The sequence below is a fragment of the Sphingomonas sp. Marseille-Q8236 genome, from assembly GCF_965112005.1.
Window position 1 is genome coordinate 114,669 of sequence record NZ_CBCOPO010000002.1, and the last position, 115,343, is coordinate 230,011.

General features: G+C 65.7%; 88 protein-coding genes, 2 tRNA genes and 3 pseudogenes (2 of these 93 cut by a window edge). 43 read left to right on the forward strand and 50 right to left on the reverse strand.

Annotated elements, in window-relative coordinates; genetic code table 11:
* From ACWPWT_RS12985 to ACWPWT_RS13000, 4 genes are all read left to right on the forward strand, one after another.
* A protein-coding gene (locus ACWPWT_RS12985) for a YifB family Mg chelatase-like AAA ATPase (RefSeq protein WP_454280016.1) crosses the window boundary here: on the forward strand, positions 1-972 show its 3' portion. The gene continues 543 nt to the left of window position 1, outside the view; only the last 972 of its 1,515 coding nucleotides appear in the window; the start codon falls outside the window, past its left edge; it ends in the stop codon at positions 970-972.
* Positions 973-993: 21 nt separating this feature from the next.
* On the forward strand, positions 994-1,404 hold the full coding sequence (locus ACWPWT_RS12990) for a hypothetical protein (RefSeq protein WP_454280017.1): 411 nt from the start codon (positions 994-996) through the stop codon (positions 1,402-1,404).
* Positions 1,405-1,451: 47 nt separating this feature from the next.
* Positions 1,452-1,712 (forward strand): hypothetical protein, encoded by a 261-nt coding sequence (locus tag ACWPWT_RS12995; protein WP_454280018.1) that lies wholly within the window; start codon positions 1,452-1,454, stop codon positions 1,710-1,712.
* Positions 1,713-1,770: 58 nt separating this feature from the next.
* Positions 1,771-1,855, forward strand: a tRNA-Leu gene (locus tag ACWPWT_RS13000).
* A 207-nt stretch (positions 1,856-2,062) separates the two neighbouring features.
* Here ACWPWT_RS13000 and katG read toward each other — a convergent pair.
* From katG to ACWPWT_RS13050, 10 genes and pseudogenes are all read right to left on the reverse strand, one after another.
* On the reverse strand, positions 2,063-4,327 hold the full coding sequence (katG, locus tag ACWPWT_RS13005; protein ID WP_454280019.1) for a catalase/peroxidase HPI: 2,265 nt from the start codon (positions 4,325-4,327) through the stop codon (positions 2,063-2,065).
* 127 nt (positions 4,328-4,454) lie between these two features.
* Positions 4,455-4,592, reverse strand: a pseudogene (locus ACWPWT_RS13010) (transposase); the annotation flags it as partial.
* A 76-nt stretch (positions 4,593-4,668) separates the two neighbouring features.
* Positions 4,669-5,454: a uroporphyrinogen-III C-methyltransferase gene (gene cobA / locus ACWPWT_RS13015; protein WP_454280969.1), complete on the reverse strand. Its 786-nt coding sequence runs from the start codon at positions 5,452-5,454 to the stop codon at positions 4,669-4,671.
* On the reverse strand, positions 5,447-8,041 hold the full coding sequence (locus tag ACWPWT_RS13020; protein ID WP_454280020.1) for a molybdopterin-dependent oxidoreductase: 2,595 nt from the start codon (positions 8,039-8,041) through the stop codon (positions 5,447-5,449). The genes cobA and ACWPWT_RS13020 overlap by 8 nt, the downstream gene beginning before the upstream one ends.
* A 137-nt stretch (positions 8,042-8,178) precedes the next feature.
* Positions 8,179-8,511 (reverse strand): annotated as a pseudogene (gene nirD, locus ACWPWT_RS13025) (nitrite reductase small subunit NirD); the annotation flags it as partial.
* Complete coding sequence (gene nirB, locus ACWPWT_RS13030) at positions 8,508-10,985, reverse strand: nitrite reductase large subunit NirB (protein ID WP_454280021.1); 2,478 nt, start codon at positions 10,983-10,985, stop codon at positions 8,508-8,510. The pseudogene nirD and the gene nirB, both read right to left, overlap by 4 nt.
* Positions 10,985-12,196 carry an alginate export family protein gene (locus tag ACWPWT_RS13035; RefSeq protein ID WP_454280022.1) on the reverse strand — a complete coding sequence of 404 codons (1,212 nt, stop codon included), beginning with the start codon at positions 12,194-12,196 and terminating at the stop codon, positions 10,985-10,987. Before ACWPWT_RS13035 ends, nirB begins: the two co-directional genes overlap by 1 nt.
* A gap of 3 nt (positions 12,197-12,199) precedes the next feature.
* Positions 12,200-13,447: a nitrate/nitrite transporter gene (locus ACWPWT_RS13040; protein ID WP_454280023.1), complete on the reverse strand. Its 1,248-nt coding sequence runs from the start codon at positions 13,445-13,447 to the stop codon at positions 12,200-12,202.
* 367 nt (positions 13,448-13,814) lie between these two features.
* Positions 13,815-15,023, reverse strand: coding sequence for a CmpA/NrtA family ABC transporter substrate-binding protein (locus ACWPWT_RS13045; protein ID WP_454280024.1), 1,209 nt, complete (start codon positions 15,021-15,023; stop codon positions 13,815-13,817).
* Positions 15,020-15,601, reverse strand: coding sequence for an ANTAR domain-containing response regulator (locus ACWPWT_RS13050; RefSeq protein WP_454280025.1), 582 nt, complete (start codon positions 15,599-15,601; stop codon positions 15,020-15,022). Before ACWPWT_RS13050 ends, ACWPWT_RS13045 begins: the two co-directional genes overlap by 4 nt.
* Before the next feature lie 190 nt (positions 15,602-15,791).
* Between ACWPWT_RS13050 and ACWPWT_RS13055 the strand changes: the two genes are divergently transcribed.
* The 3 genes from ACWPWT_RS13055 to ACWPWT_RS13065 all read left to right on the forward strand — a co-directional run bounded on the left by ACWPWT_RS13055 (position 15,792) and on the right by ACWPWT_RS13065 (position 21,046).
* Positions 15,792-16,799, forward strand: coding sequence for an arabinan endo-1,5-alpha-L-arabinosidase (locus ACWPWT_RS13055; RefSeq protein ID WP_454280026.1), 1,008 nt, complete (start codon positions 15,792-15,794; stop codon positions 16,797-16,799).
* A complete protein-coding gene (locus ACWPWT_RS13060) occupies positions 16,796-17,839 on the forward strand; it encodes a glycoside hydrolase family 43 protein (RefSeq protein ID WP_454280027.1) in 1,044 nt (347 codons plus the stop codon). The genes ACWPWT_RS13055 and ACWPWT_RS13060 overlap by 4 nt, the downstream gene beginning before the upstream one ends.
* 297 nt (positions 17,840-18,136) lie before the next feature.
* Positions 18,137-21,046, forward strand: coding sequence for a TonB-dependent receptor (locus tag ACWPWT_RS13065; protein WP_454280028.1), 2,910 nt, complete (start codon positions 18,137-18,139; stop codon positions 21,044-21,046).
* A gap of 78 nt (positions 21,047-21,124) precedes the next feature.
* On the opposite strand, the gene ACWPWT_RS13070 is transcribed toward ACWPWT_RS13065, so the two are convergent.
* Genes ACWPWT_RS13070 through ACWPWT_RS13090 form a run of 5 tightly spaced genes read right to left on the reverse strand, consistent with a single transcriptional unit; the run spans position 21,125 to position 29,060 of the window.
* Positions 21,125-22,570 (reverse strand): GH1 family beta-glucosidase, encoded by a 1,446-nt coding sequence (locus tag ACWPWT_RS13070; protein ID WP_454280029.1) that lies wholly within the window; start codon positions 22,568-22,570, stop codon positions 21,125-21,127.
* A gap of 58 nt (positions 22,571-22,628) precedes the next feature.
* Complete coding sequence (locus ACWPWT_RS13075; protein WP_454280030.1) at positions 22,629-24,434, reverse strand: glycoside hydrolase family 9 protein; 1,806 nt, start codon at positions 24,432-24,434, stop codon at positions 22,629-22,631.
* A complete protein-coding gene (locus ACWPWT_RS13080; protein ID WP_454280031.1) occupies positions 24,431-26,056 on the reverse strand; it encodes a tryptophan halogenase family protein in 1,626 nt (541 codons plus the stop codon). The genes ACWPWT_RS13075 and ACWPWT_RS13080 overlap by 4 nt, the downstream gene beginning before the upstream one ends.
* Positions 26,053-27,528: a tryptophan halogenase family protein gene (locus ACWPWT_RS13085; protein ID WP_454280032.1), complete on the reverse strand. Its 1,476-nt coding sequence runs from the start codon at positions 27,526-27,528 to the stop codon at positions 26,053-26,055. The genes ACWPWT_RS13080 and ACWPWT_RS13085 overlap by 4 nt, the downstream gene beginning before the upstream one ends.
* On the reverse strand, positions 27,525-29,060 hold the full coding sequence (locus ACWPWT_RS13090) for a tryptophan halogenase family protein (RefSeq protein WP_454280033.1): 1,536 nt from the start codon (positions 29,058-29,060) through the stop codon (positions 27,525-27,527). Before ACWPWT_RS13090 ends, ACWPWT_RS13085 begins: the two co-directional genes overlap by 4 nt.
* Before the next feature lie 232 nt (positions 29,061-29,292).
* Here ACWPWT_RS13090 and ACWPWT_RS13095 point away from each other — a divergent pair, with 232 nt between their 5' ends.
* Positions 29,293-32,742, forward strand: a complete 3,450-nt coding sequence (locus ACWPWT_RS13095; protein ID WP_454280034.1) for a TonB-dependent receptor — start codon at positions 29,293-29,295, stop codon at positions 32,740-32,742.
* 253 nt (positions 32,743-32,995) lie between these two features.
* Here ACWPWT_RS13095 and ACWPWT_RS13100 read toward each other — a convergent pair whose 3' ends face one another.
* The 3 genes from ACWPWT_RS13100 to ACWPWT_RS13110 form a co-directional block, all read right to left on the reverse strand.
* Positions 32,996-33,574, reverse strand: coding sequence for a hypothetical protein (locus ACWPWT_RS13100; RefSeq protein WP_261270123.1), 579 nt, complete (start codon positions 33,572-33,574; stop codon positions 32,996-32,998).
* A 106-nt stretch (positions 33,575-33,680) separates the two neighbouring features.
* The gene (locus ACWPWT_RS13105; protein WP_454280035.1) at positions 33,681-36,038 is read right to left on the reverse strand and encodes a glycoside hydrolase family 31 protein; all 2,358 of its coding nucleotides are present in this window, start codon (positions 36,036-36,038) and stop codon (positions 33,681-33,683) included.
* An 82-nt stretch (positions 36,039-36,120) separates the two neighbouring features.
* Positions 36,121-38,187 carry a phosphocholine-specific phospholipase C gene (locus ACWPWT_RS13110; protein ID WP_454280036.1) on the reverse strand — a complete coding sequence of 689 codons (2,067 nt, stop codon included), beginning with the start codon at positions 38,185-38,187 and terminating at the stop codon, positions 36,121-36,123.
* Positions 38,188-38,538: 351 nt separating this feature from the next.
* Between ACWPWT_RS13110 and ACWPWT_RS13115 the strand changes: the two genes are divergently transcribed.
* The 7 genes from ACWPWT_RS13115 (at position 38,539) to ACWPWT_RS13145 (ending at position 47,285) form a co-directional block, all read left to right on the forward strand.
* Positions 38,539-39,387 carry a TorF family putative porin gene (locus tag ACWPWT_RS13115; RefSeq protein ID WP_454280038.1) on the forward strand — a complete coding sequence of 283 codons (849 nt, stop codon included), beginning with the start codon at positions 38,539-38,541 and terminating at the stop codon, positions 39,385-39,387.
* Between the two features lie 108 nt (positions 39,388-39,495).
* Positions 39,496-39,585 carry a K(+)-transporting ATPase subunit F gene (gene kdpF, locus ACWPWT_RS13120; RefSeq protein WP_037531783.1) on the forward strand — a complete coding sequence of 30 codons (90 nt, stop codon included), beginning with the start codon at positions 39,496-39,498 and terminating at the stop codon, positions 39,583-39,585.
* Positions 39,586-39,598: 13 nt separating this feature from the next.
* Positions 39,599-41,302, forward strand: coding sequence for a potassium-transporting ATPase subunit KdpA (gene kdpA, locus ACWPWT_RS13125; protein ID WP_454280039.1), 1,704 nt, complete (start codon positions 39,599-39,601; stop codon positions 41,300-41,302).
* A 15-nt stretch (positions 41,303-41,317) separates the two neighbouring features.
* Entirely contained in the window at positions 41,318-43,354 is a 2,037-nt protein-coding gene (kdpB, locus tag ACWPWT_RS13130; protein ID WP_454280040.1) for a potassium-transporting ATPase subunit KdpB, read from the forward strand.
* 12 nt (positions 43,355-43,366) lie between these two features.
* Positions 43,367-43,939, forward strand: coding sequence for a potassium-transporting ATPase subunit KdpC (gene kdpC, locus ACWPWT_RS13135; RefSeq protein ID WP_454280041.1), 573 nt, complete (start codon positions 43,367-43,369; stop codon positions 43,937-43,939).
* Positions 43,936-46,602: a DUF4118 domain-containing protein gene (locus ACWPWT_RS13140; protein ID WP_454280042.1), complete on the forward strand. Its 2,667-nt coding sequence runs from the start codon at positions 43,936-43,938 to the stop codon at positions 46,600-46,602. Before kdpC ends, ACWPWT_RS13140 begins: the two co-directional genes overlap by 4 nt.
* A complete protein-coding gene (locus ACWPWT_RS13145; RefSeq protein WP_454280043.1) occupies positions 46,602-47,285 on the forward strand; it encodes a response regulator transcription factor in 684 nt (227 codons plus the stop codon). Before ACWPWT_RS13140 ends, ACWPWT_RS13145 begins: the two co-directional genes overlap by 1 nt.
* Positions 47,286-47,456: 171 nt before the next feature.
* Here the strand turns inward: ACWPWT_RS13145 and map are convergent, their stop codons facing one another.
* The 6 genes from map to ACWPWT_RS13175 form a co-directional block, all read right to left on the reverse strand.
* Positions 47,457-48,221 carry a type I methionyl aminopeptidase gene (gene map, locus ACWPWT_RS13150; RefSeq protein WP_454280044.1) on the reverse strand — a complete coding sequence of 255 codons (765 nt, stop codon included), beginning with the start codon at positions 48,219-48,221 and terminating at the stop codon, positions 47,457-47,459.
* A 1-nt stretch (position 48,222) separates the two neighbouring features.
* On the reverse strand, positions 48,223-48,429 hold the full coding sequence (locus tag ACWPWT_RS13155) for a ParD-like family protein (RefSeq protein ID WP_454280045.1): 207 nt from the start codon (positions 48,427-48,429) through the stop codon (positions 48,223-48,225).
* Between the two features lie 43 nt (positions 48,430-48,472).
* The gene (locus ACWPWT_RS13160) at positions 48,473-48,838 is read right to left on the reverse strand and encodes a YbaN family protein (RefSeq protein ID WP_454280970.1); all 366 of its coding nucleotides are present in this window, start codon (positions 48,836-48,838) and stop codon (positions 48,473-48,475) included.
* 52 nt (positions 48,839-48,890) lie between these two features.
* Entirely contained in the window at positions 48,891-50,999 is a 2,109-nt protein-coding gene (locus tag ACWPWT_RS13165) for a S9 family peptidase (protein ID WP_454280046.1), read from the reverse strand.
* Positions 51,000-51,061: 62 nt separating this feature from the next.
* Positions 51,062-52,234 (reverse strand): Na+/H+ antiporter NhaA, encoded by a 1,173-nt coding sequence (nhaA, locus tag ACWPWT_RS13170; protein ID WP_454280047.1) that lies wholly within the window; start codon positions 52,232-52,234, stop codon positions 51,062-51,064.
* A gap of 119 nt (positions 52,235-52,353) precedes the next feature.
* On the reverse strand, positions 52,354-53,370 hold the full coding sequence (locus tag ACWPWT_RS13175; RefSeq protein ID WP_454280048.1) for an alpha/beta fold hydrolase: 1,017 nt from the start codon (positions 53,368-53,370) through the stop codon (positions 52,354-52,356).
* A 115-nt stretch (positions 53,371-53,485) separates the two neighbouring features.
* Between ACWPWT_RS13175 and ACWPWT_RS13180 the strand changes: the two genes are divergently transcribed.
* The gene (locus tag ACWPWT_RS13180) at positions 53,486-54,388 is read left to right on the forward strand and encodes a LysR family transcriptional regulator (RefSeq protein WP_261270109.1); all 903 of its coding nucleotides are present in this window, start codon (positions 53,486-53,488) and stop codon (positions 54,386-54,388) included.
* Here ACWPWT_RS13180 and ACWPWT_RS13185 read toward each other — a convergent pair.
* Positions 54,359-55,627, reverse strand: a complete 1,269-nt coding sequence (locus ACWPWT_RS13185; RefSeq protein WP_454280050.1) for a cation:dicarboxylate symporter family transporter — start codon at positions 55,625-55,627, stop codon at positions 54,359-54,361. The genes ACWPWT_RS13180 and ACWPWT_RS13185 overlap by 30 nt on opposite strands.
* Before the next feature lie 190 nt (positions 55,628-55,817).
* Here ACWPWT_RS13185 and ACWPWT_RS13190 point away from each other — a divergent pair, with 190 nt between their 5' ends.
* The 14 genes from ACWPWT_RS13190 to ACWPWT_RS13255 all read left to right on the forward strand — a co-directional run bounded on the left by ACWPWT_RS13190 (position 55,818) and on the right by ACWPWT_RS13255 (position 74,815).
* Positions 55,818-56,612 (forward strand): substrate-binding domain-containing protein, encoded by a 795-nt coding sequence (locus ACWPWT_RS13190; RefSeq protein ID WP_454280052.1) that lies wholly within the window; start codon positions 55,818-55,820, stop codon positions 56,610-56,612.
* Complete coding sequence (gene tcuC, locus ACWPWT_RS13195) at positions 56,609-57,934, forward strand: tricarballylate/proton symporter TcuC (RefSeq protein ID WP_454280053.1); 1,326 nt, start codon at positions 56,609-56,611, stop codon at positions 57,932-57,934. Before ACWPWT_RS13190 ends, tcuC begins: the two co-directional genes overlap by 4 nt.
* A gap of 114 nt (positions 57,935-58,048) precedes the next feature.
* Positions 58,049-59,533, forward strand: coding sequence for a porin (locus ACWPWT_RS13200; RefSeq protein ID WP_454280054.1), 1,485 nt, complete (start codon positions 58,049-58,051; stop codon positions 59,531-59,533).
* A gap of 28 nt (positions 59,534-59,561) precedes the next feature.
* Positions 59,562-61,073, forward strand: a complete 1,512-nt coding sequence (locus ACWPWT_RS13205) for an MFS transporter (RefSeq protein WP_454280055.1) — start codon at positions 59,562-59,564, stop codon at positions 61,071-61,073.
* 76 nt (positions 61,074-61,149) lie between these two features.
* Complete coding sequence (locus ACWPWT_RS13210) at positions 61,150-61,923, forward strand: SDR family oxidoreductase (RefSeq protein WP_454280056.1); 774 nt, start codon at positions 61,150-61,152, stop codon at positions 61,921-61,923.
* The gene (locus ACWPWT_RS13215) at positions 61,920-62,882 is read left to right on the forward strand and encodes a glycosidase (RefSeq protein WP_454280057.1); all 963 of its coding nucleotides are present in this window, start codon (positions 61,920-61,922) and stop codon (positions 62,880-62,882) included. The genes ACWPWT_RS13210 and ACWPWT_RS13215 overlap by 4 nt, the downstream gene beginning before the upstream one ends.
* 176 nt (positions 62,883-63,058) lie before the next feature.
* Positions 63,059-63,727, forward strand: a complete 669-nt coding sequence (locus tag ACWPWT_RS13220; protein WP_454280058.1) for an alpha-L-fucosidase — start codon at positions 63,059-63,061, stop codon at positions 63,725-63,727.
* A gap of 68 nt (positions 63,728-63,795) precedes the next feature.
* Entirely contained in the window at positions 63,796-64,740 is a 945-nt protein-coding gene (locus ACWPWT_RS13225; protein WP_454280059.1) for an alpha-L-fucosidase, read from the forward strand.
* 269 nt (positions 64,741-65,009) lie between these two features.
* Positions 65,010-66,131, forward strand: coding sequence for an ROK family transcriptional regulator (locus ACWPWT_RS13230; RefSeq protein ID WP_454280060.1), 1,122 nt, complete (start codon positions 65,010-65,012; stop codon positions 66,129-66,131).
* Between the two features lie 190 nt (positions 66,132-66,321).
* Positions 66,322-67,284 (forward strand): ROK family protein, encoded by a 963-nt coding sequence (locus ACWPWT_RS13235; RefSeq protein ID WP_454280061.1) that lies wholly within the window; start codon positions 66,322-66,324, stop codon positions 67,282-67,284.
* Positions 67,277-68,653, forward strand: a complete 1,377-nt coding sequence (locus tag ACWPWT_RS13240; protein WP_454280062.1) for a sugar porter family MFS transporter — start codon at positions 67,277-67,279, stop codon at positions 68,651-68,653. The genes ACWPWT_RS13235 and ACWPWT_RS13240 overlap by 8 nt, the downstream gene beginning before the upstream one ends.
* The gene (locus tag ACWPWT_RS13245) at positions 68,650-70,149 is read left to right on the forward strand and encodes a glycoside hydrolase family 32 protein (protein ID WP_454280063.1); all 1,500 of its coding nucleotides are present in this window, start codon (positions 68,650-68,652) and stop codon (positions 70,147-70,149) included. Before ACWPWT_RS13240 ends, ACWPWT_RS13245 begins: the two co-directional genes overlap by 4 nt.
* 106 nt (positions 70,150-70,255) lie before the next feature.
* On the forward strand, positions 70,256-73,060 hold the full coding sequence (locus tag ACWPWT_RS13250; protein WP_454280064.1) for a TonB-dependent receptor: 2,805 nt from the start codon (positions 70,256-70,258) through the stop codon (positions 73,058-73,060).
* A 126-nt stretch (positions 73,061-73,186) separates the two neighbouring features.
* The gene (locus ACWPWT_RS13255) at positions 73,187-74,815 is read left to right on the forward strand and encodes a GH32 C-terminal domain-containing protein (protein WP_454280065.1); all 1,629 of its coding nucleotides are present in this window, start codon (positions 73,187-73,189) and stop codon (positions 74,813-74,815) included.
* A gap of 32 nt (positions 74,816-74,847) precedes the next feature.
* On the opposite strand, the gene ACWPWT_RS13260 is transcribed toward ACWPWT_RS13255, so the two are convergent.
* A complete protein-coding gene (locus tag ACWPWT_RS13260; protein ID WP_454280066.1) occupies positions 74,848-75,147 on the reverse strand; it encodes a putative quinol monooxygenase in 300 nt (99 codons plus the stop codon).
* Between the two features lie 516 nt (positions 75,148-75,663).
* Between ACWPWT_RS13260 and ACWPWT_RS13265 the strand changes: the two genes are divergently transcribed.
* Positions 75,664-77,508: a methyl-accepting chemotaxis protein gene (locus ACWPWT_RS13265; protein ID WP_454280067.1), complete on the forward strand. Its 1,845-nt coding sequence runs from the start codon at positions 75,664-75,666 to the stop codon at positions 77,506-77,508.
* A gap of 360 nt (positions 77,509-77,868) precedes the next feature.
* On the forward strand, positions 77,869-79,971 hold the full coding sequence (locus tag ACWPWT_RS13270) for a TonB-dependent siderophore receptor (RefSeq protein ID WP_454280068.1): 2,103 nt from the start codon (positions 77,869-77,871) through the stop codon (positions 79,969-79,971).
* A 321-nt stretch (positions 79,972-80,292) separates the two neighbouring features.
* Here ACWPWT_RS13270 and ACWPWT_RS13275 read toward each other — a convergent pair whose 3' ends face one another.
* Positions 80,293-81,387, reverse strand: a complete 1,095-nt coding sequence (locus ACWPWT_RS13275; RefSeq protein ID WP_454280069.1) for a Gfo/Idh/MocA family protein — start codon at positions 81,385-81,387, stop codon at positions 80,293-80,295.
* A gap of 31 nt (positions 81,388-81,418) precedes the next feature.
* Between ACWPWT_RS13275 and ACWPWT_RS13280 the strand changes: the two genes are divergently transcribed.
* From ACWPWT_RS13280 to ACWPWT_RS13305, 6 genes and pseudogenes are all read left to right on the forward strand, one after another.
* Positions 81,419-82,312 (forward strand): aldo/keto reductase, encoded by an 894-nt coding sequence (locus tag ACWPWT_RS13280; protein ID WP_454280070.1) that lies wholly within the window; start codon positions 81,419-81,421, stop codon positions 82,310-82,312.
* The gene (locus ACWPWT_RS13285; protein ID WP_454280071.1) at positions 82,309-83,379 is read left to right on the forward strand and encodes an LLM class flavin-dependent oxidoreductase; all 1,071 of its coding nucleotides are present in this window, start codon (positions 82,309-82,311) and stop codon (positions 83,377-83,379) included. The genes ACWPWT_RS13280 and ACWPWT_RS13285 overlap by 4 nt, the downstream gene beginning before the upstream one ends.
* Positions 83,380-83,445: 66 nt before the next feature.
* A complete protein-coding gene (locus ACWPWT_RS13290; protein WP_454280072.1) occupies positions 83,446-84,678 on the forward strand; it encodes an MFS transporter in 1,233 nt (410 codons plus the stop codon).
* An 87-nt stretch (positions 84,679-84,765) separates the two neighbouring features.
* On the forward strand, positions 84,766-87,063 hold the full coding sequence (locus ACWPWT_RS13295) for a TonB-dependent receptor (RefSeq protein ID WP_454280073.1): 2,298 nt from the start codon (positions 84,766-84,768) through the stop codon (positions 87,061-87,063).
* The gene (locus tag ACWPWT_RS13300) at positions 87,063-88,610 is read left to right on the forward strand and encodes a sulfatase family protein (protein WP_454280074.1); all 1,548 of its coding nucleotides are present in this window, start codon (positions 87,063-87,065) and stop codon (positions 88,608-88,610) included. Before ACWPWT_RS13295 ends, ACWPWT_RS13300 begins: the two co-directional genes overlap by 1 nt.
* Before the next feature lie 195 nt (positions 88,611-88,805).
* Positions 88,806-88,973 (forward strand): annotated as a pseudogene (locus tag ACWPWT_RS13305) (IS3 family transposase); the annotation flags it as partial.
* A 23-nt stretch (positions 88,974-88,996) separates the two neighbouring features.
* On the opposite strand, the gene ACWPWT_RS13310 reads toward ACWPWT_RS13305, so the two are convergent.
* From ACWPWT_RS13310 to ACWPWT_RS13340, 7 genes are all read right to left on the reverse strand, one after another.
* Positions 88,997-91,063, reverse strand: a complete 2,067-nt coding sequence (locus ACWPWT_RS13310; RefSeq protein WP_454280075.1) for a TonB-dependent receptor plug domain-containing protein — start codon at positions 91,061-91,063, stop codon at positions 88,997-88,999.
* Entirely contained in the window at positions 91,060-91,872 is an 813-nt protein-coding gene (locus tag ACWPWT_RS13315) for a TonB family protein (protein ID WP_454280076.1), read from the reverse strand. The genes ACWPWT_RS13310 and ACWPWT_RS13315 overlap by 4 nt, the downstream gene beginning before the upstream one ends.
* Before the next feature lie 21 nt (positions 91,873-91,893).
* On the reverse strand, positions 91,894-94,371 hold the full coding sequence (locus ACWPWT_RS13320) for a TonB-dependent siderophore receptor (protein ID WP_454280077.1): 2,478 nt from the start codon (positions 94,369-94,371) through the stop codon (positions 91,894-91,896).
* Between the two features lie 108 nt (positions 94,372-94,479).
* On the reverse strand, positions 94,480-95,457 hold the full coding sequence (locus ACWPWT_RS13325; RefSeq protein WP_454280078.1) for a FecR family protein: 978 nt from the start codon (positions 95,455-95,457) through the stop codon (positions 94,480-94,482).
* A gap of 81 nt (positions 95,458-95,538) precedes the next feature.
* Complete coding sequence (locus tag ACWPWT_RS13330) at positions 95,539-96,054, reverse strand: RNA polymerase sigma factor (protein WP_454280079.1); 516 nt, start codon at positions 96,052-96,054, stop codon at positions 95,539-95,541.
* 421 nt (positions 96,055-96,475) lie between these two features.
* Entirely contained in the window at positions 96,476-97,363 is an 888-nt protein-coding gene (locus ACWPWT_RS13335) for a class I SAM-dependent methyltransferase (protein WP_454280080.1), read from the reverse strand.
* Position 97,364: 1 nt separating this feature from the next.
* Positions 97,365-98,111 carry a MauE/DoxX family redox-associated membrane protein gene (locus ACWPWT_RS13340; RefSeq protein WP_454280081.1) on the reverse strand — a complete coding sequence of 249 codons (747 nt, stop codon included), beginning with the start codon at positions 98,109-98,111 and terminating at the stop codon, positions 97,365-97,367.
* Between the two features lie 61 nt (positions 98,112-98,172).
* Between ACWPWT_RS13340 and ACWPWT_RS13345 the strand changes: the two genes are divergently transcribed.
* The gene (locus ACWPWT_RS13345) at positions 98,173-98,574 is read left to right on the forward strand and encodes a MerR family transcriptional regulator (protein WP_454280082.1); all 402 of its coding nucleotides are present in this window, start codon (positions 98,173-98,175) and stop codon (positions 98,572-98,574) included.
* Positions 98,575-98,607: 33 nt separating this feature from the next.
* Here ACWPWT_RS13345 and ACWPWT_RS13350 read toward each other — a convergent pair whose 3' ends face one another.
* From ACWPWT_RS13350 to ACWPWT_RS13365, 4 genes are all read right to left on the reverse strand, one after another.
* Positions 98,608-98,763 (reverse strand): hypothetical protein, encoded by a 156-nt coding sequence (locus ACWPWT_RS13350; RefSeq protein WP_454280083.1) that lies wholly within the window; start codon positions 98,761-98,763, stop codon positions 98,608-98,610.
* A gap of 18 nt (positions 98,764-98,781) precedes the next feature.
* Positions 98,782-99,192 carry a hypothetical protein gene (locus ACWPWT_RS13355; RefSeq protein ID WP_261270078.1) on the reverse strand — a complete coding sequence of 137 codons (411 nt, stop codon included), beginning with the start codon at positions 99,190-99,192 and terminating at the stop codon, positions 98,782-98,784.
* A 5-nt stretch (positions 99,193-99,197) separates the two neighbouring features.
* Entirely contained in the window at positions 99,198-99,662 is a 465-nt protein-coding gene (locus ACWPWT_RS13360; RefSeq protein WP_454280084.1) for a hypothetical protein, read from the reverse strand.
* A 76-nt stretch (positions 99,663-99,738) separates the two neighbouring features.
* Positions 99,739-100,896, reverse strand: a complete 1,158-nt coding sequence (locus ACWPWT_RS13365; RefSeq protein ID WP_454280085.1) for an MFS transporter — start codon at positions 100,894-100,896, stop codon at positions 99,739-99,741.
* Positions 100,897-101,555: 659 nt separating this feature from the next.
* On the opposite strand from ACWPWT_RS13365, the gene ACWPWT_RS13370 reads away from it, so the two are divergent.
* Positions 101,556-101,891 (forward strand): hypothetical protein, encoded by a 336-nt coding sequence (locus ACWPWT_RS13370; RefSeq protein WP_454280086.1) that lies wholly within the window; start codon positions 101,556-101,558, stop codon positions 101,889-101,891.
* Positions 101,892-101,999: 108 nt separating this feature from the next.
* Here ACWPWT_RS13370 and ACWPWT_RS13375 read toward each other — a convergent pair.
* The 11 genes from ACWPWT_RS13375 to ACWPWT_RS13425 all read right to left on the reverse strand — a co-directional run bounded on the left by ACWPWT_RS13375 (position 102,000) and on the right by ACWPWT_RS13425 (position 112,234).
* Positions 102,000-102,074, reverse strand: a tRNA-Glu gene (locus tag ACWPWT_RS13375).
* Positions 102,075-102,127: 53 nt separating this feature from the next.
* Complete coding sequence (gene recJ / locus ACWPWT_RS13380; RefSeq protein WP_454280087.1) at positions 102,128-103,882, reverse strand: single-stranded-DNA-specific exonuclease RecJ; 1,755 nt, start codon at positions 103,880-103,882, stop codon at positions 102,128-102,130.
* A gap of 87 nt (positions 103,883-103,969) precedes the next feature.
* The gene (locus tag ACWPWT_RS13385; RefSeq protein WP_454280088.1) at positions 103,970-104,662 is read right to left on the reverse strand and encodes a prolyl hydroxylase family protein; all 693 of its coding nucleotides are present in this window, start codon (positions 104,660-104,662) and stop codon (positions 103,970-103,972) included.
* Positions 104,663-104,740: 78 nt separating this feature from the next.
* Positions 104,741-105,643 carry an RcnB family protein gene (locus ACWPWT_RS13390; protein WP_454280089.1) on the reverse strand — a complete coding sequence of 301 codons (903 nt, stop codon included), beginning with the start codon at positions 105,641-105,643 and terminating at the stop codon, positions 104,741-104,743.
* A gap of 117 nt (positions 105,644-105,760) precedes the next feature.
* Positions 105,761-106,318 (reverse strand): (2Fe-2S)-binding protein, encoded by a 558-nt coding sequence (locus ACWPWT_RS13395; RefSeq protein WP_454280090.1) that lies wholly within the window; start codon positions 106,316-106,318, stop codon positions 105,761-105,763.
* Positions 106,319-106,352: 34 nt separating this feature from the next.
* The gene (locus ACWPWT_RS13400; RefSeq protein ID WP_454280091.1) at positions 106,353-107,507 is read right to left on the reverse strand and encodes a CaiB/BaiF CoA transferase family protein; all 1,155 of its coding nucleotides are present in this window, start codon (positions 107,505-107,507) and stop codon (positions 106,353-106,355) included.
* A gap of 48 nt (positions 107,508-107,555) precedes the next feature.
* Entirely contained in the window at positions 107,556-108,740 is a 1,185-nt protein-coding gene (locus tag ACWPWT_RS13405; protein ID WP_454280092.1) for an acyl-CoA dehydrogenase, read from the reverse strand.
* A 65-nt stretch (positions 108,741-108,805) separates the two neighbouring features.
* Positions 108,806-109,357 (reverse strand): YbjN domain-containing protein, encoded by a 552-nt coding sequence (locus ACWPWT_RS13410; RefSeq protein WP_454280093.1) that lies wholly within the window; start codon positions 109,355-109,357, stop codon positions 108,806-108,808.
* Between the two features lie 108 nt (positions 109,358-109,465).
* The gene (locus ACWPWT_RS13415; RefSeq protein ID WP_454280094.1) at positions 109,466-111,595 is read right to left on the reverse strand and encodes a TonB-dependent receptor; all 2,130 of its coding nucleotides are present in this window, start codon (positions 111,593-111,595) and stop codon (positions 109,466-109,468) included.
* Positions 111,596-111,692: 97 nt separating this feature from the next.
* A complete protein-coding gene (locus ACWPWT_RS13420) occupies positions 111,693-112,061 on the reverse strand; it encodes a hypothetical protein (protein ID WP_454280095.1) in 369 nt (122 codons plus the stop codon).
* Positions 112,058-112,234, reverse strand: a complete 177-nt coding sequence (locus ACWPWT_RS13425; RefSeq protein WP_261270065.1) for a hypothetical protein — start codon at positions 112,232-112,234, stop codon at positions 112,058-112,060. Before ACWPWT_RS13425 ends, ACWPWT_RS13420 begins: the two co-directional genes overlap by 4 nt.
* Positions 112,235-112,311: 77 nt before the next feature.
* On the opposite strand from ACWPWT_RS13425, the gene ACWPWT_RS13430 reads away from it, so the two are divergent.
* Entirely contained in the window at positions 112,312-112,947 is a 636-nt protein-coding gene (locus ACWPWT_RS13430; RefSeq protein ID WP_261270064.1) for a S24 family peptidase, read from the forward strand.
* Between the two features lie 24 nt (positions 112,948-112,971).
* Here ACWPWT_RS13430 and ACWPWT_RS13435 read toward each other — a convergent pair whose 3' ends face one another.
* Positions 112,972-113,157 (reverse strand): hypothetical protein, encoded by a 186-nt coding sequence (locus ACWPWT_RS13435; RefSeq protein WP_261270063.1) that lies wholly within the window; start codon positions 113,155-113,157, stop codon positions 112,972-112,974.
* 154 nt (positions 113,158-113,311) lie between these two features.
* On the opposite strand from ACWPWT_RS13435, the gene ACWPWT_RS13440 reads away from it, so the two are divergent.
* Together ACWPWT_RS13440 and ACWPWT_RS13445 are read left to right on the forward strand one after the other, a co-directional pair.
* Complete coding sequence (locus tag ACWPWT_RS13440) at positions 113,312-113,542, forward strand: hypothetical protein (protein ID WP_454280096.1); 231 nt, start codon at positions 113,312-113,314, stop codon at positions 113,540-113,542.
* Positions 113,543-113,659: 117 nt separating this feature from the next.
* A protein-coding gene (locus ACWPWT_RS13445; protein ID WP_454280097.1) for an autotransporter assembly complex protein TamA crosses the window boundary here: on the forward strand, positions 113,660-115,343 show its 5' portion. Its footprint extends 353 nt past the window's final position; only the first 1,684 of its 2,037 coding nucleotides appear in the window; it begins with the start codon at positions 113,660-113,662; its stop codon lies off the right edge, out of view.

Sequence of the window (115,343 nt, forward strand, 5' to 3'; positions counted from 1 at the left end):
GACGCTGTGTCGGGTCCCGATCTGTCCCAGGTAAAAGGGCAGGAGAATGCTCGCCGTGCGCTGGAGATCGCGGCGGCGGGCGGCCATAATCTGCTGATGAGCGGACCGCCCGGATCGGGAAAGTCGCTGATGGCGGCGTGTCTGCCGGGTATTCTTCCGCCGCTCGACGCCGCCGAGGCGCTGGAAGTGTCGATGGTCCAGTCGGTGGCGGGAACGCTGGCCGAGGGGCGGCTGACCCGCACGCGACCGTTCCGGGCCCCGCATCATTCCGCATCCATGGCGGCACTAACCGGCGGCGGGCTCAAGGCCCGGCCCGGTGAAGTCAGCCTCGCGCATCTGGGGGTATTGTTCCTCGACGAGCTACCCGAATTTCAACGCGCGGTGCTCGATTCGCTGCGCCAGCCGCTCGAAACCGGAACGGTCAGCATCGCGCGTGCCAATGCCCATGTGACCTTCCCGGCGCGGGTGCAACTGGTCGCGGCGATGAACCCGTGCCGCTGCGGGCATCTGGGCGATGCGGCACTTGCCTGCGCCCGCGCCCCGCGCTGTGCCGCGGATTATCAGGCGAAGATTTCGGAGCCCTTGCTCGATCGGATCGATTTGGCCGTCGAGGTCCAGCCGGTCCGCGCCGTCGATCTCTTCTCGCCCGCTGCCGCCGAATCGTCGGCGGTGGTCGCCAGGCGCGTGGCGGCGGCACGGGCGCGGCAGACCAAACGCTATGCCGACGCCCCCGTGACGGTTCGCACGAACGCCGAGGCGGACGGCGCGCTGCTGGAACGCTGGGCGACGCCCGACGAGGCGGGCCGCAATTTGCTGGCCGAAGCGGCGGAGCGGATGCGCCTCACGGCGCGCGGCTATACCCGTGTCCTGCGCGTCGCCCGCACCATCGCCGATCTGGCCGGCGCGGATCAGGTCGGGCGTATCCATGTCGCGGAGGCGTTGAGCTATCGCCAGCGACCGCCGGTGAATTGATAGGACAGGGGGCAATTCCCGATGCCGTCCCAAATCTTGTGGTCGTTACCGTATCTCGAGCACACCGACCGGGAATCCGGCTTGATGCTAAAAGGCGTGAAGCCGCCTGCGATGTTCGTCGATGGGCGGGATTGTTTTCCGGCAGGCGTCATCCGATACCTTAGGCTTTTCGACCGTCGTGTCGCGGCTGGTAGGATCATCCGGCGTGACATGGTCACCGAAGCCTCAGCCTATCAAAATCATGCCGTTCACCGAATGCTACTGGTTCTACTAGGCCAAGAATGGCGAATCGACGCCATGATCGCGCTCAAGGGAAGCCCCGAATGGACGCCAGACCATGAGCGTCGCGAAGGTCAGCTCCTTGGCTATGAGGACTGGATGAACGATCACTGGCATGATCTCATAGCCCGTCATGGCCGGGCGGATTCATGAGGGGCCCGGTCAGGCCACGGCATGCCATCTTGTGGCTTGGCGGCATCTTGTTGATGCTTGCCGGTCCGCCGCTGACCTGGCTGGCGATCCTTTGGTCCGATCCGACTTCGTCCGGGCTGCGCGGTCCCGTATTCGTTTATGGGCTGGCCCTGTTGTCGGCCACGCCGGGGGGCATCGGCTTATCGATGTTGCCGCTGAGGTCATCGACCAAATGGCTGATCCTGCCGCTCTATCTCGTCGCGATGGCTTTGGCCTTGTTGACGACATTGGTCTATTTCGTCTGCATCGCCACGCATGATTGTCCGTGACGGGTGACAATCGGCGCTTGCACGGATCATCGCCCTCGTCTAGCAGCGCGTCTTCGCTGCCCCTGTGGCGAAATTGGTAGACGCATTCGACTCAAAATCGAACGCCGCAAGGCATGCTGGTTCGAGTCCGGCCAGGGGCACCACTTCCGGTCAAAACCGGGCACCATGGAAATGGCGGTAACGCCGTCCCGCATCACCGCGCTTTCCAACGCCGCTTTGCTGCCCTGGATGTGGATGGCATGTTTGTCCACGCGGACATTGTCGATCAGCAGCCGGACATAGGCTTTTCGCAGCGCCGGGTTACAGAAATGTGGGGCCGGCAAGACACATCTGCCGGCCCCCGTCTTTGATCAGAAGCGATCCGCGTTCATCACCTTGGTCCACACCGCGGCGAAGTCGTTGACGAACTTCTCCTTGGCGTCGTCGGCAGCGTAGACTTCCGCCACTGCGCGCAATTCGGAATTGGAGCCGAAGATCAGGTCCACCGGCGTCGCGGTCCAGCGGGCCGCCCCCGTCGCGCGGTCCTTGCCCTCGTACAGCCCTGGCGTCGCCGACTTCGTCCAGACCGTGTCCATGGTCAGCAGGTTGACGAAGAAGTCGTTGCTGAGCGTTCCCGGACGGGCCGTCAGCACGCCGTTCTTCGATCCGCCGCTATTGGCGTCGAGCGCGCGCAGGCCACCGACCAGCACGGTCATTTCCGGCACGGTCAGATCGAGCGCGTCGGCCTTGTCGACCAGCGCCTCTGGCGCGCTGACCTCCGCCTTGGGCCCATAATAGTTGCGGAAGCCGTCGGCGACCGGTTCCAGATGGGCAAAGGAGGTGACGTCGGTCTGTGCCTGGGTGGCGTCGACGCGGCCGGGGGTGAAGGGAAGGCTGATCGGCACACCGCCCGCCTGCGCCGCCCGCTCGACCGCCGCGTTGCCCCCCAGCACGATCAGGTCGGCCATCGACACCTGGCGACCGCCGCGAGCGAAGTCCTTCTGGATCGCGGCCAGCTTGGCGAGCACCGTCTTCAGCTCGGCGGGGTCGTTGACCGCCCAGCCCTGTTGCGGGTCGAGCCGCAGCCGCGCGCCGTTCGCCCCGCCGCGCATGTCGGTGCTGCGGAAGGTCGAGGCCGAGGCCCAGGCGGTGCGGACCAGCGCCGGACCCGACAGGCCCGAGGCCAGGATCATCGCCTTCAGCTTGGCCTGATCCTCTGCACCGATGGGTGCGAAGCTGGCGGCCGGGAGCGGGTCCTGCCAGTTATAGGTCTCGCCCGGAATTTCGCTGCCCAGATAGCGGGCACGCGGGCCGAGGTCGCGGTGGGTCAGCTTGAACCACGCACGGGCAAAGGCCTTGCTGAACAGTTCGGGATTCTTCTGCCAGCTTTCCAGGATCTTGCGGAAGGCAGGATCGTCCTTCAGCGCCATGTCGGTGGTGAACATGATCGGCGCATGACGCACATTCGGCAGATGCGCGTCGGGGACGAGCTGCGCCGCCGCCGGATCGGTCGGCACCCACTGGGTGGCACCCGCCGGGCTCTTGGTCTTGACCCAGTCGAAGTTCAGCAGATTGTCGATATATTGGGTGGTGAACTGGGTGGGCGTGGCCGACCAGGCACCTTCGAGACCCGAAGTGATCGTGTCCTCGGCATTGCCCTTGCCGCACTTGTTGGCCCAGCCCATGCCCTGCTGCTCGATCGCACCGGCGGTGGGTTCGACGCCCAGGCACGCCTTTTGAGCGTGCGCGCCATGGGCCTTGCCGAAGGTATGGCCACCCGCGATCAACGCCAGCGTCTCTTCGTCGTTCATTGCCATGTTGCCAAAAGCATGGCGAATGTCGGCGGCTGCGCCGATCGGGTCGTGATTGCCGTTCGGCCCCTCGGGGTTGACGTAGATGAGACCCATGGTGGTCGCCGCGAGCGGACGCTTCAACGTGCCGTCGGGATTGGACCGCTCGGTGCCCATCATCTTCGTCTCGGGACCCCAGAAGACGACGTCGGGCTGCCAGGCGTCGACGCGACCACCGGCAAAGCCGACCGTCTTGAAGCCCATATCCTCCAGCGCGACATTGCCGCTGAGCACCATCAGGTCGCCCCAGCTGAGCTTGCGGCCATATTTCTGCTTGATCGGCCACACCAGGCGGCGGGCCTTGTCCAGGCTGACATTGTCCGGCCAGCTGTTCAGCGGGTCGAAACGCTGCTCGCCGCCGTCCGAACCACCGCGACCGTCACCGGCGCGATACGTGCCCGCGCTATGCCACGCCATGCGGATGAAGAAGGGGCCGTAATTGCCATAGTCGGACGGCCACCAGGGCTGCGACGTGTGAAGCACCTTGCGGATGTCGGCCTTGACCGCCGCCATGTCCAGGGTGTTGAATTCCTTCACATAGTCATAATCGGCGCCATAAGGGTTGGCGCGCGTATCCTCGTGCTGACGCAGCGCAGTCAGGTCGAGGCGGCTGGGCCACCAGTCGCGGTTGGTCATGCCGCCGGGCTTGGCGACGACCGGCGCGGGCGGGTCCTGCGTCACGGTCTTTGCGGCGGTCGGCGCCTTGGGTTGGGGTCGATCAGTTTGCTGCGTCGGGCTGGCAAGCACGGCCACCATCGCAATCAGTGAAACTGGTGTAATCAGCATAAGGCCCCCTTTGGAGTTAGTCTGTCTCGGGTGCCGATTAAGAAGCTGGCCTCGTCGTACAAAGCGACTAAACCCGATCACAGTCATCGATTGCATCCGCCGCCGCGCTGCGCGTGTCTCACGATGTGCGAAGGCCGTTTAACATCTCGGGCCGATCCTGCTCCCGCTGCCCGGCGTCCTTGCGTTGCAGCAGCAGGTACGGCGCGAGCAGCGACCATTCCTCGTCGCTCACGTCTGAGGGATAGGGCTTGCGGCAAATGCTCATCCCATCACGGGTGAATCAGCCAGCTTCTCCTGCCCATGACAGCCTCTAGGCGGTCGGCCAGGGGGGCCATTTCCGGTCAGGACCGGGCACCCAGTTCCTCGACATCACCGATACAGCATGACGCCGGGCCCCGGCGTGCACCAACCGCTTCGCCGATCAACAGCAGCGCAGGGTCCTTCTCGCCGATGGTGCGGGTCAGGAAGCCCAGCGCATCGAGGCGGCCGGTGATGAGCCGCTCGGTGGGCAGCGACACGTTGACCGCGACCATCACCGGGGTTTCGGGCGGCATGCCCGCGATCATGAGTTCGCGCGCGATGGTCGGGGCGGCGGCACGGCCCATATAGACGGCCAGAGTCGCATCCGGCGCCGCCAGCGCCGACCAGTCGAGGTCGAGCGTCTCCCCCTCGCGCCAATGGGCCGTCACCAGCGTCAGTCGCCGGGACAGGCCGCGCAGGGTCAAGGAGATCATGCCCGATGCGGCGGCAGCGCTTGCGGCGGTGATGCCGGGGCAGATGTGCACCACGATCCCGGCGGCGCGGCAGGCGTCGATTTCCTCCGTGGAGCGACCGAAGATCGACGGGTCGCCGCCCTTCAGCCGGACGACGCGCCGGCCGGACAGGGCCGCTGCGACGATCAGGCTGTCGATCGTGCCCTGATCCTTGGAATGACGGCCCGATCGCTTGCCCACGCTCGATCGCTCGGTGCCTTCGGGAATCAGCGCCAGCACGTCCGGTCCGACCAGCGCATCGTAGAAGACGATGTCGGCGGCGCGGATTAGCCGCTCGGCCTTGCGGGTCAGCAGATCGGGGTCGCCGGGGCCCGCGCCGACCAGCCAGACCGAACCGGGCGAGAAATCATCCATGCGCATGAGCAGGCTCCAGGGTTTCGGCGAGCAGCCGGGCGAGGGCGGGGCGGCAGGAGCCGCAATTGGTCCCGGCACCCAGCGCCGCGCCAATCGCGGCTACGTCGGCCAGATGCTGGTCCCGGATCGCGGCGACGATGGTGCGGACGCCAATGTCGAAACAGCTGCAGACGATCGCCCCGCGCTCGACCTGCTGGCCCGGCCCGCGACCGGCAAGCACCGTCGGTGCGACTTCCGCCGCGCTGAGTTGCGCGATCAACCAGTCGCGGCTTGGCAGTTCGCCGCGCTCGGTGACGAACAGGACGGCGGCGAGGCGATCCTGCGCGATCACCGCGACGCGCCGCGAGCCGCGAGCAGGGTCGGTCGCCTCGATCCGCTGGCCTTTGGGAAGGAGCGTCTCCAACGCGACCGGATCGCCATCGCCCGCCATTTCCCACAGCCAGCCGCCGGGCACCGCGATGCGCGTCGCCCATAGGCAGTCGGGCAGATCGGTCGCCTCACCGGCTACGATCGCAAAACCGCGCCAGCGGGTTGCCACGGGCGCGATGCTCGCGGGGGTGCGTTTGAAGCCGGGCTGACCCGAATAGGGGTCGGTCAGCGGTCGAGGGAGCAGGCCGGCGCGGCCGCCGCGCGCGGTCTGATCGGTCCAGTGGATGGGGACGAACAATTCGCCCAGGCGCTGTCCGGCGCTGACCGAAACGCGAAAGAGGCTGTCCCCCTGCGGCGTACCGACGCGGGCGAGGGCTCCATCGATCAGGTTCAGCCGCGCGGCGTCGTCGGGGTGGACTTCGACCAGCGGCTCCTCGCGATGGCGCGCCAGCTTGGGGGCCAGGCCAGTGCGGGTCATCGTGTGCCATTGGTCGCGGTAACGCCCGGTGTTCAGCGTCATCGGCCAATCGCGAAGCGGGGCGGAAACCGGCTTCTGCGCCACGGGCACCAACCGCGCGCGGCCGTCCGGCGTCGGGAAGCGGCCATCGGCGAAGGGCGTGCCGCCCCAGCGGAACGGCTCCATCGCCTCATATTCGGCGTTACCGGCGCTCGACAGGCCGGACAGCGTGAACAGGCGCGCGCCGTCATTCTCATAAGCGGACAGGCGGCAATGCTCGCGCCAGATCTCGGCCGCACGGTCATAGGCGAAGGCGGTCTTCCAGCCCATGCGGCGGCCGACTTCCTTGACGATCCACCAGTCGGGTTTCGCTTCGCCCGGCAGGGGGAACAGCGCGCGTTGTCGGCTGACCGTGCGGTCGCTGTTGGTGACGGTGCCGTCCTTCTCGCCCCATGCGGCGGCGGGCAGGCGGACATGGGCGTGGGTGGAGCTGTCGGTCTGCGCGATCACGTCGCTGACTACGACGAAGGGGCAGGCGGCGAGCGCATCGCGCACCGATCCGGCGTCGGGCATCGAGACGGCGGGGTTGGTCGCCATGATCCATAGCGCCTTGATCCGGCCCTGGCCCAGTTCGCGGAACAGGTCGACGGCCTTCAGCCCCGGCTTGGGCGCGATAGCGGGGGAGGCCCAGAAGCGTTGCACCCGCGCGCGATTCTCCGGCGCGAAGTCCATATGCGCGGCCAGTGTCGATGCCAGCCCGCCGACCTCGCGCCCGCCCATCGCATTGGGCTGTCCAGTGATCGAGAAGGGGGCCGCGCCAGGCTTGCCGATCCGCCCCGTCGCCAGGTGCAGGTTGAGGATCGCGTTCACCTGATCGGTGCCGGTGGTCGACTGGTTGATTCCCTGGCTGAACAGCGTGACGGTGCGCGGGGTGGCGGTGAACCATTCGTAGAAGCGGCGAAGGTCGGCGGGCGCCACGTCGCAGGTCCCGGCGACCGACCACAAGTCGCTGCCATTCTCCAGTGTCGCCCAGAAATCCTCGGGCACCACGACCGAGGCGGCGAGAAACGCCTCGTCCACCGCGCCCGCGGCGCGTGCCCAGGCCAGCGCGCCGTTCATCAGCGCGATGTCGCTGCCCGGTCGGATCGCCAGGTGCAGGTCCGCCTGTTCGGCCGTTTCGGTACGGCGCGGATCGATGACGACAAGCTTCGCGCCGGCATCGCAACGCGCCCGGATGCGCTGATAGACGATCGGGTGGCACCAGGCGGTGTTGCTGCCGACCAGCACGATCAGGTCGGCGGCGTCAATATCGTCATAGGTGGCGGGTACGATATCCTCGCCAAAGGCGCGGGTATGGCCGGCGACCGCGCTCGACATGCACAGGCGCGAATTGGTGTCGATATTGGCCGAGCCGATGAACCCCTTCATCAGCTTGTTGGCGACATAGTAATCCTCGGTCAGCAACTGGCCGGAGACGTAGAAGGCGACGCTGTCGGGCCCATGCTGCGCGATGGTGTCGCGAAAGCGTTTCGCGACGAGGTCGAGCGCCTTGTCCCAGGAGGCGCGGCGCTTGCCGATCATGGGGTGGAGCAGGCGGCCTTCGAGGCCGACCGTTTCGCCCAGATGCGTGCCCTTCGAGCAGAGCTTGCCGCGATTGGCAGGATGGTCGGGATCGCCTTGGATCCGCACCTGCCGTTCGCCGGTGACGGTCGCCGCGATGCCGCAGCCGACGCCGCAATAGGCGCAGGTGGTGCGGATCATAAGCCCTCTCCCCCACGGGGAGAGGGTTGGGTGAGGGGCAGGGGCCTCGCAGAGGGGGCGGTCTCGGTGAGACACCCGCCCCCCCCCCCCCCCCCCCCCCCCCGGGGGGGGGGGGGGGGGGTTTTTCCCTCCCCCCCCGCCGCCTTCAGCGTGCTGGCACGGCAGATCAGTACGCGCCCGCCACTGATCTTCACCGGTACCACCGGCGTGCAGCCCTTGTCCTCGCCCAGCGCCTCGCCGGTGGTCAGGCTGATCCGCCAATTGTGCAGCGGACAGGCCACCGCACCGCCATGGACGATGCCCTGGCTCAACCGGCCATGCTTGTGCGGACAACGGTCGAGCAGCGCGAAGACCTTGTTCTCGCCGGTACGGAAGACGGCGATGTCGTGACCGCCCTCGACCTGGACCGTGCGGGCGCCGCGCACCGGGATTTCGCTCACCCAGCCGATGTCCAGCCATTCGCCAATCATGCCAATTCCTCCTGCGGGGTGAAGCGCGCCATGGGTGCGTGCATTTCGCGATCGGCCCCGGCGGCCCGCGCCGCCCAGGGGTCGTCCTGCATGAATTGCTGCGAATAGAAGAAGCGGCGCGCGAGCTCGGCGCGCTCGTCCGCGTCGGGCAGCAGTCGCGACTGGATATAGGCGAGGCCCACACGCTCGATCCACGGCGCGGTCCGCTCCAGATAGCGGGCTTCCTCGCGGTAGAGCTGGATGAAGGCGGCGCACATCTCCATCGCCTCGGCTTCGGTCGCCACCTTGCAGAGCAGGTCGGTGGCGCGGACCTTGATCCCGCCATTGCCGCCGACATGAAGTTCGTAGCCCGAGTCGACGCAGACCACGCCGAAGTCCTTGATCGTCGCCTCGGCGCAGTTGCGCGGGCAGCCCGACACCGCGATCTTGAACTTGTGCGGCATCCACGAGCCCCAGGTCGCCCGCTCCAGCTTGACGCCCAGCCCGGTCGAATCCTGCGTGCCGAAGCGGCACCATTCGGAGCCGACGCACGTCTTCACGGTGCGCAGCGACTTGCCATAGGCATGGCCGGAGACCATGCCCGCCGCGTTCAGATCGGCCCAGACGGCGGGCAGATCCTCCTTCTTGATGCCGAAAATGTCGAGCCGCTGGCCGCCGGTCACCTTGACCATCGGCGCGTTGAACTTCTCGACCACATCGGCGATCGCGCGCAATTCCGTGGGGCTGGTGATCCCGCCCCACATGCGCGGCACGACCGAATAGGTGCCGTCCTTCTGGATGTTGGCGTGCATCCGTTCGTTGACGAAGCGGCTCTGCTGGTCGTCGACATATTCGCCGGGCAGCGCGCACAGCAGATAATAGTTGAGCGCCGGGCGACACGACGAACAGCCGTCCGGCGTCGACCAGTGCAGCTTCTGCATCACTTCGGGGATCGCGCGCATCCCCTGCGCGACGATCTCGCGACGGACATCGTCATGACCGAAGCTGGTGCATTTGCACATGGTCTTCGGCCCGGCCTCCACCTCGTCGCCGAGGGTGAGTGCGAGCAACGTCTCGACCAGCCCGGTGCACGAGCCGCAGCTTGCCGATGCCTTGCAGGTGGCGCGCACCGCGTCGAGGCTATGTGCCCCCTTGGCGATGCACGACACGACCTGGCCCTTGGTGACGCCGTTGCAGCCGCAAATCTCCGCCGTGTCGGAGAGCGCCGCAACGGCGGCCTTAGGGTCCGCTTGCCCCCCTCCCGAGGCGAAGGTCTGGCCGAAGATCAAGGCGTCGCGAATGTCGCCGACGCTCTCGCCCTTTTTGAGCAGGTCGAAATACCAGTTGCCGTCGGCGGTGTCGCCGTACAGAACCGCGCCGACGATCCGGTCGTCCTTGACCACGACGCGCTTGTAAATGCCGCGGCTCGCGTCGCGCAGCACGATGTCCTCCGCGCCGTCGCCGCCGCTGAAATCACCCGCCGAGAAGACGTCGAGTCCGGCGACCTTCAGCTTGGTCGCAGTCGCGGTGGGGCGATAGCCCGAAGGCGTGCCGGTCAGCGCATCGGCGAGGCTACGGCACATGTCCCAGAGCGGCGCGACCAGGCCGTAGACCTGCCCGTCATGCTCGACGCATTCGCCGACCGCCAGGATGCGCGGATCGGAGGTGACCATATGGTCGTCCACCTTGATCCCGCGCCCGACCTCCAGCCCGGCGGCGCGGGCCAGCGCGACGCAGGGGCGGATGCCGACCGCCATCACCACCAGGTCGGCGGAAATCTCGCGCCCGTCCTTCAGGCGGATTGCCTCGACCTTGCCGTCGCCGACGATCTCGGCGGTATCGGCGCCGCACAACACGGTCTGGCCGCGCGCCTCCAGCGCCTGCTTCAGCAGCCAGCCCGCCGCCTCGTCCAGCTGCCGTTCCATCAGCGTCGGCATCAGATGGAGCACGGTGACCGTCATGCCCCGCAGACTCAGCCCGTGTGCGGCCTCAAGGCCCAGCAGGCCGCCGCCGATCACCACGGCGCTGCCGCCCCGCTCGGCGGCGGCGAGCATGTGCTCGACATCCTTCATGTCGCGGAAGCTGATGACGCCGGGCAGGTCGTGGCCGGGGACGGGGATGATGAACGGATCGGAGCCGGTTGCGATCAGCACCCGGTCATAGTCCAGCACCATGCCGCTCTTCGCGGTCACGGTCCGCGCCTCGCGGTCGATCGCGGTGACGGGATCGCCGCTGACCAGGGTGATGCCGTTATCGGCATACCAGTCGAGCCCGTTGATCACGATCTCGTCGAACGTCTTTTCTCCCGCCAGCACCGGCGACAGCATGATCCGGTTATAGTTCACCAGCGGCTCGGCGCCGAAGATGGTGACGCGATAACGGCTGGGATCACGGGCCAGCAATTCCTCGACCGCACGGCACCCGGCCATGCCGTTGCCGATTACGATGAGGTGCTCGCGGGTATCGGTCGCCGCGACGACGGGGGTGTGTTCCATCAGATGGTCCAGTCCAGTTGGAGCCAGAGTTTGTGGGTATCCGCGCCGAACCGATCCGCCTGATAATCGGCGTAGCGCAGCGAGGCGGTGGTGCGGCCGAGCTTGCCTTGCGCCAGCAGGTCGATCTCGTTGCCGTAATGGCGGACCAGCCGGTCGCTCTCGAACCGGTGCCAGATGGCGGAGAGGCTGACCGCCTTGACCGCGCCGACCTGTTTCCAGCCCCAGCCGGTGCTGGCATAGAGATCGCGGATGCCGTCGGGCGGGGTAGTGGTGAACTTGTCGGCCCAGCCCTGGAACTTGAAGATCGAGGACAAAGGCGTCTGGAAGCTGGTCAGCGCCTGGCCCTTATCGGCACCCAGCACCTCGTAACCGCCGCCCAGGCGCGGGCCGTTCAGATCGAGCGCCACATCGGCCAGCCAGTAATCGGCCGAATAGCTATTGGGATTGCGGTGATAGTCCGACTGGCGCGCCCAGCTGGCCTGATAGGCGAGCGTGGCTTTGCCGATCGGCCGCGTGCCGGCCAGGCGCGTGCCATAGGTCTGGCTGGACAGGCGAAAGCCCTGCACCGCGGCCTCGTCCTCGTCGATCAGATAGGCAAAGCCGGTCAGCGTGCCGATCGGCGAGGCCCAACCGAGATTGGCGAGCACCGTGTTGCCGCCGACCGAGCGGGGACGGATGCCGTTGCCATCGATGCCCCAGACGGTGCGGACGCCCCAGACATAGCTGACATCCGCCTTCACGCCCTTCACCGGGACCAGTTCGGCACGCACCGCGTCGAAGGTCTGACCATTGTTGCGGATCGCAGCCTGACCAACGAAGCGTTCGTCATCCAGTGCGATACGCTGGCGCCCCACGGTCAGGGTCAAGGGCGCCGACTTGTACTGCACCTGTGCGCGGTACAGGCCGATGCTCTGCGGATCGCCGATCAGCGGGCGGTTGGGATTGGGGTGAACGCCATCGAAATAGTCGGGGACGATGGCCAGGTTGCCCTGCGCCTCCGCCAGGGCCGACCATGCGCCGGAGGTCGCGACCACCCCGGTCCGGATGCGGGCGGTGACCGCATCCGATGTCTGGGGAAGACCGTCCTGATCGACCTGCTCCCACCGCAACCGCGCTTCGGCCAGCGGCTTCAGCGTGACCGTCTGCGCGGCGGCGGGCGCCGCCACGAGAATGGAGGCCGACAGCAGGAGAGGGGAGGAAAAGGCGCGCATGGTTCAGATCCGCACCGTTCCGGCGGTCGCCCAATCGCGCCGCCAACGGGCCTTCACCAGCGTCAGTCCAGTGACTGCCAGGATACCGAGCGCCGCGAAGATCAGGAAGCCGGGCGAGAAGCTGCCCGTCCACTGCTTGGCGAAGCCCAGCGAGGAGGCGAGGTAGAAGCCGCCGATGCCGCCCGCCATGCCGACCAGGCCGGTCATCACGCCGATCTCGGCCGCGAAACGCTGCGGCACCAGCTGGAACACCGCGCCGTTGCCGACACCCAGCGCCAGCATCGACAGGACGAACAGCGCCAGCGAGGCGGTGAAGCCGTCGACCAGCGATACGCCGGTCAGGGTTGCGGCGGCGACCAGGAATACCGCGGTCAGCGCCTTCACGCCGCCGATCGCATCGGCGAGCGCGCCGCCCATCGGCCGCACCAGCGAGCCGGCGAAGACGCAGGCGGCGGTGGCGTAACCCGCCTGGATCGGGGTCAGGCCGAACCGGTCGGTGAAATAGATGGGCAGGCTGGCCGCGAGCCCGACGAACCCGCCGAAGGTGACGGCATAGAAGCCCATCAGCCACCAGGCATCGGCCTGCTTCAAGGGCGCGAGATATTCGACGAAACGGCGCGGCGGCGGTGCACCCGGTGCATCCTTTGCCATCACCATATAGGCGATGAAGACAAGGCTCAGCGGGATGCAGGCCAGACCCAGCACCGCGTTCCAGCCGAAGAGCTTGGCGAGCGCGGGAGCGAAGAGCGCGGCGAGCACCGTGCCCGAATTGCCCATGCCCGCCAGACCCATCGCCTTGCCCTGATGCTCGGGCGGATACCAGCGGCTGGCAAGCGGCAGCGCGATGGCGAAGCTGGCGCCCGCAAAGCCGAGGATCACGCCCAGCGCCAGCGTACCGCCGAAGCTGTTCACGCCCAGCACCCAGGCCGAGAACAGCCCCGCGATCACGATGATCTGGCTGATCGCGCCCGCCCGCTTCGGCCCGATACGGTCGACCAGCAGACCGTTGACCACGCGCAGGATCGCACCCGCCAGCGTCGGCACCGCAACCATCACGCCCTTTTGCGCCGGGGTGAGGGCCAAGCTCGTCGCGATCTGCGGCGCGAGCGGCCCGAGCAGCACCCAGACCATGAAGGCCAGATCGAAATAGAGAAACGCCGCGATCAGGGTCGGCGTATGCCCGCTCGACCAGAAGCCACCGTCATCGGCGGCCTTTTCCTTTTTGCTGCCGTCCCAGAATGCTGTCGCCATTGTGCTACCCCCGATCCAAGCCCAAACGGAAAAAGCCGCCAGGACGTGGACCCGTAGGTCACATCCTGGCGGCTTCGTTGCCTCCAAGCGAAACGCGGGATGATCCCGCTTCCGCCAGCGCGCTACCCCGTCGTTGGAGCGGCGATCGCTGCTATCTCGTGCCCGACTCCATTGTCGGACGGATCGGAAATTGCCTGATTCGCCTTATCAACGCAAGAGGCTTTCGCAATCGCAGCAAAAACACTCATTCTTCCCCTGTAAGGCGACGTGGCGCGCGCAGCGCGTCGGAGGGGTGTCACCCTATCGAGAGCGGGACACCCCTCCGTCAGGGCTCCGCCCTGCCACCTCCCCTTACAGGGGAGGAATTTCAAGGCAATTGCGCGAGATACCCTGGAATATCGTCTGGATCGAAGGCCCGCCCGTCGAAGAAGCGGTCGCTTCCCAAGACGAGCCGGCCTTGCGTCGAGCCCGCGCCGATCGGCTCGACCAACGCGCCCTCCAGTTTGGAACTGGCGCCGGGCAACGGCGCGCCCGAGCCCGCCAGCGCGGCGCGGTACAGGTCGGGGCGGAACACTCCCTGCGCAGTCGCGGCGTCTTCGGGTGAGAAGGGCAGGCCCCAGCGCACCATTTGCGCGTAAAGCCAACCTGCTTGGCTGCGCCACGGAAAATTCGCTGCTTCGCGATACTGGAACATGAAGTCGGGATAGTGGATCGGCTCGCCACCGGGGACGAGGCGAATGCGATCGGTGATCGCGCGCAGGATCGCATCGACCGGTGCGTCCAGATATTCCGGCCGCGCGAGGATGGTGGCACTGTCCTCCACGGTCGCCGGATCAACGAAATGCGCCGCCGCCGCATGAAGCGCACGGATCAGCCGCAGCACGCCGTCGCGTCGCTCCTCTGCCCGGTCGCCGCGCAGGGCGAGCACCTTTTCCACCCCGCGCCGCCAGATTTGCGCGGTGGCGAGCGCGATCCGGCCGACGCCGCGATCGACCGCGATCGAGTTCCACGGCTCGCCGACACAGATGCCGTCCACCTCGCCCGCCGCCAGCGCATCGGCGGCGAAGGGAGGGCTGGTGACGATGATCTCGACGTCGCTGTCCGGGCGGATGCCGACTCCGGCCAGCCAATAGCGGAGCATATAGTTATGGCTGGAATGGCGATGCACCACGCCGAACCGCAGCGGCCGGCCTGCCGCACGCCGTTGTTCCGCCACCCGCGCCAGTGCGGCCCCGACCGCGATCGGATCGCCCAGGGCCTCGCCCAGGCCCACCGCCTCGCCCAGCGCGATCGAAAAGGTAATGGCATTGCCGTTCAGTCCCAGCACGAACGGCACCGCCATCGGCACCGCCGGCCGATCGCGGCCCAGTGCGGTCGAAATGGCGAGCGGCGCGACCAGATGCGCGGCATCGGTATGGCCATAGAGCAAACGGTCGCGCACCGCCGCCCAGGTCACGTCGCGGACCAACTGGACCTCGATACCCTCGGCCTCGGCAAAGCCCCGTTCGCGCGCCAGGATGGGAAGGGCGGCATCGACCAGCGGCAGGAAGCCGATGCGGAACATGTCGAGGCTCATGGCAAATCTCCCATCAGCTGCTCGCTGGTCACGATCGCTTCCGCCACGTCGGCGATGCGGCGATTGCTGGTCATGGCATGGCTGCGCAACAACGCATAAGCGGCGGGTTCGGCAAGGCTCCGGCGGCGCATCAGGATCGCCTTGGCCCGGTCGATCACCTGCCGGTCGGCCAGCGCGGTCTTCGCTTCGGCCAACTCGGCCTGAAGCCGGGAAAAGGCCTGGAAACGGCGCACCGCCAGATCGAGGATCGGCTTGATCCGCTGCTTGGCGAGGCCATCGACGACATAGGCGGACACGCCCGCATCGACCGCCGCCATGGTTGCCTCGGCATCGGACTGGTCCACGAACATCGCGATCGGCCGGTCGAGCGCGCGCGACATGGTGAAGAAATCCTCCAGCACGTCGCGACTGGGGTTTTCGAGGTTGATCAGCACGACCTCGGGCGCGGCGCGCTCGACCTGCGCGGCAAGGGCCCCGGCGGGATCGATCACCACCAGATCGGTCAGCCCCGCCTCGCGCAAGCCATCAGAAATGATCGCGGCGCGCGTGCTGCTGGTATCGATGATGGCGATCCGCATGGCCGCTTGATGCCGTGTCATCCCGCGCTCGACAAGAGGATGCCGAACGACAAAGCAGCTTGCCTTGGCATATGTCCGACTATAGTCGGGTAGGGTACCGGATCGACGCCGTGCGATCTCAATGACATGGACATAAGAGAGGACGCCGCCGCGCATGCGCCAATTGGGCCGATCCAGGAGCCTGTGTGTCATGCGCCTGATGCTCTTGACCGGTGCGCTGGTCCTGGCGGGACAGACGCTGCGATCCGCACCGCGCGACCTGACACTGTCGGGCGACATCGTGCCCGCGCACGACCCCGTCCTGATCCGAGAGGGGCGCGTCTATTACTCCTACTCGACCGGGCAGCGCGGTCGCGGGCCGCTGGCGGCGAGGATGTCGCGGGACCTGCGGCGCTGGACGCCATTACCCTCTCCCCTGACCGCTATTCCCGATTGGGCGCTGGCGGCGGTGCCGGGCGCGAAGGATATGTGGGCGCCCGACATCGCGCGGGTCGGCGGGCGCTATCGGCTTTATTACTCGGTCTCCGGCTTCGGCAAGCAGCGTTCGGTGATCGGTCTGGCGACCGCTGCGACCCTCGATCCGGCGCGCCCCGATCATGGCTGGCGTGACGAGGGACCGGTGATCGCCTCGCAGGAGGGGGACGACTATAATGCGATCGACCCCGCCTTTGCCCGCGATCGGCAGGGGGGCGAGTGGCTCGCCTTTGGCAGCTTCTGGAGTGGGATTCAGTTGGTTCGGCTCGATCCGAAGACGGGAAAGCCCGCGCGTGACGCCAAGCCCGCGATGATCGCGCGGCGTATGCCGGGGCAGGGCGTGAATGCGATCGAGGCGCCGTTCATCATCGATCATGGCGGCTGGTACTGGCTGATCGTCTCCTTCGACTTTTGCTGCCGGGGAACGAAGAGCAGTTACCATCTGCGGATCGGTCGCGCGCGATCGATCGAGGGGCCGTATCTCGACCGATCGGGGCGCGCCATGCGGGAGGGCGGCGGCACCGTGTTGCTCCAGGCCGATGCCGAGGGGCGCGACCGGTTTCGCGGGCCGGGCCATGCCGGCGTGCTGCATGACCGGGACGGCCGCGATTACCTGATCCACCATGCCTATGACGCGGCGGCCAAGGGGGCCTCGACGCTGCGGATCGCCCGGCTTCGCTGGGACGAAAGCGGTTGGCCCATCGTAGAGAAGGAGACGCCATGACCAAGATCGAGTTGACCCGTCGTGCCCTGGTGGCGGGTGGTGTGGCGCTGGCCGCGGCGCCCGCATGGAGCCGGAAGTCGAAGAACGGCCTGGCCGAGCGGGTGACGAACCCGCTGGTCCGGCAACGCGCCGATACGCAAATCGCGCTTCAGGCGGACGGGCTCTATACCTTCATGGCCTCGGTCCCCGAATATGACCGGGTGATCCTGCGCCGAGCCAGGACCATCAGCGGTCTGGCCACCGCGCCGGAAACGGTGCTGTGGCGGCGGCCCGCATCGGGCAGGATGGCGGGCCATATCTGGGCACCCGAAATCCACCAGATCGATGGCCGCTGGTATGTTTATGTCGCGGCGGGCAATGGCGGCGATGTCTTTCATATCCGCACCTATGTGCTGCAATGCGACGGGGCCGATCCGGTAACGGGCAAATGGTCGCTGTTGGGTCAGTTGGAGACGCCGTGGGACACGTTCACGCTCGACTCCACGACCTTCGTGCATCGTGGCACCCGGTATCTGGCCTGGGCGCAGAAGGAACCGGGGATCGACACCAACTCCAACCTCTATCTCGCGCCGCTCGCCACCCCGACGACCCCTGCGGCGCGTCCCGTCCGGCTGACCGTGCCGACGCTGCCCTGGGAGGTCCAAGGGTTCAAGGTCGCGGAGGGGCCCGCGCCGCTGATCCGCAACGGCCGCATCTTCATGACCTATTCGGCGAGCGCGACCGATGCGCGTTACTGCATGGGCATGCTGACCGCGCGCGATGATGCCGATCTGATGGACCCCGCCGCCTGGACCAAGTCGCCCGAACCGGTGTTCCGCACCGATGCCGCGCGGCATATTTATGGCCCGGGCCATAACAGCTTCACGGTCGACCGGGCGGGCAGGGACGTGCTGGTCTATCACGCCCGCGATTATGAGCGGATCACCGGCGATCCGCTCTACGATCCCAATCGCGATACGCGGGTTCAGCGATTCGGCTATCGCGCTGATGGCACGCCGGAATTCGGGCGGCCCGTCGCCAATGGCCCCATCTTGATCTAGATCGTCAGGTCCGGGGGCATGGCCCCCGGCCTACCATGTCGCTTTGCTAAAAAGACCGACAAGAGGCGACAAGTGTCGTCGCCGTGGAAGCAGATTCTAAATTCTCCAAATACAATATCTTAGCACATTGATTGCGCTAACATTACTGCAGCTGCGAACTTCATTGGTGTGACCGAAAATCCACGAAGTGAAGTCTGTCTCATTATTTTGTCATGCATGGCTTGACCGAATGAGGGGATAGTCTGACAAATGCCCCCAAGAGGTACCGAAAGTTCGGACCATATGAGGGGAGTTTTGATGAGGCATCACGTCCTGTTGCTGTCGGTTGCGCCGTTGGCGCTGATCGCCGCGCCCGCTTCGGCCCAGACCGGCAACGCTGCCAGCACCACACAGACGGCCGATCCCAATGCGCCGATCGAAGCGCAGACGCAGGTGGGAATCCAGCAGGATGTACAGGAAGTTCCGGATCGTAGCCCGGTCCAGTCCTCGACCACCGGCCTGGATGACGAGCAGGCCGACCCGCGCGACATCGTCGTCACCGGCTACCGCGCCAGCCTGGGCAGCGCGCAGGCGATCAAGCGTAACTCGGATGCGATCCTCGACGCCATCGTTGCGCAGGACATCGGCAAATTGCCCGACAATACGGCGGCGGAGTCGCTCGCGCGCGTGACCGGCATCCAGGTCAACCGGTACAGCGACGAAGTGACTCAGGTGCTAGTGCGCGGTCTGCCGGACGTGGCGACGACCTTCAATGGTCGCGACATCTTCACTGCCGAGAATCGCCGCGCCGCGCTTCAGGATTTCCCGGCGGGCGCACTTGCGGGTCTGGAAGTCAATAAGTCGGGCACCGCCGATCTGCTGGAACCCGGTCTGGCGGGTCTGATCAACGTGCGTTCGCGCCGCCCCTTCGATTTCGAAAAGGGCCTGACCGTCGCGGGCGGTATTCGCGGCACCTATAACGACCAGTCGAAGAAGTTCGACCCGCTGGGCAATCTGCTCATCAGCCAGCGGGCGGATACGGCAATTGGCGAGATCGGCTGGTTGATCAACGCCGCCTATACCCAGGCGCAATATCGCAACGCGGTCCGCTGGGCCGATGGCTATGTGACCAGCCCCAGCGCCAATTCGACGATCAGCCCCGCTTCGGCCGGTCGCGGCTGGCAGATCCCGGTCAATGTGGGCGTCTTTAACGACAGCGGCAAGCGTTGGCGCCCGGCCATCAATGCCAGCGCGCAGTGGCGTCCGGCGCACAATCTCGAAATCTATTATGATTTCCTGTACCAGAGCTATCGCGGCGAGATCGCCAATGACTGGCTGCGCGTGCCGGTCCTCGACGGCGCGCCGAGCTATACCAATGTCGTCCTGCGCGATGGAGAGCCGCGGCAGGTCGATAGCCTGACCAAGACCGGGGGTATCCGGCCCGAGGCGTATCGTAGCACGGCGAGCGCCTATACCAACACGTATCAGGTGGCGGGCGGAGCTAAATGGGATTTGGGCCCGGCCCATTTCTCGACCGACCTGGCTTATACCACGTCGGAATATGGCAGCGACGAATGGAGTTTCGACAGCGCCTTCTCGCGCGCGCCGACGGCCGACGTCCGGTTCTTCGTCGACAACGGATCGTCCTTCTCGCTGCCGGGCTTCGATCCGGCCGACCCGAACAACTATATCTGGCGCGGCTATTATGAGCGCACCTATCGCGTCCAGGGCAAGGGCTGGCAGTGGCGCGGCGATTTGGATTTCGAGACCAACCTGTCGCTGTTCCCCAAGCTTCAGATTGGTGTCCGGTGGACCGATCGCGATGCCTCGCTGCGTCAGGGCAATCGCTATGCCTATACCGAATGGCTGGCGATCCCGCTGAACCAGACGCCGACCGGCGACCTGGCGCTGACGCAGAACGCCTTCCGCGGCAATCAGGGCTTCACCAGCTGGCTGATGCCGACGCGGGAGGGGATTGCGGGGAACGCCGCCCAGCTTCGCCAATTCTCCTATGAAGCGTTGCAGAGGATCGTCGCGGGCAATCCGACCGACCAGGGTTATCGCGATGCGTTGAACCGCTTCGCCTCGCCGACGGTCCAGCTCGATCCGCTTTCTACCTTCCTGGCCCGCGAAAAAACCTATGCCTTTTATGGCCAGACCAAATATGAATTCGATATTGGCACCTTCCGCTTCGACGGACTGATCGGTGCGCGCGTGGTCAACACGGTCGGCCGCTATAGCGGCGTGTCGAACGTCACGTTCAACGGCGTGACCCGCGCCGAGCCGCGTAGCGTGAAGGCCAATTATGTCGACATCCTGCCTAATGTCAGCCTGCGCGTGCGTCCGACGGACAAGTTGCAGGTCCGCTTCGGCTTCACGATCACCCGGACGAAGCCGGAATTCGGCCAGCTGAATCCGGCCATCTATATTTCTCAGAACACCGCGACGCCGGTGGCCGACCCCGTGCCGGACACGCGGTTCGGACCTGGGCTTCAGGGGCGTCCCGATGCCTATGGCAATGGCGGCAACCCGGACCTCCAACCACTGACGTCCAAGAACTTCGACGCGACGGTCGAATATTATTTCTCGCCGACGGCTTCGATTACCGCGGCGGCCTTCTACCGCGATCTGAAGGGCTTCATCAGCAACTATACCAACCGGACGCTTGACCCGGTCTATGGTCTGCTGGAAATCACCCGTCCGGAAAATGCGGGCAAGGGGCGGATCAAGGGTTTCGAACTGGGCGCACAGACCTTTCTCGACTTCCTGCCGGGCCTGTGGAGCGGGATCGGCGTCCAGGCCAACACGACCTTTCTGGTCGGCGAACAGCAATATCCCGCCAACGTCTTCCGCAGCGTAGGTGGGGCCACCGAGCCGCCCTTCGTTCGTATTCCGAATCTGTCGCGCTGGACCTATAACGTCGCGCTGTTCTACGAAAAGGGGGACATCTCGACCCGGCTGTCGTTCAACAATCGTGATGCGTTCCTGAACAGCAACTTCGTCAACCCTCAGGGCGTGTATAACGGTGAGGGCACGACCCGCATCCAGCGGCTGGATTTCTCTTTCAACTACAACATTATGAAGGAAGTCACGATCACGTTCGACGCGGCCAATATTCTGGCGCAGCCATTCAACAACTATGCGCAATATGGCGATGGTCTGTCCTATCCACGCGATATCCGCGACGAGGGCCGCTATTACGGCGTGGGGCTGCGCTTCCGCTTCTGATCCCTTTCCGTAATGGGATAAAGAAAGCCCGCCGGTCACCATGGGACCGGCGGGCTTCTTCGTTTCGCTGAGGAATAATCAAACCAGCGCGTTGCGGCGGATCAGTTCCTTATACCATTGCGCGCTCAGCTTCGGAGTGCGCTTCTGGGTGGCATAGTCGACATGGTGCAGGCCGAAGCGCAGGGCATAGCCATCGGCCCATTCGAAATTGTCCATCAGGCTCCACAGGAAATAGCCCTTGAGCGGGTATCCCTCCGCCGCCGCGCGACGAAACTGGCCCAGATAGTTGCGCAGATACATGATCCGGTCACCGTCATCGACCATCCCCTTGTCGTTCAGCACGTCGTCGGCCGAGGTGCCGTTCTCGGATATGTAGATGGCCTTGGGCTTCCACATCTCGCTGACCGCGCGCACGCCCCAATAGGCGGCTTCGGGACCGACATAGAGCCAGGGCGAGGCCATGCGCGGCGAGTGCGCCAGATGGGGCAGGGGCGTATAGCCGCGCGGATCGTCGGGGTTCGCCTTGACGAAGGTCGGGGTGTAGATGTTGAGCGCGACGAAATCGAGCGGGCTGCCGATCGCGGCCATGTCGCCCGCCTGCACCTTGGGCGCATCGGCCCCCGCCGCCGACAGATAGCTGTCGATATATCGGCCTTCCATGACGGCGGTCAGGAACATGGCGTTTTCGTCGCGCATCGCCTTCTTGGTCGCCTCGATATGCTCGGGCGTCTCGATGACGGGCACGAAGATGCTGGCATTGTCCGCGATGCCCACCTCGGTCCCGGCCTTGGCATGGGCGCGGATCGCCTGGACGCCCAGGCCATGGGCGAGGACGCCGTGATGGCGGACCTGGTTCACCTGGCCCTGCGGCAGTTTCAACCCCGGCGCGTGGATGCCGACCATATGCCCTAGATCGGTGAAGCAGCGCAGTTCGTTGACCGTCATGAAGCGGTGCACTCGATCGGACAGCTTGCCGGCCATGAACCCGGCATAATCGGCGAACGCCTTGGCGGTGTCGCGATTCTGCCACCCGCCGGGCAGCGCCTGGGGCAGATCCCAGTGGAACATGGTGACGTTGGGCTGGATACCCGCCGCCAGCAACCCGTCGATCACGCGGTTATAATAATCCAGGCCCTTCTGATTGGGCTTGCCGCGCCCCTCGGGGAAGATGCGCGACCAGGCGATCGACATGCGATACGCCTTGACGCCCAGATTCTGGAGGAGCGCGATGTCGTCCTTGTACCGGTGATAGCTGTCGCAGGCGACGTCGCCGGTGTCGCCATTGGCGACCTTGCCGGGGGTGTGCGAGAAGACGTCCCAGTTGGTCTGCCCGCGACCGTCCTCCTTTACCGCACCCTCGATCTGGTAGGAGGCGGTGGCGCAACCCCAGAGGAAGTCCTTGGGAAAGCTCAAATCCTGTCCTTGAGCGGCGGCGGCCCGAGCGGCGGCCAGGCTGCCTCCGCCCGTGGCGAGCGCGGCACCGCCCATCGCCATGCCGGTCTTCATGAAATTGCGACGGTCCATCTAAAATCCTCTCTGCAAATGATATGGCTTTGTGATTGGAACAGGGGTGGCGACGGGGTCAGCGCGTAGGGGCCAGCGGGCGGGTCAGGTCGGTCGCGACCCAGACCAGCGGCGCGTTCCAGTTGATCGCGACCTCGTTATGGGCATAGGCGCGCGCATCGTCGATCCAGCAGCGTTGGCCGATGCAATGCCCCTTGAGGGGAGCCGATGCCGGTTCGGGAAAGCTGGTGCTGTTCGCGCCCCCGCTCAACACGCCCGGCGGCGGTCCGGGGGTCTTCGCATCGAACTGATGCGCCCAGAAGCGATGATGGGGGTTGGTCATCGGTTTCCACCCGAAGCCGCTGACATAGCTTTGGTCGAGCGGGTTGCGGCCCAGCACATAGTCCATCGCATCGACGGCGGCGTCGCGATAGCGTTCCTCGCCGGTGAACCGCGCCGCCAGCGACAGGATCATCGCGCGACCCATCAGGACGCTGTTCGAGCCCCAGCTATAGGCGGTCGAGGCGTAGGGGATATGATAGCCCGACCGGGTTTCCTCCTCCACAAACCGGTCGGCGAGCGCGATCAGTTTGGTCCGTGCCGCCGCCCGTTCGGACGGGACGACGCCCGTGGCGGTAGCCAGGGTGATGGTGCCCAGCGCGGCGGTCCCGGCCCAGCTCGGCTCGGCGGTGAGCGGCGCGTCGTGTAGCGGCATTCGCTTCAGCGCCTCGGCCAGCTCGGGCATGCCGGTCGCGGCATAGAGTTCGGCGGTCGCCCAATAGAGTTCGTCCGACAGGTCGCCATCGCCATAACCGCCGCTGCCATTGAATGCCTGCGCGGCATAGATGTCGGGGTTGCGCAACGCGGCCCTATAGGCCTTGCCCGCCGCGACGAGGCAACGCTTGGCAAAGACGTCATCGATCCCCCGCCAGATGCGGGCGCATTGCGCGGCGGTGGCCGCAAGGTTCAGCGTCGCCGCCGTGCTGGGCGGATAGAGCAGCCGCTCTTCCCGGTCGTCGGCGGGCGCGGTGGGCAGCGTGGTCCAATTGCGGTCGGCGATCTTGTGATGCGCCATGCCCCCGGCATCGACGGGCGTCAGCCGGTATGGCCCGCGCCCCTGTCGCCCGACCGGCAATGCCAGCGTCTGCCCATCGGGCACCTGCATGGCGAGCAGGAACCGCATTTCCCACCGTGTTTCGTCGAGCAGGTCGTTGATCCCGTTCCCGGCCTCGGGCAGTGCGGCGCTGCCATCGGGGAAGGGGGGCGATCCCGCGTCGATCTCATAGAGATTTTGCAGCATCCATAGCGAGATGCCGCCATTGACGACATATTTACCCTGGTCGCCCGCATCATACCATCCGCCGGTCACGTCGAGCCTATAGGGGCAGCCCGGCCAGTTCGTGCCCGCCAGATCGGGGCCCTTGAAGCAGGTCACGACCTCGCGCACATGACCCGCCGCACGCGCCCATTGCGGGCCACCGGCAAAGCGTGCCTCGATCGCGACACCGGCGCGCTGCTGATAGAAGAAATTGAGCGCCGCGCGTGCCAGGGGACGGTAAAGCCCCGCCTCGATCGCGAAGGGGTGGCTGACCTGACCATCGACCCGCAGGCGATAGGTGCCGGGCGTGGCAAAGCTGCCGAAGTCGATCCGATGGACCTTGTCGCCCGATGCCGCGTCGGGCCCGAAGGGCGTGGTCCGTCCTTGCGCGACGATATGACCGCCTTCGTCCAGCAACTGCCATGGCAGCGGCGCCGATCCGCTGGCGGCGAGGATCGCGCGCTTGGCCGTGTCGGGGCGGAATCCGATCTGGTTGAGATGCGGGCCAGGGGCGTCGCTGGCGCCGATCCCGATCAGCGCCAGCAGGGGAAGGACGATCCGTTTCATAACAGGGGACCTCGCGCGCCCGTCGCGCCTGGTGCGGTGCGGGTGAAATCGAAACCGCCGCCCGGTGCATCGGACGCTCCGGTCAGGCCGGGGGCCAATGGGGAGGGCGCGGTCATGCGCAGGAAATCGCCATGGCTCGGCAATCGCGCCGCCGTATCGGCATAGCCACCGCGTATCTGCTCCAGCGCCTGCGCGACCAGATCCTCGTCCAGCGCATCGGCGGCAGGCTCCCAGCTTTGCGGGACCAGACCCTGACCCAGGCACACCGCAACCCAACTGGGATTGGCGAACAGGTCATAGCCTTCGCGGAACAGCCGCCCCTTGCCCGCCCACAGCGCCATCTTGCGCGACAGGCTTTCCGGCACCTCCATGGTGCGGACCCGGTTCCAAAAGGGTGTGTCGGTGCGCCGTGTGGCCTTGTAATGCAGGATGATGAAGTCGCGCACATCCTCGTACAGGTCGTGCATCTGGCGATTGAATTCGTCGCGCTCGGTGGGATCGAAGCGCGTGTCGGGGAATAGCGCGATCAGCCGCTGGATCGCCGCCTGCACCAGATGGATGCTGGTCGACTCGAGCGGCTCCAGAAATCCGCTCGACAGGCCAAGCGCCACGACGTTGCGGTTCCAGCTTTTCCGCCTCCGTCCCGCGGTGAAGCGCAACTGGCGCGGTTCGCCCAGCAATTCGCCCTCCAGGCTGTCGACCAGTTGCGCGCGCGCCGCTTCGTCGTCCAGAAATTCGCTGCAATAGACCAGGCCATTGCCCATCCGGTGCTGCAGCGGGATGCGCCATTGCCACCCGGCGTCGCGTGCGGTGGCGCGGGTGAAGGGATCGGGCTCGCGCGGGTCGGGCAGGGCGCACGGCGCCGCGACCGCGCGGTCGCAGGGCAGCCACCGGGCATAGCTTTCATACCCCGTCTCCAGCGCCTCCTCGATCAACAGCCCGCGAAAGCCCGAGCAGTCGATGAACAGGTCGCCCTCGATCCGCCGTCCATCGGCCAGCGTCACCGCCTCGACATGGCCATCCTCGGGACGCAGATTCACCGCGTCGATCCGCCCCTCGATCCGGGTGACGCCGCCGCGCTCGGCATAGCCGCGCAAGTAACGGGCATAGAGCGAGGCGTCGAAGTGGAAGGCATAGAACAGCTCGCGGATCGGCGAGCGGGCATCCGCCTTGGCGCGGCCGAAGCGTCCCTGCCGCGCCGCGACCGCGCTCATCGACCAGTCAGCGATGTCGGGAATCGCCCGTCGGTTGCGCTCGCGCAGCCAGAGCTGGTGGAAATGCACGCCCTGAAGGTCGTGGCCGAACCGACCAAAGGGATGGAAATAGCGCTCGCCCTTGTCGCCCCAGTCGACGAACTCGATCCCCAGCTTGAACGTACCACCGGTCGCGGCGAGAAAGTCGTTCTCGTCCAGCCCCAGCATCTGGTTGAAGGTGATGATCGGCGGGATCGTCGCTTCGCCGACGCCGACCGTACCGATCTCTTCGGATTCGATCAGCGTCACCTGCGTATAGCCGTTGTTCAACAGCCGGGCGAAGGCGGCGGCGGCCATCCAGCCGGCGGTGCCGCCGCCGACGATGACGACGCGGCGGATGCTATGGTCATGGGTGGGCGTCACGCTCATCGGGCAAGGCGTCTCATCTGGGCCGCGCGCCATTCGGCGTGGGCGGGGATTTGGGGCAGGGCGTCGGTAATGGCGTCCGACAGGCGGCTCATGACCGCCTGCACCTCGGTCGCCGACACGCCATGGACGAGCGGATCGATACGGCGTGGCAGGAACCCCTGGCCCAGCAATATCGCGGCCCAGCTGTCCCGCGCGAAGGTTTCTTCCTCGTAAAAGGGCAGGCGGCCCCGCTCGGCGAACTGGCTTAGCGTGTGGGCGAGGCTGGCGGGGGGCTCGGCTCGCGCGACCGCCTGCCACATCGGCTCGGTGCGGCGCGCGGTGCGGTAATGGGCCGCGAGGAAATCGCGCACCCGCTCCGCCTCGGCCAGCGTCTGGCGGTTGAAGTCCGCCGCCTCGACCGGGGCCATGGCACGGTCGGGCAGCATCGTGATCAGCCGGTCGACCGCGCTCAACGCCAGATGGAGATTGCACCATTCCAGCGGCTCGATCTCGGTCGCGGCATCGCCGATCGCGATGCAATTGCCCCGCCAGGCCTGTGGGCGCGTGCCGGGGCGGACCGTGATGGGGGGCGCGACCGACGAGCCATCCTTCGCCAGCATTGCCGTCGCTTCGGCATCGGACAGGTTAGCGCTCGAATAGGCTAGGCCGGTTTGCTTACCGCTCGACCACTGCCAACCCGCCCGATGCGCGGTGACGGTGATCAGCACCGGAGCCCCCTCGCCAGACGGACGCGTGCCGAGCAGCACCCGGTCGCAGGGCAGCCACGCACCCCAATCCTGCCGATCCGCGTCGATCGCGCCGCGCAGCATGGCCGCCGGGCCGCTGGCATCGATGAACAGGTCCGCGGTCAGCGTCCGGCCCTGCTCCGTGGTGACGGAGGCGACATGGCCGCGATCGTCCAGGCGAACCTCCGCGACCGCACCGACCATGTCCCGCACACCGACATGCTGGCCAAAGGCCCGGATCATCGCCGGATGGCGGGTTGGGTCGAGGGTCAGGCCGAAGTCATGCGCGCCGAAGATACCGCCGGGCGCGGGCGCGGCGAAACGGCCATCGCGAGCGATCCGCGCGGCGGGGGAATAGCTATCGAAAGGCTGCGCCATGCCATTGCGTGCGGAACTTACCCAATGAAGATGGAACGCCGCCGGACCAATGGCATGGCCATAGGGGCCATAGGCATGGACATAATCGGGCAGCCCCTCCGCCCAGCCGACGAAGCGCGTGCCGAGGCGATAGCCTGCCCCGGCGCGCGTCACCCCGTCATCCACGCCGATGCCCAGGTCGGCCTGGAACCCCGGAAGCGAGGGTAGGGTGCACATGATGCGGTCCGCCAACGCCGCCGCCGCGACCGGTGTCGCCAGCAGGGTCACGTCGAGAAACGGCGCGCGGCGCTTCAGTGCGGCGGCGGCGCACCAGCCGGTCAGCCCGCCGCCGACGACCAGCACGGTCTGGATCGGTCCCGCCGCTGTCATGCCGCGTCCACCATCGGGCAGTAGCGCGCCAGAAAGCCGCGATGATCGGGCCGCCTGGCGACGTCGCGCGCAATCTCGACGCGAAGATCACCCACGGCACGCAACAGGTCGGCGCTGCCCGCCACATCGGCGCGCGGGTCCCATCCTTCGGGTACGATGCCCTGGCCCAGATAGACCGCGATCCAGCTGGCATCTAGGAACACGCCCTCGCGATACTTCACCACGCGGGCGCGTCGGCGCCAAAGGTCCAGCTTTTCGGCCAGACTATCGGGTATCTCCATCGTCCGGACGTAATTCCAGAACGGCGAATCGTCCCGGTCGGTCGCGTGGTAATGGAGGATCAGGAAGTCGCGAATTCGGTCATATTCCAGATCGATGATCCGGTTGAATTCGTCGCGGTCGGAGGCATTGGCCTGCCGGTCCGGAAACAGTTCGATCAGCGCGGTGATCGCCTGCTGGACGAGATAGATGCTGGTCGATTCGAGCGGTTCGAGGAACCCGCTGGCGAGGCCGATCGCGACACAATTGCCGACCCAGCTCCGGCGACGCCGCCCCGCCTTGAAACGGAGCAGGCGGGGGGCGGCCAGCGGCTCGCCCTCGACCGCCTGTTCCAGCGCGAGGGCGGCGTCCTCATCGGCGATGAAGTCGCTGGCATAGACATAGCCATTGCCGGTCCGATGCTGGAGCGGAATGCGCCAGCGCCATCCGGCGGGCATCGCGATCGCGCTGGTATAGGGCGTGACGGCGGTTTCGGTCCGGCACGGCATCGCCACCGCCCGGTCGGTAGGCAGCCATTTCGACCAGTCCTCGAACGGCTCCGCCAGCGTCTGGCCCAGCAGCAGCGAGCGGAAGCCCGAGCAGTCGATGAACAAGTCGCCCTCGACCCGCTCGCCATCGGCCAGCGTGACCGCGCGGATCAGTCCGCTCTCGCCGTCTCGCTCGACATCGACGACCACCCCCTCGGTCCGTACCGCACCGGCCTCCTCGGCCAGACCGCGCAGATAGGGGGCGAAGAGCAGCGCGTCGAATTGATAGGCATAGCCGAAGGTGGATGGTAACGATCCCTCGCCGCGAACGGGATGGTCGAACCGCGCTTCGCGCGCCAATTTGCAGGCATAGGAGAGTTCATCCAGCGGCGGCAGGTCATGCCCCTCGCGCTGCAGCCGCGTCCAGTAATGATGGAAGTCGATCGCGCCACTGCCGCGCCCGAAGGTGCCGAACGGGTGGATATAGCTATCCCCGATTCGGCCCCAATCGCGAAACTCGATCCCCAGCTTGAAGGTCGCCCGGGTGCGCGCCATGAATTCGGACTCGGGGATGCCAAGCCGTTCGTTGAAAGCGCGAATATGGGGAAGGGTGGCCTCGCCGACACCGACGACGCCGATCGCCTCCGACTCGATCAATCGAACGGTGCACTGTCCCGAAAGGAGACGGGCCAGAGCGGCACCTGCCATCCATCCGGCCGTGCCGCCGCCCACGATGACGACCCGCACCCGTTGTTGCGTCACCTTTCGTTCCCCCTCCAGACCCATGAAAATCGGGCCGTTTCGTCATTTCATGCCGTGCCGCACGCCGCTCCGCAATCCGCCAGGGACCTAGCGTTGCAGGAATGTCGCACCTCCGACCGGATCGGACGTTTATAAGTAAAGCATCTTGTCGAAACATTGCTGGTAGCGCAATCACGAGTCCGAGGATCGCGTCGATGAGCGTGATTTCGACCTAAATAACGACGCCAAGGTGGCGCGTACAAAGGGGGGGATGACCATGATGCGCAACGTTGCGCCCTTCAATGCCAATCGTTTCCATCGGCTTCTCATCGGCGCTTCCGCCGGTGCCTTGTGCGTCGCCGGGTTGAGCATGCCCGCCATGGCGCAGACCGCTGATCCGCAAACGACAGCCGATTCGGACCAAAGCTCGACCTCGCCGACCGGCGCGGTTGCGGGCCAGGGTACTGCCGGTTCGACAACGCCGCGCACCAGCGCGAGCGCCGAGGCCGCCGGCGCACAGCCGCCCGCAGGCGACGATGTCGTCGACGAAAAGGAAGTCGTCGTCACCGGCATCCGCCAGAGCCTGGCCAATGCGCAGTCGATCAAGCGCAACTCCGACACCGTCGTCGACGCGATCACCGCCAGCGACATCGGCGCGCTGCCCGACCGCTCGGTGACCGAGGCGCTCCAGCGCGTTCCCGGCGTGTCGATCAGCCGCTTCGCCGCCGCCAACGACCCCGACCACTTCTCGGTCGAAGGCTCGGGCGTCGCGGTGCGCGGCCTGACCTTCGTCCGTTCGGAGTTCAACGGCCGCGACACCTTCTCGGCCGGCATCGGCGGCCAAGCGATCAACTTCTCCGACGTCCCCGCCGAACTGCTCGGCTCGGTCGAGGTGTACAAGAACGCCACCGCCGAACTGATCGAGGGCGGCCTTGCCGGTACGGTCAATCTGAATACCCGCAAGCCCTTCGACAACAAGGGCTTCCACCTGGGCTTCACCGCCGAGGGAAATTATGGCGACTTCAAGAAGAAGTGGTCGCCGACCGGCTCGCTGCTGGTCAGCAACACCTGGGATACGGGCATCGGCCGCCTCGGCCTGCTCGGCAATATCTCCTATTCGCGCGTCCGCAGCCGCGCGGACAGCATCCGTATCACCAATATCCAGACCCGCGACAACACGCTGGCGCTGGCGGCCAACTCGACCACGGCGCAGAACTGCCGCAATCCGCTGCCCGGCACGGTCGACCAGACCACGCTGCCCGTCGGCGGCACGACCGGTTTCGCATGCGGCGCGGCCAGCACCGCGGGCGCGGACGGCTATCTCGATCCGGCTTCGCTGCGCTACGCCCCGATCGGCGGCCAGTTTGCGACCCAGGAATTCGATCGCAAGCGTGACGGCATCGCACTGGCCGGTCAGTGGCAGAGCCGGGACGAGCGGACGGTCCTGACCGCTCAGTTCCTGCGCACCCACACGATCAACAACACGTCGGAGCGGACGTTCGAGACCGCGCCCGATCTGGCCGAATACAACACCTATCCGGTCGGCTGTCTTCAGAACAATCTGGGACCCGCCAACTCGACGATCGCGCAGTGCCCCACCGGCACGACCAAGAATTATATCTATGACGCCAATGGCCTGTTCCAGTCGGGCTATATCACGGCGCCGGGCAACGGTTATCGTGCATCGTGCAGCGGCAATGCGACCTGCTGGGTCCCGACCGGCGGTACGCAGCAGTCGCTGGCGCGCGGCATGACCCGTGACGAGAACACCGTCACCGACTTCGGCCTGAACCTGAAGACCGAGTTGAATGACCATTGGTCGGTCAACCTGGACGGCGACTATACCCGCGCCAAGAAGACCAGCACCGACCTGCGCGTGTTCGGTTCGACCTTCGCGGACTCGGAACTCGACCTGTCGGGCAACCTGCCGGTCGTGATTCCGCACAAGCCCTCCACGCTGCAGGCGAGCTGGGCGACGCCGAACCCGACGCTGAACCAGCAGAGCGATGCGGATTACTTCGCCAACCGGAACGTCCAGTTCTGGCGCGCGGCGATGGACCATCTTGAGGAGAGCACCGGCCGCGAATATGCGTTCAAGGCCGATGTCGACTATAAGTTCGACGACGGCAGCTTCTTCACCCATGCCAAGTTCGGCGCGCGCTACGCCGATCGTGCGTCGGAAGTGCGCTACACCACCTATAATTGGGGTGCGCTGTCGGAAGTGTGGTCGGGTACCAACCCGGTGTCGTTCGCGCAACAGCCCGGCCAGACCGAGCTCTACACCTTCCCCAACTTCTTCCGTGGTGCGACCAACGGCTCGCCGTCGGCCTATTACTACACCGGCAACATGACGGAGAATTATCAGCAGGCTGCCGCCTATTTCCAGTCGATCGGCAATCTGTGGAAGACGGCCAATGGTTCGACCGCCACGACTTGGTCGCCGCTGGCACAGCGTGCGGGCGTCGTCGCGGGCACGCCGTATCTGCCGTCCGAAATCCAGCTCGTGAACCAGCAGGACAAGAACGCCTATGCGCAGCTGAACTTCGCCACTCCGGGCAATTTGTTCGGCGATGTGCGGATGAGCGGCAATATCGGCGTCCGCTATGTGCTCACCGACGTGACGTCGTCGGGCTCGATCGGCGCGCCGACGCGGGATCAGACCGGCACGACCGATGCGTTCGCCACCCGTTGCGCCATCGTCACCACGACCCGTCCCGACGGTACCACCGTCACGGGCCGTCCGGCCGGCATCTGTCAGCTGGGCGAGGCCGCCTATAACAACATCCAGGCCTTCTCGACCGGCGTCACCCTGCCCGATACGGCGCGGACCCAGTATCACTACTTCCTGCCCAGCGCGAACCTGAAGTTCGGCATCGGGCGCGACGTGGTGCTGCGTCTGGCGGCGTCGAAGGTCATGACCCGTCCGGACTTCGCGAACATCCGCAACTTCCTGCAACTGGGCTTCGATTCGACCAGCGGTCAGATCACGGCGACCGCAGGCAATCCATACCTGAAGCCCGCGACCGCGTGGCAGTTCGACGCGACCGTCGAATGGTATTTCGCCCGCGTGGGCCAGCTGTCGGTCGACGTCTTCTACAAGTCGGTGAAGAACTTCTTCTACCAGTCGGTCACGACTCGCGACATCACCAGCAACGGCATCACCCAGTCGGTGCTCGTCCGTGGTCCGGCCAACTATGAGGGCGCCGGCAAGATCAAGGGTGCCGAGGTTGCCTATCAGCAGACCTTCGACTTCCTGCCGGGTCTGCTCAGCGGTTTCGGCGCCAGCGGCAGCTATACCTATATCGACAGCTCGGGCCTGCCCAACTCGTTCCTGAACGGCGGTGCACCGGCCAACAACTCGAACATCAAGCCGGGCAACCTGCCGCTTGAGGGCCTGTCGAAGCACACGGTGAACGCCGCACTCTTCTACGAAAAGGGTCCGGTCTCGCTGCGTGCGGCGTATAACTGGCGCTCGAAGTATCTGCTGACCCCGGCGGACGTGATCTTCCCCTACACCTCCATCTATCAGGATGCGGGCGGTCAGCTCGACGCGTCGGCGTTCATCAACATCAACAAGTATCTGAAGATCGGCGTGCAGGGCGTGAACCTGGCCAATCAGGTCATCAAGACCCAGCAGGCCTATATCAGCGGTTCGACCGCGACCGCGCCGCGCTCGTACATCGTCAACGACCGCCGCTTCTCGTTCGCGCTTCGCGGCACCTTCTGATCCGCGGTAAGGCCGGGCCCTTCGGAGTCCGGCCGGGATGACGAACAAAACACCGCCCGCTTCCACTTCGGAGGCGGGCGGTTTTCTATGTCAGCAAGATCCCTACCCGCCGTTCTACCCGAGCGAAGTCGAAGGCCAAGGAGCGCCCTCCGCCAAGAGGCGCGTCCGGGGCGTGCACTTCGACTTCGCTCAGTGCGAACGGCTGTTTGGAGTGGGGCGGCCGGGGCAATCACGTACCGCCCCGACCACCGGCTCAGTTACGCGGCAGCTTCGACCGGTCGAAGTTCGGCCCCAGGTCGATCAGGAAGGCCGGGCCGACCTCGATCACCTGCTTGGCTCCAGCGAGCTGGACCGAGATATTGGCCTTGCCCGCTGCAAAGGCCTGGGCCGCGACGCCGGTCACGAAATAGCGTTTCCACGTCGATCCGACCTGAAGCGGTTCGCTGGTGATCGTCGGATAGGGAGGCTCTGCGCCGCCCATGGCGACGGGGATCGTCACCGTCTGTCCCTCGGCCGCATCCGGCGCACGCAGGAAGACCATGGTCATCAGCGTATCGCCCGCCGCGATCGGCTTGATCGTCGGATAGGTCACGCCGCTGTCCCAGGGATTGGCGCCTGCCTTGGTCACTTTGATCTGCACGGCATTGCCGCCGGGAACGTCGGATGCGGGGACCTGCTTGGCGGTCTGGTTGGGGCCGTAAGGGGCCCAGCCGATGCCGGGTGCGTTCACCGCCTTGTCGAAGATGCTGGGCTGGGCCGCCGCGCTGGGGGCTGCCTGGACGGCCGCTCCCGCCGGCAGGGCCGCGATCAGCAGGGCCATAAATCCAATCATGATCCTTCTCCTCCTCTTTCGGCCGGTTTGTCCCGTCCGTCCGCAAAAACGATTGTATTCCGTGGGTTAAGAATGGCCCGGCCCCCTTGGGGAGCCGGGCCTGATCTTACTGGCCGACGATTTTGACGAGCGGTTCGACCGATTGACCGGTCGGCAGGCGACCGCTGGCGGTCAGGCGGCGGGCCTTGTCGTCCCACCGCAGCGTCGCGCTGCGTCCGCCCGTCTTGCGATAGGCGTTGGTGGTGCCGTCATCGTCATACAGCGTGAAGCTGGCGTCGCGGCCCGGATAGACGCGGATGCTCTCCAGCCCTTGCGCGGTGGCGGTGCTGGGTACCTGCACCCCCATCGGTACGATCGACCCGGCGCGCACGAATAAGGGGATATGATCGATGGGCGCGGCGGCGTCGATCCACTGGCCACCCGTGTAGCGCTTGTCGGTCCACCAGTCGTACCAGTCGGCCCCGGCGGGCAGGTACACCCGGCGCGAAGTCTGGCCCTGTTCGGTGACGGGTGCGACCAGGAAGGCGGGGCCGAACATATATTCGTCGCCCAGATCCTTGACCGCCGGATCATGGGGGAAGTCCATGAACAGCGCGCGCATGAAGGGGGCGCCGGTCTGGTTCGTCTGTCGGCCGAGCGCATAGATATACGGCATCAGCGCATAGCGAAGCCGCAGCGCGCTCGCCAGGATCGGCTCGGCGGCGGTGCCATAGTCCCACAGCGCGGTGCCCGGCCGCTGACCATGGATGCGCAGCGTCGGGGTGAAGGCGTTGTACTGGAACCAGCGGACGAACAGCTCCGGATAGTCGCGATAGGACGGTGCCATCGCAGTCGCCCCCGCCGGATCGACCAGCACCGGGGCTTTTGCCTCCGGCCCGTTGGGCCATTGCCAGCCGCCCGTATCGCTCGACCAGTATGCGATGCCGCTTGCCGTCATGCCGAGCCCTGCGGGCACCTGACGCTTCAGCGCTTCCCAATTGGACTGCACGTCCGACGACCAGAACAGGCAGTCATTGGCCTGCGTCCCCAGATAGGCAGCGCGGCACAGGATCATGTTGCGCATGTCCGGACGGTCGCGCGCCGATCCATCCGCGACGCTGGACGTGTGGAGCAGCGGATAGACGTTGCGATAGCGGTCGCCCGACCCGATGGCATAGAAATGCCCTTCCGGCACCAGATCGGGTTCGGTCTCGTCCAGCCAGGCATAATCGAAGCCTTGGGAAAAGATGTTGTCGCGGATCTTGCCCCAGAACCACGCCCGCGCCTCCGGGTTGGTGCTGTCGATCAGCGCGCCCGCCCGGTCGGAGCGGATCGGCAGGCCGTCGACCGGATTGCCGTCCTTGTCCTTCATCAGCCAGCCCTTGGCCGCCAGCGTGTCGAACCAGCGGCTCTCGCGCTCGAAGCGCGGCCAGATGCTGATGATGCTGTGCATCCCCATCGCCTTGAGATGCGCGTTCATCCCCGCCGGGTCGGGAAAGGCGGTGCGGTCGATGTCGAGCTGCCCCATCCGCGTCCAGTAGAACCAGTCGAGCACCATGACGTCGAGCGGTAGGCCGCGCTTGCGGTAACCATCGGCGATTTGGGTCAACTGGCCTTGCGTTTCATAGCGGGCCTTGCTCTGGATGAGCCCGAAGGCGGCCTTGGGTGGCAGCGGCGTCGCGCCGGTCAGCTTGGCATAGCCCGCGTAAAGTTCGTCGGTCGTCTTGCCCGCGATGACGAAGAAGGACACGCGCTCGCCCACATTGGAGGCGAATTTGGTCGCGTTCAGCAAGCCGGGCGAGACGGTGGTCGCGGAAGGATTGTCCCACAGGATCGCATAACCCTTGTCCGTCACCATGAAGGGTACGCAGACCGACTCCCCGCCGGGGCGGTCATAATCGTGACGGCAGTCGATGGTTCGCCCGCGCAGGTCGAGAACGCCGTCCTGATACTGGCCAAGGCCGTAATAATGGGTGTCGGGGGTATCGGCGAAGCTGGCGCCGGCGCGGAAGGTCTTCTCGCCCGAGACGGTGTGGGGCGCCATTTCCCACCCGTTCATCCGGGTCAGCAGCTCGCCATCGGGTCCGGCGAAGCTGATCGAGACGGGCGGGAGCGAGGGGGCGAAGTAGCGCTCCATCTGGCTGGGCGGCTTGGGCCAGGGCTGGGCGGCAACCGTCACGGTCATGCCGGGCGAGGCGAAAATGTCGCCGCTCGTATCGCTTCGGTGCGACCAGCCGCCGGTATCGCTCTTCGCGATCAGGCCATAGCCGGGCTTGGCCTCCGCTTCGGCGCGATCGGTGGCGATGGTGACGCGGACGATGCCGGGGCCGTAGGGCTCGACCGACACGAGCGCGCCGTTGCGTTCGACGGTCGCCAGCGGGTCGGCGGCCAGTGCGAGGGGCGCGACGCCCGCCAGTAGCACCGACGCGGCCCAGGCCCAGCGCCACCGACCGCCCAGCGCCTTGGCGCACGCATTGCCCCGCATATTCATCCCCTCGAATAACGAAATTGATTTGTTTGAACGCTACCCTATCGCTGCTCCGGCGAGTGGGGAAGGGGAAATGGCGTCAGGCGCGGAACGGGTCGCTGACGGTCGCGCGGCCCGGCCGGTCGTGCCGTCCCGCCAGGCGCAGGCGGTACAGCGGATCGCTCGCTCGGGTCAGCGTCACGTCGTACCAACCCAGTGCCGCATCCAGTGACCAGCGATGGCGGCCGGGCTTGAGCGGCGTTGCGACGGCGGTGGCCTGGCCGGGCTCGAGGCGGACGATCGCCATATCGGGCAAGTCTGGTGGAACGGTCAGTGTCAGGCCTGTGTCGTCGACCCCGGTTTGGACGATCGAAGCAGGATCGCGGCCCGCAAAGTGGCGGTGGAACCCGTTCGGGCCCAGCACCCACAGGTCATGTCCGGCGGCGGGATCGGTGGACCAGACATGCTCGATGCTCGTCCCAGCCGCGAGCGTATAGCGGCGCGGTGGCTGATCCAGCGCGTGCCGGTCATAGACATGGAACACCGCGCCCGCTCCCTCGGCCTGGAAGCGCAGGCGGATGCCTGCGGGATCGGCAAGCTGGATGACGTTCAAGCGATAGGGCAGGGCGCGGGCCCGGCGGATACCCGGCTCCTGACGAGGAGCGCCGATGGTCGCCGGAGCCTGCGGGCTGACCTGTCCCTTGATCGCGGCGGCGCGGATCGCGCCCCCGCGCGGATCGGGCAGTTCGGGCGTCGCCGCATCGGTGGCCGCGAAGTCGAACGCGCTGGTCAGGTCGCCACATATCGCGCGCCGCCAGGGCGAGATATTGGGTTCGTGAAAACCAAAGCGCGCCTCCAGAAAGCGGATGACGCTGGTGTGGTCGAAGACTTGCGAATTGACCCAACCGCCCCGGCTCCACGGCGAGACGACATACATCGGCACGCGGGGGCCCAGGCCATAGGGACGGCCGCGATAGGCGGGCGTGTCAATGTTCGCATCGCCGATCGAGGGCACGTCATGATATTCGCCGGTCAATTCGACGGTCGATCCGCCGAGCATCGTTCCATCCGCCATGCGCGACGGCGGGGCGGGCGGGGGGACATGATCGAAAAAGCCGTCATTCTCGTCGAACATCACGAACAATGCGGTCCGCGCCCACACCTTTGGATCGGCGGTCAGCGCGTCGAGCAGTTCCGCCGTATAGGCCGCGCCCTGGGCCGGACTGGAGGGGTTGGGATGCTCGGACCCCGCCGCCGTCGCAATGACGTAGGAGACTGGCGGCAAGCGCCCGGCGAGCGCATCGGCCTTCAGCGCGTCGAGCCCGCGCGTGGTCAGCGCCCGGTCCTTCAGTTCGGGATCGCCGCGCCCAAGATGCGCCTCGCGATAGGCGGCGAAGCCGACCAGCGGGTTGTCGGTGAAATTGTCCGCCATGTCCTGATAGATTCGCCAGTCGATGCCCGCCGCCTGCATCCGCTCGACCGTGGTGGTCCAGCGATAGGGATCGGCCGCGCCGCCATCCTCGGCGAAACTGTCATGCGAATTGCCGATGGCCGGGCCACCCGCCTTGCCCAGCGGATCGTTGGTGCCGGTCCAGAGGAACAGGCGGTTGGTGTTCGTCCCGGTCTGGATCGCGCAATGATAGGCGTCGCAGAGGGTGAAGGCCTCGGCCAGCGCGAACTGGAAGGGCAGGTCGGCACGGGCATAATGGCCCATGGCGCGTTGCTTCTTGGCTTCGGGCCAGTGTGACATCCGGCCCTCGTCCCAGGCGGCCTGTGCATCCGGCCATGTGTGCGGCGTGCCCTCCATCCGCATCAGCGCGAACTGCTTGTCCGTATCGAGATGGAACGGGGAGACCAGGCGCGGGCCGCCTGGCGCGGTGCGGTCCATCTGCTGCCACACGTTGCGCGGCACTTCGCCGGGCATGGCGGGGGTGAGCGGAATGGGGAAGCGGTCGCCAAAGCCGCGCACCCCGCGCATCGTGCCGAAATAATGATCGAAGCCCCGATTTTCCTGCATCAGGATGACGACATGCTCGACATCGCGGATTGTACCCGTCCGCCGGTCGGGCGCGATGGCGGCGGCGCGGGCGATCGCCGGGGGCAGGGCGCTGGCTCCGGCAAGGGCGGCACCGGCGGAAAGGAGTGAGCGGCGGGAGAATGTGACCATGTCCCGTCATGGCGGAAATCGTTGACGTTTTGGTGACGTCATTCTCTTCCTCCCCTGCAAGGGGAGGTGGCAGGGCGAAGCCCTGACGGAGGGGTGTCGGCCTCTCGATAGCGAGTGGCAGGCCGGATTGCCCCCGGCAATCCTCGAACCCGCGGGGCGGGTTCGACCTGCCACACCCCTCCGACGCGCTGCGCGCGCCACCTCCCCTTGCAGGGAAGGAATGTTAGGCCCGACTATATGCCGTCTATATGCGAAACCGGGGGATCGCCCTCGAATTGCTACGCGGGCCCGGCCTAATTGCCTGCCCCTGGAGGCCGCCCGCGATGCGGTGGCCTGTCCATAGGGGCACATATGAAGACCATCACCTTGAGCGCCGTCACGGCGCTGTTCCTGCTTCCCGCCACCGTCTCGGCGCAGACCGCCGAGACCGCGCCGCCGCCCGTGACGGTCAGCGGTTCGGCCGCGATCGTCTCCGACTATCGCCTGCGCGGCATCTCGCAGTCGGATGAACATATGGCGGTACAGGCCGGTATCACGGCGACCCATGAGAGCGGTGCCTATGTAGGCGCCTGGGCGTCGAACCTGGCGGGGTGGGGAACCTTCGGCGGCGCGAACATGGAGCTGGACTTGATCGGCGGGTACAAGACCAGGATCACCGCAAACGGCACGCTGGATGTCGGGCTGACCTGGTACATGTATCCGGGCGGCGCAAACAAGACGGACTATGCCGAGCCCTTCGCCAAGCTGTCGGGCACGACCGGCCCGGTCTCGCTGACAGCCGGTGTCGCCTATGCGCCCAAGCAGCAGGCGATCGGCAAATGGTATAACAACGGCGCCAGCGCGGCGGCGGGCGTCTATGACCATCCGGGCGCCAAGAGCGACAATCTGTATCTCTGGGGCGACGGCGCGGCGGCGATCCATGGCACGCCGATCACCGCCAAGGCGCATATCGGCCATAGCTGGGGCATGAACGGCCTCGGCCCCAACGCCACCGCCCCGACGCCGACCGGCGATTATTGGGACTGGTCGCTGGGCGCGGACACGACATGGCGCAACCTGACGCTGGGTCTGGCCTGGGTCGACACCGACATTTCCGACCGCAAGGCCGCCTATCTGCGGCCGAGCTTCAGCAAGGGGCAGGACGGCACCGGCAATATCGCGGGCAGCACCTTCCTCGCCACCCTCACCGCTGCCTTCTGAGGAGCCGCACTATGGACGATCTGATCTGGTTGCTGGTCATGGCCGGGCTGGTGGCGGCGACGCTCGCCTATGCCCGCCTGTGCGACCATGCATGAGGAGGGCTGAGCCATGACCCTCGACCTCTGGCTGGCGGCGCTGACCGCGCTCGGCCTTCTCGTCTATCTGGTGGCGGTGCTGATCCGCCCCGAACGCTTCTGAAGGAGGCGGCATCATGACGCTTCAAGGATTGGCCCTGATCCTGGGCTTCGTCGCGATCCTGCTCGCGCTGACCAAGCCGGTCGGCGCGTGGCTGTTCGCGCTCTATGAAGGGCGGCGCACGCCGCTCCACACCGTGCTCGGCCCCGTCGAGCGCGGCTTCTACGCGCTGTCGGGCATCGACCCGGAGGCGCAGCAGGGCTGGCGCCGCTATGCGCTGCACATGCTGATCTTCAACGTCGCGTTGATGGTCTTCACCTATGCGGTGCTGCGCCTGCAATATTATCTGCCGGGCAATCCACAGGGGCTGGCCGGGCTGACCCCGCATCTGGCGTTCAACACCGCGATCAGCTTCACCACCAACACCAACTGGCAAAGCTATGCGGGCGAGGCGACCATGTCGAACCTGTCCCAGATGCTGGGCCTGACCATCCATAATTTCATGTCGGCGGCGACCGGCATCGCGCTGGCCTTTGCGCTGTTTCGCGGCTTTGCGGGGCGTGAGACGAAGAATCTCGGCAATTTCTGGGCCGATGTGACGCGCATCACCCTATATCTGCTGCTGCCGGTCAGCATCGTCTATGCGGTCTTCCTGATCGCCAGCGGCGTGCCGCAGACCATGGCGGGCGTAGTCAATATCGACACGCTGGAAGGCGTGCGCCAGTCGATCCTGGTCGGCCCGGTGGCAAGCCAGGAAGCGATCAAGATGCTCGGCACCAATGGTGGCGGCTTCTTCAACGCCAACTCGGCGCATCCGTTCGAGAACCCGACCGCGCTCACCAATTTCGTCCAGATGCTGTCGATCTTCGTCATCGGCTTCGGCCTGACCTGGTGCTTCGGCAAGGCGGTCGGCAATACGCGGCAGGGCTGGGCGATCCTGTCGGCGATGATACTGCTGTTCCTAGGCGGCGCGGCCGTCTGTTACTGGGCGGAAGCGGCGGGCAACCCCGTGCTGCACCAGCTGGGCGTCGCGGGCGGCAATATGGAGGGCAAGGAGGTCCGCTTCGGCGTCGCCGCCTCGGCGCTGTTCGCGGCCGTCACCACGGCTGCGTCATGCGGCGCGGTCAATGCGATGCATGACAGCTTCACGGCCCTTGGCGGCATGATCCCACTGTTCAACATGCAGCTGGGCGAGGTCGTCATCGGCGGCGTTGGGGCTGGCATCTATGGCTTCCTGCTGTTCGCCATCCTGGCGGTGTTCGTCGCCGGCCTGATGGTCGGTCGCACACCCGAATATGTCGGCAAGAAGATCGAGAGCCGCGAGGTCAAGCTCGCCGTCCTCGCCATCGCCGTCCTGCCGCTGTTCATCCTGGGGCTGACCGCGCTGTCGTGTGTCACGCAACAGGGTCTGGCGGGGCCGCTCAACAAGGGGCCGCATGGTTTCGGCGAGATCCTCTATGCCTTCACCAGTGCGGTCGCGAACAACGGCTCGGCCTTTGCCGGCCTGACCGCTTCGACCCCCTGGTATGACGGTCTGCTGGGCGTCGCCATGTGGGTGGGCCGCTTCTTCATCATCGTGCCGATGCTCGCCATTGCCGGGAGCCTCGCCGCGAAGAAGCATGTCCCCGCCTCGGCCGGGTCCTTCCCGACCACGGGTGTGCTGTGGATCGGTCTGCTCGTCGGCATCGTGCTGGTGCTGGGCGGCCTGACCTTCCTGCCGAGCCTCGCCCTTGGTCCCATCGCCGATCATCTCGCGATGATCCGCGGTCAACTTTTCTGATCGGGAGCGCCATTCATGGCCAATTCCCCTACCAAGAGCCTGTTCACCGCCGAGCTGGTGCTCCCGGCGATCAAGGCCTCGTTCGTCAAACTCAATCCGCGCGAACTGATCCGCAACCCGGTGATGTTTGTGACTGCGGTGGTCGCCGCCCTCCTGACCGTCCTGCTCGTCGTCGGGCATGACGGGCTGACCACCGGGTTCAAGCTGCAACTCGTCGTCTGGCTGTGGCTGACCGTGCTGTTCGGCACCTTCGCCGAGGCCCTGGCCGAAGGGCGCGGCAAGGCGCAGGCGGCGTCCCTGCGCGCCGCCAAGGCCGAGCTGACCGCCAAGCGGTTGACGAGCGCTGGCCATGAATGGGAGAATGTCCCCGCCAGCGCGCTGAAGATCGGCGATGTAGTGCTGGTCGAGACCGGCGACCTGATCCCCTCGGACGGCGAGGTCGTCGCGGGCGTGGCGAGCGTCAACGAAGCCGCGATCACCGGCGAGAGCGCGCCGGTCATCCGCGAGGCGGGCGGCGACCGTTCGGCGGTGACGGCGGGCACCCGCGTCATCTCCGACGAGATCCGCGTCAAGGTGACGGTCAATCCGGGCCAGGGCTTCCTCGACCGCATGATCGCGCTGGTCGAGGGGGCCGAGCGTCAGAAGACGCCGAACGAGGTGGCGCTGACCATATTGCTCGTCGGCCTGACCATCATCTTCCTGATCGCGGTCGGCACCATTCCGGGCTTTGCGTCCTTTGCGGGCGGTAGCATTCCGGTCGCGATCCTGGCGGCGCTGCTCATCACCCTGATCCCGACGACCATCGCGGCGCTGCTGTCAGCGATCGGCATTGCGGGCATGGATCGTCTGGTCCGCTTCAACGTGCTCGCCAAGTCGGGTCGTGCGGTCGAGGCGGCGGGCGATGTCGACGTGCTGCTGCTCGACAAGACGGGCACCATCACCATCGGCGACCGTCAGGCGAGCGAGTTCCGTGCCGTCGGCGGCTCGGACGTGGATGCGCTGGCCGAGGCGGCGCTGATGGCCAGCCTGGCCGACGAGACGCCCGAGGGCCGCTCGATCGTCGTGCTGGCGCGCGAACAGTTCAAGGTCTCGATTGCCAACCTGCCCGCAGACGCGGAGATCATCCCCTTCACCGCCCAGACCCGCATCTCGGGCGTGAGGATCGGCGAACGCCTGATCCAGAAGGGCGCGGTCGACTCGATCCTGCGCGCCCATCCGGCTGTGGGTGAGACGGCGGCGGCGACCCAGTTGCAGCGCATCACTGACGAGATCGCGCGTGCCGGTGGCACCCCGCTGGCGGTGGCGGAAAATGGCCGCCTGCTGGGCGCCATCTTCCTGAAGGACGTGGTCAAGGCGGGCATCCGCGAACGCTTTGGCGAGCTGCGTCGCATGGGCATCCGCACGGTGATGATCACCGGCGACAACCCCCTGACCGCCGCCGCGATCGCCGCCGAAGCGGGCGTGGACGACTTCCTCGCCCAGGCGACGCCCGAGGACAAGCTGGCGCTGATCCGCAAGGAACAGCAGGGCGGCAAGCTGGTCGCCATGTGCGGTGACGGCACCAACGATGCGCCTGCATTGGCGCAGGCGGATGTCGGCGTCGCGATGAACACCGGCACCCAGGCCGCGCGCGAGGCGGGCAACATGGTCGATCTGGACAGCGATCCGACCAAGCTGATCGAGGTCGTCGGCCTCGGCAAGCAGTTGCTGATGACGCGCGGCGCGCTGACGACCTTCTCGGTCGCCAATGACGTGGCGAAGTATTTTGCGATCATCCCGGCGATGTTCGTGGCGCTCTATCCGGGGCTAGGCGTGCTCAACGTCATGGGTCTGGCGACGCCGCAATCGGCGATCCTTAGCGCGATCATCTTCAACGCGCTGATCATCCCGCTGCTCGTGCCGCTGGCGCTGAAGGGCGTCGCCTATAAGCCGATGGGGGCGGGGCCGCTGCTCGCGCGCAACCTCGCCATCTATGGTCTGGGCGGCCTGATCGCGCCGTTCGTCGGCATCAAGATCATCGACCTTGTGGTCGGTGGCCTCGGCCTCGCATAAGGAGTTACCATCATGGGTAAGGATTTCACTTCCGCCTTGCGGCCCGCGATCGTGATGACGATCCTGTTCGCCGCGCTTCTCGGCATCGCCTATCCGCTGGCGATGACCGGGATCGGGCAGGCCGTCTTCCCGCATCAGGCGAATGGCAGCCTGGTCGACGTCGGTGGCCGGGTGATCGGCTCGGAGGTCGTCGGCCAGGCGTTCGTCAGCGACCGCTATTTCCAGACGCGTCCCTCGGCGGCGGGCAAGGGTTATGACGGGCTCGCCTCGTCGGGCTCGAACCTGGGGCCGACGTCGCAAGCACTGGCCGACCGGGTGAAGGCCGATGTCGCCAAGCGTCGCGCCGAGGGCGTGATGGGATCGGTTCCGGCCGACCTTGTCACCACCAGCGGATCCGGGCTCGACCCCGATCTGTCGCCCGGAGCCGCAATGGCGCAGGCCGCCCACATCTCCCGCGTTCGGGGTATGGGTGTCGAGCAGGTTCGCGCGTTGGTCGTCGCGCATACCCAGGACTCGGTGCTGGGTGACCCACACGTCAATGTCCTCGCCCTCAACCGCGCGCTGGACGCCCTGACCAAGCGATGACGGCAGGCGAGCCGCGCCCCGACCCCGATGCCCTGTTACGCGCCGCCGAGCGCGAAGGGCGCGGCCGCCTGAAAATCTTCCTGGGGGCAGCCCCCGGCGTCGGCAAGACGTTCGAGATGCTGTCCGAAGGGGCCGCGCGGCGCCGCGACGGCGTCGATGTCGTCGTCGCGGTCGTGGAAACGCACGGCCGGGTCGAGACCGAGGCGCTGGTACGCGGCCAGGAGGTCATGCCCCGCCGCGCCGTACCCTATGAGGGGCGGACGCTGCACGAGATGGACATCGACGCCGTCCTCGCCCGCGCGCCCCGCCTCGCGCTGGTCGACGAACTAGCGCACACCAATGCGCCGGGCAGCCGCCATCCCAAACGTTATCAGGATGTCGAGGAGCTACTGGCGGCGGGAATCGACGTCTATTCGACGGTCAATATCCAGCACGTCGAGAGCCTGAACGACGTCGTCGCCAGCTTCACCCGTGTCCGCGTGCGCGAGACGGTGCCAGACCGCATCTTGGAGGCCGCCGAGATCGAGGTGGTCGACATCCCGCCGGACGAACTGATCGAGCGGTTGAAGGCGGGCAAGGTCTATTTGCCGCAGGAAGCGACGCGGGCGCTGTCGCATTTCTTCTCCAAGTCCAACCTGTCGGCGTTGCGCGAACTGGCGCTCCGGCGGGCGGCGCAGGCGGTCGATGCGCAGATGCTCGACCATGTCCGCAGCCTGGGCGTCGGCGGGCAATGGGCGGCGGGCGAGCGGCTGGTCGTCGCGGTCAGCGAACTGCCCGGTGCCGACGAACTGGTCCGGGCCGCCAAGCGCACCGCCGACGCGCTGCGTGCGCCGTGGACCGCACTGTTCATCGACACGCCGCGCACCGCCACCCTAGGCGAGGCGCAGCATCGGCGATTGGCCGCCACCATGACGCTGGCAACGCAACTCGGTGCGGTGGTCGCGACGGTCCCCGCGCCGAGCGTGGTCGAGGGCATCCGCACCTTCCTGACCGATGCCCGCGCCACCCAGCTGGTCGTCGGCAAGGCTAAGCGTTCGCGCTGGTTCGAGTTGCGCCACGGCTCTGTCGTCGACCGACTGGTCCGCGAGACGCCGGGCGTCACCGTCCATGTCCTGCCGGTCGGCGAGGCGCCGGTCGAGCGGGAGCGCATCAAGTGGCGCGGGCAATGGGGTTCGCCCACCGGCTATGGCCTGACGCTGCTCGGCGTGGCCTTGGTGACGGGCTTGGCGAGCGCGCTGTTCCATATCCTCAACTTGGGCAATGTCGCGCTGCTCTATCTGCTGCCGGTCATGGCGGCGGCGAGCCTGTATGGTCTGCGTACCGGGTTGTTCGCTGGGCTGGCGTCGAGCTTGGCCTATAATTTCTTCTTCTTACCGCCGGTCGGCACGCTGAGCGTCAGCAATCCCGAGAACGTCATCTCGATCTTCGTCTTGCTGGGCGTGGCCATCGCGACCAGCCAGTTGACCTCGCGCGTACGGGCGCAGGCCGATCTCGCGGCGAGCAGCGCGCGCGACAATGCGACGCTGGCGGGCTTCCTCCATCGGCTCAGCAGCCTTGCCGACCCGGCCGGGGCGGCGCGTGTGATCTGCGAGGACATCGCCCTGTTGTTCGAGGTGCAGGCCGTGTTGCTAACCCCGTCGCCCGCCGGTCTGGCGGTGCAGGCCGCGACCAAGTCCGACTATCGGCTGGAGACGATGGAGATGGCCGCCGCGCACTGGGCCTTCGACACCGGCACGCCCGCAGGCAAGGGTTCGGCGACGCTGGCCGCGTCCGAATGGCTGTTCCAGCCGCTCAAGGCGGGCAACCGGACGCTCGCCGTGCTGGGGCTGGCGCGCGAGGCGGGCGGCGAACCGGTGCGGGCCGACCGCCTGCCGCTGCTGACGGGCTTGATCGACCAGGCCGCGTTGATCCTCGAACGGCTGCGGTTGGAGGCGGAGGTGCGCGACGTCGATGCGGTGCGCACCCGTGACCGGCTTCGGGCGGCGCTGCTGTCCTCGGTCAGCCACGACCTGCGCACGCCGCTGACGGCGGTGATGGCCGCCGCCGCGCAACTGCGGCAGGGCGCGACGCCCGACCTGGTTTCGACCATCGAGGGGGAGGCGGCGCGGCTCAACCGCTTCGTCGCCAATCTGCTCGACATGGCGCGTGTCGAGGCGGGGGCGCTCAAGCTGAAGATCGAGGCGATCGACCTGAGCGATGCGGTGACGGGCGCGGCGCATGACGCCCGCCGCGCGCTGGAGGGCCATGCGGTGCGGCTCGACGTGCCGCCCGACCTGCCGCTGGTGCGCGCCGATCCGCAACTGCTGCATCATTGCCTGCTCAACCTGCTCGACAATGCCGGACGCTATGGCGATCCGGGGACCGAGATCGTGATCGAGGGGCGGCATCGTCACGGAACGTTGCGACTGTCCGTGCTCGACCATGGCCCCGGCCTGCCGCCGGGGCGCGAGGCGGAAGTGTTCGAGACGTTCCGGCGGCTGGAGGGTTCCGACCGGGTGGCCGGGGGCACGGGCCTAGGCCTCGCCATCGTCAAGGCCTTTGCCGAAGCCATGGGTTTGACCGTAGAGGCGGGCAATCACGAAGATCGCACCGGCGCGGCGTTCGCGCTGGTGTTTCCCCGCGATCTGATCGTGCGCGAAGGCGCGCCGGAGGGAATGGCCTGATGCCCGCGACGATATTGGTGGTGGACGACGAAGTCGCGATCCGTCGCCTGCTGCGCAACACATTAGAGCAGGCGGGGCACCGCGTAGTCGAGGCGCGCGACGGGCGTGAGGCGCTGGCGCTTGCCGCGGCCGAGCATCCGCAGGCGGTGCTGCTCGACCTGGGCCTGCCCGATCGGGACGGCTTGAGCCTGATCCCGCTGCTGCGCGCGTCCGAGCGGGTGGTGCTGGTCGTGTCGGCGCGCGAGGCGACGGAGGAAAAGGTCGCCGCGCTCGATCTGGGGGCGGACGACTACGTCACCAAGCCGTTCGACAGCGAGGAACTGCTCGCCCGGCTGCGGGTCGCACTGCGCCATGCCCGGGCGGCGGGGACCGCGCCGACCGTGGTGCGGACCGGTGATCTCGCGATCGACCTCGACCGGCGTATGGTCACGCGCGGCGGCGAGGAACAGCATCTGACGCGCAAGGAATATGACGTACTGGCGGTCCTCGCGCGCCATCCCGGCCGGGTGGTGACGCATGACAAGATCATCGACGCCGCCTGGGGCGGGGACGAGGACCCGCGTATCGATTACTTACGCATCGTCGTGCGCAACCTTCGCCAGAAACTGGAAGCGCCGCAACCGGTAGGGAGCGTCATCGCGAACGAACTCGGCGTGGGGTATAGGTTGCGGGTGGAGGGGTAGCTCGCTGTTCCCCGGCGAAGGCTGGGGCCCAGCTTCTACGAACAGCGTGGCGCGCCAGCCGATGCGGGGGAGGCGATAGCGACCGCGTCGTTGATGCCTCCCCGCATTGCCGTGCGCGCCACGGGCCGTGTCTTAACTGGGCCCCGGCTTCCGCCGGGGTACGAGCGTCAGTCAGCCGACCTTCTCGTCCGCCCGCAGCGTCAGCACTTCCACCCCGGTCTTCGTCACCGCGACCGTATGTTCGAACTGCGCCGACAGCTTTCCGTCGTCGGTCACCACCGTCCAGCCGTCATCCGCGGTCGAGACCTTGCGGGTGCCCTGGTTGATCATCGGCTCGATGGTGAAGGTCATTCCTTCGCGCAGCACCGCGCCGGTTCCCGGTCGTCCGAAGTGCAGCACATTGGGTTCCTCGTGCATCTCGCGCCCGATGCCATGGCCGCAATAGTCGCGCACCACCGAATAGCCGTTCGCTTTGGCATGGCGTTCGATCGCGGCGCCCACATCGCCCAGCCGCGCGCCGGGGCGGACCTGCTTGATGCCCTTCCACATCGCCTCGCGTGTCACGCGGACCAGCCGCTTCGCGCCTGGCGCAACCTCGCCGACCATATAGGTCTTGCTCGAATCCGCGATGAAGCCGTTCTTCTCCAGCGTGATGTCGAGATTGACGATGTCGCCGTCGCGGATCACATCCTCCGCACTCGGTACGCCGTGGCACACCACCTGGTTGATCGAGCTGTTGAGCACATAGGCAAAGCCATATTGCCCCTTGCTCGCGGGTCGCGCCGCCAGGTCATGGGTGATGAAATGTTCCACCCGGTCGTTGATCGCGAGCGTCGACATGCCCGCCAATGTCAGCCCGTCCAGCATCTCGAACACCCGCGCGAGCAACTGCCCGGAGACGCGCATCAGCGCCAGTTCTTCGGCCGTCTTGACCATGTCAGGCGACCAGCGGCTGGGGCAGGGACAGGTCGGCCGTGGCCATCTGTGCCTTCACGATCTCATGGAAGCTCAGCGTCGGGTTGGCCTCGGCCAACATGCCCATCTTCATCCAGAATTCGGCCTGCGCGTTGATCGAGCGGCACATGACCGTGCTGGCGCGGCGGACCTCTTCGTGAAGCTGGTCGTCGATTTTCACAATACCCATATACGGACCGTATATGGTCCATATATCGTTGGGGCAAGTATGATCATGATCGGGCGGTCGGCCTGGTCAGGACGAAGGCCGCGCATCCCCCCATCACGATCGCAACGAATAGCGCCAGCGGCCATCGCGGTACGGCTGTCAGCAGGAACAGGCCATAGCCAAGCGTGATCCCGCCACACGCCATCGTCTTGCCCCGGACCCCGATCGCCCCGTCCCGGCGCCACGCGCGCAAGGTCGGGCCGAAGCGCGGATGGTCGAGCAGCCACGCCTCCAACCGGGGCGAGGATCGCGCGAAGCAGCCCGCCGCCAGGATCAGGAAGATCGTCGTCGGCATCAGCGGCAGGATCGCCCCGATCACGCCGAGGACAACGAACAGGCATCCCAGGATGAGCCAGCCGAGCCGTATCATCACGAAAACCTGACGCCCGGCGGGGGCAGGGTCGGCGAAAGGCGGCGGCGGGTCAGTTCGTCGCGACCCCGAGCTGAGACAGCATGAACGCCTGCCACTCCGCATTCTGACGGATGCGTTCGAACCGGCCCGACTTGCCGCCATGGCCCGCCTCCATATTCACCCGGAACAGGAGCGGGTTGCCGTCGGTCTTCTTCGCCCGCAACCGGGCGACCCATTTGGCGGGTTCATAATATTGCACTTGGCTGTCCCACAGGCCGGTGCCGACATAGAGCGCCGGATAGGCCTTCCCCGCGACATTGTCGTAGGGGGAGTAGCCGAGCATATAGTCGTAATAGGGCTTGTTCGCCGGATTGCCCCATTCGTCATATTCGAAGGTCGTGAGCGGGATCGAGGCGTCGAGCATCGTGGTGACGACATCGACGAACGGGACCTGCGCGATGATGAGCTTGTAATCCTGCGGCGCCATGTTCGCGACGCCGCCCATCAGCAGGCCGCCCGCACTGCCGCCCATCGCCGCGACCCGGCCGGGCGCGGCATATTTCTGCGTGACCAGATAGCGGGTCACGTCGATGAAGTCGGTGAAGCTGTTCCTCTTGTTCAGGAGATGCCCGTCGTCATACCAGCCACGGCCCATTTCCTGCCCGCCCCGGATATGCGCGATGGCATAGACCACCCCTCGGTCGAGCAATCCGATCCGCCCGGCATCGACCGACGGGTCGGTCGAAATGCCATAGCTGCCATAGGCATATTGGAAGAGGGGCGCGGTGCCGTCGCGCTTCACGCCCTTGCGATAGACGATCGACACGGGGATACGCGTCCCGTCCCGCGCGGGTGCCCAGACGCGTTCGGTGACGTAGAGCGACGGGTCGTAGCCGGGGACCGGCGTCACCTTCAGCATGCGGCGCTCGCCGGTGCGGGCGTTGATCTCATAGGTCGTGGTCGGCGTGACCAGCGAGCCATAGGTATAGCGGACCCAGGGCGTATCGGGCTCCGCATTGGTCGACAGGCCCATGCGATAGGCGGGTTCGTCCGCCTTGACGGGGATGGACTTGCCCGTATCGTTCAGCAGGCGGATCATCCGGTTGCCGCCCTCTCGCTGGTCGATTGCGACGAAGCCGTCGAACGGCTTGAAATCCTCGATGAACACCGTGTCGCTGGCCGGTACCAGATCGCGCCAGGCGGCGACGCCCTTCGGCGCATCCCCATCGGCCAGCGTCACCAGCTTATAATTCTTCGCACCCCGATTGGTGCGGATGATCCAGCGGCCGCCGAGATGGTCGGCGCTGTAGCGGAACTCGCGCTCGCGCGGGGCGACGACGGTGAAGGTGCTCGGCGCGTTGGCGGGGGCGCAGCGTTGCTCGTCGCTGACCGTGCTCTGCACGCTGATGCAGATATAGCGGTCGTCGGTCGTTCGCCCGACGCCCATATTGAACGTGTCATCCTTCTCCTCGTACAGCATCCGGTCATCGCTGCCCGGCGTGCCCAGGACGTGCGCCATCACCCGGTATCCGCGCAATGTGGTGGGGTCCTTGGCGATGTAGAGGATCGTGCGGTTGTCGGCGGCCCAGACGATATTGGGCTCGATATTGGTGACCGTGTCGGCATAGATGCGGCCGGTCGCGATGTCCTTGACCTTCAGGACATATTGCCGCCGCCCGACCGTATCCTCCGCCCAGGCGATCAGCCGATTGTCCGGGCTGACCGCCCAGTCGGACAGCGAGAAGAAGTTATGGCCCTTTGCCATGGCGGGCTGGTCGAAGAGCAGGACGGCGGGCGCGGTCGGGCTGCCCTTGCGGCGTTCGATCACCGGATAGTCGGCGCCCGTCGCGAAGCGTGACGAATACCAGTATCCGTCCTTGCGATAGGGAACGCTGCTATCGTCCTGTTTGATGTGCGCGACCGTCTCGTCATAGAGGTTCGCCTGAAGCGGCTTGAGCGACGCGAGTTGCGCATCGGCATAGGCATTCTCGGCATTCAGATAGGCGAGCATTTCCGGATTTTTGCGGGTGTCGTCGCGCAGCCAGTAATATTCGTCCTCGCGCGCGCCATTGGGGGAGGGGACCTGATAGGGCTTCTTGGCCGCGATCGGCGGTGTCGCCTGTTGCGCGAACGCGGGCATCGCCAACGCCATCAATCCCGCCGTCGCCATCCACCGCATCGCCGTCCCCCGTGCATTCGTCGGGTGGCAGGATGACGTTCCGACCGGGTACAGGCAAGCGCTTATCGGGCGGCCCGGCGCAGGACGAGAAAGCCCAGTACGCCGGACAGCAGAGATCCCGCCACCACCCCCAGCTTGGCCTCGGCCTGGAGCAGCGGATCGCTGGGAAAGGCGAGCAGGGTGATGAAGATGCTCATGGTAAATCCGATGCCGCAGAGCAGGGCGGTGCCCAGTATCTGCGTGCTGCTCGCATGCGCCGGGGCATCGGCCAGCCCGGTGCGTATCGCCAGCATCGTCATGCCGAAGACCCCCACCACTTTGCCGATCAACAGCCCCAGGCCGACCCCCAGCGTGACCGGCGAGACCCATGCTCCGGCGGGCAGACCCAGCACCGGTACTCCGGCATTGGCGAGCCCGAAGATCGGGACGATCAGAAAGCCGACCGGGCGGTGCAGGATATGCTCCAGCCGGTGAAGCGGGCTGTCCTTGGTATCCGTCTCGCCATCGGGGCGGGCAGGGGTACGGGCCATGGGAATGGTGAAGGCCAGCAGCACCCCCGCTATCGTCGCATGGATGCCCGATCGTACCATGAACACCCATAACAGGATACCGATCAGCAGATAGGGCGTCAGGCGCCGCACGCCGAAGCGGTTGAACAGCGCCAGCACGCCCAGCATCGCAGCCGCCCCGCCCAGGTCGATGGGCGATAGCGACGTGGAGTAAAAGGCTGCGATCACCGCCACCGCGCCCAGATCGTCGATGATCGCCAGCGCCGCGAGAAAGACCCGGAGCGAAGCCGGCACCCGGTTGCCCACGAGCCGGATCACGGCCAGCGCAAAGGCGATGTCGGTCGCCGCCGGTATCGCCCAGCCGGATGCCGTACCGCCGCGATTGAAGCCGAGATAGACGATGGCGGGCACGACCATGCCGCCCAGTGCGGCCAGCCCCGGCAGAATGCGACGGGACCAGGTGGAAAGCTGTCCGTCCAAGACTTCGCGCTTGATCTCCAACCCGACCAGCAGGAAGAAGATCGCCATCAGTCCATCATTGATCCAATGGCTGAGCGAAAGCGGCCCCAGATGCCGGTGAAGCAGCGCGTCATATCCGGCCGCGACCGGCGAATTGGCGAGGATCAGCGCCACTAGCGCCGCCCCCATCAGCACCAGCCCGGCAGCGGTCTGGGAATCGAGGAAGCGGCGGATCGCGCTAACGTGCGCGGCACGGGAACGGGGCATGGCTTGTGGCTCCGGCAGGATCGGAACTCGCTGGCGGCCCGACCAGCGATCATCCTGCCCGTGTCTGGTTCACGAACACCCTGCGGCCCGTCTCGCATGAGCAGGGGGCGGCCGCAACATCATTTCTCCGCTCGCATAGGGGGAGACGCGGTTTCTGGTTCCTGTCCTTTGCGGCGCGTTTGGGCAAAGCCGATGGCCATTGCCAGCAGCCCGGCAGCGGCGACGCCCGAGGCGACCTTCCAATGTCCGCCATCGTCCTCGCGATCGACGAACAGGTCCAGAAGATGGCGTGTCACCGCTTCGGGATTCTCCCGTTGTGGAAAATGGCCGACGCCGGGCAGCTCGACCATCGTGAACGACCCGGTGAACTTGCCCGGCACCTCCCGCGCGGTGGAGGGCGGGTTCACCCCGTCTACTTCGCCGTGCAGATACAGGGCAGGCAGCGAGAGCGTCTTCGTCGCCTTCACCCGGTCGGCCAGCCAGGCCCCACGCGGATCTGGCTGTGCCTCGTCCCAGCGCGCGCGGTAGCTGTGGATGGTGACGGCTGGCCAGTCGGGATTGTCGAAGGACCTGGCAACCCGCGCGAACGTCGCCTCGACGAACCAGCCGGGGGGCGACCAGTCGACCCAATGGATATGCGCAAAGCCGCGCCGATCGTCGCGCACCGCCTGCGCGCCACGTCGGGTCGCCATGAACCAATGATACCATTGACGCTGGACCTGGTCGAAGGACGGCGTCGCCATGCCGCCCAGGCGTGGCGGCGTGCTGAGCATCGCCAGCCGCTGGACGCGCTCGGGCCAACCTACCGCCAGCGCTTCGGCGATATTCGAGCCCCAATCGTGCCCCGCGACCATGAATCGGCCGATGCGCAGCGCATCCATCAGCGCGATCGCATCCAGTGCCAGGATCGCGCTGTCGCCGGTGCGGGGCGTATGGTCATGGTGGAACCGGGTTGCTCCGAACCCGCGCAAGGTCGGTACCACCACGCGCAAGCCCGCCTGGGCCAGACGCGGCGCGACCTTGTCCCAGGTCGTCGCATCGTCGGGCCACCCGTGCAGCAACAGGACGACCGGTGCGCCCTCCGGGCCGTACAGGTCATAGGCGATGGACAGATGGTCGGTGGAAATGCTCGGCATCCCCGGGTAACCCCCGCGTCTCACCGCCGTTCCGTCGGCAGGGCGGTGATGCTGTCGAGCCGGGGTATCGGCACGATGGTCGTCAAGCGGCTTCGGCGGTGTTAGCGTTGCGGGCATGATCCCGCTGAACTGCGAACTTCTGGACCTGCGCGCGCTGGTCGCGATCGCCGATGGCAAGAGCTTCCTGCGCGCCGCCGAGCAGTTGAACCTGTCGCAGCCCGCGCTCAGCCGCCGGGTGCAGAAGCTGGAGGCGACGGTGGGAACGCCCCTATTGGAGCGGACCACGCGCAGCGTCCGGCTGACCCCGGCGGGACAGGAGGTCGTACCGCTGGTTCGTCGCCTGCTGGAGGAGATGGACGGATCGCTGCTCGGCATGATGGCGCTGGGCGAGCGACAGGCGGGGCGGCTGACGGTGGCCAGCATCCCCAGTGCCACGGTCCGCTTCCTGCCCGACGTGCTGGAGCAGTTCGCGCAGGAATATCGCAATGTCCGGGTCCGCGTGCTCGACCTGTCGGCGACCGAATGCGCCGAGGCGGTGCGGACCGGCGAGGCGGAGTTCGGCATCACCTTGCCCGTCACGTCGGACGGGGACCTGGTGTTCGAGCCGTTGACCGATGATCCCTATGGCCTGGTCTGCCGCAAGGACGATCCCCTGGCGGATATACCCGACCCGAGCTGGCAGGACCTGGTCGGCCTGCGGCTGGTGACGGTGCATATGGGTAGCGGCAACCGGACCGCGCTGGAGGCAGGGCTGGCGCGCGCGGGGGTGGAGCTTCGCTGGTTCTATGAGGTGACGCGGCTCACCTCGGCGCTGGCGCTGGTGCAGGCGGGGTTGGGGCCGTCGGTGCTGCCGCAACTGGCCTGTCAGGGGCCGGACGCGCGCGATCTGGTCTGGCGGCCGCTGAAGGGGGCGGAGGTGACGCGGACGATTGGCGTATTGCGGCGCTCCTCGGCACCCTTGTCGCCCACCGCCTCGCGGCTGATGGCGCTACTCGTCGCGGCGTGGGTCACCGGTTAGCCGCCCGCCGCTCCAGCGGGTGACGAGCAGCGAGGCGGCGACATTGGCGGTGCCGCTGGTCAGCGCGCGGATTTCCGACAGGAAACGGTCGACCGCGATCAGCATCGCGGCGGCCCCGACCGGCACGTCGGGGAGCAGCGACAGCGTGAGCAGCAGCGCCGAAAAGCCGCTGCCCGTCACCCCCGCCGCCGCCTTGGACGTGATGAGCATGACGCCCAGATAGACCATGATCCGCTCGGGCGAGAGCGCGACGCCCAGCGCCTCGCCCAGGAACAGCGTGGCGACGATCAAATAGACCGCCGTTCCCGCCAGATTGAGCGAATAGCCCAGCGGCACGGTCAACCCGACCACGCTGCGCGGACAGCCCAGCCCCTCCAGCTTTTCGATCAGGCGCGGCAGCACGACCTCGGTTGAGGAAGTACCCAGCACGATCAGTATCTCGTCGCGGAAGGTACTTAGCAGCGTTCTGGCCCGCACGCCCGTGGTCAGGCGGACGGTCAGCACCAGCACCGCGATCAGCAGACCGCAGGCCAGCGCCAAGGTCGCGATCAGCAGGCCCAGCGAACCGATGAAGCCGATGCCATAGGTCCCGACCGTATAGGCGATCGCCCCGAAAGCTCCGACCGGCGCAGCGCGGATCAGGAAGCCGAAGATGGCGAACTGCAACCGGGTCAGCGCCTCGATGGCGCGGACGATCGGCGCGCCCGCCTCCCCGATGCGCAGCAGGCCGAACCCGACCAGCCCCGCGACGAACAGCACCGGCAGGACGTCCCCCGCCGTAAAGGCGGAGAACAGCGTGTCGGGGACCATCCGCACCAGAAAGTCGCCCGGCCCGGTGATATGCCGCCCCGCCAGTTGCCGCTGCACTTCACCCGCTGCTTCGGCATAAGTGGGCAGGGGAAGCCCGCGTCCCGGCTGCATCAGCACCGTCACCCCCAGCCCGATGCCGAGCGCCGCGATGGTGATGCCTAGAAAGACGATCAGGCTGCGCAGCACCGTCGCCCCGGTCTCGCGCGCGGCGCCATGGCGGACGATCCCTTCGACGATGGTGCAGAACAGGACGGGTGGCACCATCATCCGCATCGCCTTGACGAATGCGATGCCCAGCGCGCCCAGATCGCGGCCGAAGCCAGGTACCAGATAGCCGATCGCGGTCCCTGCGGCGATGCCGAGCAGCATCTGAACATACAGGTGACGGAACAGGCGCAGCTTGGTTCTCCAGTTATGCGTATCGCGCATAAAGCGGACCGATCATTGCATTTGATCGATTGGCCGCCCGTAGTGCTTATTGGCGCGTAAGGCGTGGCGGCTCAAGCCTCCGCCCGAAAGAGAACCCGCCGGAAGCGGGGCGGAAGAGAGGTTTCCGATGAAAGTTGAACCATTTGAGCCGAAAACCCGGCGACCGCGGCGATCCCCGCGGCGCGGCGCTTTGCGTGCCGTCCTGCTATTGGGGCTGGCATCGCTCGCCGGCCCGGCCTTTGCCCGCGATACCAAGCCGGTTGCGGTCCGCGAGCTTCATGTCGTTACCTCGGGCGGCTTCACCGCCGCGTTCGAGGCGCTGGCCAAGCAATATGAACGCGACACCGGCGTTCATATCGTCACCGAACACGGCCCCTCGATGGGCGACACCCCGCAAGCCATTCCGAACCGCCTCGCCCGGCACGAAGATGCCGATGTGGTGATCTTGGCGCGCAACGGACTCGACAAGCTGGCGCAGGCGGGCACCGTCACGTCGGGCACCGTCACCGATCTGGGCCTGTCCAAGATCGCGGTCGCGGTGAAGGCGGGCGCGCCGACGCTGGACATCAGCACGCCCGATGCCGTGCGCGACACGCTGATCCACGCCAAATCGGTCGCCTGGTCGGACAGCGCCTCGGGCGTGTATATCCAGACGGTGATGCTCGACAGGCTGGGCATCGCCGATCAGGTCCGCCCGAAGGGCCGGATGATCCCCGCCACGCCCGTGGGCCAGATCGTCGCCAAAGGCGATGCCGAGATCGGCTTCCAGCAGTTGAGCGAGTTGAAGCCGGTTCAGGGCATCCACATCATCGGCCTGCTCCCCGACGCGCTGCAAAAGGTCACGCCCTTTTCGGCGGGTGTCGTCGCCTATTCTCCGCATCAGGCCGAGGCGCGGGCGCTGATCGCCTATCTCGCCTCCCCCAAAGCCTATCCGATCATCCGCGACAGCGGATTGGAACCCGCTTCGCAAAAGGCCAAGCCATGACCCAGGCAACCGCATCTTTTGCCACCGCCACCCCGGCGGCGGCACCCATTTCCGCCGAACGCCGCAAGTCCGCCTTTAAGTCGATCTTTATCGTTGCCAGCGGCAACTTCCTGGAGATGTTCGACTTCATGGTGTTCGGCTATTACGCCACCTATATCTCCAAGGCGTTCTTCCCGACCGGCAGCGACTTCGCCTCGCTGATGCTGACGCTGATGACCTTTGGCGCCGGGTTCCTGATGCGGCCGGTCGGCGCGCTGGTGCTGGGCGCCTATATCGACAAGCATGGGCGGCGGCAGGGCCTGCTGCTGACGCTGGGCCTGATGGCGCTGGGCACGCTCGCCATCGCGGTCACGCCCACCTATGCGCAGATCGGCGTCGCGGCCCCCATCATCATCCTGGTCGGGCGGCTGGTGCAGGGCCTGTCGGCGGGTGTCGAGGTCGGCGGCGTGTCGGTCTATCTCAACGAGATCGCGCCGCCCGACAAGAAGGGCTTCTTCTGCTCCTGGCAGTCGGCCAGCCAGCAGGCGGCGGTGGTCTTCGCCGCGCTGATCGGCCTGCTCGTGTCGACCAGCCTGGACGCGGAGACGATGCAGGCCTGGGGCTGGCGCATCCCGTTCATCATCGGCTGCGTGATGATCCCGTTCCTGTTCGTCATCCGTCGCCACATGGAGGAGACGGAGGTCTTTCTGAAGCGCAAGGAGCATCCGCAACTCTCGCAGATCATGCGGACCATCGGCGGCAATTGGGGCGTGGTGCTTCAGGGTGCGCTGATGGCGGTGATGACGACCGTGTTCTTCTACATGATCACCGCCTATACCCCGACCTTCGGCAACAAAGTGCTGTCGCTGACCCCGGGTTCGGCGCTGTTCGTCACGGCGTGCGTCGGCGTCACCAATTTCGTCCTGCTGCCGGTCATGGGTGCGCTGTCCGACCGGATCGGGCGTCGCCCGCTGCTGATCACCGCGACGCTGCTGGGGCTGGTGCTGGCCTATCCGTTGATGAGCTGGCTGGTCGCCGCGCCCAGCTTCGGGCGGCTGCTGACGGTCGAGCTGCTGCTCGCCGCCATCTACGCCACCTATAACGGCGCCTTCATCGTCTATCTGACCGAGGTCATCCCGGCGCATGTCCGCACCGTCGGCTTCAGCCTCGCCTATAGCCTGGCGACCGCGATCTTCGGCGGGTTCACCCCGGCGATCAGCACGGCGCTGATCGGTGCGACCGGCGACAAGGCGATCCCCGGCGCCTGGTGCGCCGCCGCCGCCCTTCTGTCCCTGCTGGCGCTGGTCATCGGATCGCGACTGACCAAGCGCGAGGTCCGCTAAGGACCGCCCCGGTCGCCGCGTCCTGCAAGGTCGGGCGCGGCGACCCAGGAAGAGGCGGCGGCGACGATCCGCCCGCCCACCCCTTGAGAGGATGCCGTCATGTATCGAGGAGCCATGCTTGCCATGGGCCTGTGTACCGCCATGCCCGTTGCCGCCGAAACAGGACAGGACGATGTCGCCCGGCTGACCTGGCTGGTCGAGCAGCAACAGGCGCAGATCGCCCGGCTGGAGGCGCGGCTGGCGGCGGTCGAGGGGCAGAAGGTCGCGGCCACGCCCGCGCCACTTGGTCAGCCGCTCGTCTCCGAGGCCCATCCCGCGCCGCCGCCGCAGGTGGTGGGCCAGACCGTTGCCCCGCCGCGCATCCCCTTGCCGTTGGGTCAGGCGCTCCCCTCCGACGCGCATCCGCCTTCGCTCGACGCACGGCTCGCACGGATCGAGAAGGCGCAGAAGGACGGCGTCCATGTCGACTGGTCGAAGGCGACGCCAGAGTTCACCAGCGCCGACGGCAAATTCTCGTTCCGGCCGCGCGGACGTATCCTGGTCGACCTTGGCACCACCATGGGCAGTGACGTCGCAGCGCGCAACATCACCGCAACGCAGGCCCGATCGCTCCGGCTGGGGTTCGAGGGATCGGTCGGGCAGCATCTCTCCTATCTGCTGGAGGGCGATTTCGCCGACAACGACATCGCGATCAAATCGGCCTATCTCGCCTGGACGACTAGGTTCATGGGCCAGCAGGCCGAGTTCGCGCTGGGCAACCGGCTGAACGATCGCGCGCTGGACGGGTCGAGCGGCACCATCTCGGTCCCCTTTCTCGAACGCAATTTCGTCGCGCAGGGCATCATCCCGGTGCGCGGCTTTTTCGGGCTGGGCGCGGCGGCGCGCATCTATGGCGGTCGCTGGCATGTCGGCGTGCAGGTGTCGGGCGACGACATCAACAATCCGGGCACCGCCGGCGACGGCCTGACCATCGCCGCGCGGGCGCATTGGAATCCGGTGAAGACCGCGGACTGGCTGCTGCATCTCGGCGTCTGGGGTTTTCACGAGGACCTCGCGACCGACGTGACCCGCCCGACCCGCGCCATCGCGGTCGGGGGTTTCTACAACGACAATCTGCGCATTTCGGCGGGCAGCTTCCCCAATGCCAGGTCGGGCGACGGCTATGGATTCGAGTTCGGCGCGTTCCACAAGTCGCTCTGGGCCTATGGCGAATATGGCACGCGGACGCTTCGCAATGTCGCCGGGGTCTCGACCGACCAGGTCGCCTGGGCGGTGCAGGGCGGCTGGTTCCTGACCGGCGAGACTCCGCCCTATCTGACGCGCGGCGGGGTGTGGAGCCGTCCGCGCGTACTGCGCCCCTTCACCTCGGGCGGCAGCGGTGCGGTCGAGCTGGCCACACGCTATGAGGAACTGGATTATAGCGACAATCCGACGGCGGGGCGCGGGACCGCGCTGACGCTGGGCGTGAACTGGTATCTGAACAATTTCGTTCGCCTGCAATTGAACGCTATCGACTGGTCGGTGGCGAACCCCGTCGCGGGCCTTTGGACGAAAGATCATGGCCAGACCTTGATCGGTCGGGCGCAAATCGCGTTCTAGGGGGCACGCGGCAGACGAATGGAACGAGATGCGGTGGAGACGGCGTAATTTGGCCTCGATGAGTGCGGACGTGAATGACGGCCTGGCCCCCGGAGTCGAGGCGGTGACCAGCGGCGCGCCCAAGTCGGAGCCGGCGCAGACGCGCGGCTACCGTGTCATCGCGCTCGTCGTCGCCTCCGCACTGTTCATGCAGCAACTGGACGGCACAGTGCTGACCGTCGCGCTGCCGACGATGGCGCGCGACCTGGCGACGCCCGCGGCCAGCCTCAGCCTCGCCTTGACCAGCTATCTGCTCGCGCTCGCCCTGTTCATCCCGGCGAGCGGGACGCTGGCCGACAAATTCGGGTCGCGCACCGTCTTCTGCTCGGCGATCGGGGTGTTCCTGATCGGGTCGATCCTGTGCGCGCAGTCGGGATCGCTGCCGACGCTGGTCGCCGCACGGTTCCTCCAGGGGATTGGCGGCGCGATGATGGTGCCGGTCGGGCGGCTGGTGCTGCTGCGCAGCGTCGCGAAGGAGGATATGGTCCAGGCATTGTCCTGGCTGGTCATGCCCGCCTTGATCGGACCGATATTGGGGCCGCCGCTGGGTGGTTTCATCGTCACCTGGCTCGACTGGCGCTGGATCTTCTATCTCAACATTCCGATCGGCATCATCGGGATGATCGGTGCCTGGATGCTGGTGCCCGAGGTGCGCGGCGATGCGCGGACGCGGTTCGATGTGTCGGGCTTCGTCATGTCGGGCATTTCGCTCGGCTGCCTGTTGTTCGGTTTCGAACTGGCGAGTCGACCGGGCACGGGCTGGGTCGCGCTGGGGCTGCTCGTCATCGGGGCGGCTTTCGGGTGGATCTATATCCGTCACGCCCGGCACACCGACGACCCGATCCTGGACCCGACGCTGATGCGCGTGCCCACCTTCCGCCTGTCGGTGATCGGGGGTTCGCTGACCCGTATTACGCAAGGGGCGCAGCCCTTTCTGTTGCCGCTGATGTTCCAGCTCGGCTTTGGCCTGAGCGCGGCCAAGACGGGCACCATCACCATGGCGGGCGCGATCGGCGCGCTGGCGATGAAGGCGCTCGCCCCCCGCGTCCTGCGTCGATGGGGCTTTCGCCGCAGCCTGATCGTGTCGGGACTGGTCAGCAGCGCGGGCTATGCCACCTGCGCACTGTTCCGGCCCGACTGGCCGATCGCGGCGATCACTTTCGTCCTGGCGCTGTCGGGCTTCTTCACCTCCTTCCAGTTCACCGGGTACAACGCCATTGCCTATGCGGATGTCGACAAGGACCGGATGAGCGCGGCGACCAGCTTCTATGCGACGTTCCAGCAACTGACCCTGTCGCTGGGCATCTGCACCGCCGCGACCGTGCTGGAGCTGGGGACGCTGGTCGAAGGGAAGGGCGGACCGACGCTGGGCAGCTTCTCGGCGGCGTTCGTGGTGGTGGCCGCGATCTCCACATCGGCGATCGTCTGGAACCGCCGCTTCGCCCATGATGCGGGCGCGGAGATGAGCGGCCATCATGGACGCGACGGGCACGAAGAATGACGAATCGGTAATGTCGTTCTTGCCCAGCAACGATCCAGGTTAAGAACCGTTACCGGCATTCATCCATAACGGGAGTATGCCGGTGGTATCGCAGACGGTGATCGTGACGGGGGCAGAGTCGGGAATCGGCGCGGCCTGTGCCGAGGCGTTCGGCGCGACGGGCGCAAGGGTCGCGGTGCTGTTCCACAGCGATCAGGCCGCCGCCGACGTGACGGCGCAGGCGGTTCGCAAGGCAGGCGGCGAAGCGATCGCTGTCCAGGCGGAGGTGAATAACGAAGACTCGGTGGAGAAGGCCTTCGCCGCTGTCGAGGCGCAATGGGGCGCGGCGGATGTGTTGGTCAATTCCGCCGGACTCAACATGTCGGGCGTGACGGTCCGCGACATGATGCTGGCCCAGTGGCAGCGGCTGATCGACACCGACCTGACCGGCGCCTTCCTGACCTCTCGCCGCTTTCTGACCGGGCGGGGTGAGGCCAAGGGCGACGCGGCGATCCTGCATATCTCCTCGATCCACGCCTATGCGGTGCGCGCGGGGGGTGCCGATTATTGCGCCGCCAAGGGTGGGCTGTCCAACCTGGTCGAGACGCTGGCGATCGAGGAAGCCCCGCGTGGCATCCGCGTGAACGCGATCGAGCCGGGCATGATCCTGACCCCGATGAACGCCAAGGCGCAGGCCGATCCGGTCTATCGCCGCACGCTCGAACAGAATATCCCGATGGGCCGGGCCGGAAACGCCTCGGAGGTGGCGGATCTCGCCGTCTTCCTGGCCTCCGACAAGGCGCGCTATATCACCGGCGCGCGGATCGTCATCGATGGCGGTCTGTCGCTGATGCAGGCGCTGGGCGCATGATGACGCCCGACGCCAACGGCCCGGTCGCCGATCCGCATCGCAAGGATCAGGTCGCCGATGCGCCGCTCGACCTGGACTTCAACGTCAAGCGTATCGAGCAGGTCACGCTCGACGGGCCGCCCGCGCTGATGGCTCGCGACCTGATGAGCCCGTATGTCTGGCGCGAGGCCGATGGCCGCTGGGGCATGATGGTCCGCGCGGTGGTGCGGCCCGGCGAGGCGCTGACCGACACCGGCGTCATCTGGTCGGGGTGGAGCGAGGACGGGCGGCATTTCACCATGCTGGATCGCCCGTCCATCATGCCGGGGCCCGGCGATCATGACGCGGGCGGGGTCGAGGACCCGACCGTGGTCCGGTCCGAACAGGGCTACATCGTCTATTATTCGGGGGTGCTCGCCGATCACGCGCATGGCGAACTGTCCTATGCGACCGGCCCCTCGCTCGATCGGCTGGTGAAAAGCGGTGTCGCGCTGGCGTCTTCCAAGTCGGAGGGCAATACCAAGGAGGCGACCGTCGACCGGACGGCGGATGGGCGCTGGCGGCTATTCTATGAATATGCCGCCGATAATGCCTCGCGCATCGGGCTGGCGATCGGTGCGGATGTCGCAGGCCCCTGGACCGAGCAGCCTACGCCCTTCATGCCGCGCGAGGATAGCTGGGACGACTGGCATCTGTCGACCGGGCCGCTGCTGACCGACGACAAGACGTGCCCCGTCATGTTCTACAATGGTGCGACCCGCGATGCGCGCTGGCGGATCGGCTGGGTGGCGTTCGACGAGCATTACACCTGCGTCGTTGCGCGCGGGATCGAACCGCTGATCCTGCCGCCCCCCGCTGATGATCGTGGGGCGACCGACATCGCCTTTGCTGCCTCGGTGGTGGTCGCACCGGATGGCATCTGGCTGTACTATTCGCTCGAAGATCGTCGCTTGTCGCGGGCGCTGATCCGCCGCAGCTGATCCGTCTTGCCAATTGCCCCAAGCCTCGCCTAGCTTCGCATACCGAATACGAAACTGCACGGTTGAGAACGAGATCGGCGCGCCCATGGCGTGACGCTGGCGAGATCGATGCAAGGGGAGGGGGCCGCGTCGGACGCATGTGGCCGCCAGAATATTGTTGGTCGAGAAGGGCGGATATGACGGCGAACAGACGCGAGATGATCGGCGGCAGCCTGGCGGCGGCGGCTATGGGACCGGCGATCGCGTCGGCGGCGACCCTTCCCCAGCAAATGGGGGCGGGGCGCGCGCTGAAGGTTCCGCCTCCGGCGCGCTTCACGGCGAATTGGGGATCGTTGACCGCCGGATACAGCGTGCCCGACTGGTTCCGCGACGCCAAGTTCGGGATGTGGGCGCACTGGACCGCGCAATGCGTGCCGGAAGCGGGCGACTGGTATGCGCGCAACATGTATCTGCCGGGCACCCGCGCCTATGATCATCATCTCAAGACCTATGGTCATCCGGCCGATGTCGGTTTCATGCAGATCCAGAATAGGTGGAAGGCCGACCGCTGGGACCCTGGCCGGTTGCTCGACCTCTACAAAAAGGCGGGCGCCAAATACTTCATGGCGCTGGCCAATCATCACGACAATCTCGATGCCTATGATTCGAAATATCATCCCTGGAACACGATGCGGGTCGGGCCGCGCAAGGATATCGTCGGCACCTGGGAAAAAGCGGTGCGCGAGCGGGGACTTCGCTTTGCGGTATCGAACCACTCGGCCCATGCCTGGCACTGGAACCAGCCCGCTTATGGCTATGACCCCACGGCCCCCGCGCGGGCGAACGCTATGACGCATGGAAGCTGACGGCGGCGCAGGGGCGTGGCCAATGGTGGCAGGGACTGGACCCGCAACAGCTTTATGTCGGGCGGCACATGCCCATGCCCGACGGCATCCGCACGGTCGAGGAAGCCAATGCCTGGCACGACGCCACTGACCTGATGTGGAACGAGGGGGTTCCGGCGGGCACGAACTTCGCCAGCAACTGGTTGCTGCGCGCCAAGGACCTGGTCCAGAAATACCGGCCCGACATGGTCTATTTCGACAATTTCGACCTGCCGCTGGAAAATTACGGGCTGGAATTCACCTCCTGGTTCTACAACCAGTCGATGCAGTGGAACGGGGGCAAGCTCGACGCGGTGGTGACCGCCAAGGTGACTCCGGCGCAGCGGCGCATGGGCATCGTCGATGACGTGGAGCGCGGCGGCAAGAATTATATCGAGCGCTTCCCGTGGCAGACCGATACCTGCATCGGCGGCTGGCATTACGACATCGATACCTACCGGAATGATGGCTATAAATCGGCGGCCAATGTTCTCCATACGCTGTGTGACGTCGTGTCGAAGAACGGCAATCTGATGCTGTCGGTGCCGATGCGCGGCGACGGGACGATCGACGACAAGGAAGAGAAGGTCGTCGAGGAGATCGCCGAGTGGATGGGCCGCAATGGCGAGGCGATCTATGGCAGCCGTCCGTGGAAGATTTACGGCGAAGGCCCGACCAAGCCGAATGCGGGCAATTTCTCGGAAGGTGGGCCAAAATCGGCCTATGGCGCCAAGGACGTGCGTTATGTCACCCGCGACGGAAATCTCCATGCGCTGGTGCTGGGCTGGCCCGCGGACGGCGTCGCGCGGATGACGTTGCTGGGCGGCGACAATCCGACCATGCCGGGGCAAGTCCGCCGCGTGACGATGCAGGGGGACCATAGCCCGCTGCCCTTCAAGCGGACCGGCCAGGCGCTGGAGGTGACGCTGCCGGAGCGGGCCCGCCACCCGATCGGCGTCGCGCTGATCATCGCGGGCGAGGGCGTCACCGCCTGAACCTCATGCCAGCGCGAAGGGAATAGAGAAAGTCCGGGGCCGAGCGGTGTTCCTTTCGATCCGGTGACCGGATGGGACAGCCCGTCCATCCGCTTCGTCATTTCTTGCCGCCGGTGGACCAGCCTGTCGGTACACCCCGGCGGCGGGGCGCGCGGGATCGTCGGCAGCACGGCAAAATACGAAGCCTATCCGTCCTGAGGAGGGTTTCTTCGCCCAATTCCGTGTAAGGCTCGCAGGAAACTACAAACTTCACGGGAGAGGCTTGCCATATGCACATGGCGCGCAAGGGCACCAATGCCAGCGGAATGCGGCGGTATAACGAGCGGCTGATCCTCTCGGCGATCCGGCGGATGAACGGCGCATCAAAGGCGGAATTGGCGCGCGTCACCGGTCTGTCACCCCAAGCGGTCGTGCGGATCATCGACGAACTCGATAGCGAGGGCCTGCTGTTCCAGGCGGAGAAGCGAACCGGCGGCATGGGACAGCCGGCGACGGTCTACCGCATCAACGGCGCTCGCGGCTATACGGTGGGCGTCGAGATCGGCCGCAATGCGATGACCTTCGTGCTGTTGGATTTCGATGGACAGCAACGGGCCGTGCATTGCGATACGGGGGCCTTTCCCAGCATCGAACTGGCCGTGCAGCGCATCGATCGCTTTCTGCACGACCATTTGCCTGCTTCCCTTCAGGACGCGCGGACCTTTTTCGGCGTCGGTATCGCGATGCCGTGGTTCCTGGGCGAGTGGCGCGACGAACTGGGCATTTCGGAGCATCAGGCGGCGGAATGGCGACGGGCCGACGTCGCGGACCGCCTGCGCACCGGGCTGAACTGGCCAAGCTTCTTCGACAATGACGGCAATGCCGCGACCCTGGCCCATCTTCTGGGCGGGGCCGGTGTCGATCTGCAGAATTTCATGCTCATCAACCTTGGCATCTTCGTTGGGGGCGGGCTGGTGCTGAACGGACAGGTCGTACAGGGGCGGCATGGCAATGCGGGCGCATTGGCGTCGATGCCGATCATCGCGGATGGCCGCCGCGACGCGCTGATCCACCACGCGTCCCTCTATGATCGCGATCGCGCCAAGACACCGCAAGCCCTGGCGGCATGGCAAAGCCGCTGTGCGGAGGCGTTGGCCTTTGCAATTTCGGGTGCGAACAGCCTGCTCGATCTAGAGGCGGTGATCTTCGACGGATCGCTAGACGCGCGGGAACTGGCCGAACTTGTCGGGGCGGTGCGCCTGCATTTGCAGAAGGATGCGCCGCCCGACTTTTTCCTGCCCGATCTGCGTACCGGCTCGCTCGGAAGAAATGCGGCTGCCATCGGCGCCGGGCTGCTGCCGCTTCATGCCCAATATGCCCCCGATCTGAGCAGCTTGTTCAAGCGAGAATGATCCCGAAGGGAAAATCGGACGCAATCCGGCAAACGATTGCAATCCATGTCGTTGGAAGTCAAGGATTTTCCTGCTTGACCTATTAAATCACACCAGTAGATTTAGTCCCATCGACCGTGGTAAGCGGCGTTGATGGGAGATGGATGATGGGAATGGCTTTGCCTGTTTCCGCGGCCGTAGATTGCGCCGCATGAGCGAGCCACTGCTTTTGGGCGGTATCGAGGCCGGGGGCACCAAGTTCCTGTGCGCGGTCGCCGACCGCGACGGATCGACGCTGACGGAAACCCGGATCGCAACGACCACGCCCGCCGAAACGCTCGGTGCCGCGAGTGCCTTTTTCCACGAAGCGCAGCGTGTTCATGGTCGCCTGTCGGCCCTGTCGATCGGCAGTTTCGGGCCGCTATCGCTCAATCCGCTCGCCCCCGATCATGGCTGCATCACCTCGACGCCCAAGCCGCATTGGGAGAATGTCGATCTGCTCGGTCATTTCCGCCAGAGCATCGACGTGCCGATGACGCTCGACACCGACGTGAATTGCGCGGCGGTCGGGGAAAGACTGTTCGGTAGCGGGCAGGGGCTCGACAGCTTCGCCTATGTCACGGTCGGGACCGGTATCGGCGTGGGCCTGCTGATCGGCGGGGTGCCGCATGGCGGCGCGAACCACCCGGAGGCGGGGCATATCCAGGTACCGCGCGCGGCGGGGGATCAGGACTTTGCCGGTATCTGCCCATTCCATGGCGATTGCCTGGAGGGATTGGCGTGCGGTCCGGCGATGCGCGCCCGCTGGGGCATTCCCGCCGAACAGCTTCCCGCCGATCACCCTGCTTGGACGATCGAGGCCGACTATATCGCGGCCCTGTGCGCGACGCTGACCTATGTCGTCCGTCCCGACCGGATCATCCTGGGCGGCGGCGTGATGCAGCCGGCCATGTATCCGCGGGTGCGCCAGGCGCTGGTGGCGAAGCTCTCCGGATATGACGCCAGCATGCGGGCGATCGACATGGACGATTATATCGCCGCACCGATGGCGGGGGCTTCGGCGGGGCTGACCGGCGCACTGGCGCTCGCCTATCGCACCGTCACCCGCCAATGGCCGATGCATTGGCGCACGGCCGAAGCCTTTCAAACACACAAGGAGACGGTCGATGCATAGCATCACCACGCCGGCAGGGCGGCAGGACGGGGACGATGCACGGGCGACGGTCGCCATCATATTGAGCGCGGCCGGGGCGGCGCTGGGCGGATTGCTGTTCGGCTTCGATACCGCCGTCATCTCGGGCGCGACGCAGGCCTTGCAAACGCGCTTCGCGCTGACCGATGCATCGCTGGGCTTCACCGTCGCGTCCGCCCTGATCGGCACCGTCATCGGATCGCTGGTCGCAGGCGCGCCCGCCGACCGCCATGGGCGCAAGGCGATCATGCTGTCGGTCGCGATCGCCTATGTCATCTCGTCGCTGGGCACGGGTCTTGCGCAAAGCTGGCCGATGCTGATCGCGTTCCGCTTTCTGGGCGGCCTTGCGATCGGTGCGGCGTCGGTGGTGACGCCGATCTATATCGCCGAAGTGTCGCCTGCGCGTTTTCGCGGACGGCTGGTCGCGATGAACCAGCTCAACATCGTGCTCGGCATCCTGATTGCGTTCCTGAGCAACTATCTGATCGCGCAGGCGCTGCCGCCCGAACAGGCTTGGCGATGGATGTTCGGAATCGTCGCGGTGCCCTCCGCCCTGTTCCTGGCGGTGACCTTCGTCCTGCCCGAAAGTCCGCGCTGGCTGGCGATTCACAACGATCGCGCCAAGGCGGCGGCGGTGATGACCCGGCTGGGCTTTCTCGATCCGCAGGCCGAACTGGTGAAGATCGAGGCCGCCGAGCGCCGCGATGCGGGGCAGGGCGATGCCCGGCTGTTCCAGAGCGCGTACAGCTTCCCGGTCGCCTGCGCCATCGCCATCGCGATGTTCAACCAGCTCTCGGGCATCAACGCGCTGCTCTATTATGCGCCGCGCATCTTCGAACTGGCGGGGGCGGGGGCCGACAGCGCACTGCTCCAGTCGATCGCGGTCGGGGGGACCAACCTGCTCTTCACCGTTGCGGCCCTGTTCTTCATCGATCGGTTCGGGCGCAAGCCGCTGCTGATCGTCGGGTCGATCGTGTGCGCCGCTGCGCTGCTGCTGGTCGGTTGGCAGCTCGAACGCAGCGTTCCGAACGGTACGCTGATCCTGGGCGGCCTGCTCGCCTTCATCGCCGCCTTCGCGATCAGCCAGGGGGCGGTGATCTGGGTCTTCATCTCCGAAGTCTTCCCCAGCGCGGTGCGCGGCAAGGGACAGGCGCTGGGGTCCACCACCCATTGGGTCGCGGCGGCGGCGATCACCTGGCTTTTCCCGATCGTGGCGAGCGCGGTCGGCGGCTGGGTCTTCGCATTCTTCGGCGCGATGATGCTGCTTCAGCTGCTCTGGACGCTGCGCGTGATGCCGGAGACCAACGGCGTCGCACTCGAAGACATGAACCTGAAGGGGCAGGCGGCATGAAGACCATCGCCATGCTCGCCATGACCGGGATCGCGCTGGCCTCCGCCGCGTCGGCGCAACGTCCCGATCCGCGCCCGACCTATCACTTCGCGCCGCAGCGCAACTGGATGAACGATCCCAACGGGCTCGTCTATTATGACGGCGAGTATCACCTATTCTTCCAGTATAATCCACATGGCGATCGCTGGGGCCATATGAGTTGGGGCCATGCGGTCAGCCGCGATCTGGTCCATTGGCAGGAACTGCCGATCGCCATCCCCGAGACCGCCGATGTCATGGCTTTTTCGGGCAGCGCGGTGGTCGACTGGAACAACACGACCGGCTTCGGCCGGGACGGCAAGCCGCCGCTGGTCGCCATCTATACCGGGCATAATCCCCAGGCGAAGCTGCAATCGCAATATGTCGCCTATAGCAATGATCGCGGCCGGACGTGGACGGTGCATGGCGAAGTGCTGAGCGTCGGCTCGCCCGAGTTCCGCGATCCCAAGGTGTTCTGGCACGCCCCCACGAAGCGTTGGGTGATGGTGGCGGTGATGGCGCTGGAGAATCGCGCGGTCCTGTTCACCTCGCCCGACCTCAAGCAATGGACCTTTGCCAGCAGCTTCGGGCCCGTCGGCGGGCGGGGCAAGAACTGGGAATGCCCTGATCTGTTCGAACTACCGGTCGAAGGCGGCGCGCCGGGCGAGAAGCGCTGGGTGCTGGGCATCAATCTCGGCGACAATGCGGTCGGCGGCGGTTCGGGCGGGCAGTATTTCGTCGGCGATTTCGACGGCACGCGCTTCACCCCGGTGCCGGGCTGGCCCGGCGAGGCGCAGTGGATGGACTATGGCGCGGACTTTTACGCCGCCGTGTCGTGGAACGACCTGCCCAAGGATGACCCGCGCCGCATCTGGATCGGCTGGGCGAATGACTGGCGCTATGCCGAGGCCATACCGACCTGGCCCGCCCGCGGACTGATGACCGTCCCGCGCGAGGTGACGCTGAAGAAGACGCCCGCCGGTTATCGCATCGCCCAGGCGCCGGTGCGCGAGGTGGCGAGCCTGCGCGGGGAACGACGGGATTTCGCCGCCACGCTCGGCGAAACGCCGGTCGATCTGCCGATCGCGGGCGGCTCGGCCGACCTGACGCTCGATCTCGACACCGGTACGGCCGAGCAGGTGACGATCGCCCTGACCGACGAACAGGGTTACCAGACGCTGATCGGCGTCAACCCGACCGTCGACGAGGTGTTCGTCGACCGCACCCGCTCGGGCCCGCATTTCCATGACGGTTTCGCCACCCGCCATATCGCGCCGGTCGATCTGAAGGGAAAGCGGGTGCGGCTGCGCGTGCTGGCCGACCAGTCGATCCTGGAGGTGTTCGTCGGGGACGGCACGCGTACCATCACCGATCGCTTCTTTCGCGGTGGCGGCCCGCTTCGCTGGAGCGCGAGCGCAAGGGGCGGATCGGCCCGACTGACGATGCAGGCATGGCCGATGACCGGGGGCTCGCGCTGATATGTCCGACTTCGTCATGACGGTGGAAGCGGCCGCGCCGGGCTGACGCCCACCCCGTCGACCCTTTAAAATTCTGAAAAAACATAACGGAAATCTGGGAGGATTTATGCCGAAGACCTTGCTCGCCCTGCTGACATCGAGTGCGCTGGTGCCGCTCGCCGCCATTCCCGCCGCCGCGCAGCAGACGACCGCCCAGGCGGAGGCCGATGCCGCGCCCGAAAACGACGCCAGCGCCGATATCGTCGTCACCGGCTACCGCGCCGCACTGGGATCCGCGCAGGAGATCAAGCGCAACTCCGCATCGATCGTCGATGCGATCGTGTCGAACGACATCGGCAAGCTGCCCGACAACAATGCCGCCGAAGCAATTGCACGCGTCACCGGCGTCACCGTGCAGCGCTATAATGACGAAGCCGGGGTGATCCTGGTGCGCGGCCTGCCCGATGTCGCAACCACCTTCAACGGCCGCGAATTCTTCTCGGCCGAGGACCGGGTGCTGCACCTTCAGGATTTTCCGGCGGGCGTCGCGGCGGGGATCGAGGTCTATAAGTCGGGCACGTCCGACCTGATCGAACCGGGGCTTGCGGGCCTCGTCAATCTGCGGTCGCGCCGTCCGTTCGACGTCAAGGATACCGAGATCGCGGGCGAATTGCGCGCGTCCTATAATGATCAGGCACGGGCGTTCGATCCGGCGGGCAATCTGCTGCTGACCAAGCGCTGGGATACGCCAATCGGGGAGGTCGGCGCGCTGATCAATGTCAGCTATGTCCGCACCACCTATCGCAACGCCGATCGCTATGCCGATTCCGCGATCATCTCGCCGCGCGGCTTCGGGGCGAACGACGCCGCCGATGACCTGACCGTGACCACGCCGGGCGTGGGCATGGATTTCCGCTTTCCCGCCAATGCGGGCAATTTCTATGAAAAGGGCGTGCGCCACCGCCCGGCTGTCAACGGCACGATCCAATGGCGACCGACCCCCAATCTCGAAGTCTTCGCCGAGGGGCTGTGGCAGGCCTATCGCGGCGAGGTTCTGCGCGATGCGTTCAACGTCAATTTCGAACGCCGCGATGCAAACGGCGTCGCCCCGACGCTGAGCAATGTCGTGCTGGTGCCGGGCGAGCCGGACAAGGCGGCCAGCTTCACCAAGACCGGCGGCTATGTCCCCGAATTTTATCGTTCGACCCAAAATGACCGTACCGATACGTGGCAGGCGGCGGCGGGTTTCAAATGGACCACCGGCCGCGCGACGCTGTCGGGCGACTTCGCCTATACCAACAGCAAATATCAGGCGTCGGAATATAGCCTCGACGCCCAGCTCGCCAGCGCGCCCACCATCAATGTCGATTGGGATGTGCGCGGATCGGCGGTGTTCGATCTGGGCGGCTATGCCATCGACAATCCGGCCAATAGTCGCTGGCGGGGCTATTATCAGCGCGACTTCGTGACCAAGGGCGATGGCGTCCAGGGTCGCATCGACCTGGATCTGGAAACCGACTGGGGTTGGCTGCCGCGGCTGCAATTCGGTTTCCGCGCCAGCGATCGCAACGCCTATTCGCAGAATAACAATCGCTATGCCTATACCGCCGGGCTAAACATCCCGCTCGACAGCTTGCCGACGGGGGCGCTCGGGCTGATCACCGACGGGTTTCGTGACGATCCGCAACGCTTCAAGAACTGGCTCGCCCCCAGTCGCGATGCGATCCGCGACAATGGCGAGGCCCTGCGCCTGCTGGCGCTGCAATCGGTCCAGCGCGCGACCCTATTGTTCCCGTCGGACAATGGCATTCGCGAAGCGGTGACCAAGTTCGCGACCGCCGAAATTCCGTTCGATCCGCTGGGCGGCTTCACCGCCAGCGAGGCAAGCTATGCGGCCTATGGCCAGGGGAAGTTCGATTTCGACTTGGGCGGGGTGCGGATCGACGGCACGGTCGGCGCGCGCATCGTCAACACCGACGGCACCTATCGCGGGTTCAGCCGGGTGCAGGCTGCCGACGGCACGGTCGGCATCGTCCCCAGCGTCACGCGCCAGAATTATGTCGATGTGCTGCCCTCCGCGATCGCGCGGATCCGCTTCTCGAACGAATGGCAGATACGGCTGGGCTATACCCAGACGCGGACCCGGCCGGGCTTCGGGCAGCTCAATCCGTCGATCAACATCACCCGTAACAGCCCCGGTCCCGACGGCACGCCGCCGGTGTTCGACGCCAGCGGTTCGGGCGGCAACCCCGATCTGCGGCCGCTGACGTCGAAGAATTACGATGCCTCGCTCGAATGGTATTTCTCGAAGAACGGATCGGCGTCGGTCGCCGCCTTCTATCGCGACCTCAACGGCTTCATCGGCTATTATACCCAGGTCGTGAACGATCCCATCTATGGCCGCGTCCAGCTCAACCGGCCGGAAAATGCCGGCGACGGGCGGATCAAGGGGATCGAGGCGTCGCTCCAGACCTTTTTCGACTTCCTGCCCGGTGCGCTGTCGGGCTTCGGCGTCCAGGGCAATGTCACCTATCTCGATGGCACCAATCAGTTGCCGCAGGTGCTGGGCGAGGGTGATCGCCAGGTGGAGATTACCGGCCTGTCGAAATGGGCGTATAACCTGACCGGCTTCTACGAAAAGAACGGGATTTCGGCCCGCCTGTCGTATAATTGGCGCTCGCGCTCAACCAGCAGCTACAACCGCAACATCAACGAAGAACAATATGCGGGTGAGCTGGTGCGGCCGATCTCCCGGCTCGATTTCTCGGCCAGCTATGATGCGTTCCGCAATATCTCGCTCGTTGCGAACGTCAGCAATATTTTGGCGCAGCCGTTCAAGAATTATCGCTTCTACAACGAAACGCAGTTCTTCGGCCGCGATCTGCGGGTGGAGGGGCGCTATTTCAGCCTGGGCGTCCGCTTCAAGATGTAATCCGGGCGGCGGACGTGCCTCGCCGCGTCCGCCGGGCCGTCCCGATGCGAATATCGTGCGATCGCTCGAAGAAGCGATGCGCGGAGGATGACGTGCGGCGGCTCGTCGCACGCGGAGAGGAAGCAGATGGCATCGATATTTTCGCGTCGTCAGACGCTCGGCTTCATCACGACGCTGCCCATGCTGTCCGCCTGTCGCGGATCGGGCGACGGGGGAGGGGGCAGCGCCTCGGCCGCCGGACTCGCCCCGGTCCCGACGCCGACCCCCAGCCCGACCCAAAGTCCCGCCCCGGCGGCGGTCGGCGGCCGTCCGCGTTATCATATCGCCGCGCCCGATGGTGGTTGGATCAACGATCCGCAGCGCCCGGTGCGGATCGGCGATAGCTGGACGATGTGGGCGCTCTACAATCCCACATGGCCGAATGGCGGCACCGAATGGCGCCGCTGGACCTCGACCGATCTCGTCACCTGGACCGATCGCGGCGTGTCGATCCCGCGTCGGACGACCGCGTTCGGCGATGTGTGGAGCGGCAGCGCGGTGATCGACACCGACGACACCGCCGGTTTTGGGGCGGGGACGCTGATCGCGCTGGCGACCATGCCCGCCGACAATGCCGCCGGACAGAACCAGTCGACCGCGCTGTGGTATTCGCGCGACGGCGGCGCGACCTTTGCCTTTCACGCGATCGTCCACCCCAATTTTCCGGGCAACAAGCCGTTCCGCGACCCCACCGTCTTCTGGCACGCCCCGACCGCGCGCTGGGTGACGACTTTGTCCGAAGAGGGGAAGATCGGTTTCTACACCTCGCCCGACCTGAAGCAGTGGAGCTATGCCAGTGGCTTCCTGTCCGACCTCGTCGGCGGGGTGATGGAGTGTTCGCATCTCTTTCCCATGCATCTCTACGAAGCCGATGGAACGAGCGCGACCGACAAATGGGTGCTGCTGGTCGGCGGCGACGGGACGGCGAGCGGCTTTACCGGCGGTACCTATTACTGGGTCGGTACGTTCGACGGCATCGCTTTCACCGCCGACAGCACGACCGGCCAGTGGCTGGACGGCGGGGCCGATTATTATGCCGCCGTGGTGTGGCGCGATCCGCGAGCGCCCGATCCGCTTGCCTCCGCCTGGACGATCGGTTGGATGAGCAACTGGGCCTATGCGAACACCCTGCCGGCGCCGCACGGGTATCGCGGGCAGTTGAGCATCGTCCGACAACTCCGCCTGGAACGGATGGGCGGCACCCCGCGCCTGCGAATGGCACCGATCGCGGCGCAGAATGCGGTGTTCGCCCGTACGGTGAATGGGGCGGACCAGACGATCACGGAGGGGACGGATTACGTCTGGCCTGTCGATGCCGAGGTCATTGCGGGGCGTATCGACCTGACGTTGAGCCGGACGGCGGCCGAATGGCCCGGCGGCGCATGGCTGTCGGTTCGCGGTGGCGACGGATATTTCACGCAAGTCGGCTTCGAATTGCGGGATAACCGCGTGTTCGTGAAGCGCGATACCAGCGGCCCCAATCCGCCCGACAATGCGGCCTGGCGCCAGAACCGCTATATCGCCTGCGACTTCACCGCGGGTATCGCAAAGGTCAGCGTGTTCCTCGATGCCGGGTCGATCGAAATATTCGTAAACGACGGTCAAGCCGTCCTGTCCGAGCTGATCAACGCCCCGCTGACGGCCGGTCGCGTTCACCTGAACGCCGCCGGTGCCGGTGTCCGTGTCTCCGGTGTCAGGATATGGTCGACGACCTAGCCGTGCTCTGCGGCTGTCCCTGATGGGAGTCCTCAGCCGAGCCGTCGGAGCCGTTCGACTGCGGGCGGCTCGGCGAGCAACGCGTCGAAGCGCGCGGCGAGGCGGGTGAGGGCAGGCGCGCGCCCATGGGCATCGAGCGCGGCTTGGTCTGCCCAGGCCTCCACCATCACGATCACGCCCGGCGTGTCGCGGCTCTCATGCGCGTCATAGAGAAGGCAACCCGGCTCTGCCCGCACTTCGTCGAGCATCTCGAGTAACGCGCCGGCCAATTCCTCGGCTTTGTCGGGGCGTGGCACGAGGCGGGCGATGACGTGGACGATTCGGTCAGTCATGCGAGGTCTTCCATCCTTCCAGAACGATCTTGCCGCGCGTGGTGGCGCTTTCGATGCGGCGGTGTGCCTCCATCAGTGAGCGGGTGAATATCACCTCCCAATGGACCTACCATCTTTATGGCTCGCTCGCCTTTGCGCCGGGCGGCATCTGCCAATCCATGATCGGCCCTAATGGGCGCGATTGCGCTCGGCCGGCTTATAGACCGGCCCCAATGCCAGCGATCATCCTCGTTAGATGGAGTAAGATCCTGAGCCACATGACATGGCTGGTCCGCTCCGGCCCGCGCTGACCAATCCGGTAGTGACAACGCTCGATCGGGTCGCCGCAACCGGGGGACTTTGCCACTTGTGCAGGTCTGACGCTACACGGTCAGGCAGTGGCAATCTGGAGCATTGCTCCATGATAATGTCCTTATAACAAGGGTTTAATCCTGTATTTACGCTCCAGGCCTAGGTCGGTTTTGCAACGTCGTTGATGCGAGAAGGCGCACGGCGATGGTATCATCCGGGGGCCGTATGAAAAACCTGTCCTTACTGAACAAGCTGTTGCTGGCGTTCGGCTGCTGCATGCTGATCGTGCTGGGTCTGAGCGGCGTCGCCGTGTCCAAGCTGTCGACAATGAATGACAGCGTAAGCGCATTCGCAGACAATCGCTTGCCCAAGGCGATCGCACTGGGGCAACTCGAAGGGAAGTTCGCCGCCTATCGAACCTCGATGTATCGCCATATCGCGGCGGGGGCGGATCAGATGCAGGGGGCCGACGACGCCGTAAAGCAAGCGCGTCATAGCACCGAAGCGGCGCAACGACGCCTCGCTCAACTCGTAACGGCACCCGAAGCCAAAGCGGCCGTAGCGCGGATCACAGACATCCTCCCGGAAATCACTCGGCGTGATGAAGCAGCGTTGGCATTGTCCCGCCAAGGCGATGATGTCGCCGCTTTAAGCGCGTTGCTTAGCGTGCGCGGCGAGAGCAACAAACTCGCCCAGGAAGTAGAGCGGCTCCGGTCCATCTTCGAACGGCAAGACGCTGAGGCCAAGGGGGCTGCCGCCGCGAATTACGCCAGTTCCAAGCTGATGATCGCCGCTGCGGTCCTTGCCGCCTTTTGCGTCATCTTGGCGACCCTGTTCGCGATGGTGAAGCTTGTGTCGCGGCCGCTGCACGATCTGAACGCTGCCATCGGCGATATGGCCGGAGGGAGGTTGGACATCGTGCTGGACCAGAAGGATCGCCGGGACGAGGTCGGCATGCTGGCCCGCGCGGTGACTTCCCTGCGCGACCAATTGATCGCCGCCGAGCGTGCGAAGCAGCAACAGGCCACGCTGATCGTCGAAAGCGTCGGCACTGGCCTGTCCGCGCTTGCGCAAGGTGATCTTCGGTCCCGCATCACCGCCGACCTGGCAGAGCCGTTCGCCAAGCTGAAGGAAGATTTCAATGCCGCCATGGCGTCGGTGTCGGCGACGCTGTCGGCAGTGAACATCAGCGCGGGCGAAATCACCAATGGCGCGGGCGATATCCGGCAGGCGTCCGACGACCTGTCACGACGCACCGAACAGCAGGCAGCGAGCCTTGAGGAGACGGCTGCCGCAATGCATGAAATCACGATGACCGTGCAAAAGACGGCGGCCAACGCCGTGCGTGCAAATGGCGTGGTTGAGGACGCACGCATCGATGCTGTGCAATCGGCGGATGTGGTCGATCGCGCCGTCGCCGCGATGACCGGTATCGAACGATCATCGAACGAGATCAGTGACATCATCGCCGTCATCGATGGCATCGCCTTTCAAACGAACCTGCTGGCGCTGAACGCCGGAGTCGAAGCCGCACGGGCAGGCGATGCGGGCAAGGGTTTCGCCGTCGTCGCCAGCGAAGTCCGCGCGCTTGCGCAGCGTTCGGCGGAGGCGGCAAAGGACGTCAAGAACAAGATCACCGCATCGACGGAACAGGTTGAGGTCGGCGTGACGCTGGTCGGGGAAACCGGGGCGGCGTTGACCCGGATTACGGGGCGTATCGGCGAGATCAGCACCCTGGTATCCGAAATCGCTTCGGCGGCCGAGCGACAGTCCATCGGCTTGCAGCAGGTGAATATTGCCGTTTCCGAGATGGACGGCGTCACACAGCAGAACGCCGCGATGGTTGAAGAGGCTACTGCCGCCGCACGAAGCTTGGCCGACCAGACCGCGAACATGGCTCGACAGGTCGGTCGCTTCCGACTGACGAACGAAGACGGAATGAAGCGTATGGCATCGGTGCACGAGCTGCAGGACCTTGTGGCGAAGGCCGGTGCGCGGGTCGCGGCGGGCGCACGCGTTCGTACTGCCCCGGCAATTGCCGTGGCGCAGGACGACTGGTCGAGCTTTTAAGAAGCCCCGAAACTCCTCGGCGTGCCGATCTGCCCGATCGTGCTTGTCGGCACATGAGCCAATGGCTGACGTTTCGTCAAAGCACGGATCAATGATCTACTGCGGGCCCCCTCTCGTCCTGCACGCATATACTGACCGTGGACGCGCCACGGATCGTGCGGGATGCTGTCCGTGACCGGTTATGCTTTCTCCGAGGCGATCGGCCAGCCGGTCGACACCGTCATCCTGGCTCGGTTCCAGACCAAATATGCGTCGGCGTGAGGGCGGTTGGCGGAGACCGATACCACTATTGCCAATTTGCTCTTGCGAGTCACTGTCAATAGCACTAGTGCGCCCCTTGTTTATAAGGGGGACGGTTTCATGAAGCTCATCATCACGGCCGGCGTCGCGCTGGCAGCGCTTTGCAGTACGTCGGCGGTGGCGGCCGAGCCCGAGGATTCCGATCGCCGCACCCCGGCCGAGGTAGCGGCGGACAAGGAACGTGAGATTTTGGTCGAAGGGCGCCGCGATCAGGCGATTGCCGGAACGAAGACCGAAACACCGCTGATCCAGGTGCCACAGCCGATTACGGCTATTCCTGACGATGTCTATCTGGCGCAGGGTGCTATCAACATCGCTGATACCGTCCGCTATGCCGCTGGTGTCAATTCCGACGCTTATGGCCGCGACACTCGGGTCGACAGCTTTACCATTCGCGGTGTCGATGCTCTGCAGTTCCGCGATGGCATGCGCGACATCTTCAGCTATTATGCCAGCATCACGTCCGACCCCTATAATTTCTCACGGGTGGAGGTGGTGCGTGGCCCCGCCTCGGTCCTTTTCGGGCAGGGCTCGATCGGCGGGATCGTCAACCTCGTGTCCAAAACGCCGCTGTTCACCAACAGCGCAGACCTGAACCTCGTCTATGGCAGCTATGACCGCAAGGAAGTGCTGGCCGATATCAATGGCGTAGTCAGCGATACGCTGGCGGCCCGGATCGTCACGCGGGTGCGCGATGCCGATACCTATGTCGATCATGTTCCGGACGACCGGGTCATGGTCGCGCCGTCCGTCACCTGGCGGCCGAGCTTGCAAACCGACGTGACGTTGCTGGGCCTCTATCAGAAGGACCAGACCGGCTCGACCGCGAACTTCCTGCCGATCATCGGCACGTTGCGCGACAATCCCGGCAACCCGCGCCTGCCGCGTTATCTTTTCATCGGCAAGCCCGGGTACGACCGGTATGATGGCAGGTTGCTCCAAGGATCCGGCATCATCACGCACCGCTTTACCAATGACCTGAAGTTGAGCCTGAAGGCGCGCTACATCGACAGCGACCTCGACTATTTCACCCATTATCCCGACAGCTACACCAACCCGACCGATCCTTATATATCGGGCAGCGCGGGACGACGCATCGGCCTGTATGCGGGTTCCTCGGTCGCGCGGCTCAACGTCTTTTCGACCGACAACAACGTCCAGTGGCGTTTCCAGACCGGCGCAGCGGTGGAGCACACGCTACTCGCAGGCGTCGACTATAGCTGGAACCGCGTTCGCAAGAGCGACAATTACGACTACCAAGTCATTGATCTCTACGACATCGACTATGCCTCGATCGTCGAGCCGCCGCTCCTCAAACCCTTCACGCGCGACACCCAAAAGCAGCTCGGCCTTTATGTGCAGGACCAGATCCGCTTATGGGACCGGGTCTCGGTCGTACTCGGCGCGCGACGTGATCGGGTGCGCACCGCCAGCCTGGACACCACGACCGGCGTGACCAGCCGTACCACGGATACGGCCACCACCTTCCGCGCCGGTATCATCGGGGAGGCAGGGGCAGGCCTGTCGCCCTTCTTCAGCTATACCGAAAGCTTCCAGCCGGTTGCCGGCCAGACGACGGCCGGCACCCCCTTTCGCCCGCAGACGGGCAGGCAGTTCGAAGCCGGCGTGAAGTGGCAGCCGGACCGGGCCACGCTCGTTACCGTGACGGGCTTCGATATCAAGGAACGGAACCGCCCCGTTCCCGATCCTACCAATCCGCTGGGTCAGATCCAGGCGGGGGAACTGACGACCCAGGGCTTCGAGTTGGAGGCCACCCGTACCCTGCCGGGCAATTACGATCTTTCGCTTGCCTATGGCTTTAATGACGTGGACGGCGATACGGGGGGGATTGGCTATCTGTCGCGTCACACCGCGTCCGCCTGGGGGACCAAAACGATCGAGGGCGACTGGGCGACCCTGAGATTGGGAGCGGGCGTGCGCTATCTGGGCCAACAGGTTTCGGGCAATAGCGCCTGGACGATCGTGACACCCGCACGCACGATGGTCGACGCGTTGGTCGAGCTGGAGCGTGACCGCTGGCGCATCCGCGTCAATGCCACCAACCTTCTCGACAATCGCGCCTATGCGTCCTGCCTCGCCCGCGGCGACTGTTTCGTGTCCGCACCGCGCAATGTGATGCTTTCGCTGGGCTATCAGCTATAGCCACTTACAGCGGTTCTGACGGCGGTCGGGTAAGTCGCCATCGTGACCATACGGGCCGCGCTTGGCCCACAGATGTCGAGGGCGTGAGGATGGGTAGAGACACGCGATACGGCGACCGCCATCGCGACGTGGTTTTTACGAAAGCGGAGCGATCTCTGCCCCTTCCGCGCCATTCTCCGTAATGATCCAGACCATCGCGGGCGGCAAAGTTCACGATGAACGAATGCCACAGGACAGGTAAAGGCGGGGAAGGGGTAAGCGACCTCTTCTAAGCGTCCAATGGTGTCACGGTAAGCGGCCAAGGACACCGGGGCCTCGACACTATACTATCTCCTCGACCTCACGCATCTCGACCACGCGGTGTTCGCGGGCGCTGATTTCCGCTGCGACACCCATCGCCACCGCCCGAAGACCGTCCTCGGCGGACACCTGGACGGGGCCGTCGCCGCGCACCGCGTCGGCAAAGGCGAGATGCTGGTAATAGGTCGCGCCCTCATGGCTGCCCGCCGCATGGGCCATCGGGTCGATCGCGATGCGGGTGCGCTCGACGCGCTTCTCTCCGCCGAAGCCGACGCGCGGGCTGTAGACAAGTTCGCCGGGTGGGATCAGGGCGTCGAGGCGAGCGATGTCGCCGGTCGCGCTCATTTCCTCCTGGTGCTCGGCCCCGTCCGCGAACATCGACAGGTCGAGCATGGCGCGCACGCCATTGGCGAAATCGATGGTGGTGAAGCTGTTGTCGATGATGTCGGGCGTGCGGCCGTCATAGCGTTCGTCGAGATGGTTCACGTCCATCGCGCCCGAGCAATAGACGCGCACCGGCTCCGCCTGGACGATCAGCCGCATCAGATCGAAGAAGTGGCAGCATTTCTCGACCATCGTGCCGCCGGTATTCGCCGCGAACCGGTTCCAGTCGCCGACCTTGGGCAGGAAGGGGAAGCGATGCTCGCGGATCGACAGCATCTGCAACCGGCCGACACGCCCGCGATGGATGGCATCGATAAAGGAGGCGGCGGGGGGCATGAAGCGATATTCCATGCCGGTCCAGAAGGGCCGGGCATGACCGGCGGCGCGCTCGACGATCCAGCGCGCGTCGGCGAGGGTGGTGGCAAGCGGCTTTTCGCACAGGATCGCCGCATCCATGCCGAACAGAGGCTCTAGGACTGTGCGGTGGGTGTGATTGGGTGAGGCCACCACGACCGCGTCGACACGAGCGTCGCGGGCAAAGGCCTCCACGCTGTCATAGGCGGTGACGCCCGCCGCTGCCGTCCCCAGCGCGTCGCGGGCCCAGTCGAGCGATTGCCGCACCGGGTCGGCGATTGCCACGATCTGTGCGCCCGGGACCAGCGTGATGTTGCGCAGATGCTCGACGCCCATCATGCCCGTTCCGACGATCCCGTACCGAATTGCGGCTACCATTGCCCGTGTCCCTATGCCATTCCGACGCCCGATGACGACCATCCGCCTTTCCCGCGAAGCACGGCCGCTCGGCAAGAGTGCAATCCTTGTGTCCCCAATAGCTTGGGGCATGTGGCGTTTTACCGGCGACGACGTCTCGGCGGCGCGTGCCCGCGTCGAGGCGGCGCTGGATGCCGGGATCAACCTTTTCGACACCGCTGATATCTACGGTGCCGACGATGGCGGGTTCGGATCTTCCGAGGCGCTGTTAGGACGGGTGCTTGCCGAGGCGCCCGAATTGCGTGAGCGGATGGTGATCGCGACCAAGGGCGGCATCTGGCCGGGCTTTCCCTATGATTCGAGTGCCACCTATCTGGCGGGAGCTCTCGACGTGTCGCTGGCGCGCATGGGCGTCGAGCGGGTCGAGCTGTACCAGATCCACCGCCGTGATTTCCTGAGCCATCCGCAGGAGGTCGCCGCCGCGCTGACCCGCATGGTCGAGACGGGCAAGGTCGCCGGGATCGGCGTGTCGAACCATAGCCCGGCCGAGGTCGATGCACTGGCGGCGTTCCTGGGACTGCCCATCCTGTCCACCCAGCCTGAATTCTCGCCGCTGCATCCTGCGCCGCTGTTCGACGGCACGTTGGACCAAGCGATGGCGCGCGACATGGCGGTGCTCGCCTGGTCGCCGCTGGCGGGTGGGCGGCTGGTCGCGGGGGATCATCCGGCGGGGGTGTTGCTGGCTGAGCATGGCCAGCGCTGGGGCGTCGATGCTGCTACGGCCGCTTTGGCCTGGGTCATGGCGCATCCGGCGCGGATCATCCCGATCATCGGATCGCAAAATCCCGACCGCATCCGTGCGGCGGCGGACGTGTACCGCGTCGAGTGGAGCCGCGCCGAATGGTATGCCGTGCTTCAGGCCGGAATGGGGGAGCGCTTGCCATGACCGATACGTTTGGCCCTTGCGAGATCAGCTGGTTCTCGGCGTTGTGTGACGACGATTACGAGTTTCTGGGCGTACCCGACCCGGCCTTGCGTTCGAGCTGGGAGCATTGTCGCGACATCGTGCTGCAGGCGGAAACCGCGGGTTATGACAATTGCCTGCTGCCATCGGGCTATGCGCTGGGCATCGACACCACCGCCTTTGCCGCCGGGATCGCCCCGCTGCTCCGGCGGATGCGGTTGTTGATGGCGGTGCGGATCGGCGAGAGCTGGCCACCGCAACTGGCGCGCCAGATCGCGACGATCGACCGGATGCTGGGTGGGCGGCTGACCGTCAACATCATCTCCAGCGACCTGCCCGGCGAAACGCTGGACAGCGCGCCTCGCTATGCCCGCACGGTCGAGGCGATGCACATCCTGCGTGCCCTGCTGGACGGCAAGCCGCTCAATCATGACGGCGAATTTTGGAAGCTGAAGCTCGATCCGCCGCGCGTGACGACCGTATCGGGGCGGTGCCCGCCCTTCTATTTTGGTGGCCTGTCGGAGGCTGCGCGCGAGGCGGCGGCCGAGGGTGCGGACGTCTATCTGATGTGGCCCGACACGATGGAGGGGGTGCGCGGCATCGTCGCCGACCTGCGCGCGCGGGCCGCGCGGCGCGGCCGGAGCTTGCGCTTCGGCTACCGCGTCCATGTCGTGGTTCGCGAAACCGAGGCGCAGGCGCGCGCCGCCGCCAACCGGCTGCTGTCCAAGCTGGACGACGCCACCGGCGCGGCGATCCGGTCGCGGTCGCTGGACTCGCAATCGGCGGGTGTCCGGCGACAGGCCGAACTGCGCGAGGGGAGCGACGACGGCTATGTCGAGGCGAACCTGTGGACCGGCATCGGTCGGGCGCGTTCGGGATGTGGCGCGGCGATCGTCGGCGATCCCGATCAGGTTCTCGCCAAGCTGCAGGCCTATTGCGAAGCGGGCATCGATGCGTTCATCCTCTCGGGTTATCCGCATGCGGCCGAGGCCGACCTGTTCGCGCGCCATGTCCTCCCACGGATCGATCATGCCCCGCTGACATTGTGAATGGCTTGGCGGCGCGATAGAGAAACTGTCTCGCCGCTATGCCCGGCGCCTCGCCATGATGCGGGCATGAGACATGTCGGAGAATTGAGCGCGCGCCATCGCGGGCTGTTATTTGCTTTGGTCATCACGGCCGGTGTTCTGAACCTCGTCGATCGGCAGGTCATCGCGGTACTGAAGCCGGTGATCGCCGCCGATCTCGGCTGGAGCGATGACGATTACGGCACGCTGGCCGCCTGGTTTCAGGGCGGCGCGGCGGTCGGTTTCCTGTTCAGCGGATGGATCGTCGACCGGCTGGGTGTGCGCTGGGCCAATCCGATCGGGGTGGCGGCATGGAGCGTTGCGGCCTTGCTCCACGGCTGGGCGCGGTCGATGGGCGCGTTCATTGCGGTGCGCGTGGCCTTGGGGGCGACCGAGTCGATGGGGACGCCCACGGGCATCAAGACGGTCGCCGCCGTCCTGCCGCCGCGCTGGCGGTCCGCCGGATTCGGTGCGGGCAATGCCGCCAATAGCTTGGGCGCGATCCTGGCGCCGCTCGCCATTCCATTATTGGGCCTGACATTCGGCTGGCGGGGCACGTTCATCGTGGTCGGGCTGGTCGGGCTAGGCTGGGCCCTGACCTGGCTGATAGTGGCGCGGGGAATCGTCTTTGCCGCGCCCAAGCTGGCAGACGCCGCGCCGCCGTTGCCCGACGCGCGGCTGCTGCGCGACCGGCGGACCTGGGCGGTGGCGGGGGCCAAGCTGTTGTCCGATGCGACCTGGTGGCTATTGCTCTTCTGGCTACCCGACTTTTTCCACCGACAATTCGGCTTGTCGGGCGTCGCGCTCGGCGTGCCGCTGGCGCTGGCCTATGGCGGCGCGGCGATCGGCTCGCTGGTCGGCGGAGCGGTGCCGACCCGGCTGCTCGGGCGTGGCTGGTCGGTGAATGCTGCGCGCAAGGCCGTGCTGCTTGGCGGCGCACTGGCCGTCGTCCCGATCCCGCTGGCGCTGCTGACGCACAGCTATCCGGTCGCGGTGTCGCTGATGGCGTTGGCGCTGGCCGGGCATCAGGCCTTTTCTACCAACATCTTCGCGATGATCGCCGATATCGTGCCGCAGCACCGGGTCGGTCGGGTGACGGCGTTCGGGTCATTTTGCGGCAACATGGGGGGCGTCGCGATCGCGAAGATTGCCGGGCTGACCCTGGCGGCGGGGCTTGGCTATCTGCCGCTGCTGTTGTTCGCGGCGGTGGCCTATCTCGCGGCGCTCGGCTGGGTGCAATTGCTGTTGCCCCGGCTCAGGCCGATCGAGACCGGGGGCTAAAGCCGCGCTGCTAACGGGCGAGGTGCTTCTTTATTTCCCATGCAATGAGTGGGCATTAGCCTCCGCGTCGATCTGAAAGGGGACCAGATGATCGATCGACGCCTGTCCGTGCTGCTTGTCGGCACCGCTTTTACCCTGATTGCCACGTCCGCCGCCGCACAGGATGCGCCCACCGCTAAAAATGACACCAAACCCGCCGACGGCGAGGTGGTGGTGACCGCGCGCTTTCGCAACGAGACGCTGCAACAGGTGCCGATCGCGATCACGGCCCTGGAGGGCGGTGCGCTGGCGGAGCGGCAGCTCAACAATCTCGAACGGATCGCTGCCTCGATCCCATCTGTGGGCTTCCGCAGCGGCGCGTCCAACAAGGATCGCACCATCTTTATCCGCGGGATCGGCACGATCACGACCTCGCCCGGGGTCGAGCCATCGGTATCGACCGTACTCGACGGTGTGGTGCTGACCCGCCCGGGCCAGTCGACGCTCGACCTGGGCGAGGTCGAGCGGATCGAGGTGCTGCGCGGGCCGCAGGGCACCCTGTTCGGCAAGAACGCGTCGGCGGGCGTGGTCAATATCGTCACGCGCAACCCGACCGACGAATTCCATGCCTTTGGCGAGGCCGGGGCGACGACCGATCAGGAGTATCGCATCAAAGCAGGCGTGTCGGGTGCGATCGTGCCGGGCAAGGTCCAGGCGCTGATCGGGGGCCTCTATAGCGATTTCGACGGCAATCTTCGCAATGTCGCGACCGGCCATGATGCCAATGGCTCGCGCCGCTACGGGGCGCGGGGCAAGCTGGTGGTGACGCCTTTCGACGCGCTGAAGATCACCGCGATCGCCGACTATCTGAACACGCGCGAGACGGTGGCGGCGGTCTACAGCTCGACCCGGCAAATCGCCTATCCGACGAACGTAATCACCGATTCCGCCGCCCTGGCCGCCGCGCTGGCCGGGCAGGGGATCGTCGCGTCGCCGTCGAACCGGCGGCTGGCGACCGATATCGACACCCATGTCCGTGACGAGAATTACGGCGGATCGCTGACCGGCGAACTGGCGCTGGGCGACTATCACGTCACATCGATCACCGCCTGGCGGCTATGGCTGAACCACCAGCGGCAGGATTACGACGGCCTTGCCCAGCTGACGGCCGCCTTCCCCTCGGGCGCGGACGACGGGAGCGTCAACAGCCGCCAATTCTCGCAGGAGCTTCGGCTGACCTCGCCCAAGGGCGGCCTGATCGACTATGTCCTGGGAGCCTATTATCTGCGCGCGCGGACCGACGAGCAATATCAACGCGCGCTGACCACCCTGTCTGGCACGACGCGGACCAGCACCACCGGCGTCGCCAATTACGGCATCACCAACCACAATTATGCGCTGTTCGGCGAGGCGAACATCAACTTCACCCCGCATTTCCGGGGGATCGCGGGCTATCGTTCGACCTGGGATACGCTCGACTTCTATCACGTCCGCACGTCGACCAACGACCCGACGAACAGCGGCGCGGCGTCGCTCGACCGACCCGGCATTCGCGCCTATCACAATGCGACGGGCCGCACCGATGCGCGTGGCGACAGCTACCGCCTCGGGCTTCAACTCGATCTGGGCGACCATGCTCAGACCTATTTCACCTATTCGCGCGGTTACAAGGGCCCGGCTTACAACGTTTACTTCAACATGCGCTCGCTCAATGCGACGACCCTACTCGACGAAGTGCCGCTGAACCCGGAAACGTCCAACTCCTATGAGGGCGGGATCAAGGGCAGCACCGCCGACCGCGCGCTCAGCTATGCACTGGCGGTCTATACGACCGATTTCGATGGCTATCAGGCGAACTTCACCGACTCGGTTGGCGGCGCGCCGGTCACGCGGCTGATCAACGCCGGATCGGTCCGGTCGCGCGGAATCGAAGCGGACGTGACCTTACATCCTACCAGGGGCTTCACCGTCGACCTGTCCGGCGCGTTCACCGACGCCACCGTCCGCAACTTCAACTGCCCGGTCGGCGCACCGGTGAGCTGCAACATCAACGGCCAGCCGCTGCCCTTCGCGCCGCGCATTCGCCTGTTCGAGAACGCGGCCTATCGCTTTGCGCTGTCGGACGCGCTTTCGATGGAAATTCAAAGCGACGTGTCGTTCAGCAGCAAGGTGCAATATTCGCTGGCGGAGACGCCCAACACCGTCCAGCCCGCCTTTGCCGTCTGGAACGCCAGCGTCGCGCTGATCCGTCCCGGCGACGGGTGGCAGTTGCGCGCCTATGTGAAGAATATCGCCAACACGCCCTATGCCAGCTTCCTGAGCAACGGCACATTTGGCGGGACGGTCCGCTTCGTGCCGCGCGACGACCGGCGTTACGCGGGGCTTCTGCTGCGGAAGGACTTTTGATGAACGGCGACACGACGCGGCGCGGGGTGCTGCTCGCCGGGACCGGCGGTGCATTCGGCCTCTATTCGATGGCGGCGGGCGCCGCGCCAGAGCCGCGCCGGTCGCGCCGCCTGCCGCGTCTGCCGGGCATCAGGCCGCGCAACATCCTGGTCGTGCTGACCGACGACCATCGCTACGACGCCATGGGTTTCATGAAGTCGCAGGATTTCGGCGACACGCCCACGCTCGACCGGCTGGCGCGCGAGGGGACGCATTTCCGCAACGCGTTCGTCACCACCGCGCTCTGTTCGCCCAGCCGGGCGTCGATCTTCACCGGCCTTTATGCCCATCAGCACAAGGTGGTCGACAACAACCATCCGATCCCGCCGGGCCTCATATTCTATCCCGAATATCTCCAGGACGCCGGGTACGACACGGCCTTCATCGGCAAATGGCATATGGGCGACGACGGCGACGGGCCGCAGCCCGGTTTTGACCATTGGGTCAGCTTCAAGGGGCAGGGGAGCTATTTGCCCAGTGCCGACGGGCTGAACGTCGATGGCCGCCACGTACCGCAAAAGGGTTATATCACCGACGAGCTGACCGATTACGCGATCGACTGGATCGGCAAGCGGCCCAAGGGCCGCCCCTGGATGATGCATCTAGCGCATAAGGCGGTGCATTCCGAGTTCATCCCGGCCGAGCGCCACAAAGGGCGGTACGACGGGGAGACGTTCCGCTATCCCGCCTCGATGGCACCGAACGCGCCGGGGCGGCCGATGTGGGTGGAGAACCAGCGCAACAGCTGGCACGGCGTCGGCTATCCCTATCACGGCACGCTCGACATCGGCGACTATTACAAGCGTTACATGGAAACGCTGCTCGCGGTCGATGAGGGGGTGGCGCGGATCATGGACCTGCTTGAACAGCGCGGCGAGCTGGACGACACGTTGATCCTGTATCTGGGCGACAATGGCTTCATGTTCGGCGAGCATGGGCTGATCGACAAGCGCACCGCCTATGAGGAATCGATGCGCATCCCGATGCTGGCGCGCTGCCCGGCGCTATTCCCGGCCGGCAGCGTGGTGGAACAGGTGGTCGCCAATATCGACATCGCCCCCACGCTGCTCGCCGCTGCTGGACTTCGCGCGCCGGACGGCATGGCTGGGGCCAACGCGCTGCCGCTGGTGCGCGATGCGAACGCGCCGTGGCGAGACGAACTCCTATATGAATATTATTGGGAGCGGAATTTCCCCCAGACTCCGACCGTCCACGCCCTGCGCGAGGACCGGTACAAATATATGCATTTCCACGGCATCTGGGACATCGACGAACTATACGATCTGGCCGAGGATCCGCACGAGACGAACAATCTGGTTGCCAGCCCCGGTCATGAGGATCTCGCCGCGCGGATGAGTGGCAAGCTCTTCGCGCTACTCGAGCAAAGCCACGGCATGGCCATCCCACTAAGTGCCGATGCGGGGCAGCGAAACGAACTCCGCGATCCGAAGGGGGCATCACAGGCCCCGTTCCCGCCACGATTTTATCAATCGGGCAGGCCGGCATGAACGTGAACCGGGACCTGCTATGCCGTATGGCCCACTTCGATTGTCGGACAAGTTGCCACGAGATGCATATCTCGACACCGTGATTTCCAGGTGTTTGATCCCAGGGTTTGGTGGTGCGATCCTTTCGTTTGGAAGGAAGCCGTATGGGACAGGTCCGTCATGGGTGCGCCACGACCACGGACGCCCCGGCGAAGGTCGGTCGAGCGGCTGAACCGGACCATCAAGGAGGCGACCGCCAAACGCTTCCACCATGAAACCCATGATCAACTGCGGACACACCTCGCTGACTTCATGGCCGCATGGAATTTCGCCCGTCGGCGCAAGACGCTCAGCGGTCTCACGCCCTACGAGTACATCGCCGAGCATAGAATGTCTGCACATTGGGATCAGAACTGTCGCGAGACATTCATGCTAATATAGACCCCTCGCGTTCGCGTCCGCTGCTCGACACGAACCAATTCGCCTGCGCGATCCGGTGCGTAGAACATTCGCAACCGATGTTCCCGTTCGCCCGTAATGCCGGAGGCGGTCAGCGTCGTCTTATAGCCTGGTACCATGGCCGTCTCGACATAGGCGACCAGATAGGGGCGGTAGCGCGACTGTTCATATTGACCGACATACCATTCACGCTCCGACGAGGTGATGTCTGCGCTGATGCCGTACGCCGAGCGCAGCCGGACGATGTCGTGCCGGAAGGACGCTTCGAGAAAGTCGAAGTCGCGGCGGTCTGCGCGGCGTCCGCCGAACGGATCGGGACGGCGTGCCTGCGTCATGCTGCCCTTGGCGGTAAGCCGCGCGCCCGCCATCCAGCGATCGAGAGGCAGGGTAGCTTCGCCGGCAAGGCTCCACAGGTTCACGGTGCCGAAATTCAATAGTGCCTCGCCCCCCGACGACAGTGGGACATAGGTCAGGGCGTCCTTGATCGTCTCTTGCGACAGGGTGAGCGATAGCGCCCCGCCATTCTTGCCGAAGCGGTGATCGAGTTTGAGTGATGCGCTTTCGGTAACTTCCGGCCGCAGCCGTGCATTGCCGGCGATCGGCCGATCATCGATCAGGTTCCCGGTTGCGGCAAAGCCGGTAAGATCGAGCTGCCCGACCGTTCGCCGCCATCCCAGCCGCAACTGTGTTTTCGCACCCGCATCCCAGATCAGGGCGGCCGACGGTTTCCAGAAGGATAGCGTTCGCCGCTCCGCCTGTTGACCGCCGACTTCGAGACCCGCGCGTTCATATGCCAGTCCGGCTTCCGTCCGCAGGACCGGCGTCAACCGTGCCGACAGGTTCGCGGTGACATCGGCGCGTAGTTCACCGACCCGCACATCCGATCCGGGAAGATCGAGCGCCACGCCGTCCTCCATCTGACCAAAGCGTCCGTTCAGCCGGTTCCATGCCAGTTCCGCGATCAGTTCGGGCAGGAGCCAATGCGGGCCCTCCCGGTGCAGCGACGTGCGTGCCACCAACTCGGTCGTTCGGTTCCGTGAGGTGAAGCCAATTTCTGTCGCGGTTCCGGCGGAGGCTTCGAAAAACGTGTTCGTCGCGGTGCGGGCCAGACCTACGAATTTGAGGCCCCAACCCCGCGACAGGGAGCGTATCCAGTCGATGCCGAACTCGCCGTCATGATCGCCCTCCCGACCGAAGATACGGGACCCCGGCTCGCCGGACATGTCCGACGTCAGTGTCTGGCGGTAGCGTTCGCGTTCCCAGGCGTAACGGACGTTTGCGTTCAACTGCCCGCCCAGCACAGCGCGCGACGCGGTGGCGTTGGCGGCGATCTTCGTTTCGTTCTGGGGGAGCCTTTCGTTCTGCACGGCAGTCATGCGACCCGCCTGATCGAAGTGATCGTAGCGCCCGGTATAGCGGTTCCGTTCATAAGACGCGGTCAGTCCGGTGGAAAGTTGCCAGTCGCCTGCGGCAAAGGCATAATTCGCCTCCATGCCAGGTGTGACCCCGTCGCTCGGCGCGCCGCGGAGCTGGACGTTGGCATTGCCCGATGCGTCCGCGCCCTCGACCAGCACCAGATTGGCAACCAGCGTCTGCCCCTGCGCCTCGCCGGTCATCGCCCCACGGATCAGCTCGACCCGTGCCACGCGCGCGGCACTTATCCGCCCCAGAAACGCCTTCAACCCGCCCGACTTGAAGGTCGGACGCTGGCCATCGACCAGAACATTGCCCGCATTGGCCGCAAAACCGCGCACCATGTCATCGGTGTCCGGCGCGACGAGCGTAAAGCCTGGGGTGCGCCGCAGCAGGTCGAGCGCGGTCTGCGGTTCGAACTGGGTATAAAAGGATGCGGGATAGGCGATGCTGTTGCCCGCCCTCGGAACGGTATCGTCGCTGTCCTGGCTGGGCGCGAGTGCCGCGCCGGCCGGTTGCTGAGCCGCGATCAGGCCGGCGGGAAACGAGAGCACCACGAGAACCAGTAGCGAGCGGGCAGAGTAGTTGACCGCCCGTTTCACCGGATCACGAACTCGACCGGGACGACCAGTTCGATCGTATCGCCCTGCACCTCGGCCGGTGGTTTGGGCAGTGGTTGCGCACGTTTGGGAAGCGCGATCGCCGCGCTGTCGAGCGCGGCGACGCCCGACGAACGTTCGAGGCGCGCCGACAATACCCGGCCGTCACGATCCATGACGAAACGGATATAGGGTACGCCCTGCTGACGGCGAAAACTCGCCTCGCGTGGGTAACGCCGCACCTTGTTCAGGGCGGCGAGCACCTGACCCTGCCATGTCGGCGGAGCGTTGGACGGTTGCGGAGCAGGGGGTATGGGTCGCGCTTCGGGGGCGCTGGTCTGTTCGACCGGCGGCACCGGATCGGTCACCGGCTTTGTCGGCGCAACGCTGACCGGATTTGTAGTGGGCATCGGTACCAGTGGGGTCTCGACGATCGTCTGTTCGCGCGGCTGCTCGGGGCTCACTTTGGGCGTCTGTTCGGGGCTGGGGGGCAGTTCGCGCACCGGTGCGGGCGGTGCCGCCGGCGGGGCGACGTCGAATACCGCCATCGGAGGAGCGGGCGCGACGGGCCGATAGCTGGTCCATGTCACCAATGCGCCACCGAGCGTGACGAGCGACAGAGCTATCACGCCGCCCGCCCCGGTCAACCGGGCGCGCAGGCTGGGCGGTCGATCGGCATAGCGCAACGGTGGCGGCCACGTCACCACGCTGGCGTGCCGTGATGTCGTGGCGGCCATCGGGCTGGCATCGACGCCGGCCGGCGGATCGGCGACCGCCGTCAACGACCCGTCCGAAACAAGGATTGTGGCCATGGTCATCGCTCCATCCGTCGATCAGAAGCGCGCTCGAAGCGTGCCGACGATCCGCCGGGCCTCACCGAACGTCGCGAACCAGTCCATGTTCGAGTAATAGCGTTTGTCGAACAGGTTGCTGGCGTTGACCGAGAGCGATAGCTGGGGTGTGAGCGCATAGCGGACAAAGGCGTCGACGACCGCATAGGCCGGCTGCGTCGCACGGGTCTGGCCCGACACCCATCCGCTGATATCGGTGTAGCTGCTGCTGTTCCACAACAGATTGCCGCCGACGTTCAGCCCGTGGATGCCTGCTTTGCCAGCATCATAGCTTGTCAAAAGCTTGACGCTGTCGCTCGGGAGGTTCGCGTTCAGTCGCACGCCATCGCGATCCTTCGGCTCGACATGGCTGTATCCCCCTGAAACCTGCCAGCCGGGCAATATCTCGCCGGACGCCTCCAACTCGACACCTTCGGAGCGGGTACCGTCGAGCGCCTTGTATACATAGTCGCCGGTCGGCCCGACCACGCCCGGAACATAGACGGCGAAGTTCGATTGCTGGATACGGAACCATGCGGCCGACAGGTTCAGCTTGCCGTCGTTCAGCGCGGCTTTCGCCCCTAGTTCGTATCCCTTGCCGACCAGCGGATCCAGGAAACGGCCCTGGACGTCGCGATAATCCTGCGGCTGAAATATGTCGGTATAGCTTGCATAGAGCGAGACCTGTCGCGTGACGTCCAGGACCAAGCCGGCATAGGGCGTGAATTGTCCCTTCTCCTCGATGCGTGAGGTCGTGCGCGTACCCGTGACCCGAACGTTCCATGTGTCGCGAAGCCAATTGGTAATGCGTCCGCCGGCGATCAACGACAATGGTGACACGGGCTTCAAGCGCAGGGTGCCGAAGGCTGCCGTCTGCCGTTCCTTATTGCCCGTCTCACCCCGATAGACCCAGTCCGGCTCGGCTGGGCCCTTGCCTTGCCATGTGTAATAGTTGGCGATCGCGGTGTCGGGATAATCCCAGTTCTTATAGGCCGGACCGTCCTCCTTGGTCTGGTAATGGGTCGCGCCCACCATCAGTAGATCATCGTCGCTGAAAATCTTCAGCGGGCCGGAGGCCGTGCCGATCACGGTGGCCATGCGCTGGGTGGCGGCCCAGCGGCCTGGATAGATTCCGATGCCGCTGCCATCGGGATTTAGCGCGCCGTCCAGCGCATAGCCGAATACCATGTCGTAATTTTTCTGCGTACGATCGACGTCGAGGCGTAGCGACCAAGCGCCGACCCGTTGTTCAAGCGAGGCGAAGGCGCTGAGCGAGTCGCGATCATACCGGGTCCAGTCGGTCACGGTATTGCGCGACCGGGCAAATCGCGTCGGTTTCCCGTCGGTGGTGATGATCGGCACGCCGTTCATGTTGGACTGATCGGCCTGCCGTCGCAGGTAATCGATACCGACGCGCAGCATCGTCGTATCGGTCAGTTCGGTCTCCGCCGTCGCATATAGGACGTTGCGATGGGTGGTGGCGCGGTCGATGTTCAGCCCGCCGCCCTGATAGGCTCCGACGAAGCGCGCGCGTACCCGGCCGTCGCCATCCACCGGTCCGCCGATATCGATCTGGCCGCGACCGTAAGACCATGACCCGCCTTGGCCCTCCAGCAGGATCTGCGTCTGCGCCGTGGCGCGTTTGCGCACGAGGTTTACGGTCGCCGCCGGGTTCCCCGAGCCATTGAGCAGGCCCGACGCGCCCCGGATCAGTTCGGCACGGTCGTAGATGGCCAGGTCGGCATAGGAGTCGCCAAAGCCATAGGCGGTGGGACGGGCAATGCCGTCGACCTGCCAGTTGCTGACCGCGAAACCGCGTGAATAGAGGACGCTTGAGTCCGAATCCGGCGAACCGCTGGCATTGAACGTCACGCCGACCGTCTGCGCCAGCGCCTGCGTAATTTCGGTCAGATTCTGGTCTTCGATCCGTTGCCGGGTGATGATCGTCACCGATTGCGGCGTCTCTTTCAGCGTCGTCGGCATTCGCAGCGCGGTTGTGGTGACGGGCGAGGCGTAGGAGCGGGACGCCTCCGTCGTGCCCGGATCGCTGGTGGTGGAGCCAAGGGGGATCGATGCGCTTTCTCCGCGTCCTTCCACCCGTACCGGGCCAAGCTGGATCGTGCCGTTCGCGACTTGCGGTGCAGCCTCCAGTGTGAAGGCCCGCTCACCGGTCTGGCGGAAGCTGAGACCGCTGCCGGTGAGGATATGCGACAACCCCTCGGCGAGAGCGAAGCTGCCTTTCAGGCCCGGACTCGTTCGGCCGGTGGTCAGTTCCGCGGGATAGGCCAGCTCGACACCGGCCTGCTGAGCATAGCGGTTCAGGACATCGGCCAGATTGCCAGCGGGAATGTCGTACCTGCGCGTGGTCTGCGCTGCGGCGGCGCTTGCCATGACCATTGCCGCCGCGCCCGTTGTAGCCAGCAGCAATGTCTGCGGCAGCACCACACGCATGCCGCTGCGCAGCATCCCCGAAACCTTCATGTTCAAACCCTCGAATTCATCCTGCCAGCAACTGCTAATGCGAGTTGCTTGCATTATGGACGATCGACCGATGGGAAACGAGAGGTCGGGAAATGCAATTTTTGTGGTTCAGGCCGAAATCAGTATCAGTCGCTCGGTCAGATGGATGCTCTTGAGCCCCAGAGAGCGTTGCAACTGATCAAGCGTTGCCACGGGGCGGTCGGTGCGGAATACGCCGCTGACACGCAGCCGGCGTGCCGTGCCGATTACACGAGCGTAGCCAACATGATAGCGACCGATCTCGGCCACGACCTGTTCGAGGGGCGCATTGTTGAAGGTCAGGACCCCATCGGTCCACGCCATTGCGGTAATCGCATCAACATCGGTAACGGCGGACAGGCCGTCCGGGCCGTAGCAGACACTCTGCCCCTGGCGAACCAGCCGCACGCCGCCCCCCGGCGCCGGATAGGTGACACGGACGGTGTGTTCGGTGACGGTCACGTTCGCGCCTATGTCGCTTCGGGACACCAGGAAACGGGTGCCGAGCGCGGTGGCGGAGCCCTCGGCCGTTTCCACGGTAAAGACACGCTTCGCATCGCGCGCCACGGAAAAGGCCGCCTTGCCGGCCAGTAGCCGAACCACCCGCCGGTTGGCGTTGAAATCCACGGCGATGGCGCTTTGGGTATCAAGCTGGACCAAAGATCCGTCTGCCAACGTAATTGTTCGTCGCTCCCCGGTCGCGGTCCGCTCGTCCGCGCGTAGCCATGTGGGCCAGTCCTGCACGGTGCCGATCGCAACCAATGCCAAGCTCGCCGCCACCGCCATCGCCGTCAACGGACGCCGCCGGTTGTGTGGGCCACGGCCGTGCGGGGCGGCGTGCGCGGGAATGCCAGCACGTAACATGGGGGTATCCCGGACCGCACCCATTTGCTGCCAGACATCCTCCATTTCCGCAAAAGTCTGGCGGTTTCGCGGATCGGTCGCCAGCCAGCGTTCGAAGGCCGACTGTTCATTGGGGGACAATGGGCCGGTATTGACCAGCGTTACCCAATACGCCGCTGCATCGGCGGAATCGGTCGGCGGCCCGCCCCGTTCGGGATCGTTCATCGACGTTCCAGTTCCGCCATCGACCTTATCCTTATGCAAAACGCCCGAGCCACGAGAGGGGATAGGTCGCCCATCACCCGCCTATATGGTTTCGTCGTCCGCGATCGCACGTTGGCATAGTTGCAAACCGTGTCGCAGGTGCTTGCGAACCATGTCGTGGCTGATGCCGAGACGATTCGCCGTGTCGGCCACGCTCAATCCATCCAGCCGTACCAAGACGAAAACCTGACGACAGCGTGCTGGCATATGGTCCACCGTTGCCGCGATGCGGCGCAGCTTCTCGCGATCGAGCAGATGGGCTTCGATATCGGGTGTGGCGTCGGCCATGTGCGACACGTCATCGGCGGCGGCGAACAGCCTGTCATGCCGACGCATCGAGCGGAGTTGATCGAGTGCCAGATTCGAAGCCAGTCGAAACAGGAACGACCGCTTATTGCGGATCGGTGGAACGTCCTTGACTGTCTGAACCCGAAAATACAGCGCCTGGGTGATGTCTTCCGCTGTCGGTTCGTTGCCGATGATTCGACTGATCCACCGTATCAGCGTGGCACGCTCGGTCACTAGCAGGCGGGACAGGACGATCGCGTTCGTCGACATGGCGGCGTGCCTATTGGAGTTGCGATAGATTCGCAACATTGCTCTATTCAGGGGCGGGAGTGGTCGATGGTGGCGAGAACCCGCCTGCTGTTATGACCGGCAATATCTGCCGCTGCTTTGCGATCCGGCACTCGTTCTGCTTGTCGACGATGACCACGATGCGCAGCCGTCGCCATGGGCGAAGAGTTGCCCTTGCCTGCGACGAACTGCTCAAGACCTTCGTCACTGTCGCAGGAAGCTTGTGCTCGGCAGGTGCGGATAGAGCAAGTTGCCGGCAGCGCGGGTTTGAGGAGGCATATGCCGGGGGGAGGGGACTGGCGGCATAGTTATCGCTTTGCCGGCTATCCCTATTGGCACGCTCGCTTACGCGGGTGTCACGGGCCGGATATGCCGATGCACGCCAATGAGGCCCGTACCAACATCAAAACGAGCGACCCGAATTTCCCGCCGTTACGATCCACGCCGCGCCACGGATCAGATTGGCGCGCCGGCCAGGCAGGGCGGCCAGGGCTGCACGCACGGCATCGGCCGCTCGTGTCCGAACGTCTTTGGGTTGATCCTGCAATGCGCGTGCGAGCGGACCGACATCGAACGCAAGCGCCAGCCCATCGTCCACCGCCTGCGCACGTGTTTCACCCCGGCCAAAAGGAATGACCCGGTCGAATGGCGTCAGCGTGATGGCTGTGAACCCTGCCTGTTGGAGAATCCGCGTCACCCTTGCCGCATCACCGAACGAGAAGGGGCCGGGCGCTTCCGGATTCGGCGAGGGAGGGGGTGGTACAATATCGGCAATGGCGCGCAGCGGCAGGCGGACCCAGTCATTCTCCGACGCCTGACGCCAGGAGACGAATGCCAGCCTTCCGTCCCGACGCAAAGCGGTCCGCAATCGGGCGAAGGCGGACACCGGATCGTCGAAGAACATGACGCCGAGGCGGGAAAACAGGAGATCATAGGCACCATTTCCGAGATCGGCGGTCGCCGCATCCGCAAGTTGGAACTCAAGCGGCAGTCCGTGCGGCGCCACAGCGCATGCGCGAGCGATAAGGGGTTCGGAAATGTCGATACCCAGCACATGTCCGGTCAGCCCGACATATTTGGCGAGCGCGATACTGGTCGCACCCGCGCCACAACCGATGTCGAGGATATGCTCGCCTACCGCCGGTGCCGCCGCCTCGATCGCTGCCGTGCCGAACGATCGCAACATCCGGTCGAGCCGGACCTGATGCATGACCCAGCGCTCGCCGTTGCGGCCGCTCCAGTCGGCGGCCTGCCCAGCATTCGGCGATGAAACACCGACCTTGTGTGACATGTCAGTGCCCCCCGCCGATCACCATCCAGAGCGCCATGGCGATCATCAGGACATTTTCGGTCAACGACAGAAAGCCGAGCGGCACTTTGGTGCTGCCACCGACGCACGCGCATTTCAGGGTGCGACGTTCGATATAAACTGCTTTCAGCACGGACACCGCGCCGATCGATCCGATCGTCAGAGCGACGGGCACGGAAACCCATCTCAAAATTCCGGCCGCCATCAGGACGCCGGCCAGGCCTTCGGCGTAAGGATAGATATAGGCATAGGGCACCCAGCGTCGCGCGAGCAGGTCATAGTTCAGGAACATCGACGAGAAGCGCTCGACATCCTGAAGCTTCAGCATCGCCAGCACGCACATCGAGAAGGCGACGAACCACTCGGCCACGCGGATCGACAAGGGCGTACCATCGACGGCGATACCGGCCGACATCGCCATCAACGCCGTCATCCCGAAAACGGCGATGACAGGACGATAGCTCGTCGCGTCCGGATCCGCGACGCGCTTGCCCAGAAAGCGACGCAGGTCGGAATAGCCCCCGATGCGCTGTCCATCGATGAAGATTTGCGGCGTCGTCGACACCCCGTGTTCGGCCTTGAACGCATCGACTTCCGCACGGGACGACAGCAGATGATCGTCGACCGCGTAGCCCCCCCGCCGCAAGACGTCGCGGGCCTTCAGCCCGAACGGGCACATATGTCCGGGTAGCGCCATACGGTACAGCGCGGCGCTTTTCATAGAGTTCATTATTGCTTCTCCGTCATCGCCGGGGAGTATAGCTTCCGTACCGTGGTACGGAGTCAAGCATGTGAATATGACGATCGCAGGTTTAGCTCGCGCAGGTGGCGTCGGTGTGGAGACGGTTCGATTCTACCAACGGCGGGGGTTGCTCGACATCCCCCGGCGCGGTGAAGGGACGGGAAGGTCGGGCGGTATCCGTCGCTATGGCGATGCGGAGCTTGCTCGGTTGCGTTTCATCCGGGCCGCGCAACGGGCCGGATTTACCCTTGATGAGGTCGGCCAGTTGCTCAGGCTGGATGCGATAGATGACAAATCGCGTATACGTGCGATGGCCGATGCCCGGTTGGCCGCGCTTGATGTTCGCATTGCCGAGATGCAGGCCGCGCGTGCCGCGCTTTCCCATCTATCGTCGGCATGTGATGCATCAGGTCTGGATCCATGTCCGATCATTACCGCATTCGAGCACTGACTGCCCATGTCCTGCCGATCGAACACCGGACATCTAACCCAGCGGGCTGAGCTGGCCGATCAACCAATCGTCCAGCATCCTCGCCTGCAGGGCCGCTTCAGTGACCAGTTCGCCATGTATCCTGCGAACGACGGGGTGCTTGAGCGCAAGCGGGGAGACTTGGGAACGCGGAACGGGATCATGCCTCATGATGCTTCCCTTTCATGATCAGGTGCGTATCCGCAGCGCGGAACCGAATTTGGTGGCAGCGCCGGCGAGTTGGGATGCCATGTCGTCCGAGACGAGGCTGGTCGCGATGCGCATCAGGCTCGCACCCTCGACGCGCGCAACGGAGAACAGGGTCAATATCCTGGCTTCGTCATCGCCGACGCCGTGATAATAGGGCGGCGCAAACCGCATCGTGCCATGGCCATGTCGATCCACCAAGGTCATCGCGCATTGAAAGGCGAGCAGGGCGGCATCGATCTGCCTCGCGACAAATCGGCCGCGCAACGTAACCTGTGCGCAGCGCCCGGAACGGATGGCCGCGACCCAGTCACGGATGGCGTACAGAGTGAAAGCATCGTCCTGCGGAAGTTCTTCCACCAGCCGATCGAGATAGCGGTAGAGCTGGAGCATGGCGATCAGGCCAAAGCAGGGGTTGCGAACGGGAGCTTGTCTCCGTCAACTCTCGTCGCGTGCGACGTGGCCGTGACGACCTCGCCGCATAGCTGGCGTACGCTCAGCACCGCGCAGTGCAATGCCCCGTGCAGCCCATGCGGCGCTTCGGTATCGCAATTGCAGAAAGACGCTTTTCCCGGGCTGGACAAAAGGCGAATGACCGCACGCTCGTCACAACTCAGGCAGCGTGAAGAGCAGGATTCCGTCACAAGCTTCCGCTTGAGCACCGCCTCCGCCAGTTGGAACACACTCGCCAAGGCGATGCTTCCGGCTGGCAACAGGGTTAGACTTTGCCCGAACATGACCAGCCGTGACAGGTTCATACCGTCACCGTTTCTGTCCCGCACCGCGCAATAGTAGCGCAATAATCGGACGACCGTCAGTTCGCCGTCTCTGATAGGTGCGATGATGCGTTCCATCAAAACCATTGCGCTTCTCCCAGATAAGGTTTGTTCTTGGCATCGCGCTCCAGCGCCATATCATTCTCGCCGCCGAGCGGGGCGCTCACGCGCCGAAACTCGTCATCAGCGGCGACCGGCGCAGATTGCCGAGCGATACGCATGCCAATCCGATAGCGATCGACGCGAAGGGTGCGCGCGGATCGATGGTGTATAGGGCGGTGCCGAGCAGGGGAGCTACGACCACGGCCATGCCCTGCACGGCGGAAACGGTGCCCGCCGCTACGCCTTGTTCGTGGGCCGCCACCGCGCTCGTCGCCAGCGCGAGCACCGAGGGAAAGACAAAGCCCATGCCAAAGGCAATGACTGCATAGGCCGCACAGAGCTGTACGGCAGACGTCGCCAATCCTGCACCGCCAAAGCCTGCCGCACCGACGAACATTCCAACACGGATCAGATGCTTAGCTGTCCAGCCGACCTGGCGAATCAAGAGTTGCGCCGCGATCAACGCAACCCCGACACAGCCAAGCGCAATCCCCGCGATGCGGGCGCCCTCCATCGGCATCAGTTTCAGCCGGTCGATCGCGTAGAAGCCGACGAGAACCTGCGCGATCGTGACGCTACCCATCGCCAGGAAGGCGCTGGTCATGGCGTGCCGCAACCGGGGATCGAACAGACGGAGTGTCGACGGCGCGGGTGGCAGCTGACGTTCGTAACGGGGCAGCATGCGCCATAATACGACCCAACCAATCATGGGCAGGATGCCAATCAGGATCAGCGGCAAAACCAGCCCTGCTGTGGCCAGTAAACCAACGGTGGCCGGACCGATGACGATGCCGAAAGCGCCTGCAGCGCCGAGCGTCGCCATCGCCTTCGCGCGATCCTCGACCGGCAGGTGATCGGCGACGAGAGCCGCGCTCGTCGCCGGAACGGCGGCGTAGAAACCGCCGGCGAGCCCGCGTGTTGCCAAAAGGCCGATGAAGACGATGGCCGGCGACAATGGCATTGCGATGGCGACATGTACCAAGGCGGCCATCGCAACGTAGCAGGCGGCGAACCCTGCGACCCCTATCAGTATAACCGGCCGCCGTCCTAGCTTATCGCTCATCCTCCCCCATGGCCGTGCCATGAGCATCCATCCGATCCCCGCTACAGTGATGACAATTCCGATCTGCCACGAAGCGACACCGGTCATCCGCGCGATCGAACCGGCCAATGCCGCGAAAGCCATCATCGCCATGGAACAGACGAACGTTTCGAACATCAGCGGTCGAAGGTTGAAGGGCGGTGGGCATCGGGTAGGCAGCATCACAACGACAATCCATGTATGCGACTCACTCGCATTAGCATATAGTGGATCGACTGCCAACATGGTGCGCGTTCGAGTTTTGGCCGCGTTGCCATGCTCACCTGTCGTTCACAGCGGCCCGATCCTTTTGTCGAAATGGAAGGAATTCATATGGCCGTACGTAAATCGTCGACGAGTTACGGTCGCGTAACTCGAACATCGCTCAATCCTCGAAGACAGTGGCGATGGTCGGTGTAGGAAGCGTCGAGGCGCCTGCCCCGGCGCGAGCATGCACTGCGAAGCTGATGCCGTTCTGACGGGAGAGCGGATGGCAGGATGCGCAGGCGGCCCGGATCGGTCCTCAGCGCGCAAGCGCCGCAAAGTCTGTCGAAAGAGGCGCGACCGATCGCGTCGTAGAGTACCTGCTCGATCGGGCGGGCGACACCGCTGTCGAACGCAACCGATGGCGTAATCGATGGGATCGAAGCTCGGCAGGGCGGCCATGCGTCGCAGCGTTTCGAGCCAGGGCAGGGGGCTGAACCCGGGATCGCCTCGGGTACGGTCTTGCGGTCGCCGACGTTCTGGAGCTTGTTCCGGTCGGGTGGGCTGCCAAAATGATAGCGCGCACCGGGGTCATGATCGACGAGATTGTGCGCATACCAGAACGCGTCCAGTTCGAGTGCGGCACGCTTCTGCGCCGTGACCTGTCGCTGTTGCTCGCTGACGCCGTTCAGACAGGCATCGACCATGGTCTGAGCCGAGCGAAGCTGCTTGCTGGCAAGGCTGCGTCGTCCCGCTTCGAGCTTCTGCTAATAGACGACGGCAGATTCGGGGTAGAGCTGTCGCGCCTGAGCAGCATGCCGAGTGTTGGGCGTTCGCTTATACTCGCTCGACGGGCCGTCGAAGAACGGCCGGAGCGCAGCGGTGATGATCCGCCGGAAGTAGACGATGCCAGTGCGAGAATCTTTTGAAGGGACTGACTATACGGATCACTTCGTACGCATCCTTTGCACGCAAGGATGGGTAAAGTGTCCATGAAGACCGTCAAAACCACGCAAATCCGCCATTCTGGCGAGTGCTGGTGACCCCTACGGGAATCGAACCCGTGTTTCAGCCGTGAAAGGGCCGCGTCCTAACCGCTAGACGAAGGGGCCGCCGGGTGGCGTGGGGGCCTCTAAGGGAGGGTGGGGATTGGGTCAAGGGCTTTTTAGTCTGCCCATGCCGCGTCCTCGACATGGAGTTCGGCGACGTCGCGGCCCGACCAGTCGGCCACCTTAGCACGACCGGCCAGCCACAGGCGACGACTGCTCCCCGCGCCCAGCAGCGCCTGGCCCAGTGCGGTATCGGCCTGGCGGAAGGCCATGGCCTTCAGGCTGCGTCCGTCGGGTCCGGCCACGATCGCGCGGACGTGATGGGTGCCGACCAGATCCGCGCGGATGACGCGGAACGGGCCCGCCGCCACGCGTGGGGCGGGCCAGCCCATGCCATAAGGCCCGCCGGCATCCATCGCCCCGACCAGCGCCGGATTGACGCCGCCGGGGGCCAGCACGGCATCGACCAGCAGCGCGCGTCCGGCGCTGGCACGAACCACCGCCTCCGCCAGTCGCTGTTCCAGAAAATCGGCGAGTTTGGCGATACGGGCCGCTTCGACCGTCAAGCCTGCCGCCATCGCATGACCGCCGCCCGCAATCAGCAGGCCATGTTCCTTGGCCGCCAGGATCGCCGCGCCGAGATCGACGCCGCTGATCGAGCGGCCCGAGCCCTTGCCGATGCCGTTCTCGTCCACCGCGATGACGATGGCGGGGCGATCGAGCTTTTCCTTGAGCCGCCCCGCGACGATGCCGATGACGCCGGGGTGCCAGCCTTCGCCGGAAACCACCGCCACCTGGCGGCTCCGGTCGACGCCGTTTTCGGCCACCGCCTGGACTCCCGCCTCGATCGCGCGGCGTTCGTCGTTGAAATGGTTGAGCTCCTCCGCGATCGCGCGCGCCTCGGCGGGGTCGTCGGTCGTGAGCAGCCGAACGCCCAGATCGGCCCGGCCGACGCGCCCGCCCGCATTGATGCGCGGGCCCAGTGCAAAGCCCAGATCGGTGCAGGTCGGGGCGCGGGTCAGTCGCGCCGCCTCGGTCAGCGCGACCAGGCCGATATTGCGACGCTGCGCCATGACCTTCAGTCCCTGCGCCACGAATGCGCGATTGAGACCGCGAAGCGGAGCGACATCGGCAACCGTCCCCAGCGCCACCAGATCGAGCAGGTCGAGCAAGCGCGGTTCGGGGCGATCGGCGAAAAAGCCCCGCGCCCGCAAGGTGCGGATCAGCGCCGCCCCCAGGAGGAAGCACACGCCCACCGCCGCAAGATGGCCGTGCGCCGCGCCTTCGGTCTCGTCCAGCCGGTTCGGGTTCACCACGGCATGGGCACGGGGCAGTTCGGTCGCGCATTTGTGGTGATCGACGACCATGACTTCGATCCCGGCGACGTGCGCGGCGGCGAGCGGCTCGAACGCCTGCGCGCCGCAATCGACCGTGACGATCAGCGTCGCCCCCTCCGCCTGAAGCCGGAGCAGCGCCGCCTCGGTCGGGCCATAGCCCTCGGTCATCCGGTCGGGGATATAGGCGCGCGGGGTCAGCCCCAGGTCGCGAAGCAGCCGCACCATCACCGCCGCCGAGGTCGCGCCATCGACGTCGTAATCGCCGAAGATCGCCACCGCTTCATTTGCGATCACCGCATCGGCGAGGCGATCGGCGGCGCGGTCCATGTCGCGAAAGATCGAGGGGTCGGGCATGAACCCCCGGATCGAGGGCAGGCGATGCGCCTCCACGGCGTCGGGGGGACAGCCGCGCGCGAGCAGCAACTGCGCGACCAGATCGTCATGCGCCATGCCGTCCCGCGCGTCGGCGGCCAAGGCACGCCAGCGCCAGGGTTGTCCCAGGATCGACTGGGCGATGCCGAGAACCTCGGTCATGAACGGAATATCGCAGGGGAGAACGTCACGCGAACGCCATGCCATGCGCGGCAGAGTCGGGACAAGGGGGCGAAGCTGCGCCCGCCCTTAGTCGGCGGGTACCCAATTGCCTTCGCGAAACCATTTGGTGATGACGTATTTGGTGCCCTCGACCACCGGCATCCCTTCGTGAAGGGTCATTTCATTGGGGCTGCCGTCCCGTTTCATATTGTTCCAGGCAAGCAGCAGGCCCCGGCGCGGGGCGACGCGGATGCCCGCCTGCGGAAACCAGGTCGCGCCGCCTTCCGGCACGTCGTTGAGGTAGATCATCGCGGTCCAGGTCCGCTGTCCGCCATGGACGCGGACTTTTTCCCAATAGCTTTCGCTCTCGTGGAAATAATCGTGATGCGCGCGGAATTGCTGGCCGGGGGCGTAACGCTGGCCCTGCATCGTCTCCCCCTGTTCGGGCGAGATGCCGAGCAGCGCCGCGATCGATTCGTCGATCGGCTGCACATCGGGCGACCAGCGCGCCATGTCGCAGCTTTCCGAGGTGCGAAAGCCGTAATCGGGCCGGTCCGAGAGCAGGGTGGATGGCCGCCGATTGGAGTCGATCATCGCCATCAGCTTGTTGCACTGATCGGGCGTCAGAAAATCGGGATGATAGTAGATCTGCGCCAGATCGCTCGTCACGCGGGTGACCGCCGGATGGGCGTCGAGATGCTCGGCGACGCTCACCGCGAATTGCGCACGGAGGGGAGAGGCGGCGGGATTGCCCTTCGGCTTCCTCGAGAAGAACGACATGGACGGGATGTGTGACGATCCGCGGACAAAGACAAGAGGATAGAGGGGAGGGGGCAGCCAAGCCCCCTCCCGCAAGCATCACCAGAAGATGTCGTAGACGACGTCGACGACCAGCCCGCTACGCAGATCGACGAGTATCGCGTCGTTATAATAGCGGACCCAGCGATAGGAGCCATAAGCGGGCGGCAGGCGATAGCTATAGGGATCGTCCAGCCAGTAGCTCTGCCCGAAAAATTCCGGGTCGATGATCACCCCGCTGGAAAAACGCTGGTAACCATAGCCGCCAAAGGGCGCATAATAGCGGGGCAGGTGATAGGCCCCACGGTTCAGCGAACGCCATTCCAGCCAGTCATAGCGCCGGTCGCGACGCCAGCTGCGATTCCACTGGTTCGCCCAGGCGCGCCGTTCGGCAAAGCCATAGGACTGGTCGGAATGATCGCGCCAGTCATTATAGTTGCGGCCCCACCGGTTGCGATCCTCGCGCTGGCGACGCGCTTCGTCGCGCCAGCGCTGGTCCTGGCCAGGGTCGCGCCAGCCGCGATCGACTCGTACGCCGCCGGGCCCGCCGCGATCCGGGCGAATCTGGTCGGGCGCGGGCCCCGGCCGCGGGCCGCGGTCAATATCCCCGCGCGGGCCCCACTCGCCACGGTCGCGGGGCGCGGGAGGGGGCGCCGGTTGCTGGGGACGTGGCGCCTCGGCATGGTCGGGGCGGAAGGCGGGGCGATTCTCGGGAAAAGCCGCGCGATCGTTGAAGATCGGACGGCCTTCGCTACGTTCCAGACGACCGGCCGGGCCGCCCGGACCGCCCCGACCGCCTGGCCCATCCGGGCCACCGCGCCCCGGACCCCCGCGCCCTGGCCCGCCTTCGGGCCGGGCGCGGGGGCCCTGGTCGATCATCTGCTGCGCGCGCGCCATGGCGGGCATCGCACCCGACACCATCGCGGTCGCCGCCAGCAAAGCCGCCATCCAATGCCTGTTCATCTCGTCCAACCCCATGTGCCGGCGCACGAGCCGACCCCTATGATGCGATGAACTCTGCCCCATGCGCGTTGAGCGGACGCTGAACCTCTTTGTCAGCTATCCGAAAGAATCGATTCCTCATGGCTCGTCGCGTGGGGTGGCTATGGCTGTCAGTGCAGGCACGGCGCGCGCCGCATCGGCGGAATCGGTGCCGGGCAGCGGGGCGGCGGGGATCGTCTCCTCACCGCGAGCGGCCCGTGCGGCGCGCTGGATCGCCTCGACCAGCCGGGGGTAGATGCCGCAGCGGCAGATATTGGTGATGCCGGTGCGGATCACCTCCTCCGACGGGTCGGGATTGTGCTGGATCAGCACGGCGGCGGCCATCACCATGCCGGGGATGCAATATCCGCACTGACTGACATTGGCGGCGAGGAACGCCTGTTGTACGGGATGCGAGCGGTCGCGCGACAGCCCCTCGATGGTGGTGACGACACTTCCTTCGATCCGGCCGATCGGAACCTGGCAGCTTCGCACCGCCCGGCCATCGACATCGACCGTGCAGGCCCCGCAATCGCCCGTGCCGCAGCCATATTTGGTGCCGGTCAGGTTGGACGCATCGCGCAGCGCCCAGAGCAGAGGCGTGTCGGCGGGCAGGCGATAGCGAACGGGCTGGTTGTTGACGGTCAGGCTGGTCATCGCGGCTCTGCCCTACGCGATCCGGCCGAGCCCCTCAATCGGACCGCTCATCATGCCGCCCATCATGGTCCTTCAGCATCGGCGCGGCGCGGTCGAGGATCAGGTCCGCATCGGAGAATCGGATCGGGGTCCGCACCCCCGGCACGGTCGAGCCGTCGGGCCGCTGCGGCTGAATGGCGAGGCCGCGCGCCACGATCTGCGGATCGGCAAAGGCTTGCTCGACGCTGTTGATCGGCCCCGCTGGAATGCCCGCGGCCTCCAACGCGGCGAGCAGGTCGTCGCGGAGCCAGCGGACGGTCGTCGCCTCGATCACCGAGGTCAGTTCGGCGCGGTGTTCGCACCGCAAGGCGTTGGTGGCATAGCGCGGATCGGCGGCGTCGATTTCGACCAGTGCGGCAAAGCGTCGGAACTGCGCATCATTGCCCACCGCCAGGATGAACCATCCATCGCTGGCCGGGAAAGCGGCATAGGGCACGATATTGGGATGCGCATTGCCCAGCCGGGTCGGAGTCACGCCCGAGGCCAGATAGTTCATCGCCTGGTTGGCGAGTACGCCCGTCATCGTATCGAGGAGGGCCATGTCGATCTGCTGCCCCCGCCCGGTCCGATCGCGCATGTGAAGCGCAGCCTGGATCGCGATGACGGCATACAGGCCGGTCATGATGTCGGCCAGCGCCACCCCGATCTTCTGCGGCGCGCCCGATGGCTCGCCGGTCAGGTCCATGATCCCGCTCATCCCCTGCACGATGAAGTCGTAGCCTGCGCGCGCCGCATAGGGCCCGTCCTGGCCGAAGCCGGTGATCGAGCAATATACGAGGCGCGGATTGATCGCGGAGAGGCTGGCATAATCTAGGCCGTAGCGGGTCAGGCCGCCCAGCTTGAAATTCTCGATCACCACATCGGCGTCCGCGATCAGGTCGCGCACCATCTGCTGTCCCTCGGGGGTGGCGAAGTCGGCGACGACCGACGCCTTGCCGCGATTGGCCGCATGGAAATAGGCGGCATCGCGGCTGCCGTCGGGATTGGTGACGAAGGGCGGTCCCCATCGGCGGGTATCGTCACCCTCGGGACTTTCGACCTTCGTCACCTCCGCGCCGAGATCGGCCAGTACCTGACCCGCCCAGGGACCCGCAAGGATGCGGGCGAGTTCGACGACCTTCAACCCGGCAAGGGGGGCGGGTTTCGTCATCTCAATCTTCCCCAGGCTCGCTTGGGGAGAGAAGGATGGCGAAGGACCTCAAAACGCCGCGATCCCCGTGATCGCACGGCCCAGGATCAGCGCGTGGACGTCGTGCGCGCCTTCATAGGTGTTGACGGTCTCCAGGTTCAGCATGTGGCGCATCACCTGATACTCGCCCGAAATGCCGTTGCCGCCATGCATGTCGCGGGCGGCGCGGGCGATGTCCAAGGCCTTGCCGACATTGTTGCGCTTGATGATCGAGATCATCTCGGGCGCGAACCGCCCCTCGTCCATCAGCCGCCCGACGCGCAACGACGCCTGCAAACCCAGCGCGATTTCGGTTTCCATATCCGCCAGCTTCTTCTGGTAAAGCTGTGTCGCCGCCAGAGGCCGTCCGAACTGCTTGCGGTCGAGGCCATATTGGCGCGCGGCGTGGAAACAGAATTCGGCCGCCCCCATCGCGCCCCAGCTGATCCCGTAGCGCGCGCGGTTGAGGCAACCGAACGGCCCCTTCAATCCCTCGACATGCGGCAGCAGCGCGTCTTCGCCGACCGCGACATCGTCCATCATCACCATGCCGGTGATCGAGGCGCGCAGGGACAGCTTGTTGTCGATCTTGGGCGCCGACAGCCCCTTCATGCCCTTTTCCAGCACGAAGCCGCGGATCGCTCCCCCATGCGCCTCCGACTTGGCCCAGACGACGAAGACATCGGCGATCGGCGAATTGGAGATCCAGGTCTTGGCGCCGGACAGGATATAGCCACCGTCGACCTTCTTCGCGGTGGTGCGCATCCCGCCTGGATCGGACCCCGCATCGGGTTCGGTCAGGCCGAAACAGCCGATCCATTCGCCGCTCGCCAATTTCGGCAGATAATGGCGCCTCTGTTCGTCCGAGCCATAGGCATGGATCGGATACATGACGAGGCTCGACTGCACGCTCATCATCGAGCGGTAGCCGCTGTCGATCCGTTCCACCTCGCGCGCGATCAGGCCGTACGCGACATAGGATGCCCCGACCCCGCCGAACTCCTCCGGGATGGTCGGGCCGAGCAGGCCGAGCGCGCCCATCTCGCGGAAGATATCGGGATCGGTATGCTCCTGCGCGAACGCCTCGATGATGCGCGGGGCCAGCCGATCGTCGGCATAGGCGCGCGCAGTATCGCGGATCATGCGCTCGTCATCGGTCAATTGGTCGTCGAGCAGGAACGGATCCGCCCAGTCGAACTTGCCCATTCGGGACATCGGTATCTCTCCTTATGCCCCGCTTCTCCCGAAGGCCGGGGGCTTTGTCCACCCCCGGCAGCGGGTCAGAAGCTTCGCTTCGCCGTCGTGCCAGCGGGAGCCGTGGCATCGGCCGGAGTCGTCGACGGATTGGCGGTCAGGAAGGCGTCGATATTGCCCAACACGCTCGACCACCATTCGACCGTATCGGTGAAATTGGCATAGGTGACGCCGCCGATCGTCGTCATGTCATGGGCGAGACGCAGGTCGCCGTCCTTGGTCAGCGCCATCTGGGCAAGACGCTTCTCGCTGTTCCACTTGTTGACGAACGCCAGGTCGCGCGGCTTGGACGGGGTCACCCGCATCGAGAATTGCAGCGAGGCGCATTGCCTATGCGCTTCGCAGTCGTAGAAGAGGATGTTGAACTTATAGCCCGCGGCGGCGCTGACGATCATCGGATCGCCTTCATTGTCCGTATCGATCAGCCCCTGATAACCGGCACGGATCATCGCGCCGCCGACCGTTTCGGGCGCGCTGGCGCAGATCAGATTCTTGGGACAGGGCTCGCCATCCTTGGCCGACGCGGCGCTTGCGCATCCCACGAGAAACGCCGAACCAATCCATCGCCACCATGCCATTTCAGTCCCCCGATGATAAGGCGGCAAGGCTATCATCGATGCTTCGTGACGCAAGCCGATCGGGCATGTCGGCCCCTTCCCGCCGATGCGGGAAGGGGCGGGCACCGCTTACAGCTTGAAGCTCAGCGTGGCGCGGAGGTCGCGACCCGCCAGCGGGGCGAAGTCCTTCAGCACGCTGGCATGGCGGCGCGCATCGACGTCGAAGATGTTGTTCGCCGACAAGGTGAGCGTGGTCGGGTTCAGCGCGCCCCAGGGCTTCAACTGCACCGAGGCGTTGACCAGGGTGAACCCGTCGGTCGGCGTTTCCAGACCCAGCACGCGGGTCTGCTTGAAGCTGCGCTCCACCTCGACCCGAGCGTTCACGCTGTCCGACTGCGCCTCCAGTCCGCCAAGCAGGCGGAGCGGCGGGATGCGCGGCGCGGGGCCCGTGCCGATGATCTGGGCATGGACGTAATCGCCCAGCAGGTCCGCGTTGATCGCGTACGTCCCGATCGTGGCAAGACGAAGCGAACCTTCCGCCTCGATGCCGTAATAGCGTGCATCGGCCTGGGCATATTGGAAGCAGGGCAGGTCTACCTCGCGACCCGATGGCGCCGCCGCGGCTTCGCACGGCCCCTGGGCGACCAGCGCGTCATAGATATAGTTGGAGAAGCGGTTGTAATAGGCCGAAGCGTCGAAGCTATAACCTTCGCCATGACCATGGACGGTCGCCTCGATGCCCCAGCTCGATTCCTTCTTGAAGTCGGGGTTGCCGAGTTCATAGGCCTCGGTCCCGGCATGGGGGCCGTTGGCGAACAATTCCTCGGCAGACGGCGCGCGCTCGGTCCGCGACAGGTTCAGACCGGCGCGCCAGTCGGCCGCGAAGCCATAGCTGGCCCCGATCGAACCCGAAAAGGCGTCGAAGCTGCGCTGGCCCCGGAAGAAGCGGTCGTCGTCCACGGCGGTGCGTGCGGTCAGCGTGGTATGCTCGAACCGGCCGCCCGCCTCCATCTTGAACGCGCCGCGATCCAGCTGTTGCAGGGTGAACAGACCGACCTGCGCCGTGTTGTTGCGCGGCAGGAACGCCTCGTCCCCGCGCACGTCGAAGTCGCGGTTCAGGAACTGAACGCCCGATGCGCCCTGCCATCCGCCGCGCTTGGACTGGACCAGTTCCAGACGGCTTTCGATCCCCTTGTTGTAGAAGGCCGTACCGACCTCGCCATCTTCTTCCAGCTCGAAGTGGCGATATTGCGCCGCGCCTGCGCGCAAGCGAATGCGATCGAGGAAGCCGCCGCCCGTCTCGATCTCGCCGCGCAGGTCGAGACGATTCTGGACGAGGCTGAGGCGCGGAGCCTCGGGCTCTTCGCCGCCGGGGGCCAGGCTGTAGCGGATCGGCACGCCGTACAGGCTGTCATAATGGCTATAGGCGATGCCCAGCGACCCGGTGTCGGTGATCAGCGATCCGCCGACGCCTGCCGTCCAGGTTTCGCTGGCCGTATTGGGCAGGCGACCGCGCAGATTGGCGACGCTGGCGAAGTCGAGCGGATCGTTGGGGGCCTGCTGCGCCGACGTCTGCGCTTCGGCACGGGCGCGGGGGGACAGGACATAGCCGCCGATCTTCAGATCGTCGGTCTTCAGATAGGAGCCGTCGGCGTGCAGCACGAACTGCTTGCCGACCGCGACATCGGTGGCGCCCGCCACCGAGCGTTCGGTCGCGGCCGAGCCATAGGAGGCGATGCCCGACAGGCGATAGCCCTGCTCCGGCACCGAGCGCGGGATGCGCGTGTCGATCACATTGACCACGCCGCCCACCGCCGACGAGCCGAACAACAGGGCGGAGGGGCCCCGGAGGACCTCGACCCGGTCGGCGAGCAGCGGGTTGATGACGACCGCGTGATCGACACTGGTGTTCGACACGTCGATCGAACCGATGCCGTCGGTCAGCACGCGGATACGCTCACCCTGGAAACCACGCAGCACCGGGCGCGAGGCATTGGGGCCGAACGAGGTCGCGGATACGCCCGGCTGGCGCGCCAGCGTCTCGCCGATGGTCGGACGGATCGAACGCTGCAATTCGTCACCGGTCACGATCGAGGTGCCCGACAACACGTCGGTCTCGGACTGCTGCACCGGCGCGGTCACCACGATCTCGCGACCCCGGTTGGCCGATGACGGCGCAGTCTGCGCGGTGGCGGGGGCGGCGAGCAGGCTGACGAGCGCGGTGGCCGAAAGGCCGGACAACAGAACGGACTTGAACAAGACAGGGCTCCGACATGTGAAGCCCTGTCGAGTACAGTAGTGTTACAACATATCAAGCATTAAATGACATTTGCTTGAGCGTCCGCTGACGGTCGCGTCACCCATTGGCCGCGTCCAGGCAGAGCAGGACGCGCAGCCACCATCCACCGTCGACCCTCTCCACCGCTATGTCGGCCACCAGGTCGCGGCCGAGCGGAATGTCGCTTTCCGGCAAATCCCGGAGCCAGGCCGATAGCGCGGACCCCGGCGCAGCCGCTAGCGAGAGGGCAATTACCGAACCGCTGAACGTCGCCGACGACCAGGGCTCGACCGTAGCGACGGTCAGCAGGACGGTGCATCCCGCCCGCGCTGCGTGCGCCATCAGCGCGCGGGCCAGTCGTTCGCCGCGATCGGTCGGGCGGCGGAGCGGCGATCGGCCGGGGCGGATAGGATCCGACCGGTCCGCGGCAGGAGCGAGCGCGCTCATGCGGAGCGACCCGCGATGAAGCGGGTGACGCGTCGGATCATCTCCGATCCCGGCTCGCGCCCCTTGCGCAGGTCGCTGACCAGCCGGGGGTCGTTGACCGCCAGCCGCCCGAATTTGGTCTCCGGCATCTGGCTGTCCTTCAGATAGCGTTCGATCACTCCCAACAATTCCATGGACATTCTCCCATTGCCCGATTCTTCGATGATGTTCATGATCTGTTCTGATTTCCAACTTGTCTAGGAAAAATCCTATGCCTATATTCGACAGCATGTCGGGAACGGAAATTAGGGCGGTTTTGCAGGAGCTTGCGGCAAAGGCCGGGGTCAGTCTCGCGGCGCTGTCGCGGATGCTGGGGCGGAACGACGCCTATCTTCAGCAATTCGTGCAGCGGGGAACGCCGCGCGTTCTGGCCGAGGGAGACCGGCGGCAGCTTGCCGAATTCTTCGGCGTGCCCGAAACGCAATTGGGTGGTTCGACGGCGACGGGGCCGATGCTGGTCCGGCGGCTGGCGGTGGCGGCATCGGCGGGGCCGGGCGCGACCGTCGATGACGAGGTGATGGTCGGCGTCGAGGCGATCGACCGCCAACTTGCCCGCCGGCTGGGGCTGAGTGACGGCGGCGCCTCGGTCATCCGGGTCCGGGGCGACTCGATGGCACCGGGCCTGATGGACGGCGATCATCTGGTGGTCGACCAGAACGACACCCGCCCGACTGCGCGGGGTGGGCTCTATGTCATCCGGGTCGGGGACGCGCTGATGGTCAAGCGTGTCCGTTCAGTCCGGGAGGGGCTGGTCGCGACCAGTGACAATCCCGCTGCGCCGCCGGTGCCCGACGGGCCGATCACGGTCATCGGGCGCGTCGCATGGCAAATGCGCTTGCCAAACTGACGCCCCCCTGACGGGGCCGCGACCCTAGCGCCCGCGCCACCACAGGAGCAGCGCGACGACGATGCCCAGCGCCAGGCCGATCAGGACACCGACCGTGACCTGTCCCGTCGCCAGGCCAGCGACGATCCCTGCGACCACGCCGAGCGCGATGAAGAATCCGCCTGCGGGAGAGGTACTGCGCGGCGGGCGGGGTGGCGGGTGGTCGGTCATGCCCCAAGTCCTGCCACGCCGGACGAGGCTAAGCCAGCCGCAGCAAAAACCGGAAAACACACCATATGGTGCATTAACCATTTCGGGGGGTGGCAAATTTCATATCCCGGGCTTAGGGCAGCCGCTCTTTCCGGGGGTAGGGGCCAGGATGTTCATGCGTGATCGCGGCGGCGAAATGGAGGTTGTTCCCTTTGTGAGTGGGACCGACGTCGAGACGGCCGCCGAACTGATCGAAACCTTCGGCGAATCGGCGGGCGACGAAGCCGCCGCGCGGGCCGGGCATAGTCGCGACATGGGCAATCACATTCATTTCTGTCGCTGGCGCCAGATCGAGCGGCTGATCGGCCTGCTCTCCATCGAAGAGGCGTTCGGGACCGTCCACTGACATCCCGGCGATGACGGGCGCAGGGTTTGGGGTTTCGCGACGACCGGCATGGCAAATCTGGTCGGTTGATGGCGCTTTGGGGTGTTGCAAACGCCTGCGCACGGCTAGGGATCAGGCATGATGGTCCGCGTCGGGCGGCCGTGCCGCTCGGTCGCTATCATAGTCTTCGCAATGGGTTTTGGCGGCACGGGCTGGGCCGGCCGTGCGGTGGCGCAGACGCTGGTCCCGTCACCTGCGTCGTCTGCACCCGCGCAGACGACGGTGCAGACGAGCCCGCAGACCGGGACCCAACCTGCGATCGATGCCGACGATCCGACGATGCTCGATCCCACCGCGCCGCTGGCGCCCTTGCCCGAGATCGGCGTCGCCTGGCCCGATCTGGCGCAGGCGCCGGGCGATCCGGCCGGGGCCATGGCGGCGACCGTCGATGCCGCCGCCGAGCGCCGCTATCGCTGGCGGGTCGAGGGGATCGAGGGCGCGGGCGCGCTGGTGCGGCAGCGTTTCGAACAGCTCTCTTCGCTCGACGCCAATGACGGCGAGCCCGCCAATGCGGCGCAGCTCGACCGGCGCGCGCGCGAGGATTCCGCGTTGTTGATCAGCCTGCTGCGCGGGGCGGGCTATTATGACGCGCAGGTCTCTACCCGGATCGAGCCCGGCGACGAACCGACCATGGTGTTGCAGGCGGTGCCCGGCAATCTCTATCGCTTCGCCGACGTCACGCTGGCAGGCGTTCAGGCGGCGGGGCGCAAGGCCGCGCCGCTGGAAGAGGCGTTCGGGATCAAGCCGGGCGATCCGGTCGACGCCGACACCATCGTGGCGGCCGAGGCGTCGCTGAAAGCCGCGGTGGGCGAGGCGGGGTTCCCCTTTGCCAAGCTGGGCGAGCCACAGATCGTCGTCGACCGCGCGGCACGGACCGCGACGCTGGACATGACCGTCGATCCGGGCTCGGCGCGGCGCTATGGCCGGATCGTCATGGCGAACGATCGGCTGTTCGATGCCAACCATGTCCAGGACATTGCCCGCTTCAAGCCGGGTCAGCCCTATGACTCCGCTGGGCTGGACGATCTCCGCCGCGCGCTGGTGCAGACCGGGCTGGTCTCCTCGGTCGAGGTAAAGCCGGTGCCAGGCGACACGCCGGAGACGGTCGACATCGCGGTCGCGCTGGAGCCCGCACCGCCGCATACCATCGCGGGCGAACTGGGTTACGGTACGGGCGAAGGCGCGCGGGCGGCGATCAACTGGACCGATCGCAACCTGTTCCCACCCGAAGGCGCGCTGACACTGCGCAGCGTGCTGGGCACGCGCGAGCAACTGGGCGCGGTCGTCTTCCGCCGCAACAATTTCAATGGCCGCGACCGCATATTGAACGCGCAGTTTTCCGCCGCGCACATTCTTCGCGACGCCTATGAGGCCAAGACGCTGTCGCTGTCGGGCAGTCTGGAGCGGCAGACCAATATCTTCTTTCAGAAGACCTGGACCTGGTCGCTGGGGGCCGAGTTGCTGACGTCGGACGAACGCGATGTGATCGAGGCGACGGGCGAACCGCGACGGCGCACCTTCTTCATCGGCGCACTGCCGACGAGCCTGAATTACGATGGGTCGGACGACCTGCTGAACCCGACGCGCGGTTTCCGGCTGGGCGGTCGATTAAGCCCCGAATTGTCGTTGCAGGGCAGCGCTTTCGGCTATGCGCGCACGCAGATCGATGCCAGCCTTTATCACCCGTTCGGCGATCGGGTGGTGCTGGCGGCGCGGACCCGGCTGGGCACCATATTGGGGGCGCCGCGCGACCAGATCGCGC

Bases quoted from the DNA above. Each gene is read 5' to 3' on its own strand.
- ACWPWT_RS12990 (WP_454280017.1), top strand. From the start codon at position 994: ATGCCGTCCCAAATCTTGTGGTCGTTACCGTATCTCGAGCACACCGAC.
- katG (WP_454280019.1), bottom strand. From the start codon at position 4,327: ATGCTGATTACACCAGTTTCACTGATTGCGATGGTGGCCGTGCTTGCC.
- cobA (WP_454280969.1), bottom strand. From the start codon at position 5,454: ATGGATGATTTCTCGCCCGGTTCGGTCTGGCTGGTCGGCGCGGGCCCC.
- ACWPWT_RS13020 (WP_454280020.1), bottom strand. From the start codon at position 8,041: ATGATCCGCACCACCTGCGCCTATTGCGGCGTCGGCTGCGGCATCGCG.
- nirB (WP_454280021.1), bottom strand. From the start codon at position 10,985: ATGGAACACACCCCCGTCGTCGCGGCGACCGATACCCGCGAGCACCTC.
- ACWPWT_RS13035 (WP_454280022.1), bottom strand. From the start codon at position 12,196: ATGCGCGCCTTTTCCTCCCCTCTCCTGCTGTCGGCCTCCATTCTCGTG.
- ACWPWT_RS13040 (WP_454280023.1), bottom strand. From the start codon at position 13,447: ATGGCGACAGCATTCTGGGACGGCAGCAAAAAGGAAAAGGCCGCCGAT.
- ACWPWT_RS13045 (WP_454280024.1), bottom strand. From the start codon at position 15,023: ATGAGCCTCGACATGTTCCGCATCGGCTTCCTGCCGCTGGTCGATGCC.
- ACWPWT_RS13050 (WP_454280025.1), bottom strand. From the start codon at position 15,601: ATGCGGATCGCCATCATCGATACCAGCAGCACGCGCGCCGCGATCATT.
- ACWPWT_RS13055 (WP_454280026.1), top strand. From the start codon at position 15,792: ATGCGCCTGATGCTCTTGACCGGTGCGCTGGTCCTGGCGGGACAGACG.
- ACWPWT_RS13060 (WP_454280027.1), top strand. From the start codon at position 16,796: ATGACCAAGATCGAGTTGACCCGTCGTGCCCTGGTGGCGGGTGGTGTG.
- ACWPWT_RS13065 (WP_454280028.1), top strand. From the start codon at position 18,137: ATGAGGCATCACGTCCTGTTGCTGTCGGTTGCGCCGTTGGCGCTGATC.
- ACWPWT_RS13070 (WP_454280029.1), bottom strand. From the start codon at position 22,570: ATGGACCGTCGCAATTTCATGAAGACCGGCATGGCGATGGGCGGTGCC.
- ACWPWT_RS13075 (WP_454280030.1), bottom strand. From the start codon at position 24,434: ATGAAACGGATCGTCCTTCCCCTGCTGGCGCTGATCGGGATCGGCGCC.
- ACWPWT_RS13080 (WP_454280031.1), bottom strand. From the start codon at position 26,056: ATGAGCGTGACGCCCACCCATGACCATAGCATCCGCCGCGTCGTCATC.
- ACWPWT_RS13085 (WP_454280032.1), bottom strand. From the start codon at position 27,528: ATGACAGCGGCGGGACCGATCCAGACCGTGCTGGTCGTCGGCGGCGGG.
- ACWPWT_RS13090 (WP_454280033.1), bottom strand. From the start codon at position 29,060: ATGGGTCTGGAGGGGGAACGAAAGGTGACGCAACAACGGGTGCGGGTC.
- ACWPWT_RS13095 (WP_454280034.1), top strand. From the start codon at position 29,293: ATGATGCGCAACGTTGCGCCCTTCAATGCCAATCGTTTCCATCGGCTT.
- ACWPWT_RS13100 (WP_261270123.1), bottom strand. From the start codon at position 33,574: ATGATTGGATTTATGGCCCTGCTGATCGCGGCCCTGCCGGCGGGAGCG.
- ACWPWT_RS13105 (WP_454280035.1), bottom strand. From the start codon at position 36,038: ATGCGGGGCAATGCGTGCGCCAAGGCGCTGGGCGGTCGGTGGCGCTGG.
- ACWPWT_RS13110 (WP_454280036.1), bottom strand. From the start codon at position 38,187: ATGGTCACATTCTCCCGCCGCTCACTCCTTTCCGCCGGTGCCGCCCTT.
- ACWPWT_RS13115 (WP_454280038.1), top strand. From the start codon at position 38,539: ATGAAGACCATCACCTTGAGCGCCGTCACGGCGCTGTTCCTGCTTCCC.
- kdpF (WP_037531783.1), top strand. From the start codon at position 39,496: ATGACCCTCGACCTCTGGCTGGCGGCGCTGACCGCGCTCGGCCTTCTC.
- kdpA (WP_454280039.1), top strand. From the start codon at position 39,599: ATGACGCTTCAAGGATTGGCCCTGATCCTGGGCTTCGTCGCGATCCTG.
- kdpB (WP_454280040.1), top strand. From the start codon at position 41,318: ATGGCCAATTCCCCTACCAAGAGCCTGTTCACCGCCGAGCTGGTGCTC.
- kdpC (WP_454280041.1), top strand. From the start codon at position 43,367: ATGGGTAAGGATTTCACTTCCGCCTTGCGGCCCGCGATCGTGATGACG.
- ACWPWT_RS13140 (WP_454280042.1), top strand. From the start codon at position 43,936: ATGACGGCAGGCGAGCCGCGCCCCGACCCCGATGCCCTGTTACGCGCC.
- ACWPWT_RS13145 (WP_454280043.1), top strand. From the start codon at position 46,602: ATGCCCGCGACGATATTGGTGGTGGACGACGAAGTCGCGATCCGTCGC.
- map (WP_454280044.1), bottom strand. From the start codon at position 48,221: ATGGTCAAGACGGCCGAAGAACTGGCGCTGATGCGCGTCTCCGGGCAG.
- ACWPWT_RS13155 (WP_454280045.1), bottom strand. From the start codon at position 48,429: ATGGGTATTGTGAAAATCGACGACCAGCTTCACGAAGAGGTCCGCCGC.
- ACWPWT_RS13160 (WP_454280970.1), bottom strand. From the start codon at position 48,838: ATGATACGGCTCGGCTGGCTCATCCTGGGATGCCTGTTCGTTGTCCTC.
- ACWPWT_RS13165 (WP_454280046.1), bottom strand. From the start codon at position 50,999: ATGCGGTGGATGGCGACGGCGGGATTGATGGCGTTGGCGATGCCCGCG.
- nhaA (WP_454280047.1), bottom strand. From the start codon at position 52,234: ATGCCCCGTTCCCGTGCCGCGCACGTTAGCGCGATCCGCCGCTTCCTC.
- ACWPWT_RS13175 (WP_454280048.1), bottom strand. From the start codon at position 53,370: ATGCCGAGCATTTCCACCGACCATCTGTCCATCGCCTATGACCTGTAC.
- ACWPWT_RS13180 (WP_261270109.1), top strand. From the start codon at position 53,486: ATGATCCCGCTGAACTGCGAACTTCTGGACCTGCGCGCGCTGGTCGCG.
- ACWPWT_RS13185 (WP_454280050.1), bottom strand. From the start codon at position 55,627: ATGCGCGATACGCATAACTGGAGAACCAAGCTGCGCCTGTTCCGTCAC.
- tcuC (WP_454280053.1), top strand. From the start codon at position 56,609: ATGACCCAGGCAACCGCATCTTTTGCCACCGCCACCCCGGCGGCGGCA.
- ACWPWT_RS13200 (WP_454280054.1), top strand. From the start codon at position 58,049: ATGCTTGCCATGGGCCTGTGTACCGCCATGCCCGTTGCCGCCGAAACA.
- ACWPWT_RS13205 (WP_454280055.1), top strand. From the start codon at position 59,562: ATGCGGTGGAGACGGCGTAATTTGGCCTCGATGAGTGCGGACGTGAAT.
- ACWPWT_RS13210 (WP_454280056.1), top strand. From the start codon at position 61,150: ATGCCGGTGGTATCGCAGACGGTGATCGTGACGGGGGCAGAGTCGGGA.
- ACWPWT_RS13215 (WP_454280057.1), top strand. From the start codon at position 61,920: ATGATGACGCCCGACGCCAACGGCCCGGTCGCCGATCCGCATCGCAAG.
- ACWPWT_RS13220 (WP_454280058.1), top strand. From the start codon at position 63,059: ATGACGGCGAACAGACGCGAGATGATCGGCGGCAGCCTGGCGGCGGCG.
- ACWPWT_RS13225 (WP_454280059.1), top strand. From the start codon at position 63,796: ATGCCCATGCCCGACGGCATCCGCACGGTCGAGGAAGCCAATGCCTGG.
- ACWPWT_RS13230 (WP_454280060.1), top strand. From the start codon at position 65,010: ATGCACATGGCGCGCAAGGGCACCAATGCCAGCGGAATGCGGCGGTAT.
- ACWPWT_RS13235 (WP_454280061.1), top strand. From the start codon at position 66,322: ATGAGCGAGCCACTGCTTTTGGGCGGTATCGAGGCCGGGGGCACCAAG.
- ACWPWT_RS13240 (WP_454280062.1), top strand. From the start codon at position 67,277: ATGCATAGCATCACCACGCCGGCAGGGCGGCAGGACGGGGACGATGCA.
- ACWPWT_RS13245 (WP_454280063.1), top strand. From the start codon at position 68,650: ATGAAGACCATCGCCATGCTCGCCATGACCGGGATCGCGCTGGCCTCC.
- ACWPWT_RS13250 (WP_454280064.1), top strand. From the start codon at position 70,256: ATGCCGAAGACCTTGCTCGCCCTGCTGACATCGAGTGCGCTGGTGCCG.
- ACWPWT_RS13255 (WP_454280065.1), top strand. From the start codon at position 73,187: ATGGCATCGATATTTTCGCGTCGTCAGACGCTCGGCTTCATCACGACG.
- ACWPWT_RS13260 (WP_454280066.1), bottom strand. From the start codon at position 75,147: ATGACTGACCGAATCGTCCACGTCATCGCCCGCCTCGTGCCACGCCCC.
- ACWPWT_RS13265 (WP_454280067.1), top strand. From the start codon at position 75,664: ATGAAAAACCTGTCCTTACTGAACAAGCTGTTGCTGGCGTTCGGCTGC.
- ACWPWT_RS13270 (WP_454280068.1), top strand. From the start codon at position 77,869: ATGAAGCTCATCATCACGGCCGGCGTCGCGCTGGCAGCGCTTTGCAGT.
- ACWPWT_RS13275 (WP_454280069.1), bottom strand. From the start codon at position 81,387: ATGGTAGCCGCAATTCGGTACGGGATCGTCGGAACGGGCATGATGGGC.
- ACWPWT_RS13280 (WP_454280070.1), top strand. From the start codon at position 81,419: ATGACGACCATCCGCCTTTCCCGCGAAGCACGGCCGCTCGGCAAGAGT.
- ACWPWT_RS13285 (WP_454280071.1), top strand. From the start codon at position 82,309: ATGACCGATACGTTTGGCCCTTGCGAGATCAGCTGGTTCTCGGCGTTG.
- ACWPWT_RS13290 (WP_454280072.1), top strand. From the start codon at position 83,446: ATGAGACATGTCGGAGAATTGAGCGCGCGCCATCGCGGGCTGTTATTT.
- ACWPWT_RS13295 (WP_454280073.1), top strand. From the start codon at position 84,766: ATGATCGATCGACGCCTGTCCGTGCTGCTTGTCGGCACCGCTTTTACC.
- ACWPWT_RS13300 (WP_454280074.1), top strand. From the start codon at position 87,063: ATGAACGGCGACACGACGCGGCGCGGGGTGCTGCTCGCCGGGACCGGC.
- ACWPWT_RS13315 (WP_454280076.1), bottom strand. From the start codon at position 91,872: ATGGCCACAATCCTTGTTTCGGACGGGTCGTTGACGGCGGTCGCCGAT.
- ACWPWT_RS13320 (WP_454280077.1), bottom strand. From the start codon at position 94,371: ATGAAGGTTTCGGGGATGCTGCGCAGCGGCATGCGTGTGGTGCTGCCG.
- ACWPWT_RS13325 (WP_454280078.1), bottom strand. From the start codon at position 95,457: ATGAACGATCCCGAACGGGGCGGGCCGCCGACCGATTCCGCCGATGCA.
- ACWPWT_RS13330 (WP_454280079.1), bottom strand. From the start codon at position 96,054: ATGTCGACGAACGCGATCGTCCTGTCCCGCCTGCTAGTGACCGAGCGT.
- ACWPWT_RS13335 (WP_454280080.1), bottom strand. From the start codon at position 97,363: ATGTCACACAAGGTCGGTGTTTCATCGCCGAATGCTGGGCAGGCCGCC.
- ACWPWT_RS13340 (WP_454280081.1), bottom strand. From the start codon at position 98,111: ATGAACTCTATGAAAAGCGCCGCGCTGTACCGTATGGCGCTACCCGGA.
- ACWPWT_RS13350 (WP_454280083.1), bottom strand. From the start codon at position 98,763: ATGAGGCATGATCCCGTTCCGCGTTCCCAAGTCTCCCCGCTTGCGCTC.
- ACWPWT_RS13355 (WP_261270078.1), bottom strand. From the start codon at position 99,192: ATGCTCCAGCTCTACCGCTATCTCGATCGGCTGGTGGAAGAACTTCCG.
- ACWPWT_RS13360 (WP_454280084.1), bottom strand. From the start codon at position 99,662: ATGGTTTTGATGGAACGCATCATCGCACCTATCAGAGACGGCGAACTG.
- ACWPWT_RS13365 (WP_454280085.1), bottom strand. From the start codon at position 100,896: ATGTTCGAAACGTTCGTCTGTTCCATGGCGATGATGGCTTTCGCGGCA.
- ACWPWT_RS13370 (WP_454280086.1), top strand. From the start codon at position 101,556: ATGATCGACGAGATTGTGCGCATACCAGAACGCGTCCAGTTCGAGTGC.
- recJ (WP_454280087.1), bottom strand. From the start codon at position 103,882: ATGACCGAGGTTCTCGGCATCGCCCAGTCGATCCTGGGACAACCCTGG.
- ACWPWT_RS13385 (WP_454280088.1), bottom strand. From the start codon at position 104,662: ATGTCGTTCTTCTCGAGGAAGCCGAAGGGCAATCCCGCCGCCTCTCCC.
- ACWPWT_RS13390 (WP_454280089.1), bottom strand. From the start codon at position 105,643: ATGAACAGGCATTGGATGGCGGCTTTGCTGGCGGCGACCGCGATGGTG.
- ACWPWT_RS13395 (WP_454280090.1), bottom strand. From the start codon at position 106,318: ATGACCAGCCTGACCGTCAACAACCAGCCCGTTCGCTATCGCCTGCCC.
- ACWPWT_RS13400 (WP_454280091.1), bottom strand. From the start codon at position 107,507: ATGACGAAACCCGCCCCCCTTGCCGGGTTGAAGGTCGTCGAACTCGCC.
- ACWPWT_RS13405 (WP_454280092.1), bottom strand. From the start codon at position 108,740: ATGTCCCGAATGGGCAAGTTCGACTGGGCGGATCCGTTCCTGCTCGAC.
- ACWPWT_RS13410 (WP_454280093.1), bottom strand. From the start codon at position 109,357: ATGGCATGGTGGCGATGGATTGGTTCGGCGTTTCTCGTGGGATGCGCA.
- ACWPWT_RS13420 (WP_454280095.1), bottom strand. From the start codon at position 112,061: ATGAGCGCGCTCGCTCCTGCCGCGGACCGGTCGGATCCTATCCGCCCC.
- ACWPWT_RS13425 (WP_261270065.1), bottom strand. From the start codon at position 112,234: ATGGAATTGTTGGGAGTGATCGAACGCTATCTGAAGGACAGCCAGATG.
- ACWPWT_RS13430 (WP_261270064.1), top strand. From the start codon at position 112,312: ATGCCTATATTCGACAGCATGTCGGGAACGGAAATTAGGGCGGTTTTG.
- ACWPWT_RS13435 (WP_261270063.1), bottom strand. From the start codon at position 113,157: ATGACCGACCACCCGCCACCCCGCCCGCCGCGCAGTACCTCTCCCGCA.
- ACWPWT_RS13440 (WP_454280096.1), top strand. From the start codon at position 113,312: ATGCGTGATCGCGGCGGCGAAATGGAGGTTGTTCCCTTTGTGAGTGGG.